The sequence below is a fragment of the Granulicella sp. dw_53 genome, assembly GCF_018449545.1.
GTDB lineage: Bacteria > Acidobacteriota > Terriglobia > Terriglobales > Acidobacteriaceae > Edaphobacter.
In genome coordinates this window covers 1-115,343 of the sequence record NZ_JAAVUR010000009.1, presented here as the reverse complement: position 1 = coordinate 115,343, position 115,343 = coordinate 1, and the positions used below count along the sequence as shown (strand labels likewise).

Genomic DNA, 115,343 nt, shown 5'->3' with positions numbered 1-115,343 from the left:
GGTGAAGATGGGCTCGGGCAGGCGGTCGGACTCGCGCAGGCCGGAGGGCAGGGGAATGCCGCAGACGGCTCCGGTCGCCTGGTAGTCCTTCCAGCCGGAGCCGGAGATGTAGCCGCGGACGACGCACTCGACGGGAAACATCTGCGCGCGGCGGACGATCATGCTGCGGCCTTCGAGCTGTTCCTGGTAAGGAGCGAGCTGCGCGGGGTAGTGGGCGGTGGCGGCGGTGATGAGGTGGTTGGGGACGAGCGGCTTGAGCAGGTCGAACCAGAAGAGGGAGAGCTGGGTGAGGATGCGGCCCTTGTCGGGGATGCCGGTGGCCAGGACGTGATCGAAGGCGGAGATGCGGTCCGTGGCGATGAAGAGCAGGTCGGCGGCGGGGTCGGCGCCCAGGGCGTAGATGTCGCGGACCTTGCCGCGTGCCAGCAAGGGCAGGGAGCCGAGGTCGGTCTGAAGGAGAGCGGCGGACGTCTTGTTCATCTGGTGACGGTATCACTCCTCTGGTTCACTCCTCTAGGGATCGGGTGAGCCAAGCTGTTTAGTAAAAGGGAACGACGGCGTGGCGGCCGGTCTCCGCAGGCTGGCCGGGGAGTGCGGGGCAGACGACCAGGACGCTGTTGTGTCCGGGCTGAAGCACGGCGTAGGTCTCGCGTGTGATGCATTGGGTGTCGTACAGACGTGCGCCCTGGACGCGGCGGCGCAGGGGCAGAAAGCCGGAGCGGTAGTAGATGATGAAGTCGATTCCCGAGCTCTGGCTGGGCTTCGCGTCCCAGTAAATCTTATCGCTGTAGAACTTGTAGCCCAGATCGGCGATGGTGATCTGCTTCGTTCTGAAGAGATACGTCAGCTCCAGGACGACGCTGGTGGACAGCAACGGCAGAGCCAGGACGATCGCGATGATGCTGGTGAATTTCCGGGGCCGGAGCGTGGTGAACAGCATCAGGAAGAACTCGTAGCTGGCCAACGCGGACCAGGTGAGGAGCGCGTTGAAGAGTTCGGAGGTGGTGCTCCAGTTCGACGCCTTGGTAAGGCCGTAGAAAAGAATGGCGGCGAAGGCGGCGACGAGGAGAACGCGATGCACTCCACGCCCCAGGCTCGTCCAGAACAGCCGGAGCACCACGATGGCCGCGGTGAGGAGTGCCAGGACAGCCAGCGTAAGGAGAAGGTGCATCGATCTTTCGGGCTCAGGCTACGGCGCGGCGATTGTCTGCGGGCAGGTCGCGGCGGTTGAGGTTGACGCTGACGATCTTCGAGACTCCAGGCTCCTGCATGGTAACGCCGTAGATGACATCGGCCTGGGCCATGGTGCGCTTGGAGTGGGTGATGACGATGAATTGGGTGGTGGAGGACATCTCGGCGATCAGCTTGGCGAAGCGGCCGACGTTGGTCTCGTCGAGCGGCGCGTCGACCTCGTCGAGGACGCAGAAGGGAGCCGGCTGGAACTGGAAGATTCCGACCAGCAGGGAGAGCGCGGTGAGGGCCTTCTCTCCACCGGAGAGCAGCAGGATGTTCTGGAGCTTCTTGCCCGGAGGCGAGGCGACGATGTCGATACCGGACTCGGCGGAGTTCTCCGCGTCGGTGAGCCTCATGAAGGCCTGGCCGCCGCCGAAGAGCTTGGAGAAGGTGACCGAGAAGTTCTCGTTGATGACCTTGTAGGCCTCGTCGAACTTGATGCGCGAGACGTCGTCGATCTCCTTGATGGAGGCCTGGGTGTTCTCGATGGCGTCGAGAAGATCCTTGCGCTGGGCCTCGAGGAAGGTGTGGCGCTGGCTGGTCTCGGTGTACTCCTCCAGGGCCATCATGTTGACCGGGCCCATCGCTTCGAGCTTCTGCTTGAGGGTGCGGGACTCTTCTTCTTCGGTGGCAAGCGCTTCGCCTTCGATGCGGACGATGGCAGAGTCTTCGCGGAGGGTGACGGCTTCGACGGCGAGGTCGTTGAGGCAGGTGGCCTCGAGGTGCTCGATGTCGGAGGCCAGTTTGGCGGCGCGGGCGGTGAGGGTGGAGCGCTGCTCGCGCAAAGCCTCGGTCTCGTGGCGGAGGGTGCGGAGGCGGCCGTCGAGCTCTGCCATGGAGGCGCGCAGGGCCTGGGCCTCTTCGCTGAGCCGTGCGCCCTGGGCTACTGCGGTGGCGCGGGTCTCGGCGAGCTCGGCGTGCTGTATGGCGAGGCTGGCGGTCTCCTCTTCGCGGCGGAGCTTTTCGGCTCCGGCGCTGGCGAGCTGCTGGGTGAGCTGCTGGATGCGCTGGTTCTGGCCGTTGTAGAGGCGGGTGGTCTGCTCGAAGTTGGCGGCTGCGTTGCGGCGGCGCTCTTCGAGTCCGGCCAGCGCCGCGGCTGCGGCGGAGGCCTCCTGCTGGAGCTGCTCGCGCTCGCCGCGCAGGCCTTCGAGCTGGGAGTTCAGGTCGGCGAGACCGGCCTCGAGGGTGGCGCGCTCGTTCTCGAAGGCTGTGGCCTCCTGCTGACGGCGGGCGATGAGCTCGGCCTTCTGGTCGCGGGCTTCGCGGTTGCGCTCGGTGGAGAGCGTCCAGTCCTGCAGGCGGCGATCGATGCGGGCGGTCTCGGACTCGATCTGGCGGAGAGCAGCGCCGGAGTTGGCGGACTCGCGCTCCGCCTCGCGGAGGGACTGGCTCTGCGTCTCGATGGTGGAGACGATCTCGGTGATCTGCCGCTGGAGGTCGGCGGTGGCGAGATCGGTCTGGCTAAGCTCGGTCTGGGTGGCCTCGACCTTCTGCTGCACCTCGGTGAGCTCGCGCTTGAGGGCCAGTGGGCCCTGGGCGCGGGGACGCCCGCCGGTGACGGTGACGTTGTGGAAGGTCTCGCCGGAGGGCGAGAGGAAGAAGGCGTGCGGATTCGAGAGCGCCAGGGTACGGGCGGTGTAGGAGTCCGGCGCGATGAAGCCTTCGCGCAGCTTAGGCAGGATCACCTCGAGCGACTTGCCGAAGCCGGCCTCTCCCGCCGCAGGCAGGACGCGAACGCAGTCGCGCAGCGAGACGACGCCCTCGATGCTGGCGATGTTGCGCACAGCGTCGCTGGTCATGCCCTCGGCGAAGGCGAAGTTGGCCTGGGCGTCGTTAGGGCGCACCAGGAAGGTGGCGCGGCCGGTGACGTCGGTCTGCAGCAGGTTCATCCCGGCATCAGCAGCGTCCCACGACTTGACGACGATGTAGTTGAGCTCGTCGCGCAGGAACTCGTCGACGACCGACTCGTACTTGGCGTCGACCTCCAGGAAGTCAGCCAGCGTGCCGATGGGGGCCATGCCGTTAAGGTCCTTGCGGTTCGACTCCAGCTTGAAGATGTTGCGCACCGTCTCGGTGGAGTAGCTGTGGTCGCGGATCAGCGCTTCGAGCGAGGCGCTGCGTCCGGCCAGGGTAGCGACCTCGCCGCGAAGCCGGTCGCCCCGCTTCTTGGACTCGGTCTCCTCGTTGCGCTGGGTAGCAAGCTGGACGCGAAGCTGAGAGATCTCCGATTCGAGCCGTTTGACGCGCTGCGTGACAGACTCGAACGAAAGCGCGACCTGCCCGCGCTGAAGTCCAAGCGTAGCGAGCTCCTGGCGGGCGATCTCAGACTCGCTGGCGAGCCGTTCTGCCTCGCGCTCCAGTCCTGCAAGCGCCGCGGCAGCCTGAGCCTCTTCGTTGCGTGTCTGGCCGGCGCGCTGAATAAGCTGCATGGAGGCGCGGCGGTGCTGCTCGGCCTGCTGCTCAGCCTGTGCGACAGAGCGGACAGCCGCCTGAGCCTCTGCCTGACGGTGCTGCGCCGATTCGCGGGACTCCGTGGCCTCGGTGGTGGCGTTCTCCACGAAGCTGCGCTGCTGCTCCAGGTCCCCGGCGAGGCTGGCAAGCTGCGCCTGTGCCTGCGCAAGCTCCTCCGCGCCCGAGGCGAGCCGTGTGGTGAGGTCGGCGATGCGGTCCGCATTGGAGTTTGATCGTGCAGCGGTGCGTTCCAACTCGACGGCAGCCTGGTTGGCCTGTGCGCCTGTCTCGCGAATCTGTTCATCGAGCGCGTAGCCGCTGCGTACGCCCTCGGAGTGCTGCGCGTCCATCGTCTCGATATCGGTGGCCTGTGCGTCGATCTGGGCGGTAAGCTCAGCGACGGTCTTTGCGGTCGCGGCGGACTCCTGATCCATCTGGGCCATCCGGCTGGCCAGCACGACCCGCAGACGCGAGCGCAACTCATCGCGGAGAGCCCCGTAGCGCTCCGCCTTGGCGGCCTGACGCTTCAGCGTCGACATCTGCCGTGTGACCTCCTCGAAGATGTCGTTCACGCGGGAGAGGTTCTGCTTGGCCGACTCAAGCCGAAGCTCTGCGAGCCGCTTCTTGGTCTTGAAGCGCGTAATGCCGGCAGCCTCCTCGATGATGCCTCTGCGGTCGAGCGGCTTGGACGAGAGCAACTGTCCGATGCGCTCCTGTCCAATGATCGCGTAGGACTCGCCGCCCAGACCGGTGCCCATGAAGATGTCCTGAATGTCGCGGAGTCGGCAGATCTTGCCGTTGAGCAGGTACTCGGAGTCGCCAGTGCGGAAGAGGCGGCGGGTGATGGTCAGCTCTCCGGCGCGAATGGGGGCGCGGCCAAACTTGCGCCGGCGGATCTTCAACACGACGCTGTTCTTGGTCTCGGAGGCCGAGGCTTCGGCGTCCGGCTCCGGAGCGGCTTCTACCTCGGGGAGAGGCAACGAGGGGTCGCCCTCGAGCACGGTGCCAGGCTGAGCCTCCGCGATGGCCTCCTCCGTCTCCTCGGCGCGTTGCTGGCGGAGCGAGGTCTCGTCCCAGTCGGTCAGGTTGGGCTCGCGGTCGTCGATGACGATCTCGGGGCCACCTTGCAGAGAGGCGGCGTCGTAGATCTCCGGATCGACCAGCGTAAGCGATACCTCGGCCATCCCGGTCGGCTTGCGGTCGCGCGTACCGGCGAAGATGACGTCTTCCATCTTGATACCGCGCAGAGACTTTGCGGACTGCTCTCCCAGAACCCATGTGATCGCATCGGAGATGTTCGACTTGCCGCATCCGTTAGGGCCGACGACAGCCGCGATACCCTCACCGGTAAGCTGGACCTCGGTGCGGTCACAGAAGGATTTGAAGCCGAGGATCTGAACTTTTTTGAGCTTGAGCAAATTGGGACCTCTGCGGTATGGCGGATACTGACGAAGCTTTTGAATATGAGACGATTTCGTCCTGCTTCAACTCTAGCTGGGGATTTGGCCAGAATCAACGGAAACAACACCACCAGTTGTGGATAAGGGGGACAGAACACTACGAATGGGCCCGAGTGCAGAAATTTGGACTCAGGATATCCGGCAAGATGGTCAAAGCAGCTCGCTCCTGCCAAGAGCTTCGACTCAACTTGAGAGTGCTTGCTCTCAGCATAAACTTCCCTGACCAGGAACTCACAACGGAGAAGCATCGAACGTTCTTAGGCCCGCTTCTTAAGGTTCGGATGCATCCATTCTCGACCGGTAGAAGAATTTCCAACGAAAGTATTTCGGTGGTATAGGATGACCGCTTGCCAGAGAGCCATGCGATTTCTATAATCCGCCTTATCCCCAAAGCTATTTGACGGGTGGAGTAAGAACCATGCAATGCTCGATAACGCTCCGAACGATGGCGCCAAGCGAGTTATTAGGGTGGATGCACTATATTCAAGAACAGCGTAGCTCAGACTGACCCCGGGATCGCCGGTGGCAGCATCTCAAGGAAGAGTGTTTTCGAGGAGTGTTGAATGAAGAAGGCAGTCGTTGCATCTCTCCTGGCGTTTTCCGCGGTAACTGGCTTTGGTGCCGGTTCGCATGTCGCCTTTGCTCAATCCCAGGTCGGTGGTACCGCGGCCTCCAGTGACGTGCAGATGTCTCCGGCTGAGTACAAGGACTATAACGACGCGATCAGCCAGACGGACCCGAAGGCCAAGGCCGCCGCGATTGAAGCGTACCTCACCAAGTATCCGCAGTCTGCCGTGAAGGCGGACACCCTGCAGACCCTGATGTTGACTTATAGCCAGATCGATCCGGCCAAGACGCTGGATGCGGCGGACCGTCTCTTGCAGGTGGATCCGAACAACCTGCGCGCTTTGACCTTTGAGGTTTACTTCCGCAAGGCTGGCGCTGACTCCGCTGCTGACCCTGCTGCAAAGCAGGCCGCATTGGACGCTGCCGCTGGATTCGCCCAGAAGGGTCTGACTGCTCCAAAGCCAGCCAAGATGAGCGATGCCGACTTCAAGACCGTGCAGGATAGCGCGACTCCTATCTTCTACAGCGCGATTGGAACCGCCGCGTTGAACAAGAAGGACACCGCAACGGCAATTGATAGCTTCAAAAAGGAGCTGGCGAGCGTTCCTGTTGCGAACACCCAGACTCCCGGACCTGTGCTGCAGGATACCTACTTCCTGGGCCTGGCTTATCTCCAGTCCACCCCGCCCGACTTGCTGAACTGCGCGTTCTACGTCTCGCGCTTTGTAGCGTTCGCTCCGGAACCTTACAAGTCGCAGCTCGCTCCTACCGCGAAGTACTGCTACCGCAAGTATCACGGTACGGACGACGGCTACGACGCCGTCATGACCGCTGCCAACACGAACCTGAATCCTCCCGCTGGCTTCACCGTGACCCCGGCTCCCAAGGCCTCGGACATCGCGCATAAGACTGTAATGGAGACCTCCGATCTCGCCACCCTGGCGCTGAGCGACAAGGAGTTCATCCTCCAGAACGGCACCCCTGAGGATGCGGAGAAGGTCTTCGCAACCATCAAGGGCAAGTCGGTACAGATCCCCGATGCGACTGTGGTCGCGGCGACGGACAGCTCGATACAGGCTGCTGTCTCCGACGACGCCGTCCAGTCGAAGTCCGCGGACTTCACCTTCACCATGAAGGAGCCGTTGAAGACGGTTCCCACGGTAGGCGCGAAGATCACCTTGACCGGAACCTACGCCTCCTACACCCAGACCCCGCTGATGATCACCATGAGCGACGGCGAGGTTGTGGAGAAGAAGGCGCCCGCGAAGAAGGCGGCTCCGGCTCACCATACTGCTCCTAAGAAGTAAGTACGGTCTTTCGTAACGCAGAGGAGGCGGCCTTTTGGCCGCCTCCTCTGCGTTTGGAGCTCTTGTTCTGCAACTCCGGCAGCCAAAATGGATGTCAAGCCCCGGAAAGCGGCTCCGAATGGCTAAGTTGAAGGGAATAAACGGGATAATAAATAAGAAAAGGTGGCATGTGAGTTATGGACCGCTTGATAAAATAGAACCAGTGACCCAAAAGAAAGCCCCAGACCAATCCGGGGCTTTGCTCTTTAACAATCGAAGCCCCGTAACCCCATCTGCTGCACATATTTGTGCGTAAGCCTTTTCTTTGGAAGAGTTTAACGCGGGGTCTGGCTCGTATCTCGCTGCAACGATTCGGGTTACGCCCAGGCAAGGGGGGCACCCCCCGGCCATTCATTAGAGGGGGGTGTGCCGACTACTCGCCAAGCATGAAGCGCTTGATATGGTGGGCGCGGCCCGTCGCCCCGTCACAGGAGATAAGGGTGGCGCACATCTTGGGGTTGCCGGTAGCGGGCTCGAACTTGCCCGGCATGCCGGTGAGGAAGCGCTTCAGCACCAGCTCCTTCTCCACGCCGATAACCGAGTCGTAGGGTCCGGACATGCCAACGTCGGTCTGGTAGGCGGTGCCGTTGGGCAGGATGCGCTCGTCGGCGGTAGGAATGTGGGTGTGGGTGCCAAGCAGGGCAGTCACGCGGCCATCGAGGTACCAGCCCAGCGCGACCTTCTCGCTGGTGGCTTCGCCGTGCAAGTCGAGCAGGATCACCTTGGTGTTCGACTCGGACTCGATCTGCGAGAGGAGCTCGTCGGCTTTGCGGAAGGGATCGTCGCAGGAGGACATGAAGACGCGGCACTGGAGGTTCATCACGGCGAAGGGCTGGCCGTTGGGCAGCTCGCCCTGGTAGAGGCCGAAGCCGGGTGTTCCCACGGCGTAGTTGGCGGGACGAAGGACGCGGCGTCCGCGGACGTGGGAGTCCGCCGGAACCGTCATGTACTCGAAGATCTCCTTCTTGTCCCAGATGTGGTTTCCGGTGGTGATGACGTGCGCTCCCAGGTCGAAGAGCTCCTCCGCGATGGAGGGCGTGATGCCGAAGCCGCCAGCGGCGTTCTCGCCATTGATGACGAGCAGATCGACGGCGTTGGAGTCGAGGACATGAGGGAGATGTTCGCGGACGATATGGCGGCCGGCGGAGCCAAAGACGTCGCCGACGAAGAGGATGTTCACTGGGAGAGGTTAGCAGATTTGCCCAGCTTTCCCCAGCTCCACAGGGTCGGGCAAGTGCAATGGGCTCTTGCTGTGGTAGCTTTTTTAGCATGGCACAAAGCGGAAGATTTCAATTGAGCGTGCGGGTGTTGACAGTACTGGCGGGAGCGCCGGATGCGATGCATACATCGGCGGTGATTGCGGAGGAGCTGGGGGAGAGCGCGGTGATGGTGCGGCGGGCCTTCCTGCTGCTCCACAAGGCTGGGCTGATCGAGCAGCGGAAGGGACCGAACGGCGGCGCGAAGCTGAAGATTCCGGCCAAGCAGATCGGCCTCGGCGACGTCTTCGTCGCGACCGAAGGCGAGTGGATGACGCTCGACGATACCGCTGTCGCCGCGATGATGAAGAAGGTCCGCGGAGACGCCGTGGCAGCGATGAATGAACACTCGCTGGCTGGCGTGGTGAAGCGGATGAAGAAGGCGAAGTAAACTACTCCGCCGACTCTCCGTGAGGTTGATCTTCTGTCTGGGTAGCGGACTGGGCTCCAGCCTGCTGCTGCTTCGCCTGCGGACGCATCAACGGAAAGAGGATGACGTCGCGGATCGACTTGGCGCCGGTAAGGATCATGGTGAGGCGATCGATGCCGATCCCCTCGCCTCCTGTCGGCGGCAGGCCGTATCCCAACGCACGGACGTAGTCCTCGTCCATCTGGTGCGCCTCGTCGTCGCCGCGCTCCTTCTCGAGCAACTGCTGCTCGAAGCGTGCGTGCTGGTCGACCGGGTCGTTGAGCTCGGAGAAGGCGTTGCCGACCTCGAAGCCGCCGATGTAGAACTCGAAGCGCTCCACCCAGTCCGGCTCGTCCGGCTTGACCTTGGAGAGCGGCGAGACCGCGAGAGGGAAGTCGTAGATGATCGTGGGCTGGATGAGGTGTGGTTCCGCCAATGCCTCAAATAGTTCGGCGATCACCTTTCCGAGGGACTTTCCCTTCGACAGACGAGTGTGAGCCGTGCCGAGGGTTACGAGGTAGTCTTCTCGCTGCAGGGATTGGACTACGCCGTCTATCTCTTCTTCTGCAACTGCGCTTGCTTCGGGATTCTTGTCAGAGATTGCGTATAAGGCCTTCGATGCAAGATCAAGAAGCTGAAGGAGTGACTCAGAGGTCTGGAAGCTGGATGTCGTTGGGACGACTCCCGCGTCTGCAGGCCACCATTTGATGATGGCTTCGCGCATGGAAAGTTTGGTCCACTTGCTCAGATCGATCTCGTTCCGGTTGAAGTTGGTGATGGTCGTGCCGTTTACTTCGGTCGCGACGAAGGTCACGAGCTCCTGAGTAAGATCCATCAGGTCGTGGTAGTTCGCATAGGCCTGGTAGAACTCGAGCATAGTGAACTCGGGATTGTGCCGGGTGCTGACGCCCTCGTTGCGGAAGTTGCGGTTGATCTCGTAGACGCGGTCGAGGCCACCGACGACGAGGCGCTTGAGATAGAGCTCAGGAGCGATGCGCAGCGACAGTGGAATGTCGAGGGCGTTGTGGTGGGTCTTGAACGGCCGCGCAGCGGCTCCTCCGGCGATGGTGTGGAGCATCGGAGTCTCGACCTCAAGGTAGCCGCGGCTATCGAAGAAGGTCCGCAGGGCGCGAAGGACGGCGGCGCGTTTGACGAAGACCTCGCGGACGTTGATGGGAGCCTCTTCGGGCGCGGCTTCGCCTTCGGCAAGCTTGGGAGCATGGCCGGTGTTCATGAAGAGGTCGACGTAGCGCTGGCGATAGCGTAGCTCGGTGTCTTCGAGGCCGTGATACTTGTCCGGCAGGGCCAGCATGGCCTTAGCGAGGAAGGTAAGCTCCGTGACGTGGATCGTCAGCTCATTGGTTCGGGTACGGAAGACGTAGCCGCGAACGCCGATGTGGTCGCCGAGATCGAGCAGCTTGTAGAGCGCGAAGGTGTTCTCGCCGACGTCGTCCTTACGGACGTAGATCTGGAGTCTCTGGCCGTTCTGTTGCAACTGCGCGAAGCCCGCCTTGCCCTGGACCCGGATGGCCATGATGCGGCCGGCGATGCTGACCTCGTGCTTCGTTCCTGCGGCGAGTTCGGCGTCGAAGGTCTCGGCGGCAACGTGGTGGTAGGCGTAGCGGACGTCGTGAATGGTATGGGTGAAGGCGTAGCTATTGGGATAGGTCTGCTGGCCGAGCGCGGCGATGTCTCTCAGCTTCTGCTGGCGCAGCTCGTAAAGATTCTTCTCAAACTCTGATTCAAACTCTAACACTGTGTTTCCTTCTCAATTGAGGGTGACAATTCAGTATAGCGGTGGCGCTGAAGGGGCGAACGCAGCGAGCAGAAACAGAAAAGCCTCCACGGATGCGGAGGCTTTCTTGTTCTTCCATCCGGACAGACGGCGGATCGCAGTCTGTGAAGGACGACTACTGAACCTTGAGGAAGATGATGACGAAGGTGAAGAGCGCGAGGGACTCGATGAAGGCGAGACCGAGAATCAGGAAGATGAAGATTCCAGGACGAGCGCCGGGGTTGCGTGCCAGAGCTTCGGTCGCCGAAGCGGTCGCCTTACCCTGACCGAGACCGCAGAGACCAGCGGCCAAGGCCATGCCGATGCCTGCGCCGATTGGAACCCACTGGCTGCTGGGAGATCCTGCTCCCTGCGCAAAAGCCGGCGTTGCGAGTAGCAGCGCGGCCAACGTCATAAACAAGTATTGAAGCTGCTTCATGGTGTTGCTCCTTCTCCCATCGATTCGCCGCCAGTGGGTGGTTGATGCTCACCGTGCTGGCACCCTCACGCTGAACGGCGTTGGTGCATACCGCGAAGAGGGAGCCCCTTCGCGGCAAAACTAAAGTCTAGTGATCGTGCGCCACAGCCAGCGAGAGATAGATCGCTGCCAGCAGGAAGAACACGTACGCCTGAACCACGGCCACACCAAGGTGCAGGCCGAGGAAGATCAGGGGAATACCGATCGGCACCAGCGAGAAGAACGCCAGGGTGACGAGGTCGCCCGCGAACATGTTCGCGAAGAGACGGACGGTGAGCGAGAGGACGCGCGCGAAGTGCGAGATGATCTCGATGGGCAGCAGCAGCCAGGAGAGCCACCAGACCGGCCCTACGAACTGCTTGTAGTAGCTGACGCCGTTCGAGCGGATGCCGTGATAGTGGTAGTAGAGGAAGGTGATCAGCGCGAAGCCCAGCGGCACGACGACGTCGGCGGTCGGCGACTCAAGCTGCGGGACCAGGCCCAGCAGGTTGCTGAGCAGGATGAAGAGGAAGAGCGCGGTCAGATAGCTGGTGAAGCGCTCGGAGCCGTGCCCGATGATCGACTCACCCTGCTCGGAGACGAACTCGTGGGTCATCTCGGCGAGGTGCTGCGCTGCGGCTGGCTTCTCAACGCTGAGCGTTGCGCGCACCACGATGAAGTAGGCGATGAGCAGCAGGAAGACCAGAAACTCCATCGTGAAGGTCACGGTGATGGGAGCTTCGGGGTGAACAGGCTGCACATGGAATGCATGCAGCAGGCTCGTCGCCAGGCCACCGAAGTGGTCGTTCATGAAGTTGGTAAGCAGTAACTTGATCGGCATAAATAAAAGGGACTCTTTGCTGTGGGCTTTGCAGCCGGCTAGACAGTCCACGCCTTCATGAGCCGAAGTCCCTCGATGGAGAGTGCAAAGACTCCCAGCGCAAGGCCCCCCGCAAGCGCGTAGACCGAACCATTCAGTAGCTTAAGGCTAACATACAGAAGCACTACCGTGAGCCCCAGACGGAGGAAGAAGTTGACCAGCACCATGCCCATGGGCTTGGCGGCGGTTCCGCCGTCCATGCGAGCCATCACGGCGGTCATGAGGCGCAGCCACTCGTAGAGTCCGGAGCCGGAGATCAGGGCTCCCACGAGCAGGAGCGCGGCGCTCTGCCAGCCTGCTTTCAGCCCGATCAGGATGGCCAGGATTGCCGCCAGGATCGCTAGCAGGCGCAGAGCGCTGAGCATGGTGCGGCGGAAGTCGGCGTCGCTGAAGTTGGTCATCGTCCCGAAGGCCATTATGAGCCTCGCTTGAGGTAGCGGGAGGCGGTGGCGAAGATCTGGATGAAACCGCCGACCGCGCCCAGTACGATGCCGAGGATCCCGATCCAGCCCTGGTGGAAGTGGCGGTCGGCCCAGCTTCCCAGGAGCCATCCGATGAGGCAGCCGGCGGGAAGTGCGATGGCAAGCTGGATCATCGACTCTGCCTTGACGAGATCGCCCAAGCCGCCGCCCAGTCCGTTGCCTTGCTTCTTGTTGTCCGCCATAGCAGCAACCATTACATCATGAATAGCTTGGCCCACGGAGATCGAGGCGTCTGTGCCTTGTATCAAACCAGTTCAAGACGCCAAAGTGGCGGACAGCCACCCTTTAGCGGCGCTCCATCTGAACCTGGAGTTGGCAGTTGTCTGGATGGGCGATGCATTGCTGACGGGCGTCTTCGACCATCGTGCTGGTTCCGGCGTACTGGGCCAGCCAGAGAGTGTTCCCGGGCAGAATGCCGAGGATCAGGCTGGCGAGCGCGGCCAGGGTGAGGCCGATGACGGCGGGAACGCTGGTTGCGCGGGGCTGGCTGGCTCCGGCGGTGAGCTCCGTGGCGGGCGTGCGGCGGGAGAACATCGCGAAGAGCAGGCGCAGGTAATAGAAGCAAGCTACGCCGGAGTTGATGAGGCCGATGACGGCGAGCCAGATGTGTCCGGAGCCGATCGCGGCGGAGAAGACGTAGAACTTGCCGAAGAAGCCGCCGGTGAAGGGGATTCCGATGAGCGAGAGGAGGAAGAAGGCCAGGACGCTGGCAAGGACGGGGCGACGGGCGGCGAGGCCGGTGTAGTCGTCGATGGTGCGGGCGGTCTCGTCGAAGCCGCCGACCTGAGTGATGACGGCGAAGGCTCCGACGTTCATAGCAGCGTAGGCCGCGGTGTAGAAGGCCGCGGCGGAGATGGCTTCGACCGGGAAGGCGGTGAAGGCGACCAGCAGGTATCCGGCGTGGGCGATGGAGGAGTAGGCCAGCATGCGTTTGACGTCGCGCTGGAGGAGCGCGCCGAGATTGCCGATAGTCATCGAGAGAGCAGCGAGGATCCAGATGAGGATGGCCCAGCGGTGCTGCATGGAGGGGAAGCCGGAGAAGGTGATGCGGAGCAGAACGGCGAAGGCGGCTGCCTTGGGCCCGGTGGACATGAGACCGGTGACGGGGGCGGGAGCTCCCTGGTAGACGTCTGGGGTCCAGACGTGGAAGGGCGCGGCGGAGACCTTGAAGGCCAGGCCAATGAGGATCATCGCGAGGGATGTGAAGGCGATGAGCGGGGTAGCAGTGGTGCCGAGACCGGCAGCAATGGCGACGATGGAGGTCGAGCCGGTGGCTCCGAAGGCGAGGGCGATGCCGTAGAGGAAGAAGGCGGTGGCAAAGGAACCCAGCAGGAAGTACTTGATGGAGGACTCGGATGCGGTGGACTGACCCTTGCGCATGCCGGCCATGATGTAGGTCGAGATGGAGGAGATCTCGAGTCCGATGAAGACCATGAGGAGCTCGACGGAGCAGGTCATGAGCATCATGCCGACGGCTCCGAAGAGGACCAGGGCGAAGTACTCCCCGGCGTGGGTGGCGTAGGTCTCGAAGTAGTCGAGCGAGGTGAGCAGCGTCACCAGGACGATGGCGGCGATGAGGAGGTGGAAGAAGATGGAGAAGGGGTCGGTCTGGATGGTGCCGGAGAAGGCGTGGACGGTGCCGAAGCCGAGCTGGAACCAGCTTGCTCCGCCAGCCAGAAGGGTGCCGGCGATGGCGATCCAGCCGAGGGGCTTGCGGGAGCTGCTGTGCTTGAGGCAAGGCTCGGCGAGCATGATGAGCACCCCGGCGAGGGTGAGGATGTATTCGGGGAGGAGCGCGAGGACGTTAGGGGACACTTACCTGGCCTCCGGTGATGCGGTTGTGGTGGGGGGCTGCTCGAGGTTGAGATCGGTTTGGGACTGAGGAACGGGGGGCAATGCGATGACCTCTGAGGCGGGCTCGTGGGCCAGCTCGACGCCGGCGGGATCGATGGATTGCATCCAGTAGGGGGAGGCGACGCCCATGGCGAGCATGACGGCGATGACGGGCCAGAGTGCGAGGTGCTCCCGGGCGTCGAGGTCGCGGGCTGCGACGGCTTCGGACTTGAGGCCGAGGCTGCCGTAGAAGACCTTCTGGATCATCATCAGCATATAGGCGGCGGTGAGAATGACTCCGGAGGTGGCGAGAGCGGTCCAGAAGGCGTGGTGCGGAAGGTTGGCCTGCATGGAGCCGGAGAAGACCAGGAACTCGCCGACGAAACCATTGAGCATGGGCAGGCCGATGACGGAGAGGGTGGTGATGACGAAGAGGGTGACCATCCAGGGGAGCTTCGCGGCGAGGCCGCCGTACTCGCGCATGTCGTAGGTGCCGTAGCGCTCGTAGAGAACGCCCATGAGCATGAAGAGGGCCGCGCCGCCGATGCCCTCGTTGAGGGTCTGGTAGATGCCACCGTCGACACCGGAGATGGTGAAGGTGAAGACGCCTAGAACGACGACGCTGACGTGGCCGAGAGTTCCAAAAGCGGCGAGGCGCTTGAGGTCCTTCTGGACGAGGGCGATGAGTGCGCCATAGACGATGCCGATGGCTCCCAGGGCGATGAGTAGGGGAGCGATTTGGCGGGACTGGTCTGGGAAGAGGCCGAAGGAGAAGCGCAGGATGGAGTAGAGGCCTAGTTTGCCGGCGAGGACCATGACTGCGGCGGTGGGAGCTTCGAAGACGGCATCGGAGAGCCAGCCGTGCAGCGGGAAGATGGGGACCTTGACGGCGAAGGCGGCGAGGAAGGCGAGAGAGGCGAGCCAGAGGCCGGCGGTGTTCCCGGACAGACCATGGGTGGCGGCGAGGACGGTGAGCTGCGGGATGTCGAAGGTGCCGGTGTTGATATACAGCCAGAGCACAGCGACGAGCAGGATAGCCGAAGGGATGAAGGCGTAGAGGAAGTACTTGATAGCGGCGCGACGGCGATTCTCGGTGCGGCCGAAGATGGCAATGAGGATCGCCATGGGAACGAGGGTGAGCTCCCAGAAGGCGTAGTAGAGGAAGAGGTCCAGCGAGACGAAGACGCCGATCATGGCAACCTGCTGGAGCAGGAAGAGGATATAGAAGAGCTTCTTGCGCTCGGAGATGGTGCGCCAGGAGATGAGGACGCCGAGGGGGGCGAGGAATCCGGTGAGGACGACGAGCCACATGGAGAGGCCGTCTACGCCGAGGTGATAGCGGATGGCTGGGGAGTCGATCCAGCCGACGTTCTGTTCGAAGGCGAAGTGCCCGGGACCGCCGGCGGTGTAGTGCGCGGGGAGGTGCAGGGTCATCAGGAAGGTGAGCAGAGTGACGGCGAGGGCGGTCCACTGCATGATCTTCCCCTTGTCCGGCAGGAAGGCGAGGAGGACCGCGCCCGCGAGCGGGGTGAAGGTGAGGAGGGTAAGGATGGAGTGGTCTAGATTCATGGGTTGCTATCGATTCCTGGTGTTGCTGGTAGTGCAAAGAACAAGAGCAAAAGCTAGTGCTGCCAGATGGCGCGGCCGAAGATCATGACGACGAGAACGGCAGCGGCTCCTAGTGCGAGCCAGCCGGCGTAGGAACGGATGTTTCCGGACTGAATGAGACGAGCGACGGAGCTGAGACCGCGGGTAGTTGCGCCAGCGAGCGATGCGGAGCCGCCGACGAGGCCGGCGTCGACGAGACCACCGAGGATGAGACGGCTGAACATCTGGAGCGGGGTGACGATGGTGGCCTGATAGATCTCGTCGATGTAGAACTTGTTTTCCAGCAGACGATAGAGGGCCGGGGCCTTCTCGGCGATGGCGTCGGCGGTGCCGGGCTTCTTGTAGTAGAAGGCGTAGGCAAGGCCGAATCCGGCGAGAGCGATGAGGACGGAGACTGCAGCGAGGCCGAGTTCGAGGCTGTGATTGGCTACGGTGGTGACGGCTTCAGCGGTGCCGCTGGTGAAGACGGGCTCGAGGAAGTGCTCGATCTCGTTGTGTCCACCGAGGGCCGCGGGAACGCCGACCCATCCGCCGATGACGGAGAGGATGGCGAGGATAGCCAAAGGAACCGTCATGATGGCGGGAGACTCGTGGACGCCGTGGGGATGGGCGGCCTGGGCATCGTCGTGCCCGGCTGCGTGGCTGGCGTGGTTGTCAGCGGGGTGCTCGTCGAAGTGCTCGGGTCCGAAGAAGGTCTTGAACCAGAGGCGGAACATGTAGAAGGAGGTCATTCCGGCGGTGAGGAGGCCGACGGCCCAGAGGAGCTTGCCGAGGGGATTTGGGGAGATGAAGGCCTGGTAGAGGATCTCGTCCTTGGAGAAGAAGCCGGCCCAGGGTGGGATGCCGGCGATGGCGATGACGCCCATGGTCATGGTCCAGAAGGTGACCGGGATGCGCTTGCGGAGGCCGCCCATGTTGCGCATGTCCTGCTCGCCGGAGAGGGCGTGGATGACGGAGCCTGCGGCGAGGAAGAGCAAGGCCTTGAAGAAGGCGTGGGTGAGGAGATGGAAGATGCCGGCGGTATAGGCTCCGACTCCGCAGGCCAGGAACATGTAGCCGAGCTGGGAGACGGTGGAGTAGGCCAGGACGCGCTTGATGTCGTGCTGCACCATGCCGATGCAGGCGGCGAAGATGGCGGTGGCGGCTCCGATGATGGCGACGACGGTGAGAGCAGTCGTGCTGCGATCGAAGAGGACGTGGCAGCGGGCGACCATGTAGATGCCGGCGGTGACCATGGTTGCGGCATGGATGAGGGCCGAGACGGGGGTGGGGCCTTCCATGGCGTCGGGGAGCCAGACGTAGAGGGGGATCTGGGCGGACTTGCCGGCGGCTCCGACGACGAGCAAGAGGGCGATGATGGTGAGGGTTCCGCCCTGCCACTGGGGGTTGGCGGCGATGTGGTTGAAGACCTGGTGGAAGTCCAACGAACCGAAGTGCGAGACGATCAGGAACATGGCGAGGAGGAAGCCGAAGTCCCCGATGCGGTTGACGATGAAGGCTTTTTTGCCGGCGTTGGCGGCGGAGTCCTTCTGGAAGTAGAAGCCGATAAGCAGGTAGGAGGCGAGACCGACGCCCTCCCAGCCGACGAAGAGCAGCAGGAAGCTGGAGGAGAGCACCAGCACCAGCATGAAGAACATGAAGAGGTTGAGGTAGGCGAAGTAGCGCCAGTAGCCCTCTTCGTGGGCCATGTATCCGGCGGAGTAGAGATGGATGAGGAAGCCTACTCCGGTGACGACGCCGAGCATGAGGAGGGTGAGGTGGTCGACGGTGAAGGCGAAGTCGACGTGGAAGCCGGTAATGGCGATCCAGGGACGAGAGATGATGGTGATGGACTCGGGTGCTCCGGCGGCCTTCATCGTGGTCCAGAGCCAGGCGACGAGCGCGGCTGGGATGGCGGTGAAGAGCAGGGCAATCGCGGTAACGGCGGCGCGGGGCAGCTTGCGGCCGAGCGTCCCGTTGATGAGGAAGCCGGCGAAGGGAAGCAGCGGAATCAACCAGAGGTAAGAAGAGGGCATAGAGGTCACGATTTCATCAGGTTGATCTGGTCAACGTTGAGCGTCTGGCGGGTGCGGAAGATGGCGATGATGATGGCGAGACCGACGGCGGCTTCGGCTGCGGCTACGACCATCACAAAGAAGACGAAGATCTGTCCCTGAACCTGATGCCACATGTGAGCGAAGGCGACGAAGGTCAGGTTGACAGCGTTGAGCATCAGCTCAATGGACATGAAGACAGTGATGATATTGCGTTTGATGAGGAAGGCTGCGACACCGGTGGAGAAGAGAATGGCGGCGAGGACGAGATAGTAGGCGATAGGGACCATTAGGCTTGGCTCCTCTTCATCTGGGCGATACCGTTTCGGAGCGCCCAGACTCCAGTTACGCACATCAGGAGTACACCGGGAAGATCCAGGAAACAAAGTGCGTAGATGTTGTTGAAGAAGGTCACACCGATCAGGTGCATCAGGCTTCCGGCGAAGCCAATCGCGTAGATCCAGCGCCTTGGCGGCAAAGAAGCCATAACCAGGAAGCTAATAGCGATGACGAAAGCTCCAAGAATGAGGGAAGCATGATTTTGCATCGGCTACTGCTCCTTCCGGGCGAGCACTACGGCTCCGAGAATGGCTACCAGGATGAGGATCGAGGTGACCTCGAAGGGCAGCAGAAGCTTGGTGAAGAGGACGGAGCTGATCTCGGAGATGTTGTTGGTGGCGTGCGAGAGCTGTCCGCCGAGGTTGGCGAGGCCGAGCGCCTTGCTCTCGGAGAGGAAGACGAAGCTGAGCAGGCAGAAGATGGCGGCTGCTCCGGGGAAGCCGGCGATGTACGCGGCTCGGCTGCCGGTGGTTCGCTCTTCTTCGCCCGCGTTGAGCAGCATGATGACGAAGACGAAGAGGACCATGATGGCGCCGGAGTAGACGATGACCTGGGCGGCGGCGAGGAACTCCGCGCCGAGGGACCAGTAGAGGACCGCGAGGGACATCATGACGACGACCAGCGACAGGGCAGAGTTGATGGGGTGCTTCTGCAGGAGCAGGTTGAGGGCTCCTGCTACCGCCAGACCGCCGAAGATGAGGAAGAGTGCCAGTTGCATGAGGGTTCCGCGTGGTCCTTCATTTTCGCCTGCGCCGTACCGGCTGGTTAGCTTTCGGAGGCAGGGCTAAGGTGTGGCTATTGTGGTGATTGTAAACGGTTGAGATTGACGGTGCGGTTTATAGACCGCACCGCAGGAAACTCAGGCGCGTAGTGCGAGGACGAGACTGGTGACGATAATGTTGACCATGGCGATGGGAAGCAGCACCTTCCAGCCGAAGCCCATGAGCTGGTCGTAGCGGAAGCGCGGCAGCGTGCCGCGGACCCAGATGTAGAGGAGCAGGAAGGCCAGAACCTTCAGGACGAACCAGAGGATAGGCAGGATGGCCTGGACGATGGCTCCGCCGAAGGCTGGGATGAGATGGCCGAAGGGGCTGGACGGGCCGCCGAAGAAGAGCAGGGTGGCGACGCAGCTTACGGTGATCATGTTGGCGTACTCGGCCATGAAGAACATGGCGAACTTCATGGAGGAGTACTCGGTGTGGTATCCGGCGACGAGCTCGGACTCGGCCTCGGGGAGGTCGAAGGGGGAACGGTTGGTCTCGGCGTAGGCGGCCACGAGGTAGACAAAGAAGGCAACGAACTGGAAGCCGCCGAAGATGTTCCAGGAGAGAGCTCCGTGGGCGGACTGGCTGGAGACGATGTCGCGCAGGCTAAGGGACTGGGCGCGGAGGACGACTCCCACCAGCGAGAGGCCGAGGGCCAGCTCGTAGCTGATCATCTGGGAGGTGGCGCGAAGGCTGCCGAGCAGGGCGAACTTGTTGTTCGAGGACCAGCCGGAGAGCGCGATGCCGTAGACACCGATGGAGGTGATGCCGAGGATGACCAGCAGGCCGATGTTGACGTTCGCGACGTTGAAGATGTCGACGCCCTTGACGTTCTGGATGGCTCCAAAGGGAACGACGGCGATGGAGACCAGCGAGCAGGCCAGCGCGATGATAGGCGCGATGATGAAGAGGGGACGCTCGGAGGCCAGGGGCATGAGGTCTTCCTTGAGGAAGAGCTTAATGCCGTCGGCGAGGGGCTGGAGCAGGCCGAAGGGGCCGACGCGGGAGGGTCCCCAGCGGTTCTGCATGCGGCCTAGGACCTTGCGCTCCAACAGAACCGTGTAGGCGACCGCCGTCAGGGTGATGACGAGGACGACGACGATCTTGAGGATGCTGAGGAGCAAGAATGTCAGGAACGGGGTTAAAGGTCTCACGGTGTAGGGTCGCGCTCCTAGTCGGCGGCGGTCTGGATCTGGGTGAGTAGCGAAGAAGGACGAAGGCTCTCGTTGTGCTGCAGGTCAGAGAGCATGGTGGAGTAGCGGCCGAGGGTCCCGGAGGTGAAGAGGGAGTCGTTGGCCGGCAGAACGAGGTCGCGGCGGGTGGTGATCTGAACCAGTTCGGCTGGGGCAGCGGGCGACAGGTGCTGGTCGTTGCCGGAGAGAAGCTGGAGGCGAAGGATGTTGTAGCCGGGGACGAGGCGCTGGATCTCGTCGAGAATGGCGAGGGGATCGAAGGGGCTGAGGCGGGGCTCGAGGTTCTGAGCAGTAAGCCAGATGGAGTGGCGGTCGGCCTCACCGGACTGCGCGCCGCGGGTCTGGCCCATGTCGGCGCGGAGGCCTTTGCCGAAGGGGACGAGGGCGCGCATATTGGTCCCCATCTTGTCGGCGATGCGGACAATCATCTCGAAGTCGGTGCGGACTCCGGCTCGGTCCCCGGCCTTCTTGACCTGCTGGAGGTCGCCGTAGCTGTTGGTGACGGAGCCGGCCTTTTCATAGAGGTTGGCGGCGGGAAGGATGACGTCGGCGAGGGCCGCGGTCTCGGTGAGGAACATCTCCTGGACGACGACGAAGGTGTTCTTGAGAGCAGCCGCGTCGACCCCGTAACGTGCGACGGGGTTGGAGTTGACGACGTAGAGCGCCGAGAGGTCGCCCTTGCCGGCGGCGTCGAAGATCTCCAGCATGTCGAGGCCAGGAGCGAGGGACCCGGAGGTGGTGTTAGCAGTGTATTCGGTCGCGAGGGGGCTGGAGCTGCCGACGGGGTTGTAGCCGGGGAGCATGTCGGGGAGCAGGCCCATATCGGCTGCGCCGCGAGAGTTGGCGTAGTCGGAGAGCAGGGCGAACTTCGCGCCGGGGAGGGTGAGGCCAAAGGCGATGAGCTTGCGGAGGTCTGCGCCGCGAAGCTCCGAGCCGATGAGGATGAGGAGGTTCTCCTCAGACTTTACGACGTCGCGGAAGGCGCTGAGGCCAGTGGCGTCAGAGGCTGCGCTGGAGGCGGAGGCGTCGTCGCCGGCGAGGTAGCTGGTGAGTGCGCTGTAGCCAAAGGGCGAGAGCTGCACGAAGGCCTTAGCCTGGCGGCGGAGCTTGATGGGCTCGGAGTTGGCGATGTAGAGCTTGGCGCGATTGAGGCGCACGTTGGTGCGAAGGTTCCAGGCGGTGCCGGGGGCCTGAATGGTGGGGTCGCCGCCGACGATCAGGACCGAGGGGGCGGTGAGAGTGTCGCGCAGGGAGGCGGTGCGGTTGGTCTGTCCGGCGAGGGCCTGGGCGAAGGAGACGTAGTCTGCGGTGCGGTGGTGGTCGATGTTGTTGGTGCCGAGGACGGTGCGGGCGAACTTCTGGAGGAGGTAGGCCTCTTCGTTGGTGAGGCGGTTGCCGCCGATGACACCGATGGACTTGCCGCCACGGGTGTCGCGCAGCTCGCGGAACTTCTTGCCGACGAGGTCGAGGGCGACCTCCCAGGAGACGGACTTAAACTCGCCGTTGGTCTGGCGGACGAGCGGCTGAGTAATGCGGCCTTCGTGATTGGCGAAGTCGAAGGCGTAGCGGCCTTTGTTGCAGAGGAAGTCGCCGTTGATGCCGGACTTGTCGCGGTTGTCGCCACGAACGATCTCGCTGCCGTCAGAGGTCGAGCGGACGCCGAGGGTGGTCTTGCAGCCGTCTCCGCAGTGGGTGCAGACGGTGGCGACGTGATTCATCTCCCAGGGGCGGGTCTTGTAGCGATAGGTGCCGGAGGTGAGGGCGCCTACGGGGCAGGCGTCGATGCACATGCCGCACTGCTCGCAATCCACATGGGGCAGATCGTCAGGGGACATCTGCGCGGGGACGTTGGGGGCGATGACAGAAGAGCTGCCACGGTTCTGGATGCCCAGGGCGAAGACGTCCATGCCTTCGCCGCACATGCGCACGCAGCGGTAGCAGAGGATGCAGCGGGGGCGGTCGAAGTAGACGACCGGGGACCACTTCTGCTCTTCGCGGTGGTTCTTGGGCTCGGCGTAGAAGCTGTCGGCGGCTCCGTACTTGAAGGTCATGTCCTGGAGCTCGCACTCGCCGCCGGCGTCGCAGACGGGGCAGTCGAGGGGGTGGTTGCCGAGGAGAAGCTGCAGGGTGGCTTTGCGGGCCTGGGCGATCTCAGGGGTCTCGGTCTGGACGACCATGCCTTCGGCGACCGGGGTGGTGCAGGCGGTCTGGAGTTTGGGCATCTTCTCGATGCGGACGACGCACATGCGGCAGGCGGCCTGGAGCGAGAGCCCGGGATAGTAGCAGAAGGCAGGGATCTCGATGCCAGCGGACTTGCAGGCCTCGATGAGAAGAGTGCCGGCGGGGGCGGTGAGCTGTTTGCCGTCTACGATGAAATTTACGTCTGCCATCTTTGAATCCCTCTACTTCGACTTCTGAATCAAAATCTTCTGATCATCGCTGTGGTGAGCGCCGCGTACTGTCGTTATCACCCTTACGAGTCCAATCAGAAGTACGATCGCTACCAGCACCCAGATCAACCTGGGCAAGGCGTTGCTCAATGTCCAGCTCCGACGAGTTGCTCCACTGTAATCAGAGGTGTGCCGGCGCGGTTTCCGTCGATGTACTCTTCGAACTCCTTACGGAACTTCTTGACGAAGCCGAGGGTGGGCATGGCGGCTGCGTCGCCGAGCGGGCAGAAGGTGCGGCCCATCATGTTTTCGGCGAGGTACTGGACGTTGTCGACGTCCTTTCTGGAGCCGCCGCCGTTGTAGACGCGGGTCAGAGTCTTCTTGATCCAGTCCGTTCCTTCGCGGCAGGGGATGCACCAGCCGCAGGATTCGTGCTGATAAAAAGCGATGGTGCGCAGAGCGAACTCGACGATGGAGACCGTCTCGTCGAGGACGACGATGCCGCCGGAGCCGAGCATGGTGCCGGCCTTGCCCATCTGGTCGAAGTCGAGGCCTACGTCGATCTCGTCGGCGGTGAGGACGGGGCAGGAGGCTCCGCCGGGAACGACGGCTTTGAGTTTTTTGCCGTCTTTAATACCGCCGGCTACTTCATAGATAGCCTTACGGAGCGAGTAGCCCATGGGGAGCTCGTAGACGCCGGGCCGCTCGACGTGGCCGGAGATACCGAAGAGGCGGGTGCCGCCGTTACGCTCGGTGCCGAGCTTGGCGTAGGCCTCGCCGCCCATGAGCAGGATGTGGGGGGCGTTGGCGATAGTCTCGGCGTTGTTGATCACGGTGGGTCCGCCGTAGAGGCCGACGACAGCGGGAAAGGGTGGCTTGATGCGCGGGACGCCGCGCTTGCCTTCGAGGGACTCCATGAGGGCGGACTCTTCGCCGACCTCGTAGGCTCCGGCTCCGGTCTGGGTGATGATGTCGAAGTCGACGCCGGTCCCGAAGATGTTCTTGCCGAGGAAGCCTTTGGCGTAGGCGTCTGCTACTGCCTTCTCGACGATCTTGAGGAGATAGCGGTACTCTCCGCGAAGGTAGATGAAGCCGAGCTTGGAGCCGATGGCGAGGCCGGCGATCATGGTGCCTTCGATGACGGCGTGGGGATCGTGCAGGAAGATGACGTGATCCTTGCAGGTGCCGGGCTCGGACTCGTCGCCGTTGACCAGGACGTACTTGGGCTTCTCGGAGACCTTGGGGACGAAGGACCACTTCATACCGGTGGGGAATCCGGCTCCACCACGACCGCGCAGACCGCTGGCCTTCATGGTGTCGATGATCCAGGCGGGGCCGTTGGCGATGGCCTGCTGGACGGCCTTGTAGCCGTCGAGCTCGATGTACTTCTCGATGTCGGCTGCGCCCATGCCGAAGCGGCGGGAGATTACTTTTACTTCATCGGGATGACTGACGAGGGCTGGCATTACTTTACGTCCTTTCCCTGACCATCACGGTACATCTGGAAGAGAACGTCTACCTTTTCAGGAGTGAGGTCGTCGTGGAAGTCGTAGTTAATCTGCATGGCGGGAGCCCAGCAGCAGGCTCCGATGCACTCGACCTCTTCGAGGGAGAAGACGCCGTCCGGGGCGGTCTCTTTGTGGCCAACGCCGAGGGTCTTCTTGCAGTGGTCGAGGATCTCGTAGCCGCCGCGCAACATGCAGGAGATATTGGTGCAGACCTGGACGTTATACTTGCCGGCGGGCTTGGTGCGCAGCATGGAGTAGTACGAAAGGACGTTGCGAACGTCCAACTCGAGGATTTCGATGCGCTCGGCGATCTCGGCGACAGCGGCGTCGGAGACGTAGCCTAGCTCATCCTGCGCGTAGAGCAGCATGGGAACGAGGGCGGAGCGGCGCAGGGGATAGATGGTGACGAGATGGTCGAAGCGGGCTGCAAGCTCCGGCGAGAAGATCGAGTTGGCGACTGTGCTCACTGCATTAGCTCCCGCGTCAGCCGTTCGGCTGTGAAATCCATATCTTCGGTTATTGCGCCGATCGTTACGGTTCCATCTTCGTTGAGCTGGAACGGCTGCGAACGGTTGTTGTCTTCGGTCATCTGGCTGGGCGTGAAGCGGAGCCAGCGGGTACCGACGCGAAGCAGAATGACATCGCTTCCTACTTCTACGATGGCCTGGTGGCGGCTGTTGAGTCCTTGCGCCGCTCCATAGCTGCGAATCATCGATGCGAACGAGGTCCAGAGTTCTACGTGGAGGCGTTCGTTAATCAAACCGTACCTCTGGGGCAAATGCCCCGCACTGCTTTGAACTATCGGCACGGCTTATGCTGTGCCCTTGCAACAAAAGCGAAACACAAATGACGGTGCTGCAAATCTTCTTCTATCGGTCGATCTCTCCGAGGACGATATCGATGGAGCCGATGACGGCGACGACGTCGGCGAGCAGGCGGCCTTTGCACATGGTCTCGAGCGCCTGCAAGGTGGCGTAGGAGGGGTTGCGCATGTGTACCCGGAAGGGCTTGGCAGTGCCGTCGGAGACGACGTAGTAGCCCATCTCGCCGCGAGGCGATTCGACGGCCTGGAAGACCTCTCCGGCAGGAACGCCGAAGCCCTCGGTGACGATCTTGAAGTGATGGATGAGCGACTCCATTTGGGTCTTCATCTGTTCGCGGTCGGGCAGGATGATCTTAGGGGCATCGGCTACGATGCGGCCCTCGGGCATGCCGTCTAGGGCCTGCTGAGCGATCTTGACGGACTCGCGCATCTCGTCCATGCGGACGACGTAGCGGGCCCAGACATCGCAGTCCTGCGAGACGGGCACCTTGAACTGGAACTTCTCGTAGCCGGAGTAGGGCATGTCGCGGCGGAGATCCCAGTCGACGCCAGAGGCGCGGAGCGGGGGGCCAGTGACGCCGAGGGCGATGGCATCGGCGGCGGAGAGATGACCGATGCCCTTGAGACGGCCGATCCAGATGGGGTTTCCGGTGAGCAGGTTCTCGTACTGCTGGATGCGGTCGGGCATCAGGTTCAGCAGGTCCTGGACCTTCTTGTAGAAGTCCAGCGGCGGCTCCAGGCTGACTCCGCCGATGCGGAAGTAGCTGGTCATCATGCGCTGCCCGGCGACACTCTCGAAGATGCGGAGGATGTCTTCGCGCTCACGGAAACAGTAGAGGAAGACGGTGAGAGCACCTACGTCCATAGCGTGAGTTCCGAGCCAGACGAGGTGCGACTGGATGCGGGTGAGCTCGTTAAGCAGAACGCGAAGGTACTGGGCGCGCTCGGGAATCTCGAGACCAAGCAACTTCTCTACGGCGAGGCAGTAGGCGAGGTTGTTGGTCATGGGACAGAGGTAGTCAATGCGGTCGGTCAGGGGCACGACCTGCTGGTAGAACTTGGCCTCGCAGGTCTTCTCGATGCCGGTGTGCAGGTAGCCGATATCGGGGGCGAGCGAGACGACGGATTCGCCGTCGATCTCCAGCACCAGGCGAAGCACACCGTGGGTGGAGGGGTGCTGCGGCCCCATATTGATGACCATGGTGTTGTCTTTGGAGGGGTCCGCGCCGTTGTGGCGGGCTGCGTCGGCGATGACGTCTTCGACGCCGGGGTTCAACATGTCTGGAGCTGCGACGGGTGCCATTAGCGGTAGCCCTCCACGGGGTAGTCCTTGCGGAGCGGATGACCCTGCCAGTCTTCCGGCATCATGATGCGGGTCAGGTTGGGATGGCCGCCGAAGTGAACGCCGAAGAGGTCGAAGACCTCGCGCTCGTAGAAGTTGGCGGAGGGCCAGACGCCGACGATCGAGTCGATGGCGGCATCGCCGCTGTCGAGCAGCGCGATAAGGCGGATGCGGGCCTTCAGGGCGTGCGAGAGGATGTGATAGGTGATCTGGAAGCGGGGCTCGGAGGGGTACCAGTCGACGGCGGTCACGTCCTCGAGGAAGATGTATCCGGCGGCCTGCACGGCCTGGGTCGCGGCGATGATGTTCTCGCGGGCGACGGTGATGGTGAGTTCGGCGCGGTCGTATTTGGCGTCGGTCGCGACGCCTGCGAGAGCTTTAAGAGCAGGGTTATCGGGAAGGGCCTCGGAGACTGCCTGGATGCCTTTGACGGCGGTGGCGGGATCGTACACTAGAGGTCTCCCTTGTCGTTAGCCCAGTCCAAGATACCTTTTTTCCAGACGTAGAAGAGGCCGATGGCGACAAAGCCAAGGTAGGTCAGCATCTCGTAGAAGCCGAACATGCGCGAGCCGGTGATGGCTGGCAGACGGCGGAAGATGACGGCCCAGGGCAACATAAAGACGGCTTCGACGTCGAACAGAATGAAGAGCATGGCGACCATGTAGAAGCGGACGGAGAAGCGTCCGCGCGCGTCACCTACGGGGTCCATGCCGCACTCGTAAGCGCCGGCCTTGGTGCGTGAGTTTTTATGTTTCCCGATGAGGAAGGATGCCCCCACCATGCCGCATGCCATTCCCAAAGCAACCAGGACCTGCAATACGAGAGGAATGTAGTTCCAAATGTAGGGGTACGTTTGCATCGCCATCTTCGACTCTAAGATTGCGGCTGGCAAGTGTCAAGCATTGAAGGGCGGTTATAGGACGCGTGTGGGTGCTATCGAAGCATTGTGGTGTAGATGGCAATGATACGGGTGCCGAATTGAGCGGCGACCAGGCCTCCCGCAGCGAGAAAGCTACCCAAAGGCAACCGGGTGAGGCGGTTGGCTCGACCTCGAGCCAGCAAAAGCAGAGCGTAGGCGGTAGCGGACAGGACGCCGATGAATAGAGCGAGGATTGCAGGCCAGAAGCCCAGGAAGGCGGCGATCATGGCGATCAGCTTGACGTCGCCCAGGCCAAGGCCCTCGCGGTGGCGGACGAGTTTGTAGAGCCAGCGAATCAAGAGAAGGAGACCGCCGGCCCCTACGATGGCTACGACGCGTCCCCAGATGAGCGCTTCGGTCCCGGTGAGGAAGACGTTTCCTTTGGCGGTGAAGCTGCCAGGACTGCTGAGACGGAGCTGGTGGGTGGTGTTGAGGACGATCTGGCCCTCTCCTGGACTGAGAAAGATGGCCTGGGTGCAGACGAGGAAAAGGGCGATGGCGATCCCCAGGAGGGTGAAGGCGTTGGGGAGCAGGTGGGTCTGCCAATCCATGACGATGAGGCCGATGAGGAGGACGCCGAGGATCGCGATGCCGATCTGCACGACTCCCAGCATGATCAAGGAGGAGTCGGAGAGGTGGGAGGTTCCATTTTGGGCAAGTTCGAATAAATAAGCTAGCTGCCCTGCCGAGAACATGAACCAGAGGCCGACCGACAGCTCGACGAGGGGGTAGCGCCAGGGAATCCGCTGCTTGCAGTTGCGGCAGCGTCCGCGGAGCAGGAGCCAGCTAAGCAGGGGGATGTTGTCGTACCAGAGGATGGGGACGCCGCACTCCGGACAGCGGGAACGCGGCTTAGCGATCGACTCGCCCTTGGGAATGCGGGAGATGCAGACGTTCAGGAAGCTGCCGAAGAGCAGTCCGAGCAGGAATCCAATCACTTCAGATATTGAAGACGGCGTCACCTTTGCAGTATAGGGTGCGGCCTGCGGCTGCTCGGGGACTTACAGGGTGGCCGCATGCAGGATCTGCTCGGCGATCTCTTCGGCGCGGCGTATGGTGATGCCGTTACTCTGTTCGATTGCCAGAGGGTGGTCCTGGTCGACGACGGTGAAGTGTGGACGCCGTCCTACGATCTGCGTCTGTACGCTGACCTCGAGGTTGATGGTGTCGCCAAAGAGGACGAGTTCGGAGTTGAGCCAGCCGCGAAACGGTGGCTCTGTCTCCCGGCCAGCGGCGTTCCAGAGATCGTTTGTCCGTATGAAGTCTTTGGGGCTTACCTCGACCCAGACGCCCCAGATGAAGGACTCTTCGAGGCCGAGGACCGGGACTGGAATGCGGCCGCGCAGGTAGAAGTCCCTGCCGTCGATGACGCATTGATCGGGGGTGATGACGACCCGCTGCTCCAGCTCATCCACTGGGACTGCCGCTGCCGCAAGCGGGGCCTTGACGCTGTAACTAAGCGGCAGAACATCGTGGTGTTCTCCGCAGACGTTGCAGGAGAATCCAGTTTTTAGCTCGATAGCCATTGCTTTATTGTTCCACACCGGACAGGTGTGGGGGAGTGGGCGGGTTTATGGCGGATTAGTGGAGGTTAATGAGGTGGATGAGTTCGAGGATGAGTTCGCCGGAGATCTGAAAGGATTTGGGGCTGAGCTTGTCGAGAGTGTCGAGCTCGGTGTGGTGGTAGCCGCCTTCGGGGTGTTCCTGGGTTGCGGGGCCGTAGTTGAAGTCGATGAGGTCCAGGACGGGGACGCCACGCTGCTTGAACGGAATGTGGTCGTCGAGGGCGGAGGTGGGGAACTGAAAGACCGAGGCGGAGTGGCCGGTGTTCTTGGCGGCGGTGGCGAGGAGGTCCTGGAGCCAGGGGGTGGAGTTGTCGTCGCGGTCGATGTGGAGGTCTTTGTCGGCGATCATGTCGGCGAGGAGGAAGGCCTTAATGCGCTTGAGGGTGCCGTCCTGGGACCACTTGGCGGCCAGGTGGCGGGTGCCGTAGAGGGAGTCGGAGGCGGACCAGTCCTTGATGGCCTCTTCGCCGTCGTCGAAGAGGAGCCAGACGCTGTAGCCCTCAGGGGGATGGGCGCGGAGGTAGGTGCCGATCTCGATGAGGAGGGCGGTGGTGGCGCCACCGTCGTTGGCTCCGACGAAGTTGATGTCGCGGAGGGGGTAGTTGGTCTCGTAGTGGCTGGCGAGGACGATGACTCCGTCTTTTTTGCCGGGGAAGCGCACGATGTAGTTGCGCATGGCGAGCTGTCCAGCAGGGGTGTTGGCGGAGAAGCTATCGGTCTCGAGGTTGCCTTTGGCGGCTTCGGGGGCGAAGTGAGATTTGATGAACTCTTCGGCCTTGAGGTGGCCGGGGGATCCGATCCAGCGTTTGGGGGCGGCGGCGAGATATTGCTGCGTGAGGCTGTAGGCAGATTGGCCGCTGAAGCCTTTTGTGGAGGCCGCTGATTTGTTCTGGGCTGGAGCGTGGATCGTGGTGACGAGAAGAAGGAGCAGGGGCAAGAGTAACCGCAGGTCCTTCGACTTCGCTGCGCTTCGCTCAGGATGACAATTTATCGGGCGATTTTTCCTGAAGTTCGGGCGACGGATCTCGTTCACGATCATGTGGATTTGATCTCTCGGGCTTTGCGGCGCGTCGGATGGACGAGGTAGGCGACGCCCACGCCGATCATGTAGAGGGCCAGCATGGGGCTGGCGAAGAGGCACATGCTGACGGGGTCGGGCAGGGGACAGATGATGGCCGAGATGAGGAAGATGACGAGGATGGCGTAGCGGATGTGCTTGAGCAGGAACTTGGCGTCGACGATGCCGAAGAGCGAGAGGAAGAAGATGAGGATGGGGAGTTCGAAGCAGATTCCGAGGCCGAGGATGACCGCGAGGAAGAACTGGGTGTAGTCCTCGATGGTGAGGATGGGGTGGAAGCGTTTGCCGAAGTCGAGGACTAGGACCTTGATGGCTCCCGGCAGCACCCAGTGGTAGCCGAACCATGCTCCGGCGAGGAAGAGGCCAACGGTCGCGGACATGAATGGCCAGACGTAGCGCTTCTCGTTCTGGTACATACCAGGCGAGATGAAGAGCCAGATCTGATAGAGGATGAAGGGCGAGGCGAGGAGGGCGCCGCCGAGGAAGGCGGTCTTGAGGTAGAGATTGAGGCCGTCGGTGGGGTGGGTGAAGTTGAGCGGGATGTGGAGGTCATCGAGGGGCTTCTGGATGATGCCGTAGAGCTGCTCGTGGAAGGCGTAGGCGATGGCGAAGCCGATGACGAGGAAGATGACGGAGCGGATGAGGCGCTTGCGAAGCTCTTCGAGATGCTCCATGAGGCTCATGCCAGGGAGCTCGGCTCGGTCTTGTACTGCGGCGCGAAGGCCGTCGGCGAGGTCAGCCATGGAGAGGAGCCTCGGATTTCTGCGCAGCTTCGTCGGTGGTGTTGTGGGTGTGGCGGTCCGGGAGGCTGGAGGCGTAGTCGTCGTTCGGGGTCGCGGTGGATTCCATAGGGTCGTTGGCAGGTGAAGCGTAAGGATCGGAGCTATGGATCGTGTTGTCGCTGACTTCAGTGTTATCGGATTGCGGGTCAGGAGATGTGTAGCTGTCTGTCCCGCGGGGAGTGGGCAAGCCAGTCGAAGGGGGCATGAGGGAGAGATCGCCTTCGGAGGCTATGGGAAGAGGCTCGGTGGCGGGATCCTGAGGATAGGGCGTCTCGGGCTCTGGAGCTACCTCGCCGATGGGAGGGGCTATGGGGGCGGCAGCCTCTATGGCGGCGATCTTTCTTTGTTGCTCGGCCTGGTCTGCGAGGCGGAGTTCCTCGTCCATCTGCATGCGGAACTCATTGGAGGCGCGGCGGAACTCGGCCATGAGCTTGCCAAGCTGACGGGCGAGCTCCGGCAACCTCTTCGGACCAAAGAGAAGAAGGGCGAGGATGAATATAAAAGCGCTATCGCCGAAGCTCGGCATATGTGAGACCCATGATACGGGTTTCCCTAGACGAGCGACAAGATGCAGGTTCTGCTGTTTGGGCTAGTAGATGCAGGTTCTGCTGTTTGGGCTAGAATCAAGGAAGCAGGATGGGCGTTTCGCCGCTGCCAGAGAATGCAATGTCATGCATCGTTTTTGGCACAGCTTTCGTCCAATAGAGATGAATACTGCTGGCGGTGATTCGGCCGCAGGCAGGCGAGTATGGGCTGCAACACCCCCGTGGGTTGGGTGACGGTCGACTTTGACCGGCATAGTGAACCCACTGCAGCCTTGGTAGTGAATATGCTTTCAACATCCCCGTTTCCTGAGGCGAAGGACGGCACCGGCTCTCGCCGTTGCCAAACGACCTCTGGAGACTGAAGGCGGAGTAATTTGAGTCTATTGATTGATGAAACTACGGCTGAGGCCGTGGAAACGGGTGTTTCAGATACTTGCTCTCTGGATAACTATCTTTCCCAGCCAGACCATACGATGGATGACCGGATTGCGGCTGCGCGTGAGCGGCTGGGAACGGACGTGGTGCTGTTGGGACATCATTACCAACGGGATGAGGTGATCCGGTTTGCAGACTATACAGGCGACAGCTACAAACTAAGCAAAGTGGCGGCGGAGACGAGCGCGAAGTACATGCTCTTCTGCGGCGTGCATTTTATGGCTGAGACGGCGGATGTCCTGGGACAACCGTGGCAGCAGGTGATTCTGCCGGATCTGAATGCCGGGTGCTCAATGGCGGATATGGCCGAGATTGGGCAGGTCGAGGATTGCTGGGACTCTTTGACGCAGGGATTAGGGATTAGGGGGCAGGGACTGGAAGGCAAGGTCGTCCCCCTGACTTATATGAACTCGGCTGCGGCTATCAAGGCCTTTTGCGGGGAGCGGGGTGGGCTGGTCTGCACTTCGTCCAATGCTCGCGGGGCGTTTGAGTGGGCGTTTGCGCGGGGAGAGAAGATTCTTTTTCTGCCGGACCAGCATCTGGGAAGGAATACTGCGTTCGGGATGGGGATTCCATTGAGCGAGATGGTGGTTTGGGATCCTTACCAGATCAACGGGGGCGTGACTCCGGATCGTTTGAAGGCGGCGAAGGTGATCCTGTGGAAGGGGCACTGCAGCGTGCATCAGCGGTTCTTGCCGGAGCATGTAGACCGGGTGCGGCGCGATGAGCCGGGGATGCAGGTGATTGTGCATCCGGAGTGCCGCTGGGAGGTCTGTCAGAAGGCGGATACGGTGGGTTCGACGGAGCGGATAATCGATGCGATCGAAAGAGCTCCGGAGGGCGCGAGCTTTGCGGTAGGAACCGAGATTCATCTGGTGAACCGGCTGGCGAAGCGCTTTGCTCCGCTGGGCAAGAGGGTGATCACGCTGGATGATTCGGGGTGCCTGTGCACGACGATGTACCGGATCTCTCCGCAGCACCTGGCCTGGGCGCTGGAGAATCTGGTGGAAGGCCGTGTGGTGAACCGCATCAAAGTGGACGAGGATGTGAAGCAGTGGGCCCGCGTGGCGCTGGACCGCATGCTGGAGGTGAAGGCGTGAGCAAGACATTTACCTTGGGCGAGGCGCAGACTCTGCTGCCGGTGCTGGAGTCGTTGTTGCAGAGGGCGCGCAGCTCTGCGTTGCATGCGGCGGAGTTGGAGTTAGAGATGCAGCGGTTGAGCCATCGGATCTTTCTCTCCGGCGGGATGCATGTCGATGTTGTTGCGGCCGCGCGTCGTCGGGCTGAGCGGGATAAGGCTACGCAGGAGACGCAGGATACGATCGCGGAGATTGAGGCGATTGGCGCACGAGTGCAGAACCTGGAGGATGGAGTGCTGGATTTTCCGTGCCAGGTAGAAGGAAGGGCCGCGCTCTTATGCTGGAAGATGGGTGAGGTGGGAATCTCGCACTGGCATGGTGTGGATGAGTCAGCAGAGCAGAGAAGGCCGCTGGATGGGCGGTTGGGGAAGAGTGAACGTCTCAATTGAACTGAGGCCTTGAACTGGAGACGAAGAGGCTTGGCGCTGATTTGTGCCGAGCATGCTGGATCTCATTTTTTGTTTAGGGGGCTGTGTGTCTCTGAGGCCTTTGCGGTCTAAGTTTGTGGATAACTATCTTTATTGAACAGTAATAATTACTGTTTATTTGAGATACACTTTTTGAGTGGAGATGACCCTTATCAAGCCTTTTCGTGAGCTGTGCGCCGAGCATGGAATCGCTGTGACGCACCAGAGGCAGGTCTTGTATGAGGTGATGCAAGGCATGGATGGGCATCCCAGCCCGGAGGAGATTTATGCGCGGGTGAAGCGCAAGATTCCTTCCATCTCACTTGCGACTGTCTATAAAAATATCCATTTATTTGTGGAGAGCGGCGTACTGCGCGAGGTGAGTCTGCATCATGGCTCGCAACGCCTGGAGATGAATGCAGAAGAGCATCACCATCTGGTGTGCTCGAAGTGCAAGTCCATTGAGGACATCGATGAGAGCTCCCTTGGAGCTCTGCCGAAGCGGCGCAAGCTGGCGGACGGGTTTCTGGTGGAGAGGTACTCCGTAGATGTGATTGGGATTTGTGCGAAGTGTCAGTAAATGGTAGTTAGGCCGCCGTTGTACGAACTGAACATTAAATAAAAAAGGGAGTTACAAAAAATACATGCTGCAGATTGGTGAGAAGTTTCCGGATTACTCAGTAACCGCCACGATTTCTACTGACAAGGACGAGAGCAAGGCGTTCACGACGATTACGCAGGAGTCCTATCCGGGTAAGTGGAAGCTTTATTTTTTCTGGCCGAAGGATTTTACGTTTGTTTGTCCTACGGAGATTGCTGCCTTTGGTAAGTTGAACAACGAGTTTCTAGACCGCGACTGCCAGATTCTGGGTGGTAGCACGGACAATGAGTACGTTCATGCTGCGTGGCGGACGCATCATGCGGACCTGAAGGATCTGCCCTTCCCGATGCTCTCGGACATCAAGCGGAATCTTTGCGGTGAGCTTGGCATTCTGGATGGCAAAGAGGGCGTGGCACAGCGGGCAACCTTCCTGGTCGATCCCGATAATGTTATTCGCTTCGTGTATGTGACGGATCTCTCTGTGGGGCGCAATCCGCAGGAGGTTCTACGGGTGCTGGATGCTCTGCAGACCGACGAGCTGTGCCCTTGCAACTGGCAGAAGGGCGAAGCTACTCTCGCTTAGTTCTTGCTAATGCTGCATGATGAACGAGAGAGCGCGGTTGCCGAGGCGACCGCGCTCTTCTTTACGAAACGAGAAGATGAGAGGATTTTGAGATGAGTCTGGAAGATTTGATTGGCGGTCTGCCTGGGTATGCGAAGGATTTGAAGTTGAACTACTCCTCCCTGGTGCGGCAGAACTCGGAGCTGACTCCGGCGCAGTTGTGGGGCACAGTGGTATCGACTGCGATCGCAACACGGAATGAGGCGTTGACGGCTGCCGTGATCGCGCAGGCTGCGGAGGTGTTGAGCCCTGCTGTTCTGGATGCGGCGAAGGCGGCTGCAGCGATTATGGGGATGAACAATATCTACTACCGGTTTCATCATCTGACGACAAACGACAAGTACGCGACGCTTCCGGCGCGGCTGCGGATGAATGCATTGCGCGGACATGGCGCGGAGGCTGTGGACTTCGAGCTGTGGTGCCTGGCGGTGAGCGCGGTGAACGCCTGCGGGAAGTGTGTCGACTCGCATGAGCAGGTGCTGCGGGATAAGGGTGCGACAGAGGAGCTGATCAATTCGGCGATCAGGGTGTCCGCGGTGGTTCATGCTATCGGAGTGGTGCTGGATGCGGAGAAGGCTTCGCCTACTGTCGCTGCGGCTTAGGTTGGTTCACGGGGTTATGGGAGGCGCGGGCTCATCGCCCGCGCCTTTCTTATTGCTGTGAGGTTGGGGGATGGGCTTCAGGTCTTCCGCCAGGATTCCATGTGGGCTTCCAGTCGGTATCGGTGAGCCAGTGGATTGGGGCGACTATGGAGGCTATAGCGTTGGTCATGTGGGTGAAGTCGATGGTGCCGAGCTCGTCAGTGGGCTGATGGTAGTCGGTGTGGAGGCCGAAGCTGGAGACGGTGTGGGCGATGACGCCCTGGCGGGCGAGGGCGATGTTGTCGGAGCGCTGGAAGAACTGCTCCTTGGGGTGAGGATCGTTGACGAGGTGGGCTCCGTGCTTGGCAAGCTCAGGGCCGAGGGTTGAGCGTTCGTATCCTGTAAGCCAAAGGGTGCCGGCAGGAACGGCAGGGTCGGGGCGGCCGATCATCTCGAACTCAAGGTTGGCAACGATGTTCGTGAGAGGCGTCGGCGGGTTGGCGAGAAAAGCCCGAGCTCCGAAGCCGCCTATCTCTTCTGAGCCGAAGAGAGCGAAAACAACGGTACGACGGGGGTGGTGTCCGGTGGCGAGCAAATGTGCAAGGGTGAGGACAGCGGTGGTGCCGGAGGCATCGTCATCGGCTCCGTTGTAGATTGCATCTCCGTTGATCGGTGTGGCGGCTACGCCGAGATGGTCGAGGTGAGCTGTGAGGAGGATGACCTCGTTCTTGAGGTTGGGGTCGGAGCCGCGGAGGATAGCGATGGCGTTCCAGGTCTCTTTACGGGAGGTGTCCTCGAATTTGGCGAGATGGTGTTGGAGGCGTTCAGGGAGTGGATCGGGAAGCGGAGACTTTTGCAGAAAGGAGCCTGCGGGGCCGCCGGGTTCGAGACCGAGGGACTGAAACTGAGAGGCAGCAAAGAGTGCGGCGAGGTGTTCGTCGCGGGTGGCGGAGCCTCGGCCATGGAGTGCGTCGTCGGCGAGGAAGAACATATCTGCATGAACTTCACGGTCGAGGGATGCCATTTGGGCCGAGCTAGAGTCGAAAGACCGGGAGGATTTTTGGGCTTGCAGAGAGAGGGCCTGACCGAAGGTGCAGGTCAACAGGACGAGTATGCGTAAATTGAAGCGGCCAGACAAGAGCATAGGTTGTGATTATAAAAGAGCGACCAAAGTGACAAAACCGTGGCCGGAAGCAGAAGCAGCAAGTTTACTGAGGAGTGTTGGAGGCGCAGACGTGGTTCTATTTGAGATGATGTTGGGGCGAGGTAAGAAGGCGATGGCAGCGAGAGCGGCGAAGCTACAGTGGAGAATTCTACTGGCGGCCAGTGTAGTGGCGTTGACGGGATGCAGTAACTTCTTTGTTCCGCAGAATAACTCTGGTGGCGGGAGTAGTGGTGGCGGCGGCGGTGGGACTGTGTCTAGCGGCAACCTGGTGTATGTCGGGAGTGCGAATGCGACCACACAGACGGTGAGCGGATTTTCAGTGGGAACGGGGACTTTGACAGCAGTTTCAAGCGCGCCGTTTTCGATCGGAGTCGTGCCGCTGGCTGAGGTGGTGACTATATCGAATACGTTTCTCTATGTGGCTGGGCCGGGAGCGATCTACGCGTATGTCATTGGATCCGACGGATCGTTGTCGACACCTTCGACTGGGGCTTCGCAGGCCATTGTGTTTGCGACTGCGCTGGACGTGTCTCCGGACGGGAACTGGCTGTTTGCGCTGGATGGAACGTTCCAACAGTTGGATATCTATCAGATCAATAAGACGACCGGCGCTCTCTCGCAGTCCTCAGCGGTTCCTTACTCGATCTCCACTACCTCCGTGCAGCCGAAGTCGGTGAAGATATCGCCGAATGGCGGTCTAATATTTGCAGCGCTCGGAACGGCAGGTGATGCGGTATTCACGTTCAATACAAGTACCGGGGTTGCGACGCCGGGCACCCCGCTCGCGCCCATTTCAACGCAGACGAGTGATAACGCACTGGCTGTGGACAACACGTCGACCCATCTATATATCGCACGAACTGGCCAGGGGGCTGGGCTAGCGGCTTATACCATCGGATCGGGCGGATCGCTGACGGCGGTGAATGGATCGCCATTTGCAGCGGGGGCGCAGCCGCTGGCGGTTGCGCTGGACAGCACCGGCGCGTTTGCTTATGTGGCGAACGGCACTGACGCGACGATATCTGGGTATTCCCTGACCAATGGGGTGGCTACGCCGCTGAGCGGATCTCCCTATGCGAGCGGGCAATCGGTGGTGTCGCTGGCATTGGCTGGGGGAGGGAAGTATCTCTTGGCAGCAGCATCTCAGGGGTCTCCGGACCTGACGATGTATAGCTTCGACGCGACAGTAGCGGGCAAACTGGACCAGGTCGCCACCGCAGCGACTGGGACCGATCCGGCTGGGGCGTTGGTGGTGGTTGCGTCTCACTAGGTCATAATCCCGGATCGCCCCAGACTCGGCCCCGTTTGCTAGTACGGTACGGGCGCCGTGTTTGGGGCGTTCGCGGTGCTATGTTGGAACTGTAGTGTGGAGATGTTCCGCTATTTTTTCCTCAAGTAGACAATTCGTGCGTTCCGTGGGGATCTTACCGGAGCGAGTTTTTCGGCTGGTTGTTGGGTGGGGATTGTCGATTTGCCTTTTGCTGATGGTGGCGGGCTGCTCGAGAATGCGGCCGAAGCCTGCGCAGCAATGGGTGTATGTGACGGCAAAGCAGACGTTTCTGCGGGATCGGGTGGCGGCGGTCTCGAACCGGACGGCGACGGTGGTCAATGGCGATAAGCTGCAAGTGTTGGATCACGGCAGGCGTTTCGTAAAAGTTCAGACCGAAAAGGGTGAGCAGGGCTGGATCGATGAGAAGGCGGTCGCGAACGACCAGGTATATGGGTTGTTTGATGCTCTAAAAGAGCAACATAAGAACGACCCCGCGGTGGCTTCGGCGGTGGTTCGGGATGAGGTGTATCTCCATGCGCGGCCGGGTCGCGACACGGAGCGGTTCTTCCTGCTTCAGGAGGGCGCAAAGCTGAAGATGCTGGCCAGGGCTACGCTGCCGAAGGCGGTTCCGGGTTCGAAGGGGACGCGGGCGGTTGCGCCTCCGGTGGTGGTTCCGGCAAAGCCCGGAGTGTCTGGCGCGTTGGCGGCTGCGGTTCCGCCGCCTCCGCCACCGATGGAGGATTGGTGGCTGGTGCGCGATGCGCAAGGACGGACGGGGTGGATCTTCAGCCGGATGATCGATGTGGACGCTCCTGAGGCACTGACGCGGTACGCCGAAGGGCAGCGGATCGTGGGTGCTTATATCCTGACGACGGTGAACGATCCCGAGGCGGAGCAGGACGACAAGAATATTCCGGTGTATGTAACCGTGTTGAGCCCTTATAAGGCTGGACTGACGTACGACTTCGATCAGGTTCGGGTGTTTACCTGGAGCGTGAAGAAGCACCGTTACGAGACTGGTTTTCGAGACAGAAATATCGAAGGATATCTGCCGGTGACGATCTCCGTGGCGAAGGACCCGTATGGGAAGAGCGCTACAGCTGTGGTCCCGGCTCCTATCTTTGCCTATAAGGTTCTAGCAGGGGAGGCCGATGAGGCGGTGCCCGATCCAGTGACAGGAGCAGTGGTCCCGGGCAAGACGGTGCTGAAGACATACCGGTTGGAAGGAAATCTGGTACGGCGCGTATTGCAGCCGGGGATGCCTGCTCCGATGGAGGCGCATCCGGTAGTGATTGAGAAAAAGGCTGATAAGGGAAAGAAGAAGAAACGGTAGGCCCTGACTTTTTCTAAGGAGAGGGGTGAATGTGCGTTCGAGAGCACTCCCCTCATGGCTCTCGAACACACATCAAACGTCGAGCTATGCGCCGTGCTCCGTGATAGGTGCGTCGGAGGTTAAGAGATTGCGAGCCGCGAAGCCGAAGCCGGCGATGAAGAGATAGCAGACGACAGGCACGATAAAGGCATGTTGGACGCCGATCCGGTCGGCCAGGCTTCCTTCCAGCAAGGGAAGCAGCGCGCCACCAACGATCGCAGCGACTAGGAGGCTGGATCCCTTGCTGGTGAATTCCCCAAGGTTGGCGAGCCCCAAGGTGAAGATGTTGGGGAACATGACCGAGTTGAAGAGTCCGACCAGGATGATCGACCACATCGCCGAAGGACCATGGTTCAGCATAGAGAAGACGACCAAAGCACACGCGACGGAGGCGGCGATCCCTAGAACCAGACCCGTCCGCAGACGCTGCAGGACGGCGGCTCCGATAAAGCGGCCGATCATTGCCCCACCCCAGTAGAAACCGACGTATTTAGCGGCTGTCTGTTCTGTCATGGACATGATCTGCGGCAGACCGAAGTATTTCACTAGAAAGCTGCCGATCGAGACCTCCGCGCCAACGTAGAGGAAGATGCCAAGGGCACCCATCAAAAGCCAAGGATGCCGCCAGATGCTGTCGGGTTCGTTGGAGGAGGCGTTGTAGGCTCCTGGACGGAAGTCCTGGGTACGGCTTGTGACCATGGGAGGAAGCTTCAACAGGCCCAGAGCGAGAGCCAGCGCGAGGAGCGCAAGCGCGATCCCAAGGTAGGGAAGACGCACCGACGATGCCTGCTGAGCACGGTAGGACTGCAGGAGCGCCGCGGACAGGGAGTGCAGCTTCTCCGGCGAGATCTGCGTGCCGCCCAGGATCAGTGCACCACCCAGGAGCGGAGCGATGGTCGTGCCGAGCGAATTGAAGGCCTGGGAGAAGTTCAGTCGGCTAGCCGCGGTCCTCTCCGGTCCGAGGCTCGTCACATAAGGGTTGGCTGAGACCTGAAGGCAGGTGATGCCGGCGGCGAGGACGACCAGCGCAGAGAGGAAGAGGCCATAGGATGCGAGAGCCGACGCAGGCAGGAAGAGCAGTGCCCCGGATGCCATCACAACCAGGCCCATGACCATGGTTTGCTTATATCCTCGCCACTCCACCAGCTTGCCAGCTGGCCAGGCGAAGATGAAGTAAGACGAAAAGAAGGCAAACTGGACGAGCATGGCTTGTGCGTAGTTGAGCTCGAAGATGTTTTGCAGATGAGGGATGAGGATGTCGTTGAGACACGTCAGAAAGCCCCACATGAAGAAGAGGGCAGTCGCAATGGACATGGCGCGCAGGTCTGTCTTGGTACGGTCAGTTGCGCTGCCGGGGACACTTACATTCATTTGGACTGCCATGGTTCTTCCTCAATCCTTTCGATCGGACGATCGTTATCTCTAATTTGAACATGTATGGAAGAGGTACGTCCGGTTACGAAGTGAGACGTATGACCCAACGATCCTTATGATGCTCGATCTACCGGTTATGGAGCAGAAGGAGTTGCGTATTGACCCCGACTCCTTTGCTGATGCCGACCCGCAGTACCGCCTCGAAGGAGCGGAGGTCCCGCTTGGTCAGTCCTGCCTGCTTCGTCAAGGCAGCGATGTTCTCTGGGCGGCATGCGTACTCGACGGCGGCCTGAGTCCCGATTGTGGTCAAGCCGCTGAAGATAAGGATATGAGTTCCGGGTTCCAGGCCTGGCAGGAAGGCCAGAATGGCGGTCTCCTGGGTCCTGTCCTGAACTGGGAAACGTGCCGGTTCGCCGGGACGTGGGTGTTGATTGACGATGTATCCACGGTCGCGTTCATCCAGTGCGATCGAGAACTCGGACAAGGTAGGGAGATCGTGCAAAGCGGTGTTCTGGCTTGAGGCACCAATGAAGATCAGGTTGCTCAACCGGGCCTCGTCCCAAGTGATCAATCTGCTTCGTTTGAGCACAAAGTCGGCGTTCCGGTCGTAGAAGAAGCGGCTCAGTTGATAGATCGCCGCCGCTTCCCCAGTGCCGGTGTAGGTATCGTCCGCCAACTCAGGATCGGGAGTCGGTGCATCGGGGCCAACTAAGTGCAGGCCGGTAACAGGGTTGCCGCTGAAGAGAGGATTGCTGTAGATCACCAGGGTTGACCTGGAGCTCTTCAAAAATGGCGACCAGAGAGGGTCGGGACTGCGTCCCATCGAGGTAGCCCAGCGCTGGTGTCCCCAGGCGCCCAAACCAAGTCCCAGAATTAGGAAGAGCAGGAGCAACAGAACGCCCCTGAGAGGCGAGACGCGGAATCGGGAGATCGTGTGGATTGGCGACGCCACCGCAAAAACTTCTTCGGGGAGGCCTGGAATGTTGGAATGAGATGCTAACTCTTCCGCCGAACCATTCTCGGTGTGTTCGTGAGATTCCGTAGGGGCATGATGATCTTCGTGCGTGCGTTCGCGAAAGACCGGAAGATAGTGTCCCTTTGGGATCTCGATAATCAGCGTCTCGTCTGCGCCCTCGGTCGCAAAGTAAGCGGTCAGCTTCAGACGAAGGAGCCGCGCCTGAGACCGCACGATACTGTCGTCGCCTGAGCTGTAGCCCGGCTGTCGGCCAAAGACGTGAATGCCGATCTGTTGTTCGGTAGCCTCCTCGGGATGCTCCCGAATCGCACAATCGATGACGTAAAGGAAGAAGGAACGCAGCTTTGGGGATCCTGTGAGCTGGGGACCAGAGGCTACACGGTCCGCGAGAGCCTTACGCTCAACGAGATCAAACGCATCCATATCAACTCTGTTTCTAAGTACTTAGGTAGGTGAAACGAAGGTGAAATTCACCGTCAACTATGTTACCTCCCAGTAAAACACGGTGACAACCTGCATCTCAGTTAGCGAATCTCAGCTGTCACGAAAAAGGGCCGTCTTGTTTCATTTCAGGAGGAAGTATGCAACATCAGCATTTCGCTAGGTTTACTGCGCGCGCAATTCTCGCCGCCGCAATTCTCGTCTCCAGTACAGCTTCGTTCCTTCTCGCCCAGGCGATCTATGGCTCTTTGTACGGAACAGTCACAGATTCCTCGGGAGCGGCAGTTTCGGGTGCGACGGTTACAGTCACGGACGTTCAAAAGGGAACAGTCCAAACCGTCGTAACGAACGCTACGGGAAACTGGACGGCAGATCACCTCGTTCCAGATAGCTATACCGTCAAGGTGGACGCCAAGGACTTTTCGAGCACCCAGACCCAGCCCCTGGTGATTCATGCGGACGTCGCCCAGAAGGTCGACGTAACCATGACAGTCACAGGGGGAAATCAGACGGTTAACGTGACCTCAGACGCACCGGCGTTGAAGGTGGACCGTGCTGACGTCTCAGAGATTCTGGACGAGCGGGCGATTTCGAATCTCCCGAACTTCCAACGTAACTTTACCAACTTTCTATTGCTTACCCCCGGGGTGCAACACGCCAGCTTTAATATCAACGGTCCTGAAAATCCACAGGGCGGTCTGGCGCTGAACACGAACGGCTCGAACTACGGCGAGCAGGGCTTTATCCTGGACGGAACCGATAACCGGGATCCGGTCTTGGGAATCATTGTGATTAACCCGACATTGGATTCAATCAGCGAGACCAAGGTCACGACTCAGAACTATGATGCGGAACTCGGCGGAGCAGCCGGCGGCATCGTCAGCGTCTCGACGAAGTCCGGAGGAAATGCCCTCCACGGGGATGCGTTCTTCTTCCGTCACTCGGATGCCTTTTACGCACGGAATCCTTTTACACAGTATCAGCCGGACCCCGTCACGGGGCGACTCGTACCCCCTGAGGTCTACGGACAGTTCGGCGGGTCGGTGAGCGGCCCAATCAAGAAGGACAAGGCGTTTTTCTTCCTGGACTACCAGGGCCTACGCAATCGTCTCGGAAGCAGCTTGACACAGAACGTTCCAACCGCAACGGTTCGCAACACTTGCCTACTGGCGGCCTCCGGCATCTGTAATCTCTCCGAGTACACGAACCAGGTGCTCTATAACCCCACCACCAAGACTCCCTACGGCGCCCCAGGACAGATTCCCGTTGCAGCGCTCAATCAGCAGGCGCTTGCGCTGTTGAGATTACTTCCTGCGCCAAACTCCAGCGGACAGGGAATCAACAACAACTTCGTAGCCGCCGGAAATGGCACAGTGAACAGCGATCAGGCTGACATCCGGCTCGACGATCAGGTGAAGGACCGTCTGCACGTCTTCGGACGCTATGACTACGCGCTCTTTCGTCTCCTCGGTGTTCCTGTCTTCGGTCAGGCGGGCGGTAACGGCTTTGGCATTGGCAGCACGACCGGCAACACCGTGACTCAGAACCAAAGCGCAACCGTCGGTTTCGATTGGGCCGTGAAGCCTTCCCTCCTCACCGATCTTCGCGTCGGCTTCCTTAGCTACCACGTCGCCGAGAGCAAGTTCTCCGGACTGACCTCCGCAGCCGCGCTTGGCATTCCCAACCTGAATACCACCCCCGATACAAGCGGGCTTCCGACCTTCAACTTCAACCAGAACAGCCTCAGCAACCTTGGCAATCAAGGATGCAACTGCCCCCTTCTGGAGAGTGAACAGGTCTTTCAACTCACCAATAACTGGACAAAGTTGATCGGCAATCACGCGGTTAAATTTGGAGGTGACATTCGTTACGCGAAGAACGTCCGCAATGCCAGCGACTCAAATCGCACCGGCCAGTTCACCTTCGATAACTCGACGACGGGCTTCTCGAATGGCAGCACAGTGGTGAGCACCGGAAGCGACCTGGCCTCCTACCTCGTCGGCGCAGCCGCTCGCTTTCAGCGTTTCGATGTCTATATCAACGACCAATACGACTACCAGAAGCGCGGTGCGTTCTATGTGCAGGATACGTGGCGCATTACTCCAAAGCTGACCATGAACTACGGTGTTCGTTGGGACATTATTTTTCCCGAATCGGTCAACGGTCTGGGCCATGGCGGATTCGCTTCGCTTGAGGCAGGTGGTATTCGCGTCGCGGGGGCGAATGGCATCGGCACCAACGGCAATCAGCGGATGGACTACACCAACTTCGCTGGCCGCTTTGGCATTGCTTACCAGGTAGCGCCGAATACGGTCATCCGTGCCGGCCTCGGTCAGACCTACGATACGGTGGGCTACTTCGGAACCATCTTCGGAAGCGTGCTCTCTCACAATCTGCCGGTGCAGGCCAACGAGGACATAAACAGGATCGGTAATTACTCTGCGGGGGCCTTTGCTACGACCCTCACTGCTCCTCCCACACGTCCGGCGCAGCCGACGATTCCCGCGAACGGCATTATCCCCTTCCAGGATACTTACGCTCAGCAATTCCGGCCGGAGCGTATGACGTTGCCACGCGTGGATCAGTACAACGTAGCGATACAACAGCAGATCGGTGCAACGACGACCTTTGAGATCGCGTACGTCGGCAACATCGGCGAGCGCGTCTACCCAGGTGAGACCTACGGCTACGACTTCAACACGCCGAGGCTGCCGAACTCGCAAGCTGAGCTGGCTGCAGGCAACACCATTCGTCGACCTTTCAACGGAAAGTTCGTCGGAACGTATCAGGGCGTCGCCACCATCTGCTGTTCGAGTGGCATGACCTCCGCTGCTCCAAACGGCCGCGCAATCTACAACGCCCTCCAATCGAAGCTCAATAAGCGCTTCTCCAATGGGCTGCAGTTCAACGCGAACTATAGCTGGTCCAAGGCGGAAAATTACTCCAACGATGCGGCCTTCGCGCAGTACAAGAGAGCAAGCTGGGGACGCAACGATACCAACCGCACCCATATCTTCGTCTTCAGCAGCGTATACGCCCTGCCGTTTGGCAAAGGTAAGATGTTCCTCGGGAATTCGAACCGGCTCATGGACTACCTCGTCGGTGGTTACTCACTGGCAGGGCAGACGACATGGGAGAGCGGCCGTCCGTTCACTCCGACCTATCAGGAGTGCGGCCAGGATCAGGATCTCGACACGAACTTCTCCGGACCCGGCACAACCAGTGACTGCCGTCCAAGCGGCAACGCAAGCGCTTTCAATCTGACGACAGGCGACCTCAACCCCGCAACCCACGCGCGAACTCTCTTCACGCCAGTGGCTGCTCTAATAACCAATGGCGCGGTGTCGGGTCCGTTTGTCCGCCCGGCGTTTGGAACCTTCGGCAACGTCGGCCGCAACTCTCTGGTTGGCCCGAGAGACTACTTTGCAGATTTGTCCGTGATCAAGGACATTCCTCTGACGGAGCGTTTCAAGGGACAGTTCCAGTTCCAGGCCTTCAACGTCTTCAACCACGCACCGCTCGATATTCCGAACGCCAGCAACTCACGTTGCGTCGATTGCACCGTCGCCCAGGGCGCTGGTGTCATTACCGGGATTGAACCGAACAGCACCATGCGCCGTCTGCAGTTCGCTGCTCGCGTGACGTTCTAACCTTAACTGGAAATTCACACCAAATAGAGATACAACGACGAGGGCTGCCGAAGCTGGCAGCCCTCGCTGTCTAACCTACACATGACGGCGCACGAGCGGCGCCGGCCGCATCCTTGCTATGGAGTCTCCAGTGCGACCATCTTTGGCCTTTCATCCCGGTATCCAAGCCTTCACCCTCTTCGCCGCTTCCTGCCTGCCCTCTACCGGTCTTGCGCAGACGACTCTCGCGACCGTGCCTGCTTTTCGGCTGGACTCAAATCCTTTGGTGATTCAGCGTGCAGCCCGGCCAAACCAGCCCTTCTCAGTGACAGGCGAGCGGGGAGCGATTCTCGGCCAGCAGGATGGCACCTTTGAAGTTTGGCTCCTGCCCGTCAAAGTGCTGCACAACGCCCGCCTCACCGCCAGGCTCAAAGGGTACGACGCCCCGATCGATCTGAATGAACAGGCCTCATCGATTGAGGTGCGCCCCGACCACACCACCATTACCTACGTCCATGCGGGTATCACGGTGCGACAGCACATGTTCATCCCCCATACCTCGGAGACCGGTGTAGCCTCTGCCGTCGTCCTCTTCGAGGTGCACGCGGTGCGTCCGGCAGAACTCTCGCTGACCTTTGAACCTAGTCTCGAAAGGCAATGGCCTGCTCCGAACTTCGGCCGCCCCACAGGTGGTTGGATCGCCGCAGGAAGTGGTGGCGCCTACTCGTTAGGGACGGATAATCCGGCCTTCTTTGGAGTAGTAGCGATGCCGAATGCGCAGCCTGGACCACTTCGGCCCTACCAGGAGCGCGCCAAGACCGAATCACTCGTCTTCCACTTCTCCTATGACCCCGCAAAGGATGACGGAGTGTTCTACCCATTGCTCGCGGCTGTCTCGGACGGTAAGAGCTCCGGCCCTGCGGCTCGCGCAGATTTGCTTGCCCGGCTTCTTGCGAAGCAAAGTCGTGTGGCGGAGATGTATCGCTCCACCTCAGACTTCTACGATCACTTCTTCGATAAACGCCTGACCATCTCCACGCCGGACGCGCACATCAACGACGCACTCCGTTGGGCGGAGGTCTCGATCGAACAGTCCCGCGTAGCGACCGCGGACGGCTCCGGACTCGCAGGTGGATGGTCGACCTCCGGTGACTCCGCCCGTCCAGGCTTCGGCTGGTTCTTTGGGCGGGATACGCTCTGGACGCTATACGCGGTCAACAGCTACGGTGACTTCGCTTTAAGCCGCAACGCGATGAACTTTCTGCTCGCCCACCAGCGAGCCGACGGCAAGATGATGCATGAGTACTCGCAGACAGCGCCCGAGGTCGACTGGGCTCATCTTCCCTACCTCTATGCCTCCGCCGACTCGACCCCGCTCTTCGTCATGCAGATGGAGGACTACGTTCGCGCCAGTGGGGATCTATCCTACCTCCGGGAACATTGGGACAATGTGAAGCGGGCCTATGCCTTTACTCGCGCCCACACCACAGACGGCGTCTACGACAATGGGCAGGGAACCGGCTGGGTCGAGGAGTGGGTGCCAAAGATGCCCCACCAGGAGATCTACCTCGCCGCGCTCGATCAGCAGTCCGCGGATAGCATGTCACGGCTAGCCAAATGGATGAACGAGGACACACTCAGCACCTCCGCGGCGCAAACTGCCGAAGAGATCAAAGGCAAGCTCGCCGCCTACCGGGCGCAAGGGCAGGATGGAACCTACAGCTTCAGCCGCAATCTCGATGGAAGTTACGAAGCTGTCCCCTCCATCTTTCCGACCGTTGCCTGGTGGACCGGTCGACTTATGCTCCCCGAGGCAAAGCCCACCTTTGACGCGTGGGCCGGACATCGATTTGCGACGGACTGGGGCACTCGATCGGTGGCGGCGGACGCCGCGATCTACGATCCCATCAGCTACCATCACGGCTCCGTGTGGCCCCTCTATACCGGTTGGACTGCCATGGCGGAGTACCGCACCGGCCGTAGCTTGCAGGCATACGCCAACCTCAATGCCAGCGCGCAGCTCACCTGGCTGCAGGACCCTGGCGCTATCACTGAGGTGATCTCGGGCGAGTTTCTGGAGCCTCTGGGTCGCAGCTCCTCCCATCAGCTATGGTCGTCGGCGATGTTGCTGGCTCCGGCGATACGCGGCCTCTTCGGCGTGGAGGCCAATGCTCTGACGCACACCCTCGCCATTGCGCCTCAGCTTCCCGCAACCTGGAACGAAGCTACGTTGGATCACGTCGCCGTCGGTGATCAACGGTACAAAGTCACGTTCCATCGAAACGGCAGCCACCTCGATATCGACGCCTCCTCTACAGAGGCGACGACACTTTGTCTTACCCAGGACATCACCGCAAAGCCCTGTAGTGCAAAGCCTGAGCAACATCACCGCGCATCGCTTCCGCTTCCACCCGTCGAGGTAAGTACAGAAAGCAGCCCCGCAACCGAGGGAGCATCCACCTCAAACCTCAAGGTCATTGACGTGCAGCGAAGCGACCGAACGCTAATCTTGACTCTGGAAGCGCCAGGAGGCACTACGCAACACCTTCAAGTGCGAAAAAATGACACCAAGATCCAATTGTTGCCCCCAGAAGGAGGAACGCTGGAAGGGAATCGGGTCTCAGTCGCGTTTAGTGCCACGCCAGGCGCTCAGTATCAAAAAACTACAGTAAAGCTGCGCTGGTGAAAGGCTCTTCATGCTGGCAGAGTGTGCTCGGCTGGCTGAAATAGTATGCTGAATCGGGGGATGGGCGAACTCTCTTTCTGGAGAAGGCGAACTATTGCCGATTAAGAGAGCTGCGATCGAATCCGCTATCGTTTTAGATGAAGGACAACTATGAGCACCTTGATGACTGCACTTTCGCCTCAGATCCTCGCCAAATATCAGCCCGTGATCGGCTTGGAGGTCCACGTCCAACTCCTGACGGAGTCGAAGGCCTTCTGCGGCTGCGTCAACAAGTATGGCGGGGAGCCGAATACGCACGTCTGCCCGACCTGCCTGGGACTTCCGGGGGCGCTTCCAGTCCTGAACCGCAAGGCAGTCGAGTTTGCTGTCCTGGCGGCGAAGGCGATTCACTGCGAGATTCGCGAGACGAGTATCTTTTCGCGAAAGAACTACTTCTACCCCGACTCGCCCAAGGGCTACCAGATCTCTCAGTTCGACAAGCCCATCGCCGAGAACGGTTGGATTGAGGTTCCCGCATTCGATGAAAACGGGGTGGCGATCACGAAGCGCATCGGCGTGACCCGGCTTCATATGGAAGAAGACGCAGGAAAAAGCATTCACGACGGATTCGCGGACTCGGTATCGAAGACCTATATCGACTTGAACCGCTGCGGGACGCCGCTGGTGGAGATCGTGAGTGAACCGGACCTGCGAACAGCGGATGAGGTCTTCGAATACCTCACCCGACTCAAGGAGATTCTGCTCTACACCGGCGTCAGCGACTGCAACATGGAAGAGGGTTCTCTCCGCTGCGACGCCAATGTAAGCGTGATGCTGAAGGGCGCGAAAGAGTTCGGCACCAAGGCAGAGGTAAAGAACGTCAACAGCTTCCGCTATATCCGCTCCGCAGTGGAGTACGAGATCGAGCGGCAGATTGGCGTGATCGAAGACGGCGGCCGGGTGGTGCAGGAGTCGCGGCTCTGGAACAGCGGAGAGGGACGAACCTACTCTATGCGCAGCAAGGAGCAGGCGCACGACTACCGCTACTTCCCAGAGCCGGATCTGCCTCCGCTGGTTGTAGGTGCGGAGTGGCAGGCCGAGATATTGAAGATGCTGCCGGAGCTGCCCGAAGCGCGGCGCGCACGAATGATCGCAGAGTATGAGATCTCAGCGCAGGACGCGGCGACACTAACCGCGACACAGGAGTTCGCAGACCGGTTCGAAGCTGCCGCCAAGCAGGCGAAGAGCCCCAAGCGGGTCGCCGCGCTGCTGACCAGCGAGTTGACGATGCGCTTGCGGCTCGCAGGACTGGAGCAGGAGCAATCTCCCGTAAGCATGGCAGGGATCGTGATGGCTGCAGATCTGGCGGAGTCGGGCGAGATATCGAGTAAGATCCTCAAGCAATTGCTTGATATCTGCTTCGAGAAGAACGAAGACTTCCCAGTAGTATACGAGCGGGAGAAGCCGCAGCAGATCTCAGATACCGGCGCAATCGAGGCGATGATCGACGAGGTGATCGCATCCAACCCGAAGCAGGTCGAACAGTATCGCGGCGGCAAGAAGACCGTGTCGGCATTCTTCGTCGGGCAGGTGATGCGGGTCTCCAAGGGACAGGCGAATCCCGCAGTGCTCAATGAACTGGTGACGAAGAAGCTCGATGTGCTTGGGCCGCTGGGATAAAGTCGGATCGATTTCAAAAGACATAACCAATAGGAGCTGCGACTTGGAGTCTAATAGGCGGATGCACAGGCCAGGTTTGCTTCAAGCAGGGATGGGACGTACAGCTTTCCTTTTGGTTGTGCTTGGAGCCGCGGGTTGTACGCGCTCTGGCGAGCCCTTTGTCGTGCCGGAAGGTCCGCTGCCTCCCAATACGGTGATTCTCGCGCAGATGATGCGGGAGCTATCGGACCGCCCCGGATTTACGGAGGCGATGTTGGCGCAGTTGAACCAGGGCGAGAAGCGGGGTCCTGCGCTGCTGACTCCGGCCTTGGTGGACCAACTGCGGAAGCTCATCGTTGGCAAGGATTGGCAGGGACTGGATCGCTTTCCCGGTTGGACGATGCGCCAGATCAATCCCACGGTGCGCGTCGTTGGGCATGTGGTGGCGAAGGATGAGAAGGTCAAGGAGCTCGCGGCTCGACATCCCGGCGCTCCGGCGAGTGCGGCGGATGTGGAGCAGATGAAGGACTTCGTCGATCTGGGAACATATGCGCTGAGCAAGGCTGAGACCGTGAGTTTGGATGACCCTTCGGCGTTACCTGGATTTACCACCGAAGGGCTGGTGAGTGAGCTCGGTGCTGGTGTCGTGCGTGGGGACGGACCAAACCCGGAATTAGCTCCATTGCATGCGGAGAGCCAGCGTTTGGCGGATCTGCTGAACCGCTTGAGCCTGAATGGAGTCGAAGGATCTGCTCCTGCGGTGGTTACGATCGTTGGCAAGGAGGCTCGCACACCGGAGCAGCTGGAAGCAGCGCTCGCGTCGAGTGGGCATTCGGTGGTGGTCTCGGATGCGCGGTACTTCGCCAACTTCGGTCACTTTCACTACAAGGGACAGGACGTGATGATGCCGTTCTGGGTGAACTCGCAGATCCTTGTTCCCGGAACGCGTCGTCCACTGCTGGTACCTGTGAGTCACGCGGAGTATGAGTGGAAGGTGCGCGGACCGAAGATCAATGCGGATGTGAGCTGGTACTTCGGCATCGACGGAAAGGCCGAGTTCCGCACCATGGATACGCTCGATCAATCCTGGGTGATGGGACGACATGCGCATGAGTATCGCGGCGCGGAGGCCGTTGAGGTTACGCGGCTCGCGGGCAAGATGATGGTTGCTTATGTGCATCAGCATCTCGCTCGACCGACTCTTCCCTTTGGAGGCTATTACGCTCTGGGAGTCTGTCAGGACAGCGTTGCAGCCATCGAGCAGAAGATGACGGGCAAGTCGACGTTGTTTCCGAACACTGCGGATGTTGCGTTGTTCGACGACGCTCGGGATGCTGAGGTGAATGGTTTAATCACTGCGATTCCGAAGGACCGCAGCGGGCGGTTGCCGCAGCCGGAGCGGATCTTCGGCTCGTTGCCGGTCTCGGAGGCGCAGTTGGCTTCCATCTCGGTTCCGGGTTTGGCCAACGATCTTCAGGCCGTTCAGACTGCGTGGCACAGTGGGCATCTGAGGCGTGTGCGCGGGAGGAACTTCGTGCTTGTCCTGTGGCTCGAAGTCCTCGGGGTTGTTCTGGCGATCGTTGTGGTGATCCTCTTGCGGATGCGTGCGCGAAGAAGTTGATCTTCGGGACTATTCTTCGCAGATATCTTCGTTCCAGATCTCCGGGTGTTCTGCGATATATCCCTCCAACAACACTCTGCATTCGACAGAATCTAAGTTAATCACCTTCACTCCCAAATCGCGCAGCCACTCGATTCCGCCGGCGAAGGTGCGGCTCTCTCCCACGACTACCGTTCGGATTCCAAACTGGCGCACCAAGCCGCTGCAGTACCAGCAGGGCGCGAGCGTAGTCACCATGGTGATGCCTTTGTAGTGGCGTTGGCGGCCTGCGCGGCGGAATGCGTCTGTCTCTCCGTGCACGGATGGGTCGCTCTGCTGCACTCTGCGATTGCGGCCTGAGGCTAGGAGCTTTCCCTCGGCGTCGAACATCGCCGCACCGATGGGAATTCCTCCCTCGGCGCGTCCGGTTCGAGCCTCTTCGAGCGCGACCTGCAGCATGGCAGCATAGCGCTGCAATTCAGATTCACTTGTCACAGGCTCTCCAATTCGTTGGCGTGAAGACGCTCAACCAGCATATCGAACCTGCGACGAGTGAGTGGGAACTGCGTTTACTTCTTCGGTCGTGGAACCTTTTTGCCTGCCTTGCGCGCTTCGGAGAGTCCGATGGCGATGGCCTGCTTCGGGTTGGTAACCTTCCTGCCGCTTCGACCGCTCTTCAACTGGCCTTTCTTCATGGCCTTCATCTCGCGCTCGACGCTCTTGCCTGCCGCGGGGCTGTACCTTCGTCCGCTGCTCTTCTTGGCTGCTTTCTTCGTGGCCTTCTTTGTTGCTTTCTTTACTGCTTTTTTTACTGCCTTTTTTGCGGTCTTCTTTACCGCTTTCTTCGCTGGAGCTTTCTTGCTTGCCGACTTCTTTGCTGCACTCTTCTTGGTTGCCATGGTTTTGCCTCCATCTATAGGAGTTCAACCGGGGATTGAAGCGTTGCATAGGTTGCTCCAAATCGCACAATAATCTTTTGCGACTCAGAGTGCTTACGTGTCTCAAACTTCGGCTATGCTCAAACCAACTTCACCTGTATCGCAACCTAAACTTCTGCACTCTCTGACCCGCGTTGCTTCAGAGCTGCAGCACCAGCCTCTCCACCCTGTTACTTCAGGAGACTCACTCGATGGAGCCTGCTCTCGCCGCAGTCGCCGAAGCTTTGGTCCTCACCCCTTCCGGCCTGCGCTCCGATGCGCTCAGTCCCATGGAGACGCTGGCGCAATCGATCTCCACCATCGCTCCTACATGCTCTCCGACGATGACCATCCCGCTGGTCTTCGCTCTCGCGGGGAATGGAACGTGGCTCGCGTATCTGCTGGCCTCTGCGGCCATGCTGCTGATGGCTCTTACCCTCAGCCGCTTCGCACGTTACTCCGCTTGCTCCGGATCTCTCTACACCTACGTTGCTACGGGGCTGCCGCCGGTCTTTGGCGTCGTCACAGGATGGGCCTTGCTGCTGGCGTACATCGCGACGGGAGCTTCGGTCGCCGGAGGGTTCATCAATTACGGAAACGTCTTCGCTCTTTCTCTCCTGGGCAGATCCGTTTCTTCTGTGCTGCTCGCTCTCCTGTGCGTTGGAGGCGCGACGGCCATCGCCTACCGCGACGTCCAAGTGTCTGCACGCGTGATGCTCTGGATCGAAGCTACGTCGATCCTCTTCATCTCCGTCGTGCTCGCGCTGTTGCTTTGGAAGAACGGGCTTCACATCGATCACGCGCAGTTGCATCTGCAAGGTGTCAGCTCGTCGGGCGTTCGCCTTGCCGTGGTGCTTGCGATCTTCAGCTTCGCCGGCTTCGAGAGTGCGACCACCCTTGGCGCCGAGGCGGTCAATCCGCTGCGCACCATTCCCCGGGCGGTGATTCAGAGCGCGCTCTTCGCCGGTCTCTTCTTCATCCTCTGTGCTTACCTTGAGACCCTCGGCATGGATGCGGCGCATCAGAACCTCGGCGAGAGCAACGCGCCGCTGCGTGTCCTCTCGACTCTTGCGGGAGTTCCGTTCCTCGGTCCGCTGATCGACTTCGGGGCGATGGTCAGCATGTTCGCCTGCACGCTGGCCTGTACGACTGCTGCTGCCCGCGTTCTGCTACGCATGGCGCAGAACGGCCTTACGCACAAACTTCTAGGCACGACGCACGCGACGAACGCTACTCCTGGCCTCGCCGTCGTCGCCGTTGGCCTGCTTACGCTGCTGCCGGTTGCAGGGCTTGCCGCGCGTGGCGTTCCTGGAACCGAGATCTATGGATGGCTCGGCTCGCTCGCCGTCTATGGCTTCCTCACGGCTTATGGTCTCGCCGCGGTCGCGCTGCCTGTCTTCCTTCGGCGTGATCACCACCTTCCTGGCGGGACCCTGCTGCTCTCCATCGTCGCTACCCTGGCCATGCTGCTGGCTCTGGCGGGCACGCTGTACCCGGTGCCTCCCAGTCCCTACAACTGGCTGCCTTACTTCTACCTCGCCTACCTTTCCTGCGGCACGGCCTGGTTTGTCTTCTCCACCCGGCGTGCAGCTCTTGCCTGAGTATGTCGTCCTACCCCCCCGGGGGGTATTTGGGTGTAAGTGTTGGCACTGCTTCAGTAGCGGGGACTCAGTCGCTCCAAATTGTTGATTCCAAATCGCTTGTGTCCAAATACGTGAGCCGGCTTGAGTTACGGTAGTTTTGTTCTCCTTTTTGTTGGTTTCTGGTTAAAAAGCGAAGGCCCGGCGGGTGGCCGGGCCTATGTTTTTTACTTCTAGTTCTATTTTATGGGATGGACCAAAACTAGAGTGCCACTTTTATTTGCTTCGTTTTCAATGAGTTAAGTGGTTTTGGGGCTTGACATGCGTTTTTGCTGGTGTTTTGGGAAGATTTGGTTCGGTTGCAAGCTAAGAGCAGACAAAACAAAGGCAAAAACCAATACAGGGGTTCTTCGCTTCGCTCAGAATGACGGCGCAAGACAAGAACACTATGTGTACGGCGTGAGGAACGAACAAATCCTGGTTCTTGAGTTCTAGCGCCGGTACTCGCCGCTCTTGCCGCCGCTCTTTCGCAGCAGGACCACCTCGCGGATGCGGATTCCTTTGTCGAGGGCCTTGGTCATGTCGTAGACGGTGAGGGCGGCTACGGAGGCGGCTACCATGGCTTCCATCTCGACCCCGGTTCCTGCCACGGTGGCTGCCGTTGCTTCAATGGCGATGCCGCCTTCCACCACCGTCGCCTGCACGTCGACGAAGCTGAGCGCCAGCGGGTGGCACATCGGAATCAGGTCTGAGGTCTTCTTGGCTGCCTGGATTCCGGCGAAGCGGGCGACCTCCAGCGGATTGCCTTTCGGGTTCTGCGGAAGGGCGAGGAGCACTGCGTGGGATAGCTCTACGAAGGCTGCCGCGACGGCTTCCCGGTGGGTTGCGGGCTTGTCGCTTACGTCGACCATGTGGGCTTCGCCAGCCTCGTCGTAGTGCGAGAGGCGCTCCACTGGCAGGACTGGGAGCAGCTCGGGCGCGAAGTGAGACCGCCGCTCGAACTCGCCGAGTGTCTCGGGCGCATCGTCCCGTATCAGCTCGGAGGAGTACACGCTCTCTGGATCATCTCTTTCCATGCCCCAAGCCTATCGCACCTGTTGCCGCAGTGCATCCCGCGTGATGATGGCACCTATCGTCACGAGCGTCAACGCAAAGGGCAGAGGCAAGACAACCGCCAACCAGTGAATATTAACCAAAACAAACACGGGGTGAATCTTCAAGAGGAGTAACAGAGTCCAGAGCAGGGTCAATCCTGCTCCTATCGTGAAGATGCTGCCACCTAATATCCCAAGCCATACCTTCTTTTGGGGGTTGTCCATCGATAGCCCTCGCACGTTCCGCCGATGATTACCGCAACAGCACCGTAATAATATCTCCTCCTGCAAACCGCTCGCGGTCCGGAGGAAGGACGGCATAGCAGTTTGCGCGGGCGTTTGCTCCGAGGTCGCCTGAACCCTGCCATCCGACGATCTTTACCTCGGGCCGTAGGCGGTCGTAGCGGAGCAGGGCAGGGAGCACACGCGTCAGCTCCGGCCTTCCCGCGACGTCCTCCGCGAGGGTCGCCTGCACGAAGCGCGGCCCGGATACGCCTGCTCCGCACATTGCGCGAAGCAGCGGCTCGACGAAGCAGTGGAAGGTCACCTGCGTGGAGACGGGGTTGCCGGGGAGTCCGAAGAAGTAGCACTCCGGGCCTGCGCCGTTGCCGGTCAGGCGCTCGGGAAGTCTGCCGAAGACAACGGGTCTGCCGGGCTGCATCTTCACTCCGGTGAAGAAGAACTCCGCGCCGAAGTCTTCCAGGACCTCTTCGACCAGGTCGTACTCGCCCATCGAGACTCCGCCGGAGAAGACCATCAGATTCCACATGCGGCCTTGCGCCACACGCTCCCAGACCTCCTCGCGGAGATCCCGCGCCACTTTTAGACGGCCACCGAATCCTCCGGCCTCTTCGACCAGCGCCCTGAGGGCGTAGCCGTTGGAGTTGCGAATCTGCCAGGGCTCGGGGAGCTCGCTGACCTCGACCAGCTCGTCTCCGGTCGCCACCACCGAGACCATGGGACGGGCGAAGACCGCCAGCTCCGCGTAGCCGCAGGAAGCTGCGAGAGCGATCTCCGCCGCGTGCATCGGGGTTCCGGGGGAGAGGACCAAGTCTCCTGCATGAGCCTCCGCGCCGTGAGGCACTATGTTCTCACCTGCGCGCAGGGTGCGTCCGGAGATTCGCTGGATAGCGTCATTTGCCCGCTCTACGTGCTCCACCATGACTACGGCGTCCGCGCCTGCGGGGACGGGGGCTCCGGTCATGATCTCGATCGCGCAGCCGGATTCCATGGGGCCGCCGCGCCACTGCTCGCCGGCTCGAACCTGCCCGACGATCCGCAGGGGTGCTTGGCCTGTCATATCCGCGGCGCGGACTGCAAAGCCGTCGCGGGTGGAGCGGTCGAAGGGCGGCTGTTCGCGGTCGGCGCGAACCTCCTCGGCGAGGACGCGTCCCCGGCTGGACTCGAGCGTGACCCGTTCCACGGCAGGCAGTTTCACATGGCTGGCGTGCTCCAGCACCGTTGCGAGCGCTGTGTCGAAGTCCATCACTGTCGTCGGAGCCTGCCCCATCTTTGAACCTCCGTCTCCCAAAGGAAAAGGCCCCGAGCATGCCAGCCCGGGGCCTTTTTCCTCATTTGTTGTTACTTCTTCTTTGCAGGTGCGGCCTTGTAGGTGGACTTGATCTGCTCGCCGATGCCCGTCAGGATGCCCTTGACGTCCTCTGCGTGCGAACCCTCCGGAGCCAGCTCAAGGTAGGTCTGATACGCTTCGACGCAACCCGGAGGAGCCACGATCTTCTGTGTCTTCGGGTCGACGGTCGCCTTGGGGATCAGCGCCTGTCCCTTGATGTAGTACGCATCGGCGCGCTTCGGATCGGCTGCGATCGCCTTGTCCGCCGCGGTTGCGGCGTCGTCCATCTTGCCTGCGTTGTAGAAGGTCGCTGCCTCGTTGAAGAGATACATGCCAGCCTGTGCGGGCTGGGCCTTGGCGGCGTTGTCGTAGGCATCGGACGAGTTTTTGATATCGCCGATCTTGCCGTAGGCGGTTCCCATCTGGTTGTAGGCGGTGGCCGCGGTATCGGGGCTGGGCTTCTTGGAGGCTGCGTTCAGATCGACGCCCTTTTTATAGGAGGTCGCCGCATCGGTGTACTTCGCCACGATTGTAGGGTCGCTGGGAGACTTGCCAGCGGCCTTGGCTGCCTTGGCGTCCTGATCGGCTGAGCCAAGCTGCGCGTCGCCCAAGGTGATCCAGAGGATGGCTTCGTCGGGCTTGGCGGTGGTGGCTTGCTGCATGGCGGCGATCGACGCGGCGTAGTTACCCGCCTTGTTGTCGGTTCGCGCCTGGAGCAGAAGAGTGTTCAGGTTGGCGATCTTGGAGTTGGCCGCGACGGCTTCGGCGTTCTGCTTCTTGAACTCTTCGAGGGCCTTCTTCTCCTCGGGAGTCATCTTGTCGAGGTACTCCTTGCGGGTCATGTCGAAGTTGGCGGTCTTGTCGTCGCCTGCCGCCAGTACGAGGTTCTCGATGAAGTCGAGGCTCTTGTCGTCCTGGAAGACAATTGCGACGTAGTCGCCGGGGGTGATGCCCTTGCCGGCGAAGTTACCGCTTGCGTCCAGGGGGAAGGTGTAGGCGTACTTCCGGGTCTTGGCATCGGAGCTGCGATCGGTGGTGAGCCTAACCTCGCCCTTGGCGACCGGTTGTCCTGCCGCGTTCACTACGTGACCGTGGACGCTGGCCGGCGCGGGCTGCGCCATTACACGGTTCGGAGAAAGCATCGCAATCCCAGCCAGGAGCACCGCTGCCAGCATGCCACCCTTTTTGCCTTGCTTCATCGTCTGCTCAAAATGTCTCATCGCTAGTCTCTCTCTTTCTTCCTTCGCGCCCTGTGGTTCGGCGACGATAGCATTCGCTGCAAGCTCCGTCCGAAATCTGTGCCGGACGGCTACGTCTCAAAATCTGGCTCCAACTAAAATCCTAGGATGCCGAACCCACCTTACCGAACCGCATACGGTATCGGATCGACTGCTCCAGCCTCACGGAATGCGCGCAATCGAAGGACGCAGCTCTCGCACACTCCGCAGGCCTCCGTTTCACCGGAATAGCATGACCAACTTACATGGAACGGTGCACCCAATTCAACTCCCAGCCGGACGATTTCGCTCTTCCGCATCGCGATCAGCGGGGTCTCGATTCGAATATCGCCATCTTTGGTGCCTTGCTTGACCAGTTCGTTGAATGCTTCATAGTACGCTGGCCGGCAGTCGGGGTAGCCGGAGCTGTCCTGTTCCACCGCTCCAATGACCACTGTCTTCGCCCCGAGGACCTCCGCCCAGCTTACCGCCGCGGAGAGGAAGTGCGCGTTTCGGAAGGGAACATAGGTGACCGGGACCTCGTTCCCGATGGCGGCCTCCTCGGCTGGGGCGTCGGGAACGGCGATAGAGGCGTCGGTCAGGGCGGAGCCGCCGATGCGCCGGAAGAGGTCCATCTTCAATGCCATCAGCTCGCGTACGCCGACCTCGCGCGCGATCCCCTGGGCGGACTTGAGCTCGCGGGCCTCGGTTCGCTGGCCGTAGCTGAAGTGAATGGCGTAGACCTCGTAGTCCCGCGCCGCCAGCGCCGTGCAGACGCAGGAGTCCATGCCACCGGAGAGGCAGACTACGGCCTTCGGCTTCGATTTCATCGTGGTCCTCCGTTCGAGGAAAATAGGAGCTCCAGTGCGCCGTCCTCGTCCTCCAACCGCACCTGTAGACGAACGCGGAAGGTCGAGGGCATAAGCTGATTTACATTCTCCCCCACCATGAACGTCTCCACTCCGGCTGCTTCGAGCATTCCCCGCGCCATCTGGGCTTCTACGGGATCCTGAAAGCGCCCCACCGTCACCAGGCCCTCGGGCGGCGTCGGCTCTGCGTCTCCTTCAAAGGAGAACAGCATCTTTACTTGGCCTCGTACGATTGCAGGTGGAAGGTGATGGTTCCGAAGAAGAGCCGTGCACGGATCTGCACCGGCATGTGGCGGGCGTCGTCGGTGTACCAGATCCAGATGTTGCCGCGATTTTTTACGATACCTTCATCCGCGGTGGGCTGGACGCGGATGGTCTGGAAGGTGCCGGCGGGGGTCTTGATCTCTTCTTTGGCTTCGACCTTCATGGTGACGGTCACCGTGCGCATGGCATCGGCGAGGGGGAAACGGATCGGCTGTCCGAGGACCATCGGCTGCGAGGCTGCGTAGAAGATCGCCGAGAGGGAGTCCGTCACGCAGGCAGGGATGGAGGCCTGGAGGGTCTTCTGTGTGCCTTTGACGAGGTTCTTTTCAGTCTGATTCTGTTTGCCGGCGGGGTAGTCGAAGCTGAGGTCGCCGGTCACTTTGCGCCGCCCCTCTTGTAGTTGCTTGCTGAATCCGATGGAGCAGCCGGTCCTGGTGTCGAAGGAGGACTGGAAGGTGTCGACCACCGGGAAGAGCATCGTGATGGTCCCCACGGAGTCGGCCGTCGCGGTGATCTTCTGGACGGGGCCTACCTGCTCCAGGTGGAAGACCGCCGTACCTGCGGTGAAGACGCGCCAATCGACCGTGAAGTTTAGGGTCTGTTTCTGGGGGAAGACGTATCCCGGCATGGGGGGCTGGAGCGTTGGGATCTCTACCGGCGGGGCCGGATTCTTCGCGCCCAGTCCGAGGATTTGGGCGGATATCGATCTTGTACCGTGGGCGGCCAGCGAAACTGCCAGGGCAGCGGCCAAAATTACAGTCTTACGCTTCAGCAAAGGGCATCACTCGCGTCGATCTGGTTTTTAGAAGTCGTGACAACTCCAGCCCTCTCATCCTAATCCCTTGACCCGACTTCGGCTAAACGGTGGGAATGATGCCACGCTGCTGGAGGACCAGCTTGATCGCCAAGGCGGCGTAGATTGCGGCTGCCCCAACCCCGGCGTTGTACTCCCGGTGGTGCAGATAGAGTTTGGACGAGAAGGCTCCGGCGACGTCATCCGTGGCCGCCGGGGACCAGCGTGGGAAGAGCCGGGGGACGGCCCTCGCGTAGGCGTCAAATCCCGCAAATTGCTCACGGAGATAGGTTTCCTCGCCCCGGATGGTCGGCCAATAGATCGCCGCGAAGAGGGCGGCCAGGGTGATCAGGATCACCCAGCTTCCTGCCGCGCCGGCAAATCCAAAGGCGATCAGCATGCTTCCCATGTAGAGAGGATTTCGGGTGTGCGCGTAGGGTCCGGTCCGGGTTAGCTCTGTATTCTTCCGTACATAGCCAGCCGCGTAGCCTCGCAGCCAGACTCCCGGAGCTACCAACAGCAGACTGGCCAGCATCGTCTGCCAGGTGGGCCGGGCGAGCCATAAAAACACCGCCGCGAAGACAAATCCCAGCGGCACACGGATCCTACGGGCGATCTTCTGCCACCGCGTTCGTTCACTCAACGCTGCACCTCATCCTTGCCAACCCATCCAGTCTCTCCCAGATCCTGCTTGAGCACCGCGAGACAGGCATCGAGCACCTCATCCACCTCGATCTTCAGCAGTCCCTGGTCGGGAGGCGTGCGCCGGGTGTGGTCGGTGACGCTAGAGGGATCGCGCAGGACCCGTCCCGGAATCATCGTCCCAACCCCATAGGGTCCGGTTCGCGCCGGATCGGTGGGGCCGAAGATCGCCACAACGGGCCGCTCGACCACCGCAGCCAGGTGCAGCGGTCCCGTATCTCCTGCAATCACAAGACTTGCGCGGCGCATCAAAGCGATCATCTGACCAATGGAGGAGGGAATCGCTACGGCGGAGCCCTTACTCGATCTTACGAGAGCATCTACGGTGGCGTTCTCCGGGGCGGAGGCGTTGACCAGGACGGCATATCCGGCACGTCCCAAGGCGGCAGCCAGAGCGCCGTAGCGCTCCACCGGCCACTCCTTTGCGCCCCATCCAGCCGTCGGGGCGATCACTACGAAGCGCCCATCGGGGGCTGCCCGAGACAGCAACTCATCGCACCAAGTCTCTGCGGCGTCGTCGACCGGCAGCGCTACCGATGTGGGCCGCAGCGCCTCGCCGACGGCGCTGCCCAGCAACTCGCACCCCTGCTCGACCACATGGGCTGCCGTAACTGGGACCCGCTGCTCGTAGAACATCCGCGCCAGACGCTCCCGCGGCTCCTCACGTCCCACAAACTGTCCCGCTCCCGCCATACGCCCTACCACCGCCGAACGGATCAGCCCCTGCATGTCCACGCACAGGTCGAACCGTCCCGCCCGCAGATTCCGCCGCAGCGACATCACATCCGCGAACGTCGCTCCCGAGACAGGACGCCGCTTCCACTCCCGCGTGCGAACTCCGTGCCATCGATCCACCAACGGCATCTTCGGGCTGCGAAAGCTCCCGGTCGACTCTCCGGCTACCTCCAGCAGCTCGCTCCACTGCGGTTCGATCGCCCAGGCGATCTCCCACTCAGGATGCAACTTGCGCAACGCCGCCACCGCCGGCATCGCATGCAACACATCGCCCATCGCCCCCGTACGCACAATCAACACACGGAAGGTTTGTTCATTTACCGCCACCAAAATACGCTCCATCGACCAAGTAACAATCTTCTCACGCCAGAGGACCCACCTTTGCGGCTGGGTTATCCCCCTTTATTGCCAAGCTATTTTTCTTTATCGCCAGGTTAATTAAGTTTCAGCGCCAGACCTTCCGTCCTCGCCGCCGCTCCATCGCCCTCACCCTGGCGATCATCCTGTCCATGGCCGCTCGCTCGTCGAGCAGCTCCAACTCCAGCCTCGCGGTGATCACAAGTCCTATCGTCTCGAGACGAGCGCGCATCGCATCGGTCAACTTCACGGCATCCTTCTCCGTCGTAACGAAGCCGTCCGCTCCACTCTCTGTCGCGGCCTCGATCAGCCGGGACATATCCGCATCGGCGTAGGGATGATGGTCCGCGAAGACCACACTCGTTGCCGCGACCACCCCGCATGCGGCCAACATCGCTGCGAAACCTTCGGGGCGGGCAATTCCGCAGAACGCTACGGGACGCTCGACCTTTCTTGCGGCTGTGTCTCTCGTACCCCCGTCCTGCAGAAGCGTGAGCCCCCGCCGCACCACCCATACCAGCGGAGCCCGTTCTCCTCGTCTCAGGCTCTCAACCAAGCCTTCGGTCGAAGCCAGCTCCTCCTCACGCAGCACGATCACATCCGCATCCCGCAGCGCGGCCAGCGACTCACGGAGGTTCCCCGCCGGTAACAGCGTGTCCTCCATGTCCTCCCGGGTCAGCAGCACCACATCGATGTCGCGTCCCAACCGCCAGTGCTGGAAGCCGTCGTCCAACAGATGCACCGCGATCCGGTTCTCGTCGACGTCGTTCTCCGCCAGCAGCCCCGCCTCGTACCGGTTCGCGCCCACGAAGACGGGAGCCCCGGACCGCCGCGCCAGCAGCATCGGCTCGTCGCCGTACCAGGCGGCATCGCCCTCGGGGTTCACTCTCTCCACTCCGTTCGACAGCCGCCCATACCCGCGCGTCAGAACTCGCACCTCGTAGCCCCGCCGCGCAAGGCTCTGCGCCAGCAGCAACACCACTGGAGTCTTGCCAGCGCCTCCGGCGGAACAGCTTCCAATGCTGATCACCGGAGCCTCCAGCCAGTGCCGGCGCGTCAGTCCCCAGCCAGAAAGCTCGCGGCGTAGCCTCGTCACCGCCCCATAGACCGGGACCAGCGGCCACAGCCACGGCCTCCTCGCCCTCTTCCTGGCGGCGTTCACCGCTTCGCTCCGACCAGATCCAGCAGCACATCGACCGTCCGTTCCGTAGCCCCCGCCTGTGCCTCGAATACCACTCGTCCACGTCCTCCCATCGCCGCAGCGCCCTCGCGGTCGCACAGCAGCTCCATCAAGACATCAGCCAAGCCGCTTCGCTCCACAATCCGTATCGCCTCAGCCTCCTGCATCGCCCCGACGATCTCGCGGAAGTTCGCATACGACTCCCCCATCACCACCGGAACTCCAAACTGCGCGGGCTCCAGAGGATTATGGCCTCCCTTGGCTACCAGACTGCCGCCCACGAACGCCACGTCGGCCACTCCATAGACCGCCGCCAGATCTCCGATGGTATCCAGCAAGACGATCTCGACCAAGGAAGCAGGTGGGATGCTCTCTGTATCGGCAATACGGTTCGACGGGATATTACCCGTCAGATTACTCGCCTTCCTATAGCAAAACTTTCCCAACACACTCTCAACCTCCGCAAACCGGTCCGTATGGCGCGGGGCGAGCACCAGCATCACGTCGAGTTCCTGCCGCGGCGCTCCCTGCCATGCCTGAAGGACGATCTCATCCTCACTGAGCGCATCGTCCTTCGTGCGGCCAAGCGTACTGCCCGCCACCAGCACCGGACGTCCTGCGGCCATCTTCCGGATCGCGTCTGCCATACGGTTCTCCTGCGGAGCCCGCACGTCGTACTTCAGGTTTCCCGTCACACGCACCCGCTCCGCCGCGACGCCCATCCGGAGCAGCCTCGCCGCAGTCTCCTCGCTCTGCGCCAGGAACACCGTCACCTCCCGCAGACGCGGTCCCCAAACCCGCCGCAGACGCATATAGCGAGGAAAGGACCGATCGCTCACCCGCGCATTCACGACCGCCAGCGGAATCCCGGCGCGCTTGCACTCCCGAATCATGTTCGGCCAGAGCTCGCTCTCCATCGTTACCACGAGCTTCGGCCTCAGCGCCCGCAGATACCGCCTCACCAGCACCGCAAAGTCCAGCGGCATGTAGAAAACCGCGCACTCCGGAAAGCGCTTCCGCGCCAGAGCCTGCCCCGCCTGTGTGGTCGTCGATACCGCCACCGCCAGTCCGGCTTGCTGCAGCGCCTTCACCAACGCAGTCGCCGCCAGAACCTCGCCCACACTCACCGCATGCACCCAAACCAGCCCGCGCCCCTGCTCCGCAGCTTGGCTCCCCGCTACCGTCACCCGCTCCGGAGTGCGCCCCAGCCGCTCCGCGAGCCCGGCGCGGTATCTTCCGCTGGTCATCATCCGCACCAGCCAGTACGGAGCGCCTACTACCAGTGTCAGAAATAGCAGCAGGCTGTACACCGCCATCAACCTGCTACCTTCCTGCGGTTTACCATCGTCATATCGAGGATGATAATCAACCCTGCATGAACGCGTATCGTAGGACCCCCACGCTTCCCGACTCTGCGCGCCTGCTCGTACTCGCCGCGCTCGCTCTAGCCTCCGTTCCCACCGCTCAGGCCGCCGACAAAAAAGCCCCTCCCGCCAAGCCAGCGCCGGAGTACGCGGCCTTCGATGCCCACCCCAACGAGCACGTCACCATCGCGGCCGAGCCCTGCGACGACCAGAAGCAGTGCGACTTCTTCCGCCTGCCCTACGTCGCTCACTCCCTCATCCCCATCCGCATCATCATCACCAACGACAGCGACCAGTCGCTCACGCTCGACGACGCGCGCTTCCAGTTCATCTCCGCCAACAACGACAAGATCCCCGCCGCCGACCTCGAAGAGATCAACCGCCGCATGTTCACCTTCAAGAGCGCGCAGGGCACCAAGATTCCGCTTACGCCTATCAAGATCCACCACCCACCCATCGACAAGAAGGTCACCCAGGACGACGCCGACTTCGGCTTCAAGACCACCGTCGTCCAACCCCACAGCACACTGGCTGGATACCTCTTCTACGACATCAAGGCGCTCGAAGATCCCGCCCTCAAGGACGCGCAGATCTACATCAAGATGATCTACACCGCTCCGACTGCCAACGCCGCCGACAAGCACCAGCTCTTCGCCTTTACCATTCCGCTCGACAAGTGGCTCTCTGGCCGGCCGAAGACGATCGACACCAACCGCTAACCCATGCTGACTATCCGCCCTGCCACGCCGCACGACGTCCCCCAGATCCTCACCTTCATCCGCGAACTCGCCCTCTACGAGCGCGAGCCTGACGCCGTCGTCGCCACGGAAGCCGATCTCCTGCGCGATGGCTTTGGACCCACGCCGCGCTTCCAGTGCGTTATCGCCGACCACGAAGACGCCCCCGCAGGCTTCGCGCTTTACTTCACCAGCTACTCCACATGGCTGGGACACCACGGCATCCGGCTGGAGGACCTCTACGTCACCCCCGCCAAACGAGGGCAGGGAATCGGCAAAGCCCTTCTGGCCCATCTCGCCCGCATCGCGGTAGAGGAGGGCTGCCCCCGGCTGGAGTGGGACGTCCTAGCCTGGAACGCCTCTGCGATCGCCGTCTACGAGTCCATCGGCGCCGCCACCCAGACCGAGTGGCGCATCATGCGTCTCTCCGGCGAAGCCCTCCAAACCCTGGCTCAGCAGGCGGGATAACGGTCTCCTAAGCTTTTTCACAAAAAAATAACGGCAGGTGTAATGTTCCCTCTGCTCCTGCGTCAGCGCTATGGAACGCACCTCATGGCGTTCAAGGAGAAGAACATGCAAACGACGAAAAAGAGCATCTGCCCCTGTGGACCATCCTGCGAGTGTGGCCCGATCTGTGTCTGCCCGGAGTGCAACCTCCCGGTCAGCGACTAAACCGCACTCCAGCTCATCCAACAAGCGAAGGAGTGAGGGCAGAGGCGATGCTCCTGCCCGCCTCCCCTGAACCCATGTCTGAAATCGTCCTCAACTCGCTGCTCGACCTCCGCCAGCAGTTCCTCGGCTTCGTCCAGCGGCGCGTCAACGACCGTGCCACCGCGGAGGACATCCTTCAGAGCGCCTTCCTGCGTATCCTCGACTCCGCCGGGCAGTTGCGTGAGAACGACTCCGCAGTCGCGTGGTTCTACCGCATCCTCCGCAACGCCATCATCGACCACTACCGCCGCCGCGCCTCCGAGGGAGCCGCCCTCGAGCGCTGGGTTCAGGAGCTGGAGACCGAAGTTCACCCCGACCCGCTCCTGCACGACACGGCCTGTCAATGCATCGCGCATGCTCTCGATATGCTCACCCCTGCTTACGCGTCTCTTCTACGCGAGGTCGATCTCGGCGAAGTCACGCTCTCCAACTATGCCCACTCGCAGGCAATTACGCCCGGCAACGCCGCCGTCCGCGCTCACCGGGCACGCGCCGCCCTGCGCAAACAGCTCCTGCGTTGCTGCGGTGTGTGTGCCACGCATGGTTGCATCGATTGCACCTGCGCGTTTCCTTTGGCTGCGACGGAACAGCGGTCTACTTAGGCTGTAACGCCGCTGCCGGCAGGGCCAACAACTTGCTCACCAGCACAGACAGCCGCTGAAGATCGCCGGAGAGCTCCTTGGCCAGTGCCTGCGCGTCACCGCCGCTCCCGCCTTCGGCTGCGAGATACACCACGTTGGTCAAGCTCTGCAGGGGATTGTTGATGCTATGTGCCAGCTCGTTGGCCATCGCGGCTGCGGCTGCAGCCGTGGCCTGCCGCATCAGCAGCTTCTGTTGGCCTAGCTGTCGTACGCCCATCGCTGCAAAGTCGGCGAGCACCTCTATCATGCGAAGGTCGTTCCCATCGAACGCCTCCGTCCTCCCATGCGCCATAATCCAGATCGTGCCGCGCATCTCCTCCACCTGCCAGGGGATCAGGATGCCGTCCGTTACGGTCGGAGCCTCCGTACCCATCAACTCGAAGAAGCGTTGCGACACCCGAAAGAGCTGCGGCTGTCCGCGCTCCAGGCATACGCCGCACGCGCTCGGATAGCGCGGAAGCGTCGCATTCAAAAAGCCCGAGTACTGGCCCGCCGTCGCGACCCACTGGTAGAAGTGCTCGTCAGTCTTCTGCTCCTGCTCCATGCTGATGCCTGCGCTGTCCGCACCACACAGGGCGACGGCAGCGTTCACCAGCTCTTGCAAGACGGTCTCGGGACGTTCGACAAAGGCACGCGCCAGCCGCTGCATCCCTTCGAGCTGCGTTGCAACATCGCGGACGTGCAACTGCCTCTCCGCAAACGCAGGGTCACTGCGGAGATTGATCACTTCCAGACCGGTATCTGTCAAAGTCGAAACGACCGTGCTCATCTCAACCTTTCTATCGCGCGTGCCGATCAGGTCTCTTCGCCTCGGGAAGATCGACCGTGTGAATGCATGCGCAGCGATTCCTTCTCCAAACATTTTAGAGCAACGGGAATACCGGGTAGATCTTTATATGGGACGGCGCGCAGTGGAAGGGGTCTCCTCAAAGAGAAATCTACAAACCCAATGACCTAAATGGTCGCCTTGTTGGGTTTGGAGCGAGTGCGCAAGACTATGCGGTCGGTCTTCAGACGACACGCTCGTACCGCTCATCGCCCAGAAGTCTCCAGCGAATCCCGTCCGCCTCCTGCCATGGATGGCGACGGGCCTGCTCGTCTATTGCTTGCTCACTTCGAGCACTGTAATCGCCATCTCCTGGTTGCCCGGAACAAGCTCCAGCCCCAGGGTCTCTTTGAGGACGGCATTCAGGCTGTCGACGTCTCCTCCGGCAACTTTGAACCTCGCATCATAGGCGCCGTCGATGCCTGTCTCGTTCAGTACGGGGTTCTCCAGCCCAGTCGCCAACACATAGGCAAGATCGTCCATCGTTCCGTTCATAAGAATAAAGTTGCCGTGCCAGTAGCCTCGCTTCACCCCATGGGTCGAAGCCGACGGACTAAGTAGCCTCTTACTCGCATCGGTGGCCCGGAGAATATACGCTGGCCTCGTCAGGGTCTTCGGCTGGATCTGCAGATGCAAGGCGGCAAGGACGGCCTGCCGGACCACCGCATCGTTCAGGGTCTGCGGCACGCCAGTAGAGTTCACGCGGACATCGTAGCGCCCTGCTGGCAGCGGGTCTTTGAGCACATAGTGACTCTCAAATACGTCGAGTACGTCTGTGATAAGGCTATCGGCGTCCATTCCAAGCAAGTCTGTTCCGGTTGGCGGATGTTTGGCGATGGACGTCTTCGCATCGGGCAAAGCCTTGCTGACAGACACGGCAAACAAAGGGTTCTCGGCGTCCGTGCGGGAGGGAGCGCTCGTCTCGGTGATCTCCAGCATCGGTTTGAAGGCTACGTCTTTTCCTGCTGCCACTGCCCGCAGATCGTCGGCGTTCACCGACTCAATATCCGTGATCGCGGCAATCTTCCCGTTTCGATCCACGATGATGGTCGTCGGCCTTGCTTCGACTCCATACAGAGTGAAGACGCCGCCTGAAGCATCGACGCCAGCCCAACCCGACATCTTCTTCTTGGTTAAAAAGGTTTGTACAGCCTTCAGGTCCTCATCATCGATGGAGAGGAACTGGAACTTCGCCGGATCGAGCGACTCCACAAGCTGATTGAGATGCGGAAGGCTCGCCACGCAAGGAGAACACCAGGTGGCCCAGAACTCCAGCACCACAACCTTACCCTTCAGGCTCGCCCAGTCCGCTTTCGCTCCCAAGGGGGCTTGCAGCAGCTTCAGAGTATCCAAAGGAGGAGCAGGGGCGCCCTTTTTCGGATACGCCCAAAGCGACGCCGTTCCTAGCAAGGCCGCAACAAGAGTGGTCAGGATGCCTCGCAAGGCCACGCGAACGTGTATGCGCTCAAATATTCGCTGCATCTCTCCTCCTCCAAATGAATTCCATAACCGCATAGCATCAGAATCAGGAACAGAGAAGCCACAACGCACAGGATCTCCGCTGCAGGAAGGTCTCCTGCAGCTACCTATGTAGCATTCATTATAGATCGTCGTCAAATATCTTCGACATGGGGATTTTTCCCCTATCTATGGGCTTTCGCCAGGAACGACCTTCAGTGGATGAGAGATTCGCCGATGCGTGTCTCAGGCCTTGACTATCCCAAATAAAGCGTCAACTTGCACCATCTCCGTCGGTGGCTGACAAGAATACTGGCAATCACGCATTCCCTGACAACTTGAATAATCACGAAGTAACAGATAAAGGCTTACACTTCGGACGATGGCTATCGATCGTAGCGTTCCGTTGGTTCTCTCGAAAGAAGACCCTATCCCTGCCTGCGATCAGAGCATTGCGCTCGCGCATGAATTCCTCGAGAGCTGTCTCAATGACACGGGAAGCCGTTCTGATCTCATCAGCCTCTGCATTGCAATGGACTTCAAGTTTGCCCGGTATGCGGAACACCGCGCCCACTGCCCCCACTGCCGCTCCTCCGCACAGCCAGGCAAATAGCTGATCCTATCCAGGAACTCCCTGGTCTGTGAAAGGGATGGCTCCCCTCGAGGTACTTGACGCACCCGTTACAATAGAAACAGGGGGCAAGACCAAATTCAGGTTCGGTCTGCTGCGCGATGTGTCGCGTAAGTATCGTGCATGGAATGACTTGCGAAAGGTCGTTCAAGTAACGGCGATGGCCTGGAGAAGTCCAACGCAAAGTCTTTTCATTCGAAGATTTTGCCCTAAAAAGGGGGGAGGGGGTCGCATGGCGGTAAAGAAGATCAAGGTAATTGGAGGCGGCCTCGCCGGCCCCGAAGCGGCCTTACAAGCCGCAGCGGCTGGCTGCGAAGTCGACCTCTACGAGATGCGTCCGCATCGCTCCACCGAGGCCCACCAGACCGCCGACTTCGCCGAACTGGTCTGCTCTAACTCCCTCAAGTCGGAGTCCGAGAACTCCGCTCCCTGGCTACTCAAGCAGGAGATGCGCCGCGCCAACTCCTTCCTGCTCGCCGACGCCGACGCCACCGCCGTTCCCGCCGGACATGCCCTGGCCGTCGACCGCGAGCTCTTCTCCGCCCGCGTAGCCGCCCGCATCGCCGCGGAACCCCGCATCCAGGTCCACCGCGAAGAGGTCATCACGCTCGACGAGGAAGACCCCGATACCCTGACCATCCTCGCCTCCGGCCCGCTCACCAGCAGCGCGCTGACCAAAGAGCTTCAGCGCCTCACCGGAGCCGATCACCTGGCCTTCTACGACTCCATCTCGCCCATCGTCGACGCCAGCACCATCGACATGGAGAAGGTCTACTTCGCCGCCCGCTACGACAAAGGCTCAGCCGACTACATCAACTGCCCCTTCACCAAGGAGGAGTACGAGACCTTCCTCGACGCCCTGACCACCGCCGAGAACGTCGAGTCCAAGGACTGGGAGAAGTTTCCCGTCGACGGCACCGCCAACAAGCTCCAATACTTCGAGGGCTGCCTGCCCATCGAGGAGACCGCCCGCCGTGGCCGCGACACTCTCCGCTTCGGCCCCATGAAGCCCGTCGGCCTGACCGATCCCAAGACCGGACGCTGGCCCTACGCCGTCGTCCAGCTTCGCCAGGAGAACCTCCGCGCCGACTCCTACAACCTCGTCGGCTTCCAGAACCACCTCAAGTACGGCGAACAGGCCCGCGTGCTGCGCCTCATCCCCGGGCTGGAGAAGGCGACCTTCCTCCGCTATGGCCAGATCCACCGCAACACCTACATCCACGCGCCCTCGCTGCTCACCGAGACGCTGCAGCTCAAGGCTCACCCCAACGTTCTGATCGCAGGCCAGCTCTCCGGCGTCGAAGGCTACACCGAGTCCATCGCCTCGGGCCTGTTAGCAGGCCGCTACGCCGCGCAACTGGCCCAGGGGATCACTCCAACTCCCGCCCCCCGCCTCACCGCCAACGGCTCGCTGACCCACTACATCACCCACGCCGAGACCAAGAAGTTCACTCCGGCAAACATCACCTTCGACCTGCTGCCACCGCTTGAAGAGGAGCTTCGCAAAAAGATCCGCGACAAGAAGGAGCGTCACAAGCTCCAGTGCGAGCGCGCCCTCGCGGCGTGGGACGCATGGCTGGAGCAGAGTGCAGTCGAAGCTACTCCTGTTTCTTCTTATTCCGCGCCTTGATCTTGAACCAGATGGGACTTCCAATAAACCCGAAGTGCTCCCGAATCTGGTTCCCCAAAAATCTCTCGAACGAGAAATGCATCTTCACATCCTTATCGGTAAAGAGCACAAACGTCGGAGGAGCAACAGCAGCTTGTGTCATATAGTAGATCCGCACGCGCTTGTTCATTGGAACACTGGCCTTCTGGAAGTCGACCTTCTCCAGGAACTTGTTCATCTGTCCTGTGGTCACGCGCTTCCTGCGCTCGCGTGAGACCAGCTCGACCTTCTTGAAGACCGACTCGATATTCTTGCCATCGGCAGCCGAGATGAACAGCAGCGGAGCATATTCCAGATACTTGAGCTTGTCCCGAACCTCCTGCTCATAGCTCTTCTGGTCCGCTGGCGGTTTGCCGTCGAAGAGCCGCATTCCATCCGCTCCAACCTTCGTCATCAGGTCCCACTTGTTGACGATGATGATCACCGAGCGTCCGCTCTCATGCGCATATCCACCGATGTTCGCATCCAGAGCAGCGATCCCTTCGCCCGCGTCGATGATCAGCAACGAGACATCGGCAGCCTCAAGATGCTTCCGAGCCATGATCACGGAGAGCTTCTCCGCCATGAGCTTGGTCTTGCCCTTGCGTCGGATTCCCGCTGTATCGACGAACCGGAAGCTGTGACCTCCGCGCTCTACAACCTCATCGACCGCGTCGCGGGTCGTTCCGGCGATAGGCGAGACGATGGCTCGTTCCTTGCCCGTTAGTGCATTCAGCAAGGTGCTCTTACCGACGTTCGGACGTCCGATGATCGCGACCTTGGTCTCCTTCTGGTCGTACTCACCATGCGAGCGCAGCCGCCGAATCGGCCCAGTTGGCGGAGTCGCCGAAACCAGCGTGGGCGAGAAGTCCGGTCCATCCTCGTCCTCTTCCATCTCATCGCCAGTCGATAGCATCACCGCTTCGGGCTCTTCCTCGGGCTCCTTCGGCTCCGGCAGCGACTCGAAGACCTCATCCAGCAGATCCCCGATGCCGACTCCGTGCTCGGCCGAGATCGGCAGTACGTTACGGAAACCCAGGCGGCGGAAGTTCTCCGCCGCGGAGTTCATCGACTCCGCGTCCATCTTGTTCACGGCCAGGAAGACAGGCTTTCCGCCGCGCAGCAGCAGCCGTGCCAGCTCCAGGTCCGGCGAGGCCAGTTCCGTTCGTCCATCGACCACCATGACGATGGAGTCGGCCTCTTCCAGCGCAACCTGCGCCTGCCGGAAGATCTCACTCGGAATCAGCGCCTCGTCGTCCGGCACCACGCCGCCGGTATCGACGATGCGGGCATCGCGTCCCATCCACTCGATCTCACCGTAGATGCGGTCCCGCGTGATTCCAGGCTCATCGCCTACGATGGAGCGCCGCGATCCCGTCAGCCGGTTGAAGAGCGTGCTCTTGCCCACGTTGGGCCGCCCGCAGACGGCGATCAGCGGCAGATTGCTCAGGTCGATGCTCGGCGTGTCCACGACCATCTGCGATGCCAGCAGCTCGATATCGCGCCAATCCTCCTCGCGCCCATCCATGTTGGACGAACGAGGCGTCTGCCGTCCGACGATTCCATCCGCCGGTCTCTCGGAACGCGATGGTGCAGGCTTCGTCCCCGGCGGAGTCTTGGGAGCGCCTGCGCGCTTCGCCAGCTTACGCGGAGTGCCACTTACGGCTCCCTCGCCGCGAATCGCCTTTCGCTTCTCGCGGTCGGGGGACTGCTTCGTCACCCGAGCTGCCTTATCGACCTCTGCCCGCTTGGTGGAGAGGATCTTCCGCTTGCGCGGGTCTACCGCGCCGGTCGTCGGCGTGCTCTTCGGGGCTCGTCCCTTTTTGGGCCGCGTGGCCGCTTGCCGGTGCTTTTTACCTAATCTCTTCTTGTCGTCTCGTTGCGCCATATTCGTGCCTAACTCTCTCCCGCTGCTTGAGCCTGCGGAAAGGCTGTCTCTGTAAGACTACCCTCCGCGGCTGTTATTCTGCAGGCAACAACGAATCGAGTCGAAACAATGCAGCTTTGCGGGAAGAAATCTACGGGCTTCGCCTTCAAAAATGGGTTCGTCGCGGCTGCGATGACTCTTGTTATGGGCTTCGCCAGCACGCTACAGGGACAGGCTACCCCGCCGCGTCCGGAGGTCGAAGTCGCCGCGATTCACCGAAGCGCTCCCGGCGGAGGAGACCTGGGCAACGTCCACATCACCCCGAGCAGGTTTGAAGCCCATAACATGACAGTCCGGAAGCTGATGTACATCGCCTATAAGGTGAAGGCCGATCGCATCGTCGGTGGGCCCGGCTGGCTCAACTCGGAGACCTACGACATCACGGCGGTGGTGGACGATATGGCTGGCGATAACTTCCCGCTGACGCTCCAGACCCTGCTCGAAGATCGATTCAAGCTGAAGATCCATCGCGAGACCAAAGACGCTCCGGTCTACGATCTCACCCTGGCTAAGGGCGGCCTAAAGATGCAGCCGACCAAACCAGGAAGCTGCGTCCCGTTCGACCTCTCCAAGAACCGTCCCACGCAAAATCCCGACCAGTTGCGTTGCAACACTTGGACCGGGACCCGCTCCGGCTTCCGCAATGCGATCGGAGTCACCATGACGGATGCGGCCGGAGTGGGCTTTCAAAGCCTGACCGGCCAGCTCTCATTGATATTGGACAGACCTGTCATCGACCAGACTGGCCTCCAGGGCCTCTTCGATGTGCATCTGGAATGGACTCCCGATGAGATCGCCGCCACCGCTCCTGTAGATGCAGGGCAGCCCGCTCCGTCGGCCGAGACTGCTCCCTCGATCTTCGTCGCCGTCCGGGAACAGCTTGGCCTCGAGCTGAAGCCGGGCAGGGGACCAGTGACCGTGCTCGTCATCGACAGCGTCGACAGACCCTCAGAGAACTAGCAACAGTATCGCCGGCTCGACCCGCGAACTGCAGGATTGGCCCCGTCCATTGGAAATTTCTCGACTTCCTCCCTATCGAAGGAAACGCGAATATCATGGACACAGCCGCTGTGTCTTCGCCCATCCAAATCGCGCCCGTTCCCGCGGCTCAGCTTCCTGATCGCTTGCCCACGCTCCACCAGTTTTTTTCTCCGGGCGGTATCCTCTCCAAATCCAGTCTGTCCTTCGAGCATCGTCCCGGCCAGTACGAGATGGCCAAGGCGGTCGAGAAGGCCTTCGAGGACAAGCGCCATCTCATCGTCGAGGCCGGAACGGGGACGGGAAAGACCCTCGCCTACCTGCTGCCCGCTCTGCGTATGGCACGCGAGCGCCAGCAGCGGGTCATCATCTCTACGGGCACCAAGAATCTCCAAGAGCAGCTCTACTTCAAGGACATCCCTTTTCTAGAGTCACTTCTGGGCCCGTTGAAGGTCTGCTATATGAAGGGCCGCGGCAACTATCTCTGCAAGCACAAGCTGTACGCGCTGCGAGGCAATCCGCTGCTGAACGGCCTGGAAGAGATCGATCAGTTCCACCACATCGCGCAGTGGGAGAAGACCACCATCACCGGCGATCGCGCCGAGATCGACCGGCTGCCGGAGACCTCGCCGCTCTGGGCCAAGCTCGACGCCCGGACCGAGGCGTGTCTGGGTACGACATGTCCTGACTGGGAGAACTGCTTCATCACCTCCATGCGGCGCAAGGCGCTGGAGTCGGATATCGTCATCGTCAACCACCATCTCTTCTTCGCCGACCTCTCCATCAAGCAGCAGGCGGCCAATGCTCCCGACGCAGGCATCCTCCCCGAAGCCGCGGCCGTCATCTTTGACGAAGCACATGAGCTTGAAGAGGTCGCCTCCAACTACTTTGGTATTGGCCTCTCAACCCAACGGATCGACGAGCTCACCCGCGATATCGAGACCATGCTCAAGGCGAAGGATGCTCTCTCCAGCTCTCTCGTCAGCGCCTGCGCCACTCTCAAGGATAGAAGCCGCCTCTTCTTCAGCGCGCTGCCGGGAGATGATCCCTTCGCTCCGCCCATGCCGGGCCGTATGCCTTTTGACCAACGCGAGTCCTTCCTCGAAGAGTCCGGCGACACCTACACCGGAGCCCTCAACGCGCTCCAGCGGCTTGAGGGCGAGCTGGATCATCTGCGCAACGTCGACGAGTCGACCGGGCTCCGTAAACGCACCGCCGACATCAAGCACCATCTCAAGTTTCTCCTCGAGTCCGACGATCCCAACACAGTCTTCTGGGTCGAACGGCGCGCCGCTGGTGGAGTCCGCAACCTTGCCCGGTCCACTGCCGCCTTCCACACCCATCTGCAGGCGACTCCTATCGATGTCTCGGAGCTCCTCTCCACTACGCTCTTCGATCAGTACGCCACCGTGGTCCTCACCTCTGCGACCCTCACCGTCGCCAAGGGCTTCGACCACATCCGCAAACGCCTGGGTCTGAGCCTTGGCACACGCGAGCTGATCGTCCCTTCTCACTTCGACTATCAGAAGCAGGCGCTGCTCTATCTGCCGCCGAACATGCCCGATCCCCGCGAGCCCGACTTCCAGACCAAGGCCACCGAACGCATTCGCCGTCTGCTCGAGATCACCAAGGGTCGCGCCTTCTGCCTCTTTACCAGCTACAAGCAGATGCGTGAGGTGCATGACCGCCTCCTCGCCGAGCTGCCGTATCCGCTGCTGCTACATGGCACTGCGCCGCGTCACGTTCTGCTCCAGCAGTTTCGCGACACCCCCAACGCCGTCCTCTTCGGAACGTCTTCCTTCTGGCAGGGAGTCGACGTGCAGGGCGAGCAGCTTTCGTGCGTCATCATCGACCGCTTGCCCTTCGCTGTCCCTTCGGATCCAGTCGTCAAGGCGCGCATGGAGGCCATTGAAGCGCTGGGTGGCAAGCCCTTCTTCGACTACCAGGTTCCCAACGCCGTCATCACATTGAAGCAAGGCTTCGGACGCCTGATCCGCTCGCTCAACGACCGAGGGGTCCTTATGCTGCTCGATCCCCGCATTCAGCGGCAACGGTATGGCCGCATCTTCCTCGACTCGCTCCCGCCCTACCGCCTCACCCAGGAGATCGCCGACGTAGAACAATTTTTCGCGAAGCCGGAGTAGCGTTCCCGATAGATCTATGGATGAACGACTCTAAGTCCAAGACGCTGCTCAAATGCATCAAAATCAGATGCCGAGGTGTACGAATCTCACAATCGTGTGTATCGCACAAAAGAGGAATCTCTATTTCATCCACTCTCCAACCACCCGCTCCCCCACCGCATAAGCTGACTCCAACGCCGGAATATAAGCGGTATAGCTCCCATGTTTCTCGCTCGCCAGGCTCTCTGCTGCTGTGACGCCAGCCGGAGGCATATCGAAGTTACTGGCCGTCCGCAATAGCAGAGCCTTATTCCAGTCCGCCTTCCCCTGCTTCGTCAAAGCCTGCAGCGCCAGCATTGTGCCTGAGTCATTCATCGCCGTAGTTCCCAGCTTCGCCACTCCGTCCGTCTCAAGCGCCATCCAGCGATGGGCCCACGCATCCATCTTCGCTCCATGCCAGAAGATCTCCGTCGCCATATTGGCTCCCATCTGGACCTTCGGACCGTCCTTCGTTCCAGCCGCATCCTTGTATTGGATGCGAAGCCTCTTCATCGCGGCATCCTCAGGCAACTCCATCTCCTTCGTCATCTCATAGGCCCAACGCATCAGCGCGAGGTTCATGCGAATCACATTCCCTCTTCGATTCGCGCGCGCTTCGTCTCCACTCCATCTGCGAACGTCATCCTCCCAGCCCGCGCCACCCTTCGTATCGCCCTGCATCGTTGCATCCAGCGATAGAAAACCATCCGACCATGTCACCGGCGTCTCGCGCGGATCGATCTCCTTCGCGAGATCCCCATTCACCACGAAGTCCGTCCAGACCGCCGCGCCGACCGTTCCATCCGCCGGTGAGATCCCTGCAATCCCATTGATCAGCCAATGACTCTCCCGCAGATCGAAGCGCGGATCGGCTCCCAGCGCCATCAGGTTCACGCCTGGCTTGATATTGCCCGGCCCCACCGTCACGGCAATCTCCGTGCCTGCCGCATTTGTCCGCACAGCTCGCGTCATCCCCGGCACCTCAATCTTCCGGTCCAGATGATCTCGCTCCACCCAGAACTGCAACTCCCCCGGACGGTCGCCGGTATCTTCCCCTACTTCGAAGTAAGTAACGACTACGACCTTCGGCTGCATCACGGCGATAACTGGCTTCACTCCGGCGACCTGAGCGTAAGCACCAAAGGAACAAAAGCCAGCCGCAATCAAGGCGAGGGAAGGGAAGAACGACCAGGTATTTCGCATAGGACTAGCTTTACACAGCTCTTCCGGCAGCTTCGCCAACCGTCAAAACTCCAGCATTCTCGCTATGCAAGCCCTTCATAGCACCTACTTAACAGAAAACTCGCCAGAGTGCCACCATAGTGGTACTAATCTTTCACGAGCATCTCTTGAGGCATCCTAGTTCTCATGTCCAGAAGTGCAGTACTGAATCGATGGAAAGGTCCTTCGATTCGCTTGTGGTCTGGATCGTGATCCTCCATGGTTAATTTTGTCGGCGCGGAAGTAGAACGTCTCTCGGGCCTCAGCCCTCGCTGGTTGGTCTTCCCCGCGCCTCTGGAAGATCGCTTTGAAGCGAATATCTCTCCACGCCGTTGCAAACGATTCTGGTGGGAGGGGCTGCTCGCAATCTGCATCTTCGACGCTTTTCTGCTCGCAGATTACCTTGGCCGGCCTGAACATTTCTGGCGCTCAGTCATCGTCCGTCTCGGAGTGATGACGCCCATCGCCCTGGCGGTCGACTTCAGCATGTTGCGAAAGCCCGGCAAAGTATTTCGCGAGGCAAGCTTCGCCGGCATGCTTGCCTTCGCAGCGCTGTCTCAGCTATATCTGGACTCCAATCAGAACATCGTTGCCTCGGCTTACGCCCAGACCGCATTGGTTGCCGTGATCGTCTTCGCGAACACTTCCATCCGGTTGCAATTTCCATATGCGTTGGTCGCGTCCATGGCCATCATGCTGGGCGATATTGTGTTCCTGTTTCAAGATGCTTTTTTGACTCACGACCAGAAGTTGTTCGGCTTTGGTCTGACCTTCGCCACCACCTGCGTCACCATGCTCGCCAACTACAGCGCAAACCGCGAGGAGCGTCTCAACTTTCTGCTTTACCTGCGTGGGGATGTCTTGATCCAGGACCTTAAGGTTGCCAACCTGGAGCTGTCGCAGATGGCCGAGAGCGACGGACTGACCGGCCTCGCTAACCGGCACTTCTTCGACTCCCGGTTTGAGGAGCTATGGGAGACAGCCGTCGCGGACGGAACCGCATTCTCCATCGTCATGGTCGACGTCGACCACTTCAAGCACATGAACGACACCTATGGGCATCTCAGCGGCGACAGAGTTCTGAAGCGTATCGCCCGCCTGATCACCGAAGCGCTTCGCATGACAGGAGACTTTGCTGCTCGCTTCGGCGGAGAAGAGTTTGTTCTACTTCTGCCGTCAACCCATCAAGTTGCCGCATTGCAGGTGGCGGAACGCATTAGAAAACTCGTCGAGGTCGCCGGCTTTCCTCCGCTCGACGCCTCGCGGATTCCGCTGCAGCGTGAGATTACGGCGACCGTCTCCTGTGGAGTTGCCACTGCCCATCCTGTTGCAGGCGAAGACCGGCGGCATCTGCTCGATGCAGCCGACAAGGCACTCTACCAGGCAAAGACAGACGGTCGTAATCGTGTCTGCTTCGCCTCCTGATCGCCGTCTCATCAAATTGCTTAGTGTTTTGCTGCTCTACAGCGAAGTAAGAGGAAGATCGATCACCACGGTGGCGCCTGGGTCTTCGGCGTCTGTGCCGCCGATCACCTCAATCTGACCTCCCCGCTTCCCCACGAGTTGTTTCGCGACCCACAGTCCAATCCCTGTCCCAAGATTGCCCTTGGTCGTAAAGAAGGGCTCAAAGATCCGCGCAACATTCTCCGGTTTAATCCCTGTCCCGTGATCTCGAATCACAACCCGAACCCCCAGGGGCCCCTCCAAGATCTGAATGCAGAGCGGACCGCCCTTCGGCATGGCATCGATGGAGTTCGCGATGACGTTCGACAGTACCTGCAGTAACTCGCCTTTGCTGGCGACGATGGGCATTCGGTAACCGAAACGACGTTCGACCGTTATCCCTCGATTCGTCATCTTCGACTGGTTGACCGCAAGAACGTCGTCGACTAACTCATGGAGACAGATCTCCGCCGGAGTTCCGGTATCGCGGTAGAAGCCAAGCGTTCTGCGCGCGATATGCGAGACTCTCTCGATCTCTTTCTCGGCGGTTCGCAGATAGTCCATCGCTTCGCTATCCTCTCCGCACCCCATCCGTGCAAGGAAGATTAGGTTGACGATCGATTCCAGGGGATTATTGATCTCATGCGCGATGGTGGCGGCCATCCGGCCGGTGGCGGCAAGTTTTTCAGATTGGATGAGTGCTAACTCCATCTGCTTCCGAACCGAGATGTCGTGGGCGACCTTCGAGCTTCCAATCACGGTACCCTCGCGGTCTCGGATTGGGGATATCGTCAGGGACACCTCGATCATCCCTCCATCCTTGCCCATCCTCCGCGTCTCATAGTGATCGATGCGTTCGCCTGCTCTTAGCCGCTGCAGAATCTCCATCTCCTCCGCGTGAAGATCTTCAGGGATGAGTCGCAGGATCGACTGACCGATCATCTCCTCCGCCAGATAGCCGAACATCCGGCAAGCGGAGCGATTCCAACTGGTGATGATCCCATCCAGGGTCATGCTGGTAATGGCATCTTCGGAGGATTCGACGATCGCTGCGAGGCGGGAACGCGCCTCCTCGTTGCGTCTGCGCTCGGAGATGTCACGAGCGATCTTGGACGCTCCAATGATGCGCCCTGAATCGTCCCGGATCGGTGAGACCGTCAACGAGACATTCAGCCTGTCGCCATTCTTTGTGAGGCGGACCGTCTCGTAGTGATCGATCTTCTCGCCCATCTTGATCCGGCTTAAAATCCCGGTCTCCTCGTCTCGGAGCTCTGCCGGGATCAGGCGCAGGATCGACTGCCCGATCATCTCGTGCGCCTCGTAGCCGAATATGCGAGTGGCAGCCTTGTTCCAACTCGTTAAAATGCCGTTGAGAGTCTTGCTCATAATTGCGTCGTCGCAGGAGTCCACGATTGCGGCAAGCAGCAAGTGAGGATGTTCCGAAATCTCTTTAGACATGTCTTCCGTCGTCGGCATTACTTGATGTGATGCGAGATAGATCGCCTATAAGCGGTCCGGGGACTCAAAATCGTTCCAATTCTGAGATTCACGGAATCTATCTTGACTCTGTGGGGTTACGAGCGACTTCACTGTCCGATACGCTACCATGGACGGCGGAGAAATAGATGCCCTTTCGCTGGACTCGCCGCACCTTTATTGCCACCTCTGCCTCCACCCTTGCCGCAGCCCAGCTTCGCGCCGCAACCCCCGCCTCAGAGACCCTCGTGTACGTCGGTTCCACCGCAAAGGGTGAGGGTGCAGGCATCTACACCGGCTCCTGGAAGCCCGCCACCGGCACCCTCTCCAACTTCCGCCTCGCCGCACCCGCTAACTCTGCTGGTTTCCTGGCCGCAGGCGCGATCGACGGCAAACGCTTCCTCTTCGCCGGCCACCAATCCGCTCCCAAGGTGGGAGCACTCAGCGCCTTTCAGGTAGACCCTTCGGGCGACCTCCATCTCGTCAATACCGTCACTGTGCCCGAGTTCGACATGGTCCACACTGCCTTGGACCATACTCGCCGCTGTCTGATCACCGCCAGCTACGGCACCGGCAAGGTCCTCTCCGTCAAGATCGCCTCCGATGGCCGTCTCTCCGAGCCTGTCTCCCAGTTTCAGCTCTCCGGCCACGGCCCTAACGCCTCGCGTCAGAGCTCTCCCCACGCACACGGCGTCGCCATCTCCCCCGATAACCGCTTTGTCCTCATCAACGACCTCGGCGCCGACCGCATCATGGTCTACAAGCTCAACCCTGCCACCGCCGAACTCACCCCCAACGATCCTCCCTACTTCACCGCCGCCCCCGGCTCCGGACCGCGTCATCTGGCCTTCCATCCCAACGGCAAGTGGGCCTACAGCATCAACGAGCTCGACTCCACCCTCACCCAGCTCAGTTGGAACGCCACCACCGGCACCCTCACCCTGATCGAAAGCACCCCCACGCTCCCCCCGGGTGGAGACGTCGCCAACAACCGTGCGGGCGAGGTCGTCATCGATAAGTCAGGTCGTTTTCTCTACGGCTGCAACCGCCAGGCTCCCGAGGAGCTGCTCGTCTACGCCATCGATCCCAAGGGCCACCTCACCCTCGTGCAGCGGCAGCCCCTCGGTGGGAAAGAGGCCCGTGCGTTCAACATCTCTCCGGAAGGGAACTACTTCCTCGTCGCCGAGCAGTTTAGCAATCAGCTCACCGTCTTCGCCCGCAGCCCCCAAAAAGGCGATCTCAAGCCCACTTCGGCCCAATATCCCGTCAATAACGCCTCCTGCGTCGTCTTCATCTGATGCCCGCCATCGGATGGGGCCAGTAGAATAGCTTTAACCCCATGGGACGGAACCTCTACATTCTCGCCGCCTCTCTGCTGCTCTTCGCCTTGGTCTCCTGCGGAGTGGCCTACACCAACATCGCCCAGCAGCCTGGCTCGCCCGGCGATGCCTCCCTCTGGCGCACCATGGGCCTCGCCCTCTTCGTCCTCTCTCTCGTTGTCGCGCTCGCCGGAATCCTCTCCTCCCTCTTCGAGCAGGCCGAGCGCCGCGCCGAGGAGGCTCGCCGCGCCAAACGCAAACAATAGCCCGCTTCAACCTTTCCCCTCCCAAAACGTTACAATCGATAGGGCGAACCCGCCCGTCGCCCGCTCCCATCAAATCCCATGAGCGAGGCAATCAGATAAGGAACGAAGCATCATGTTTGAAGTCACCGTAGAAGCCGGTTTCTCGTCCGGCCACTACCTCCGCAACTACCGCGGCAAGTGCGAGAACCCCCACGGCCATAACTACAAGGTCTTCATCACCCTTGTCGGCGAACAACTAGACGAAGCTGGCATGCTGCTCGACTTCAAGCTCCTCAAACAGGTCATGCGCCCCACCGTCGAATACCTCGACCACAAGATGATCAACGACCTGGAGCCCTTCGTCTCCGAGATCAACCCGTCAGCCGAAAACCTCGCGAAGTACTTCTACGAGCAGACCAGCGTCCAGCTCCACGAGATGACCGCCGGCCGCGTCCGCGTCAAAGATTGCACCCTCTACGAGACCGACACCAGCTTCGCCCGCTACTACGAATAGCCGCCGTATACTATATCGGTGGAGGTGCGGGATGCAGGTAGAAATTAGCGATCAATATAGAGAAGCGCTGATCAAGCAGGCCGAAGAATCTGACCTGACTGTCTCGGCTTTTCTCGAACGTCTTGTGCAGGATCACATCCATCAGATGGAACAAGCCCCGCATCGCAAGCAGGCCATTGGCGATCTCATCCAATTCATGGAGACAAATACCGCCACGTCAGGACGCGGCGACATGGACTGGCGTGAGTACATTCATCAAGGGCATAAGTATTGAGCTTTTCGAAGGGTTTCGTGCTCGACAGCTCCGTCGCTCTCAGTTGGTGTTTCGCCGATGAAGAGAATCCAGAGAGCCTCCGCATCTTGAAGCTCTCAGTGGACGCCGTTCTCCTGGTTCCTGTCTTTTGGCACGTTGAAATGGCGAACATACTCGGTCTCGCTTTGAAGACAAACCGAATGACCCGCACCCAACTGACGACAGCACTCTCCAGAATCGACGCATTAGGCATTGCGACTGCTTCGGAACTTATTCCTCTTCAATCCCAACGCATTCTCAACGTGATGGCTGACTACGATCTGACCGCGTACGACGCTTGTTACCTCGACCTCTCCCTCGCGACGGAGCTTCCCCTGGCCACCTTCGACAAGAAACTCACCGTGGCCGCCAGACGGGCCAACGTTGAATTAATCGCAACGCAAAAGTTCTAGGTCCCATGCACTTAATCGAACTCTACAAATCGGTCCAGGGCGAATCCTCCTTCGCCGGTCTTCCTTGCATCTTCGTCCGCCTCGCCGGCTGTAACCTGCGCTGCGCCTGGTGCGACTCCGAGTACACCTTCTCCGGGGGTAAACCCTTCACCGAGGACGAGATCGTCTCCCAGATCGAAGCTCTCGCTCCCTGCCGTCTCGTCGAGTTCACTGGCGGCGAACCCATGCTCCAGGCGAAAAAACTCCTCCCCCTCATGCGCCGCCTGCTCGACTCCGGCTACACCCTAATGATCGAGACCTCCGGCGAGCGCCCTCTCGCTGACGTCCCTCCGGCCGTCCACAAGATCGTCGACGTCAAATGCCCCGGAGCAGGCTCCGCCGCCAACTCCTTCCGTATGGAGAACCTCGCCGCCCTCACCAAGAACGACGAGGTAAAGTTCGTCCTCTCCCACCGCGCCGACTACGACTTCGCCCGCGCCTTCATCCTCGAGCACGACCTCAACGCCAAAGCCGGCGGCGTCCTCCTCTCCCCGGCCTTCAACAAATCCCCCAGCCCCCTCCGCACCACCGACAACGCCACCCTCGACCCCCGCACCCTCGTCGAGTGGATGATGGCCGACGGCATCGACGCCCGTCTCTCCCTCCAGATCCACAAGTTCATCTGGGAGCCCATGAAAAAGGGCGTCTGAAGCTGGCGGCTAACACAGGCATCGGAGTACAGTTAGACCCGAAGTCCAGGGAGTCCGTCATGCTTCGACATCTCTCCACCGCTCTCGCTGCAACCTTGCTCCTCGTCTCGTTCGCCCTGGCTGGCGGTAAGAGCAAAGACAAACCCACCCTCCGCTCCTACTTCCTCACCGCCCACACCGTCGCCGTCATCGTCGACCCCTCCGCCGGCGTCTCCCTGGAAGACCCACGCGCCAACCAGATAGCCCAGAAGGACGTCGAGGCCGCCTTAACCAACTGGGGCCGCTTCTTGCCCGTCCTCGATACCACGCAAGCCGACCTCATCATCGTCATCCGCAAGGGAAGTGGCAGACTCACGAACGTCACCGTACCCGACGCCCGCCAAAACAGCCGCCCCGGAAGCATCACCCCCACCGACGACGGAATCTCCCTCGGAGCCCAACGTGGAACTCCACCCCAAACCTCCACCGGCCCCGCCTATCCGCCGATATCCTCACGCCCTCAAGCAGAGATCGGTGGCTCCGAAGACTCCTTCCTCGTCTACGAAGGCACCGTCTCGAATCCCCTCGACGGTACCCCCGGCTGGCGATACGACGCGCCCGACGCCCTCCACTCCCACAACGTTCCCGCCGTAGACAGATTTAGAAAGGCCATTGCGGACGCCGAGAAAGCCGCAGCGGCCAAGCAGTCACAGCAGAATCCCCCATCCGCTCAGACGAATCCGTCCACCCCACAACAGTCCAATCCATAACCAGGCTGAAGATCCCACAGATCAGCTAGAGCGTTCCCACCGCGCCACCAAACAACGTCCCCCGACCCAGCAACCCCAGCGGATCCAGCCGCTCCTTCACCCGCCGCATCGCCCCTATCTCCTCCGGCGAGTACTGCAACTCCAACAGCGGAGCCTTCCGCTTCCCCAGCCCATGCTCCGCCGACACCGTCCCACCCAACTTCACTGCATGCGTCGCAAACTCCTTTAGCATCCCCGTCGCGACATCGGCATCCCCTTGCGAGGCAGGAAGCATGTTGACATGCAGATGCGCATCTCCGATATGCCCGTAGATCACATACCGCCCCGGTAGCTCCGCTTCTAGCCGCTCCCGGTAATAGGCCAGCATCTCCCCATTTCGAGCGATCGGCACAGCATAGTCCGTCCCCATGTTCATAAAGCCACGCCGCCGCAGCGTCTCGATCACCAACTCCGGCAGGGAATGGCGAAACCCGCGAAACCTCTCCCGGTCCTTGGCTCCCACCGCGAACCACGAAGCCTCGATTAGCGCCCGCGCCTCCTCCAGCCGAGCCTCCCACGCATCCACATCATCTCCCTCCGCCTCGATCAGCAACGCCGCCGCTGCCTCCAGCGGAATCTCGGGATACCGCACTCGCAGCATCTCCAGCGCCCTCTGGTCGGCATACTCGATCATCCGCAGCTCAGCCACCGACCGCCATCGCTCGACTGCCTTCAACGCATCCTCATCCGAAGCAAAGAAGATCACCCCGGAGAACAGATCCTTCGGCGTCGGCAACAGCCCCACCTCGGCCTCCAGGATCACTCCCAGCGTCCCCTCCGATCCGCAAAACAGATCCACCCACTCCATCCCCGGCTCCAGCCGATACCCCGCCGTATACTTCGTCGTAGCAGGCACCGGCATCTGCGGCACCTCGAAGTCGATCAGCTCTCCCCGGCGAAACTCCCGCACACTCCCATCCATCAACGCCACCCGCAACGCCCGCAGATGCCGCCGCGTACTTCCAAACCGGAAGCTCCGCGACCCGCTCGCATTCGTCGCAATCGTTCCTCCGATAGAAGCCGTCATCTCCGTCGGGTCCGGCGCGTAGAACTGCTCCGTCCGCGCTGCGGTATCGCGTAACTCCATGAGCGTTACCGCCGGTCCCACCCTTGCAAAGCCAGGCTCAATCTCCATCTTGCGGAACCGCTCCAGCGACAGCACCCACCCACCCTGCGGCACTCGCGCCCCCGTCAAGCCAGTCCCCGCGCCCGCAAGCGTCAGCGGCGTCAAGGTCCGCACCGCCTCCGCCAGCACCTCCAACACCTCGGCCTCGGTCTGCGGCACAAACACCCGCTCCGCCCACCCTGTGTATCCCGAGGCGTCCGTCAGATACCGCGCGTCAACCGTCTCCATCGCGACGCCTCATCTGCCCCACACCGAGTCCAAAAACACATACCGTCCTCGCCATGCATCGGCTTTGGCCTCCGGAGCAGCGTCCAGATGCATCACCTGCCAGTCACCCGTAGCGCTATACGTCGGCCACTTCGGCAGTCCCGGCCCATTCGGATCGCCCATCCTCGCGAAGTTCGTCCAGTACTGGCCGATCTGGTCCGACAGCTTCCGGTCCTCTGGCCTCCATACCGCCTCAGCCCGCGAGTCCAGCGTCCCGAAGACATACTCGATATCGTCCGAGTGAAAAGCCCCCAGCGCCGCCGCATGATTCTTATCCCCCGGTGACCCCAGCGTAAAGAAGTACCGGTACACCGGAGCCTTGCCCGTTTGCACCTGCGCCTCCATCCAGCGCCACGTCGAGTAGGCAATAAACTTGTCCCCGCCATAGTCGCCCGTAGAGGTCGCGGCATCCGCGTCCGTGCTCCCCGGATACACCGCCAGAAAATCCTTCGCCCGCGCCCCAAACTCCTTGTCCGCCTGCGCTGCAAAGGTCGCCACCGTGGGCTTCTCTTTCGCCGTCACCACCGCGCCTCGCCCTTCATCTGCGTTCCACCCCGCCAGCACCGGAATATGCGCCTGCTCCCCCGCCGCATAGATCGCCGGCAGACCCTTCGGCAGGAAGTACCCATCCACATCCGGCCCGAACCGTGCGGCTCCCTTCGCCGTCACCGCCCGCACCATATCCTCCGTCGAGACCCGCCGCAGCTCCGCCAGCTTCGTCGTTCCAAACGCTCTCTCGGCAAACTCGCTATCCCGCTTCTCCCGCACCTCCCGCGGTTCAAACCCCAGCCCCGAGCTATACAGCGCACCGCCACTCTCTCCAATCGCCTTCGCCATCAGTCCCTTCGACAGCGGAGAGGCCATCACCGCGCTCACCGCAAACGAACCCGCCGACTCTCCGAACACCGTCACATTGCCCGCATCGCCTCCAAACGCCGCGACGTTCCGCTTCACCCACTCCAGCGCCGCTGCAATATCCATCAACCCATAGTTGCCGGAAGCACTCTTGCCCGACTCCGCCGTCAGCTCCGGATGCGTCATATACCCCCAGATCCCCAGCCGATAGTTCATCGACACCACGACGACGTCCCTGTGCGCCAGGAACTGTCCATCCTGCCGCTTCTCCGACGTGCCACCCGTAACAAACCCTCCGCCATAGATCCACACCATCACCGGCAGACTTCCCCGCTTCGCACCTACCGGAGCCCACACATTCAACGTCAGACAGTCCTCGCTCGGCCCCGGATCGTGAAACTGCATATCCGGATACCCACCCGTCTGCACGCAGTGATACCCAAACTCCTTCGCCGACCGCACGCCGCTCCACTTCGCCGCAGCCTGTGGAGCCCGCCACCGCAGATCCCCCACCGGCGGAGCCGCATACGGAATCCCCTTGAACGCCACCACCTTCTGGTCTACGGTCAGCTCCCCTTCAATCACTCCGCCATCCGTCTTCACCTGCGCCGGACCCACGGCCAACGCCACCACGGGCAGCATCGCAACCAAACCACCCACCATCGTCTTCAACAAACCCTTATACAAACGCTGCCCCATGAGTTTTCTCTCCGCAGAAAAACCTAACACACCACCCCCATGAATCCCCACTCCCCCAAAAACATCAAAGACAAGTCAGCCACAGGCACCCAACGGTACAAAACTCTATCCCATCTCTTATCGCCTTAAAATCATCTAGATCACCGTTACGCTTTTTGCCCCTATGTAGCGACGAACCACCGGAGAACTCATGCAAATCGGCATCGATAGCTTCGCCGCAGCCGTCTCGGACCCATCCACAGGAATCGCCATCTCCCCCACCGATCGCCTCCGCAATCTCATCGAAGAGATCGTCCTGGCCGATCAGGTCGGCCTCGACAGCTTCGGCATCGGCGAGCATCACCGCCCCGAGTACCTCGACTCCGCTCCCGTCATCATCCTCTCCGCCGCTGCCTCCCGCACCCAGAACATCCGCCTCACCAGCGCCGTCACCGTCCTCTCCGCCGCCGACCCCGTCCGCGTCTTCCAGGAGTTCGCCACCCTCGACCTCCTCTCGAACGGCCGCGCCGAGATCGTCGCCGGCCGTGGCTCCTTCATCGAGGCCTACCCTCTCTTCGGCTTCGAGCTCAAGGACTACGACTCCCTCTTCGCCGAAAAACTCGATCTCCTACTACAGATTCGCGCCCACCCAAATCTCCACTGGTCCGGCAAACATCGCGCCCCGCTCACCGGACAAGGCATCTTCCCCCGTCCCTTGCAAAACCCGCTCCCCATCTGGCTCGGCGTAGGAGGCACCCCGGAGTCCTTCGCCCGCGCCGGGATGCTCGGCCTGCCCCTCATGGTTGCGATCATCGGCGGCGAGCACCACCGCTTCCGCCCCCTCATCGACCTCTACCGCGAAGCGGGTGCCCGCTCCGGCTTCGCCCCCGAAGCCCTGAAGGTCGGCATTCACTCCATCGGCTTCCCCGGCGATACCAACCAACAGGCCGCCGACGACTTCTTCCCCGGCTACGCCCGCGCCTTCACCGAGATCGGCAAGGAACGTGGTTGGGCTCCCACTACCCGCGGCCAATACGACGCCCTACGCGGCCCCACCGGAGCCCTCCTCATCGGGGACGCGGAAAACGTAGCCGAAAAGATCATCCGTATAAACGAGTCCCTCGGAGGCATCGCCCGCATCACCTTTCAGATGACCGTGGCCACCATGCCCCACGCCAAGATGATGCATGCTATCGAAGTCCTCGGCACCCGCGTCGCGCCCATCGTCCGCAAGCACTTCGGAATCGCCAGGATTTAATCCGCAGATCTTAGAAATGGAATAAGCGCCACGTCCAGGGTTCTTACCTAAGCCATGCCTACGACACAATGGGGATCTCAGATTACCTTCGGCTGGGAGTTCGAGGAACAAACACCGAGAATTCTCAACTGGTATAAGCCCACCTCGTTCAAGGGGACCGATCAAGCCTGGATCGCTCTTTCAAAGGAAGAAAAAGAAAAGTCGGTCCGGGTAGGCCAACCGGACTTCAGTTGGAACAACTTCGTCAAACTCGGGACTGCACCTGGTTATCTCTCCTACAGGGTTCGCCAGGAGGTGTTTGCACCCACCTGGGAGATTTGTTGTACAGAGTATCCGACCACGGTGGACGCACTCTTTGAGCAAATGCTGACAGTCAAGAGGGCCATGCTAGCGGAGTGGGGTGGGTTTCAAGTTCACATTGTCTTCGATCGCCCTCCTGCTCAAAAGCTGGAATACCATTCGCAACTGGCGAGCCTGTATCAACTTCTAAACGACTACGCATTCGCAAAGCTCGCGAAAAGAGACGACGAGGCTGGCTTCAGCCGATTGCTGGGAGCTTATGGGCACCCACTCACGGGGCTGAGAGACCATCTCATATCAGAGGAAGTACTCGACGGTCCTGATTCGGAAGGGGTCTCTTCGGGGACCTACAAATATCACTACGTAGGTCTCCGCGACCTATACGGCAATAGAAAAATTGGCTTTGAAATTCGGGCTGGGTGGCAAAGTCAAGAGACGAAGCTTAGGAGCCTGATTGAAAGATTGACGAATACGCTCGGATCGCTCAACACTCCGTTCAGCGTCAAGAACAATCGTGGTGATGGAGCCGCAAAATTCACATTGCTCAATCACTTTGACTTCCACGAATCGAGATACAGGCGAGCGGATGCGCTTGGCGAGGATTTCCTGCTCAATTTACAAAAAGAATCTGAAACAGTTTTTAAACTATTGGAAAAGTCTTCACAGACCCAATTCAGCTATCCCAGCTCGTCGGAGATTCTCTTTTCGCGGTGGATGTTGGCATTCGCGCCTTGGGAAGATCATCCGTCCATTAGCGAAAGCGACTCGATGAAAATCTCGATCAAGTCGCGCAGAGATCAAAATATAAGTTTGCTGAATCGATACTTCCAGAAACTCCTGCCTGAGAAACCCGGAGCGAATACTACCTATGTAAGCGACTGTGTCCGGAACTTCTTTAAAGAGACATCACTTCATTCTTATCTCTAAGATCCAAGACAAACTCGCCGAAAGCGAACTCTCTCGCGACGACATGAGAAGCCTCCTTCCACTTGGCTGGATTCGACTCCGTGAGTCAATTTCATCCATATTTTTAAGGTATCAATCCGTCACTCCTCGATATTGGACATACAAGATCCCGCGGACCTAACCTTAACCATAAGGAGATCCTATCTTGGCAATTACCGGAACAAAAGACACAACCTGCTTCGTCTGCGGTCCTGACAATCCCCTCGGCCTGCAGGTGCCCTTCGAGCAGGACAGCGAGTCAGGCAGCAAGGCCCTCTACATCGCCCGAAAAGAGCACGGTGGTTGGAACGGCATCCTCCACGGTGGCGTCACCTTTTCGCTCATGGACGAGGCCTTCGGCTGGTGCCTCTTCTTCCAGAACATCCCCTCCGTCACCGCCCGCATCGACACCCGCTTCCACAAGCCCATCCCCATCGGAACGCAACTCTGCATCCGGGCCTGGGTCGTACGCCAGCGCGGAAGGCTCTTCGACGCCAAGGCCGAGGTCAGATTAGGCGACGCAGAAGGCGTCCTCTTCGCCGAATCCGAAGCCGTGCTCTACCGGCTCGATCCCGTCTCTAAACCGGAAGCCGTCCTCGCCGCCCAGAGCTTGTAAGTAAGGTCGAACAGCGGCGCAGTCATCACCGTGGTGATCACCGCCATCAGTATGAACAGCGTAAACAGCATCGGGCTGAGGATCCCTTCTTTGTACCCGATGTTCAACACGATCAACTCCACCAGCCCGCGCGTATTCAGCAACACCCCCACTTGGGCCGCCGCCTTCCACGGCATTCCGGCGGCCCTCGCCCCCAGCGAAGCGCCGCCAATCTTCCCCGCGACAGCCGCCAGCAAAATGATCCCCAGCCAGCCCAGCCCCTCGCCGGAGAAGATCTCCCGCTGCATCTTAAGCCCGGTCATCGTAAAGAAGACCGGCAACGCCAACCACAGCACCGGCTGAAACAACCGCCGCAGGATCGCCTCCAGCGGCTCATCCCTGCCACCTACCTCATGCTCCACCCGAGGAACACAAAGCCCCGCCGCAAACGCCCCAAAGAACGCATGCACCCCCAGCGCATCCGTAGCCCTGGCGCTGACAAATGCAATCGCCACCATCACAGGCACCCAAAGCCACGTAGGAGGCCGCCGTCCCGCAAAGACCTTCGCAGCCAGCGGCCGCACGACAAGAAACATTACCCCGAGATAAACCAGCAACAACCCGATCCGTCCCGCAAACGTCCCCGCGACGGCCCCTCTTCGCAGCGAAAGAGTAAAGACCAGCAGACACCATCCCAGCAGATCGTTTGCCGCCGCACACACCATCGCCAGCGTCCCCACCGTCGCATCGATCGCCTGCCCCATCTGCCTGCGGTCCTCAAGAATCCGCGCCAGCACCGGCATCGCCGTGATGCTCATCGCGATCCCCACGAACAACACAAAGCCCAACCGCTCCGCATGCCCCACCCCAAACCGCCCAAACAAAACCACCGCCAGCCCCGCGCCCAAAGCAAACGGCACCCCGACACTCCCCGCAGTGACAGCCAGCACCGCTCCCCGACTCTGTCGAAGCGCGCTGAAGTCCAACTCCGCGCCCATCAAAAACAGAAACAGCCCCAGCCCCACCGTACTCACGCCCTCCAGCAACGCAAAGCTGGAGGGCGCAAACAGAAACCCAAACGCCACAGGAAACATATGCCCCAGCACCAGCGGCCCCAGCAGCAACCCACCCGCAATCTCCCCCACCACCCGCGGCTGTCCCACCCGCGTTACCAACGCGCCACACACCCCCGTAGCCACAAGGATCACCACCAACTGCAGACCCAACAGCAACGCCTGCGACACAAACTCGACGATGTTCACCCGTCAGCCCGCCGCTGCTTTCGCCGAGCCTCGATCACGATCACCAACTCCGTCAGCAGCAGAATCAGTCCCACCGGCATCATCCTCATCCCCAGCATCGCCGGCCACAAAAGATTGAAGTCGGCCACCCAGTCCACCACGATCAACACCGCCCCACCCACAAACAGCCCCGTCCCTGCCCATCGCCTCAACCGCGCCGAGATCTCGCTCTCGTTCTTATGCTCCTTGCCGCGAATCTCCCGTACCGGCTGCGACCCGAACCCATGATGGTCATAGATCCTGCAGCGAAGCCCCGGATAGATCCCAACCTGCTCCTTCGCATACGTCTCCGCCTCCGCCAGCGAGCCGAAGACCGTACAGCTAATCGAATCAAGAGAGCTCCCCTCAGGCAAACCCGAGTACAGCACCGCATACTCACCCGGAGCCATGCGCTCATTCCAACTCTGCGGCTGCGCCTTCAAATCAAGGAGCGGCAAAGTTCGAGACTGACTCATAGCCAAAAGTATACCAACCGCAAACCCACCAAACTCCTTCAAGCCTTCACCTCACTCATGTATAAAGACCACTCACCCGAAAAGGAAAAGAACATGAACGTCTGCTCGAACAAGTTGTTCTCCGCCCCCCTCCTCGCACTCACGTTGGCCGCAGGAGCAGCCCCCCTCCTCGCCGCCCCACCCGCACTTCCCGCCGCTTTCAAATCCCAAACCGTCCACAGTCCCGCCGGCGCGGACATCTACGTCCGCTCCGCCGGCCACGGCCCCGTCGTCGTCCTCATCCACGGCTACGCCGAGACCAGCGACTCCTGGGCTCCCCTCGCCGCCGAGCTCATGAAGTCCTACACCGTAGTCGTCCCCGACCTCCGCGGCATCGGCCGCTCCTCCAAGCCCGCCACCGGCTACGACAAGAAGACCCAGGCCGCTGACATCCGCGCCGTCGTCACCACCCTCGGCTTCGACCGCGCCTTCGTCGTCTCGCACGACATCGGCATTATGGTCGCCTACGCCTACACTGCCCTCTACCCCGATAAGGTCGAGCGCCTCGTCGTCATGGACGCCCCCATCCCCGGCATCGCCCCCTGGGACCAGATCGTCCTCGACCACCGCCTCTGGCACTTCTCCTTCTGGGGCCCCGACGAAGAGCGCATCGTCCAGGGACGCGAGCGTCCCTACCTCGACCGCATCTGGAACGCCTTCAGTGCGGACCCCCACCAGCCCGACGAAGCCACCCGCGCCTTCTATACCGCCCAGTACGCCCAGCCCGGAGCGATGCGCACCGGCTTCGCCCACTTCCAGGCCTTCTCCCAGGACGCCGACGACAACAAGCTCTTCCAGCGCACTAAACTCACCATGCCCGTCCTCGCCGTAGGCGGAGAAAAATCCTTCGGAGCAACCGAAGCCATCGTCATGCGCAACGTCGCCACCAACGTCCGCGAAGCAGTCATTCCCGGCGCCGGGCACTGGCTCATGGAAGAGAAGCCCGAATACACCGTCAACCTGATCCGAGACTTCCTCAAAGACCCCACTGCAGCAAAATAAAACCATTCAGGTAGCCCATTCGCCATCCCGTCCCAGACAAGTCGGTGTCATCCGTGAAAATCGGTGTTAAGCCTTCATCAAGGCAGCCACAAGACCGCCATTAGCTCAACTCGCCAAGCTACGAGAGAATAGGAGATACGTCGAAAAGCAAAAAAAGGGAAGCAGGAACGTCAATGCAGTGGAATGAAGCAAGAAGAGAGGTGCTCGCCGGACTAACCGCAGCCCTGTCGTTAGTCCCCGAAGTCGTCGGATTTGCACTCGTCGCACACGTCAATCCGCTGGCGGGACTCTACGCCGCGTTCATCCTCTGTCTGGCGGCGGCAATCTGGGGCGGACGCCCCGGTATGATCTCCGGCGCCGCAGGGTCGATGGCAGTCGTCTCTGCGGGCCTCGTCGTACAGCACGGCGTCGAGTACCTCTTCGCTACGATCCTCCTCACCGGTCTGCTGCAGATGCTCTTCGCATGGTTCAGATTAGGCAAGCTCATCCGCATGGTCCCGCACTCGGTTATGCTTGGCTTCGTCAACGGCCTCGCCATCATCATCGCTTCAGCTCAACTGCAACACTTCCACACGCACTCCGCTACAGGGTCGGAGACCTGGATAGCTCCCGCCAATCTCTTGAAGATGCTCGGCCTCGTAGCAGTCACGGTTCTGGTCACCGTACTGCTGCCTCGCGTGACAAAGGCCTTCCCCTCCGCCCTGGCAGGCATCCTCGCCGCAACCGCATGTGCCCTCGTCCTCGGAGTGCATACCCGCACCGTCGGAGATCTCGCCTCCATCCACGGCACCCTTCCGCACTTTCACCTTCCCCATGTGCCCTACACCCTCACAACCCTCCGCATCATCCTTCCCTATGCGCTCGTCCTCGCGACCATCGGTCTGGTCGAGACTCTGCTCACGCTCAATCTCGTCGACGAAATAACCGACACCGCCAGCCGCCCCAACCGCGAGTCCATGGCCCAGGGAGCAGGCAATCTCCTCTGCGCCTTCTTCGGTGGCATCGGAGGCTGCGCCATGATCGGTCAGAGCATGATCAACCTCAACGCAGGAGGCCGAAAGCGTCTCTCCGGCATCGCCGCTGGCTGTTTCCTGGTCGCGTTCATTCTCTTCGGCTCCAATCTCATCGAGCGAATTCCACTCGCCGCTCTCGTCGGTGTCATGTTCGTCGTCGCTGCTGAAACCTTCAACTGGAAGAGCCTGCGCAACCTCCTCCGCATCCCGCGCCACGATGCGATGGTCATGATCGTTGTAACCGCCGTCACCGTCTTCACCAATCTCGCCATCGCCGTCGTCGCGGGTATCGTCATCGCGGCGCTGGTCTTCGCCTGGGATCACGCACAGCAGCTTCAGGTAGAGATACTGGACCTCCCGGGCCGCAGAACCTACCGTCTACGCGGCACTCTCTTCTTCGCCTCCGCCACTCAATTCACCCGCTTCTTCCGCCCCAAAGAAGACCCCGCAGAGGTCTATCTGGACTTCGATCACGCCCGCATCATGGACTCCTCCGCGCTCGAAGCCATCGAAACCCTCGTCGGTCGCTATCGCGATCAGGGAAAGCTTCTTCATCTGCGCGGGCTCAGCGAAAACTGCGACGAACTTCTTCGCCGCAAGGACGGAACCTGGCCGATCCTCTCCGCCGCAGACTAAGGAAGCTCATTCATCAAGAAGAGAAGCATCAGCCTTGCCGACTCTGCAACGGCTTCGAGATCGACTCTAAACTCTTACCCGCAGCCTCCACCCCAATCAACTTCTCGCAAACCGCCCCACCGATCATCAAAGCTGCCCCAATCCCATACCCAATCGCAACATCGCCCTTCGATCCCGTAGCGATCAACGCCCCAAACAGTAGTGGAGCCCCCACCCCACCGATCAGCGTTCCAATCGCATAGAACATCGCAATCGCGAACGCCCGTATCTCCAGCGGAAAGATCTCGCTCACCGTCAAATAAGCCGCGCTCGCCGCCGCCGAAGCCACAAAGAAGATCGCCGTAAAACAGATCCCCATCCCCTTGGCCCCAATCGTTCCATGCACAAACGGCAGCAGCGTCCCCGCCAGCAGCAACCCCGAGATCCCATACGTTGCGGTAATCATCGGCTTGCGCCCAATTTTGTCGAACAGCGGCCCCAGAATCATCGGCCCAAAGAAGCTTCCTACCGCGAACGGCAGCAGGTGCAGCGGAATCTCCTTATCCGTCACATGAAAGAACTTCTTCACTACCAGCCCATACGTAAAGAACACCGCATTGAAGAAGAACGACTGCGCCGCCATCAGCACCAGCCCCAGAATCGACCGGCTCCGATTCTCGCCCCACATGCTCTTGAAGATCTCGCGCCACGGAGTATGATCGCGCACCGCGATCTTCAGCTTCTCTCCCTCCGGAGCCGGCAAACTCTCCGGCCTCCCTCGCGAAGCCTGCCTCTCAATCTCCCCTACGATCTTGTCGGCCTCCTTCTCGCGGCCTCGCAGCATCAACCACCGCGGACTCTCCGGCACATACAGCCGCATCACCAGCACCGCAATCCCCAGCGCTCCACCAATGCCGAAGGCATACCTCCAACCAATGTTCTGCGGAATCCCATGTCCTCCCAGCAGAAACAGCGCCGCCACAGCACCAATGGAAGCGCCCACCCAGAACGTCCCATTCACTACCAGGTCCACCGTCCCACGTACCTTACCCGGAATCAGCTCATCCACCGCCGAATTGATCGCCGCATACTCCCCACCGATTCCAACTCCCGTAAAAAAACGGCACACCGCGAAGCTCCACAGATTCCAAGAGAAGGCACTCGCCGCGGTAGCGAGGGAGTACGTAGCCAGCGTAACCAGAAACAGCTTCCGCCGCCCCAGCCGGTCTGTCAGATATCCAAACAAAATCGCCCCCAACACCGCTCCCGCCAGGTACGTCGTAGCCGCGCCCGACACCTGCTGATCCGTCAAATGCAACCCATCCCCACTCTGCAGAACGCCCGACAGCGAACCAACCAGCGTCACCTCCAGCCCATCCAGCAGCCACGAGGTCCCCAGCGCCGCAATGATCCGCGCATGCCAACGCGACCACGGCACACGATCCAGCCGCGCAGGAACATCCGTCTCGACGACGCGATCCTCTCCCTTCTCTCCCTCTTCTTTAGTCCGCATTCGTCGGCTCTCACTCCCTCAGGATTTTAGGTCGTGCCTACTTCTCTTCTGTTCGAATCGTGCTGATCTCACCGCTTCGCTCCAGAATCGCGTAGTCGATCTGGTCGATGCTGCGTATCCCCTTGGCTCGCCCCGCCGCCGCAACATCCTCCGGAGCCATTCGCATCTTCCGCATCACATCCTCCTTCCACTCCCCGCGCTCCCGCAGCACCAGCGGCACGCCATCCACCACTGCGCCGAGCTTCGGATAGCGCGCCTTCAACATCGCCACCATCCGATGCACCAGCCCCACCGCGATCACCGCGCAGGTACAGTTCGTCAACGAGCGGTCGTTCGCCGCCGTCGCTGCAATAATCACTCCCCCCATCAGGAAGATCAGCACAAACTCGAACATCGTCAACTGCGCTCCCGGCCGGCGCGCCAGCACCCGCACCGTCAGCAAGAGAAAGAAGTATCCAGCCACCGCATAAAGAATCGTAATCATCGAATCGCTCTCCACTGCCTAAGGCAGCACCGTAACCTTCGCCTGCACCATCTCGCTCCCAGGCACGCCTAACGTAAAGTGGTGAATCCCTGGCAAAGAAGGGGACAACGCAATATCCACCGTCGCGGGCAATCTATTCGCCTCAAACGTATACGTCACGCCGCCATCTCCTATCTCCGAAGTCTTCGGCTGCGGTACCACCCGTTGCGCTCCTAGCTCCTTCACCACGCTCCCACTCACGAACAGCCGTACCTCACCGCCATGAATCGCTCCCGGCCCGAAGTTCACCGTAATGATCGAAGGCGTATTCGTGCGCTCGATCCGCTCATAGTCCATCGTCACGCTCTGGTCGGAAGTCTTGGACTGCGCCTTCGCAAGATACCCACGCCCCAGCAGACCCAGCAGATCGCACACCAGGATCAACACAAACACCGTCCAAACCACACGTTCAAAACGCCACCATCTTCGTTGGAACTCCAGATCCTCGCCAACCGCAACGTAGCCATCCACCTTTGCGACCGTATCCTCCACCGGATTCGTCATAGGCTCTGTCGCCATAAAATTACCGTCTCCTTTACTGAACCTTCTGGTTACGAAACGTCTGCGCCTACTTCTGCGCCTTCAAGATGCTGATCTCACCATTCCGTTCCAGCACCGCCGTATCGATCTCCTCCAGGCTCTTTACCCCTTGCACCCGCGCCGATGCCATCACATCGTCGTCCTGCACCTTCATGCCGCTCAGCGTGTCCGTCCTCCACCGCCCCCGCTCCAGCAGGATCAACGGCGTCCCATCTAAAAGGCGTGCAATGCGCGGCGATCTCGTCCGCAGCCACGTCAGCGTGTAGTGACACAACGCAATCGTTACAATCTGCGTGATCGCATTGGTCAGCGAGATCTCATCCGCCACCACCCCGGTCAATGTAAGTCCACCCAGATAAAACACCAGCACAAACTCAAACGGAGTAAGCTGCGCACCCGGACGCCGCCCCACCACCCGCACCATCAAAATCAAAAAACAGTATCCGAAGACGGCACGAAGGACCGTCGCGACAACCATACGAGACACACCTTTCCTATCCGAATCGCAGGAGGTAAAAACACCAGTTCCCACCCGCTTTCCGTCGTTAGATGTCTCTTGCAGTATTTGGTTTTCTTAGCTTTCTCTCACGCCCACCACAAGGAAGCACTTTGAAGTCTTACGAACAAAATCAGAGAGCCAGAAACGGAAGAGACCGCCGAAGATGTCGGCGGCCTCTCTGTTACATCAAGCTCAAAAGCGTTAGCGTGAACCGGCTACAACCAGATCCAGCACATCCGCGATGATCCGCGACGTCGGGTCATACGCTACGACATAGCCGTCGTAGTACCCATACTGGTAGCCCGGAGGCGGTGGCGCATTGTTGTAGTACGAACGGGGCACAGGCTGGAAGTGGTAGTTATTAGGAATCCGTTGTCCCGCAGTAAAGTGTGGACGCCCCTGTGGCTTGTTGCGCCAGCGGCTCACATCTTTGCTGTAGTGCGACTGGAAGTTCCCGCGATCCTGGTCCCGGAAACGGAAGTTGTTGTTCCCTTGATTTCCATGGTTGTCGTTCCCACGGTTATCGTTTCCGCGGTTTCCGTTGTTGCCATTATTGCCATGGTCGTCATGTCCGGGAGGTCCTTGTGCAACCGCTACTCCAACTGCGGCAGCCAGAAAAGGAACCATCGCCAACCGGATAAATCTTCCTGTCAATGAACGTGCTTTCATGCGTACTTCCTCCAGACAAAATGTGTCTTTGTAGTCTGATGCATACATTGCAGTGGTACGAACAATTTCCCTCGAAAATGAATGCCTCCAACCCCGCATCCTCAAAAAAATGCCCAAATTCATCATGTCAAGCCCCTAAATGGCATAAATCGATGAAAACAAACGAAATAAAAGTGGCACTCTAGTTATGGTCCATCCCATAAAATAGATCTATAAGCATCGAATCAAGCTCAAAAGTGGGGAAACTTGATTCGCTCCTGTAGCTAACCTCAACTGGTTCACGGATTTGGACACAATCGTCCTGCAATCAATATTTTGCAGCTCCACACGCCTCATAAGCGACTGATTGTATTCGGTTTAGTCCCAAAAAATGGGGGGGGCACCCCCGGGCAGCACTAGGCGAGACAAAGAAGGGAAGTACATGAGTTTGAGCCGCACCACAACCCGAAGACCGCACACGCTACCATCGCTCGCGCGCCCCATTTCAACGGTACTTCTGCTCGCCGTGAGCACCTGTGTCTCCATCCACGCGCAAGCCCAGGCCCTCCCGAAGCCCATCGAGATCAAAGTCGTCGTCATCAATATGTTCGAGCAGGGAGCCGACACCGGAGACATCCCCGGCGAGTATCAGTTCTGGGTCGAGCGCCAGCACCTCGACACTGTCCTCACCAATCCCGCCGGATACCACGACCTGCGCCTCAACCCCTCTACCGGAGTCCTCGGCCTCCTCACCGGCGTCGGGACCTCCCGCGCCACCGCCTCCGTCATGGCCCTCGGCCTCGACCCCCGCTTCGACCTCACCCACGCTTACTTCCTCGTCGCCGGAATCGCCGGCATCGATCCCGCCATGGGCTCCCTCGGCTCCGCCGTCTGGTCCGACTGGATCATCGACGGTGATCAGGCCCACGAGATCGACGCCCGCGAGATCCCCAACGCCACCGAAGCCGACCGCAAGCTCTGGACCACCGGATACATTCCCCTCGGCAAATCCACCCCCTACGAGCAGCCCCGCCACCCCCGCTTCGGCGACGACGGAAACATCTTCCACCTCAACACCGATCTCGTCTCCTGGGCCTTCAACCTCACCAAAGACGTCCAGCTCCCCGACTCCAAGCAGATCGCCGACCGCCGCCAGTCCTACAACTATCCCGCCGCCAAGCGCCCGCCCTTCGTCCTGCGCGGCGACAACCTCTCCGCCTCTACCTACTGGCACGGAAAGCTTCTCAACCAGTGGGCCCGCGACTGGGTCAAATACGAGACCGACGGCAAAGGAACCTACGCCGTCTGCGGTATGGAAGACACCGGAACCCTGCAATCGCTCACCTGGCTCGCCAAGGCTGGCAAAGTCGACCTAAACCGCGTCCTGGTCCTCCGCACCGCCAGCAACTACGACCAGCAGCGCGAGGGCATCTCAGCCGCAGAAAGCCTCGCCGAGACCAAGGTCACCAAGTACTCCGCCTACATCTCATCTCTCGATAGCGCCTACCGCGTAGGCCACGTCGTAGTCGATAGTCTGGTCACCAACTGGCCCCAGACCCGCGACCACATCCCCACCACCACTACCCCAGTTGCTTCCTCACAAACCGCCGCACCGTCTCAGTGATCAAGCCATACACAACGTGGCTCGCCATCTCACTGGTCCGCTCCCGCGCCGTCTGATCTTCAGGCTCCGCGGAGAGTCCCATCGCCGGCAGCGCCGTCTCATGAGTCAAAGCAGCCAGCGCCATCCCAAAGCTCGCGCCCTCCTTGGCCGTGGCAGCAGGGAAGTACTCCGCCAGCGCCCCATAAGCCGCCCCGGTCAAGGCACCAAAGCCCCAGTGAATGGTCTCCGCCGCCACCGCCTTCTCCGCGCTGGAAAGAGACACTCCCACCTCATCCGAGATCCTCTCCGCCAACACCTCCGGCGGTTCCGGCTCTCCATGCGTACGCGGCGGATAGATCTTTTCAGCAATCGACTTCGCCGCAGTCGCAGCCAAACCTGCAATCAACCCAGCCAATAAACCCTTCGCCAGCGACTTCGCCAAAACTGGTTCTTGCTCCACAATCTCGCTCATCGAATCGCCTCTCTCCGCATCAGATGCAACCCACAGACTCAAGGCTGTAAGCGCAAGCCATCCCTACTCCACATAAGCAGCAGCATCGGTAACATCGGTACCTTCACCCACCTTCGCCGCCCGAAATACCAAGGTCAAAGCCGCCGAAACCACCAGATTCAGCACCAGCGCCGGAACCGCGGCATACATGGCATAAACGCCACCTCCCAGAAACCCAGGAGCATGCAGCGGATACACCGAGCTCTTCAGTCCCATCGCCACAGCCATCCCAGTTCCGCTGGCCATTCCAGCAGCCCAACCCACCAGCAAAGCCCAGGGATGAAACCACCGCGTAAACACGCCGCAAACCACCGCAGGAAAGATCTGCCCAATCCATATTCCACCCAGCAACTGCATCTCGATCGCGTAAGGAGCAGGCAACTGCAGCACGAACACCAGAGCCCCAAACTTCACCACCAGGCTAACGATCTTCGCCATCGCCGACTCCTCACTCGGCAGCATCTTCCTCTTCAGAAACTCGCCCCACAGATTCCGCGTGAAGAGGTTCGAAGCCGCAATCGACATGATCGCGGCCGGAACCAACGCTCCCACCGCCACAGCCGCCAGGCAGAATCCCGCGAACCACTCCGGAAACATCTTCAGGAACAGCAGCGGCACCACAGAGCTCGTATCCTTCGTCACCACGCCCGCAGCCAGCGCCACGTAGCCCAGCAGCGCAATCATCCCCAACAAGAAACTATAAGCCGGCAGCATCGCTGCATTCCGCCGCACCGTATTCGCGCTCTTTGCACTCAACACCGCCGTCGCCGTATGCGGATAAAGCATCAGCGCCACCGCGCTCCCAATCGCCAGCGTCGAGTACCCAAGAAACTGCCCCTGCTTCAGATACACCGTCGCTCCATGCGCCGCCAGAGCATTGTTCGCCAGCTCGAACACCCGAGCATATCCACCCAACTTCCACGGCAGAATGATCAGCGCCGCCAGCACCATCCCGTAGAGCATCACGTCCTTCACAATGGCAATGACTGCCGGAGCCCTTAACCCGCTCGAATACGTATAGGCCGCCAGAATCACGAACGCCGCCGCCAGCGGCCACTCACCCGTTACTCCCAACGCTCCGATCACCACGCGCATCCCCACCAACTGCAACGCAATGTAAGGCATCAGCGCCAGAATTCCTGTCACGGCAATCGCAACCGTCAGCCAGCGATTCCCATACCGCCCGCTCACGAAGTCCGCGAACGTAATGTAACCATGCCGGTGACATACCTGCCACAGGCGCGGCAACACCACCATCATGTATGGATACGCCACTACCGCATACGGCACCGCGAAGAACCCCATCGCCCCCGCGCCATATAGAGCTGCTGGCACCGCGATCACCGTATAGGCCGTATAAAGGTCGCCGCCGATCAGGAACCACGTCACCCAGGTTCCAAAGCCCCGCCCCGCCAGCCCCCACTCCTCCAGGGAGTCCATCCCCTTCAAAGGCCGCCGCCATCGAGCGGCCCAGAATCCAGCCACCGTCACCAGGGCAAAGAAGAAACAGAACACCACTAACGCTGTTGTATGAAGCGAAGCTATTTGCAAAGGTCGTCCGCCAGGAGTTCAAGAATCGTAATGCCGTAATACGAAAAGAACTACTTGCCTGCCGTAGCCTCGTTCCACTCATAGACCACGACGCCGAGATCACTCAGCGTCTTCATCACCGACTCCATATTGCGCCGCACCTCGGGACGAGCACTGGTCGGCACCTCATGCGCCTCTTCCACCGCGACCACCCGTCCATAAGGCCAGCTATTCTCCGGAACAGCGTTCAGTGCGGCAGCCAACTCCCCCAGACGCACATTCAGATCCTGCCGCCGGGCGCCAAGCGGGCGTAACATCCCGCCCACCCCTAGATTGCTCGTGTTCGCATCCGCAGTCACCACATGCAGCGTAACCATCCCACCCTGCACGGTCACATAGGGGTTCTCCCACAGCGACAAGCTCCTCACAGCCATGTACCGCGTCTTGGATGGAGGCGGAATCAGCTCCAGCTCCTGCCGAGCCTGCTCCATCGCCTTCTGTTGCGCCACATCCAGCGTCCGCGTCTCCGACGCCGACGTCGACCGCGTGCATCCGCTGACTCCAACCACAGCCGAGCACACACAGAAGAGTAGAAGTACAGACACCGCGCTATGTTTTAAGATCATTCGTTTTGACATCACTCCAAATATTCTCGCCTCAAGCAGCATATCAAGCCCCACACCTTATCTTCCCAACCACTTTGTGGCGCGCTTCTCCAAAAACGCCTTGACCCCCTCCCGTTTGTCCTCCGTCCCACAGAGCCGCCCGAAGATCTCCGCCTCAATCCGCAGCCCCTCTTCCAACGCCACCTCACCCCCGCGCAGCACCGCCTCCAGACACCCCTCCACCGCCAGCGGAGCAACCGCCACAATCGCCTTCGCCACCTCTTCCCCCCGAGACAGCAGCTTATCCGCAGGAACAACCTCGTCTACCAGCCCAATCCGCAGAGCCTCCACCGCCCCAACCGCCTCTCCGGTCAGCATGATCTTCAGCGCCGCCGACCGCCCCACCAGCCGCGGAAGCCGCTGCGTCCCTCCATACCCCGGAACGAGGCCCAGCTTCACCTCCGGCTGCCCCAACCGCGCCGTCTCGCTCGCAATCCGCATCGTGCAGGCCAGCGCCAGCTCGCAGCCTCCCCCAAGAGCAAAGCCATTCACCAGCGCAATCACCGGCTTCCCGCACGTCTCGATCTCCCGAAACACCCTCTGCCCTCGCAGCGCCAGGGCTACGCCACTCACCTCATCAGTCTGCCCAACCTCGTTCAAATCGGCTCCCGCCGCGAACGCCTTCTCCCCGGCTCCCGTCAAAAGCACCACCCGGACACGAACATCCGCCCCCAACGCCTCAAACACCGCCTCCAGCTCATCGAACACCTTCGCATTCAACGCATGTAGCACCTTGGGACGGTTCAGCGTCACGGTGGCAATCTGCTCCCGCACCTCGCACAACAAAGTCTCGTATCCAGCCATTCTCACTCCTCTTTATTTCCCCAACCATTAAAACCCATACGCCCGCTCCATCCAATCGATAGCTCTGCTTAAAATCCGCATCATCAAATCCGTGTCAACGAGATAGATCGGAGTTAACCTTTCCTCCCTCCATCCTCCATGCATCTTTCAGAGACTACAGACGATACAATCAAAGCTGTACCGCAGGAAGATCATGATCAAGGCAATCACATTTATCCAGCCCGTCGCCTCCACCGAGGCGTTCGCAAAACTCTCCGCCCTCCTTCTCTCCCTCGGCTTCGAGTCCGGCAAGAGCTGGAAGAACGAGACCGCTCAGGGCACATTCTTCGCCGCCCCAGTGGGTAACCTCGAGCTCCTCGCCGGCGTGCCCCCTGGCGTTCCGTCGCTGCTCATTGAGACGACCCAGCTCGATCACATCCACGCGGCGATCCACCAGTGGATGCTCACCTCCTCCAGAACTGAGGAGATCGCCACCCTGCTCTCCGAAGTGACGGCGACCACCTGGCACTCCCGTCTCTTCACCGTCCAGCTCGATCCCAACCTCACCGTCGGCTTCTGGCAGTCCGAGAACCCCCTCCACAACCAGCCCGTCGCCATCGAAGGCGACCTCTCCGCCGCTGGCATGTCCTTCGCCATCGTCACTACCCGCTGGAACACCGTCATCACCGACCGCCTCCTCCAGGGCTCGCTCGACGCCCTCCACCGCAGCGGAGCAGGGAAGCAGGACATAGAGATCGTCCGCGTCCCCGGCGCCTGGGAGGTTCCCTCCGCCGCCCGCACCCTCGCCGAGTCCAGAAAGTACGACGCCATCATCACCCTCGGCTGCCTCCTCCGCGGCGAGACCGCCCATTACGAGGCCATCTACAACGAAGTCGCTCGCGGCATCGGCCAGTCCCAGCAGGAGACCGGCATCCCCCACGCCTTCGGCGTCCTCACCTGCGAGACCCTCGAGCAGGCCCTCGACCGTGCCGGTCTCAAAGCCGGCAACAAGGGCTTCGAAGCAGCCATCGCGGCCATCGAAATGGTCTCCATCCAAAGAAAGATCAACCAGCAACCGAACGAGAAAGCCGGCAACTAAAGAATGGGAACCCGCCGCAAGTCCCGCGAACTCACCATGCAGATGCTCTTCCAGGGCGACCTCGGTAAACAGACCCCCGACGAGGTCCGCAAGCTCTTCTGGACCTCTCGCGACGACGTCGACGCCGAGACCCGCGGCTTCGCCGAAGACCTCTACCGCGTCGCCACCACCCGCCAGGAAGAGATCGACGCCATCATCGAGCAGCACTCCCAGAACTGGCGCATCGAGCGCATGCCCGTCGTCGACCGCAACCTCCTGCGCGCCGCCATCGCCGAACTCCTCGCCTACCCCAGCACCCCCGGCCCCATCATCATCAACGAGAGCCTCGAGGTCGCCCGCCGCTACGCCGCACCGGAGTCTATCCACTTCCTCAACGGTGTCCTCGACGCCATCGCCCGCGACCTCCTCAAAAAACGCCTCGCCTGATCCGCCCACATCTTCAGAACCCGATGCCTCCTCATGGTATCGACTCTTGAGGAACGGTACTCGTGCGAGACATCCGCGCTGCGCAAGAATAAAGCGAGTCATAGAGCGGCTTCGCAACGGGAGCACTATCGTCGGAAAAAGCTCTTCCGTTTAACTAACAGTATGGAACTCACACCACCGCACCACCCTTCGGCTCATTGCGTCTAATCCTCAGATCGTTGCTGCCAATTTGGCTGGGGGCAAGATCGATTGGATAGTTCTTCCGACATACGTAGCGTTGCTATTCTTTAGCGCTCTGAGAAAAACTGAGTACAAATAACGAAGGGCATAGAACATGACCGTCATCTCCGTAATCATTGGCAGCACTCGTCAGAAAAGATTCTCTGAAAAGCCTGCAAATTGGATCTTGCAACACCTTCAGAAGCGAGAGGGAATCGAAGCGCGGCTCCTCGATCTCCGCGACTTTCCCATGCCCTTCTTTGATCATCCAGTACCGCCGGGCGTTCCGGGCCGTGCCCCTTACGACCATGAGGCCGTCCAACGCTGGACAGCAGAGATAGGCGCATCCGATGGATTTATCTTCGTCACCCCGGAATATAACCACGGCATGCCGGCGGTGCTGAAGAATGCGATCGACTGGGTCTATTCAGAGTGGCGTCGTAAGCCCGTTGCTTTTGTAGCTTATGGCAGTGTCATGGGCGCGCGCAGCGTCCAACAACTCCGTCATGCGGCAGTCAATCTCGAAATGGTGTCAATTCGCTCCGCGGTCCATATCCCTATGGCTCCCGTTCTGACGCACTCTCAAGGCGGTGATGTGGGATCAGCACTCGCAGAGCTTGACGTCCCCGCCAAGGCCTTGATCGACGACCTTCTATGGTGGACCGCCGTTCTCAAAACAGCCCGCGCAGGCTCCTAAACGTACCCCGCATATCCTCGATTGCTGTTGATGCAGAATACCGCTATCAAGACGGGGCCGCAGCAATGCGGCTCCTCTTTTCCTTTTGGAATAAAGGTGAGAGAAGGCGTGTTCTCTTCCTCAAGTTCTGACATCACTCGGTGCAGAGTACACAGCCTTTTAACGAAAGGTTGCGCTCAAGCGGCGTACGCATGACCTTCACACGTAGAGAAATACAACAATAGGAGCGCAGAAAATAATGACGACTAGCACCGAGGCCAGGCTTTTAAAGGTCTTCAACCTCGAGACGGGGTTTACCCGAAAGATCCTCGCTGTTATTCCACAGGATAAGCTCGATTGGAGACCTCACGAAAAGTCCATGACTCTGGGTGTGCTCGTCGAGCACACAAGTAAACTCTTGATCTTGGCGCGCTACATCCTCCAGACCACAGAATTGGACGTCTTCAAGACGCCGCCACCTCATATGAATCTGGAGGGCAAAGGCGTGGAAGACATAATGGAAGAGTTCGATGCGCTTACCACGGAATGCCAAACACTGATCCAGAGCATGAGCGAAGAGGAACTGGAAGCCCAGTGGACACTCAGCGTGGGAGAAAGAATCTGCCTCCAGACGCCTCGGTCCGATGCGATCCAAATCGCGGTTCTGCTCCACCTGTCGCATCATCGCGGTCAAATCACCGTCTACCTGCGACTCCTGAACATTCCTGTACCGCCCATCTACGGCCCAACAGCCGAAGCGTCCTGGGAAGACTTCCTCTCGGGGCTCCCTCCTGCGTAATAGGAGCTGAGAGGGCTGGAACGGGAATTCAACATGCCCATCCGCAGGAACGAATAAACCTATCTGCTATGCGAGACCGGCACTGTCGTTGCTTATTTATTCCATCACCTGCCTCTTAGAGCGAAGCGAAGAGGAAGCCCAAACCGCAGATCCATCGCCGTTATCCTTGCTCCGTTTTTATCTTTCCCGAATTCCCCAGCAAAATCGCATGTCAACCCCCAAAACCACCTAACCCCATAAAAACAAAAGATAAAAGTGGCACGTTAGTTTTGGTCCATCCCATAAAATAGAACTAGATCAAGAAAGGCCCCGAGCGAATCGGGGCCTTCGTATTTAACTATTGAAAGGAATGACGTAACTCAAGCTGGCGCACGTATTTGGAAGCAAACCGCGTAGGATCAATATTTTAGGCTCGGCCCCACCATGTAAGCGTATGATTCTTCACGGGTTGAACCCGGACAAGGGGGGAGGAGGGCGAAGAAGGGCAAGCAAAAGGCCCTCCCGTCGGGGAGGGCCTTTGCTACCGGTAAGCCGGTGTTTAGGTCTGCAGACGAGGACGCTGTACCAACAGATTCGGTACAACGATGGTTGTGCCATCCGGTCCAGGCAGCTTCGGAGCGATCGGTGTAGTCGTATCGACGAACCCACTGGTTCCCTTGCTTAGGATATGAACCAGGTTGTCTCCGCTCGTGCCGGCATAGAACTTGGTGTTATCCGCGCTGAAGACGCCTGCGACCGGAGCAATGGGAGCAGCCGTACCGAAGGTAGAGAGCGTCACGCTGCTCAGAGTCCCCGGCCCGCTCGCCGCAGGGTTGTAAAGCGGCAGTATGCCACCCGTCCCTGTGTACGTGATGAATACGTTGCTGGAGTCCGACGACGGCACGACGCCTGTAATGCTGGCGGTCGTGATTCCTGGGATCACCGTGGTGAGCACCGGATTCGTCAGAAACTTCAACGCCGAATTATCGTTAGGGCACTGACCCGGGATCTTGGACGGGTTGTTATTGTTCAGGTTGGAGACGAAAAGGTCGGTGAGAGTCGCTGTTGTAGCGGTTGCGCCGATCACATGTTGTCCATCGTTCGTAGCCGCAATCCGGTCCGTAGTCGGTCCAAGAACACCGGCATCCGGATAGAGAATATTGCTCGTCGACGGAACGCCATTCGTCGTCGTAACCGTTGTGGCCGCGCAGGCGCCACGCGCCGTGGTAGTCGTTCCGGCAAAGAACGCACCCTGGCTCGGAACCGCGATTGCAACATCGCTGACCGGTGTAACCAGCGCGGGATTCGTAGATCCGCTGATCGAAGTCCAGCCCGTCAAGGTCGAGTGCACCAGCAACTGGTTGCCAGCTGTGATGTACACCGTTGAGCTGTCCGGTGAAAACTGAGCGCGTGTCGCTACGCCGCCAATCGTCGAGATGATTGGATTCATGCTCGCCGGGCTGTAGAGGTATACCAACTGCCGTGTCGTATCGCTGATCACCAGCGTGGTGTTGTCCGGAGAGATCGCCAGTACCGATCCCTGTACTGTGGGATCCGGTTTGGTGAACGCATTCGTCAGCGCGTTGAAGATCATCAGCTCAGTTGAGCTGCCCATGTAAATCGAGGAGCCATCATTGCTGATGACCATCGAGTTCGGAGAGTAGGGCAATCGTACGGGCGCCCCGATCGTCGTCGAGGTGAAGTCCACCGGTACCAGGTACAAGGACTGTGTGCTGGCGATGTAAAGAACCGTGCTGTTGGTTCCCGGCGTCGTCGCAACCAGCCTGTTCGAGAACACCGGTTTGCCGTTTCCGAACAGACCGATCTGGTTGAACGGGGAAGGATTGCAAGTGGGCGGTTCGCACACCGCCACCATCGCGCCGGAGCCTGGAAAGATCGGAGTGATCGAAGCAGTTGTACTCGTCGGCAACGTCGTAGGAGTCGTCGAGACGTACGACAAGGCAACGCCGGTCAGGACCTTGCCTAGAGTGTCTGTCACAGTCGCGGTGAGAGGCTGAGTGAAGTTCTGATTCACCGTAATAGGGTTGGTGCTAGTGCTGTTCGCAGGCGTCAATACGATCGACGCGGGCGGGCAGGTAGAGAAGAAGCCGGCCGAGCTGCTGGCGTTAGCGACTGTCGTGCTGATGATCGTCGAACCTGGCAGCGCTGCCGTGGCAACGCCATTCTGGTCAATCGTCACGATGGTCGTGTCCTGCGGCGTATACGCCAGGTGGCCAGCCAGACAGCTAATGTTCTGCTGGGAGGCTCCCGTTCCTGCGTAGACGCGTGCTGCGAGCTGCCCCGTTCCGCCCTGCGAGAGGCAGGAGGACCCTGTATATGGGTTGACCACCACGGTGGGGGTGCACGCCTTCGTCGTCGGATTGACCGTGCAGTTCGTCGCTGGATCGTTGATACAGTCCGTCGACGGACTCCCCAGGACCACGCTGGTCACGATCGGATGGACGGACACTGCAATAGGATTACTCGTCGCTCCGTTTGAGCTGACGGTGATAAAGGCTGTTCCGCTCTTGTTCGTTGGATTGCAGGTCGTAAAGTCCGCGATCCCGCCACCCGTATTGCGGTTCCATGTTCCACCGCACAGCGTCCCGGTCGTCGGGTTGATGTCTGCAATCGTCATGTCCGTCGTGCCGTAGATCGGACTGGCCAACGTGACAGTCGTGCCCTTGCAATCCGTGCCAACGCCTGCGGCTACAGTAGCCTGCTGGGCAAAGTTGATGGAGATCCCGAGCAGCTGCGGCTGCAGGGTGATCGCGAAAAGTTGCCCTACCACTGGACCGGAGTCTCCACCATTGCAGAAGGTGACCGGAGTCTTCTTCCCGCAACCGGAAATCGAGATACCAAAAGGGACCGTGACAAATAACAGAACCGCTAACGTGACAAACCGACGCATTGAACCTCCCCGTCCAACCCGAAACCAAGCTGAACGGTCACTCTCACACAGCCACTGGATAGCCGAACCCCTAGTGTAAAAGCTGCGCACACGGGAAGCAAATGACTGGCATACTTCTTCGACGAAAGAACCCGAAGAAAGACGCAATCCACCTCTCGTGAGCCAGCCACATCCCGGCAACGCGCTCAATCCGTCGCATCGCCGGCTAAATTCAGAGACCTCGATTTACCTCTTGCTCTCTGGCATCTCTGTCTCAAACCACGCCAGCGCACGCTCCAACACGTCTCGCCGATGCTCTGGATCACGGAATCCGTGTCCTTCATTCGGATAGACCACCAACTGCGTCTTCACGCCTTGAGCCCGAAGCGCATGCCAGAACTCGAAGCTCTGCGGCGCTGGACACTCCCCATCGCGATCGCCGACCACGACCAGCGTCGGCGTCTTTACCTTATGAATCTCCTCAATCGCCGAGCTCTTCGCATACACTGCGGGATCGTCATACACAGTTGCTCCGAAGAAAGGCACCATCCATTGGTCGATTGAGTTCTCTCCATAGTAGCTCTTCCAGTTGGAGATTCCCGCTCCAGCGACCGCTGCCCGGAAACGCGTCGTCTGCGTAACCCCGAACATCGTCATGAATCCGCCGTAACTCCAGCCTGTCAGTCCTTCGCGGCTCTTATCGATCGGGAAGCGCTTCTCCAGCACATCCATTCCCGCCAGAATGTCCCGGAGATCTCCATATCCGAAGTCCTTCCGGTTCGCCTGCGTAAACCTCTCACCTTGCCCATAACTCCCTCGCGGATTGGGCATGAACACGAAGTATCCCAACGCCGAGAACGGCACTCCGCCATAGGACACTCCAGGCCAATGCGGACTCACCACGCTCGAAGGTCCACCATGCACGCTCACCAGCAGCGGATAAGTCTTCGCCGGATCGTAGTTCGCGGGATACAAAAGCCATCCTTGTATCCTGAATCCCTCATTCTGCCACTCAATACTCTCTGCTTTACCCCAAACTGGCTTCAGCCGATCGTTCAGGTGCGTAATCTGCCTCAGATGCCCCAACGGTCCAGCCCAGACCTCTGGTGCCTGTCCGAACGAGCTACGGATAAATGCCACCTCGCCCTTACCCTTAGTCGCCATCGAGATCGACATCGTCTTCCCACCAGACCCAATCGACTCCGGAAACGTCATCTCCATCTCGTTCCGTGCCACATCCTTGCCCGACTCTAGATCCAACAGAGCCAAATGGCTGCTTCCGCCCACATGTTCGGCCAGCTCCAACCGCCGATCTCCATCCCAGTTGAAGTTGGCCACTGAAGACATCCGTCCCGAAGTCACATCCTTAGGCTCTCCACCATTTGCCGGAATCACGTAGACATCTCCGCCCGTGACTCCTTGATCGCTCATCAACCCGCCGATAAGCCCAATGCTTGTACCATCAGGCGACCATTTAGGCACGCCAATCTGCAACCCATGGAGCGAACCGGAGACCTTCTGTGGATCAAGGATCTCTCGGGTTTGGACTGCCCCAGCGGCCTCGCTTCCTTCCGTCTTCACCACATAGAGCTTCGCGACCCACCAGTTGTTCTCGCCAGGAAGAGGAGCAGCGACGACCGCAATTTGTTTGGAGTCCGGAGCCCAATCGAATTCATAGGCGTGAAGGTTCGGGAGAGATCGGCCTAAGTTAGAGGTCTTGCCGTCCTTCACATCGACGACATCAACGGTCTGTACCTCTACCCCATCCTCCCCAATCACCCCACTCCACGGCTTCATCGCTGCCAAAGCCCCGGCGCTCCTGGTGGCATTCTCTACAAACAGGAATCCGATCGTGCTCCCGTCGGGAGACCACGCCGGTTGGTCGATCGTCCCGGTCACATGGGTTATCTGCCTCATTCCGTTGTCCGCGAGCGTCCACACGAAGAGCTGGCTTTGTCCAGAAGCCTGCCACTTTTCACCGATCTTCTCGCAATTGGACAAGAATGCCAGCTGCCTTCCGTCTGGGGCCCAGACCGGCCAGCTTCCACCGCAGATGCCCGCTTTGCCGTTCGTAACATTCCCAACGGTATCTGGAGAGAGGACCCGATCCCATGCACCATCTTGCGCCGCTCCATCTGAAGCCAGTCCGGTCAGATGCAGCTCTCCTCCCCCTTTTGCCCCACTGTCCAGGCTACATACCCTCCGTTGGGGGAGATCGCGGCCATTGTGGGCGTCCTGGCCTCTCCCAGAGTCTTCAGCAGAGTATCGACTCGGGAATCGTGCAGCTTTATCGGAGCCATAGGAGCAGGCGGTCCACTCTGCCCTATAGCCGCCACGACTATTCCCGATTGCACACTTGCAATCACCCAACGCCATGCATCTAAACGCACAGAACGCACAAATCTACCGGCCAAAGTCATCCCAAGAGCCTAGCACGCAGCCTTGCGAAATCTCCGGCACTTTAAAAGTGTATTTCGTCCCGCTTTTTCACAGACCGACCCCAAAAATCCGCAAAATGGTTGACGGCCAGACTCAGCATTGTTATTGTTAGAAGGTTCCGCGAGTATCCGGAGCGCGCCGTCTTGTTCTGCTTAGATATTTAGGTCGAGAAAGAGCCGGTAGCGGGTTTCTCAGCAATGAGTCCCATCGCAGGCAGAAGCATCCAACCTGCGCTACAATGGATACAAGAGATTCACCGCAGGGTCTTGCAAGATTTGAAGACCATTGTAGTCTGCGGCCCATCGCAATCGTGCCTGCGACACCCTCCACCTTGGATGGGCTATGCGGGCCGGGACAGCGAAACGGAGTCGGCTCTTCCAGCGATAGGCGTCTTTCAGTAGTGAAAGATGTTCTGCTCGGAAAAGGCGCTCGACCACCGTCGACTGTTTTCGTCTGGTTTGTTGTACCGATCTACAGACGCGAAGCAGGAAAGATCTTCGCCAGAGACGCTTCAGCGTTCTCAATGTTTTTGCGTGTACGCTTGCAAAAACTAAAGCGATGCTATCTGCCCTTCTGCGCGCCTGAAAGTTGTGAGTTCAGTGTTTCGCACGCATCAGCAAGGAGTCCCAGTGCCTACGTTCCATCAGCTCGTTAAGCAAGGCCGCACGCCCACTCGTTATAAGACCGCCAGCCCCGCACTGCAGGGTTCGCCTCAGCGTCGTGGTGTCTGCACTCGCGTCTACACTCAGACCCCCAAGAAGCCGAACTCGGCCCTCCGCAAGGTCGCCCGCGTCCGACTCACGAATGGGATTGAAGTTACAACCTACATTCCGGGCATCGGTCACAATCTGCAGGAGCACTCGATTGTGCTCATTCGCGGCGGACGTGTGAAGGATCTGCCGGGTGTTCGCTACCACGTCGTTCGTGGCACCTTGGACTCGGTTGGCGTTGCTAACCGCAAGCAGAGCCGCTCCAAGTATGGCGCGAAACGTCCAAAGGCTGCCGCCTCCAAGTAGGCGCTTGCTAGTGCCCAACCCTTAGTACTTAGGTCCAGCTCTTGAGAAGTCACGGCGCTGGAGGAAGACGAGAAAGAAGAGAGAATGCCTAGAAAAGGTTACATCGCGAAGCGTGAAGTTGCTCCGGATCCAGTGTATGGTTCGACCCTGGTCACAAAGTTTGTCAACTCCATGATGTGGGGCGGTAAGAAGTCGACCGCGCAGGGGATCTTCTACACTGCCATGACCAATCTGGAGCAAAAGGGTGGCGACGAGGCCCTCAAGCTCTTTAAGAAGGCTATCGAGAACTGCAAGCCGCTTCTCGAAGTTAAGTCACGACGTGTCGGTGGAGCCAACTATCAGGTTCCCATTGAAGTTCTTCCTGAGCGTCGCACCTCGCTCGCTATCCGCTGGCTCGTGACCTATGGCCGTGCTCGGGGCGAAAAAGGAATGGTTGAAAAGCTTACTGCTGAGTTGCTTGATGCGGCCAACGGCCGTGGCGCGGCGATGAAGAAGAAGGAAGATGTTCATCGCATGGCTGAGGCAAATAAGGCGTTCGCTCACTACCGCTGGTAGGCGGGCGTTCTTCGGCGAGATAGCTTTTCGTATTTGTTCTAGGTTCAACGCATTTTTTACCGCGGGCTTTGCTCGCAGATGAGAGACAGATCGTGGCACGCACTATACCTCTAAATCGTTGCCGAAATATCGGGATCATGGCGCACATCGACGCCGGCAAGACAACGACGACCGAGCGCATCCTCTTCTATACGGGTATCACTCACCGTATTGGAGAGGTGCATGAGGGCACTGCGACCATGGACTGGATGGAGCAGGAGCAGGAGCGTGGCATTACTATCACCTCCGCCGCTACCACCTGCACCTGGAAGAACATCCGCATTAACATCATCGATACGCCAGGCCACGTAGACTTTACCGCCGAAGTGGAGCGTTCGCTCCGCGTTCTTGACGGTGCGGTCGCCTGCTTCGATGCGGTTGCCGGTGTTCAGCCTCAGTCTGAGACTGTCTGGCGTCAGGCCACGAAGTACAAGGTTCCGCGTATCTGCTTCATCAACAAGATGGACAAGGCTGGCGCGGACGCGGTCTATGCCACCTCCACCATCGTGGATCGCCTTGGAGCTCGTGCGATTCCAATCAACATTCAGATTGGCGCCGAGGCGAAGTTCGCTGGTGTCGTCGACCTCGTCACGATGAAGGCCATCTACTGGCACGACGAGACGATGGGCGCCGAGTATACCGTTGAAGAGATCCCCGCTGATTTGCTTGAGACCGCCAAGGCTGCCCGCGCTGTCCTTATTGAAGCTGTTGCGGACTCCGATGACGAGATTATGAATCTGTATCTCGAAGGCGGCGAGCCGACGGTAGATCAACTCAAGTCTGGCATCCGCAAGGCTACTATCGCGATGAACATCTTTCCGGTGCTCTGCGGTTCGTCCTTCAAGAACAAGGGCGTTCAGACCCTGCTTGATGCGGTCGTTGATTACCTGCCCAGCCCGCTTGATATTCCTCCCATGATCGGGCACAACCCCGACAACATGGAAGAGGAGATCGTCCGCAAGCCGGAGGACAACGAGCCTCTCTCGGCTCTCGGCTTCAAGATCATGACTGACCCCTTTGTCGGTCAGCTCATCTTCATCCGTGTCTACTCGGGTACGCTCAAGACCGGCGACTCTGTTCTGAATCCGCGCACCGGCAAGACCGAGCGTATCGGCCGTCTGCTGAAGATGCATGCGAACAAGCGGGAAGAGATCACTGAGATCCTCGCCGGCGATATCTGCGCCGCTGTCGGTCTCAAGAATCTCATTACCGGCGACACGATCTGCTCGGATAAGAACCCTGTAGTCCTGGAGTCCATCGACTTCCCCAAGCCGGTCATCGAGGTTGCTGTCGAGCCGAAGACCAAGGCTGACCAGGAGAAGATGGGTATGGCGCTTGCCAAGCTCGCTCAGGAAGATCCTACGTTCAACGTGCGTACCGACATTGACTCAGGCCAGACCATCATCGCCGGTATGGGTGAATTGCACCTCGAGATCATCGTCGACCGCATGATGCGCGAGTATAAGGTTGAGGCCAACGTCGGCAAGCCACAGGTCAACTATCGTGAGACCATCCGTGCGAACGCTGACGCTGAAGGGAAGTACATTCGTCAGACGGGCGGTTCGGGTAACTACGGGCATTGCAAGATTCGCATCTCGCCCAACGAGCCGGGCAAGGGATACGAGTTCACCAACGACACCAAAGGTGGAGCGATTCCCAAGGAGTACATCAAGCCGATTGACCAGGGCATTCAGGATGCTATGCAGCGCGGTATCCTCGCCGGCTACGAGATGGTCGATATCAAGGTCTCGGTGTATGACGGCAGCTACCACGACGTCGACTCGAACGAAATGGCATTCAAGATCGCCGGATCGATGGCCTTCAAGGAAGCCGCTCGCAAGGCGAAGCCGGTTCTTCTTGAGCCCATCATGGCAGTCGAAGTTACGGTTCCAGAAGATTACATGGGTACCATCATCGGCGATCTGAACTCCCGCCGCGGCCGTATCGAAGGCATGGAGATGGTTGGCAACACTCAGGCGATTCGGGCCAGCGTTCCGCTCTCGACCATGTTCGGTTATGCCACTCACATGCGCGGCGCAACTCAGGGTCGAGCGAATTACTCGATGCAGTTCAAGCAGTACGAAGAGGCGCCACGGTCGGTCTCAGAAGAGATCATCGCTAAGGTGCAGGGCAAGGAAGAGAAGTAAGCTTCTGCGACAACAGGTTTGATTTAGCAGTTTGAATTTTAGAGACACGAAATACGGAGAG

The 115,343-nt window shown here is 60.2% G+C and carries 105 protein-coding genes (1 of these 105 running past the window's edge); 41 read left to right on the top strand and 64 right to left on the bottom strand.

Going from position 1 to position 115,343, the window contains the following annotated elements:
• The 3 genes in view from HB393_RS15425 to smc are tightly spaced (at most 58 nt apart) and all read right to left on the bottom strand, a layout consistent with a single transcriptional unit that may run on beyond the window.
• Positions 1-480, bottom strand: the 5' portion of a protein-coding gene (locus tag HB393_RS15425) for a phosphoribosylaminoimidazolesuccinocarboxamide synthase (RefSeq protein WP_213806076.1). Its footprint begins 441 nt before the window's first position; 480 of the gene's 921 nt are visible here — the first part of the coding sequence; the start codon lies at positions 478-480; its stop codon lies beyond the left edge, outside the window.
• Between the two features lie 58 nt (positions 481-538).
• On the bottom strand, positions 539-1,171 hold the full coding sequence (locus tag HB393_RS15420) for a hypothetical protein (RefSeq protein ID WP_213806075.1): 633 nt from the start codon (positions 1,169-1,171) through the stop codon (positions 539-541).
• Positions 1,172-1,184: 13 nt separating this feature from the next.
• Entirely contained in the window at positions 1,185-5,102 is a 3,918-nt protein-coding gene (smc, locus tag HB393_RS15415) for a chromosome segregation protein SMC (RefSeq protein WP_213806074.1), read from the bottom strand.
• Positions 5,103-5,707: 605 nt separating this feature from the next.
• On the opposite strand from smc, the gene HB393_RS15410 reads away from it, so the two are divergent.
• Positions 5,708-7,018: a hypothetical protein gene (locus HB393_RS15410; RefSeq protein WP_213806073.1), complete on the top strand. Its 1,311-nt coding sequence runs from the start codon at positions 5,708-5,710 to the stop codon at positions 7,016-7,018.
• 412 nt (positions 7,019-7,430) lie between these two features.
• Here the strand turns inward: HB393_RS15410 and HB393_RS15405 are convergent, their stop codons facing one another.
• Entirely contained in the window at positions 7,431-8,237 is an 807-nt protein-coding gene (locus HB393_RS15405) for a TIGR00282 family metallophosphoesterase (RefSeq protein WP_213806072.1), read from the bottom strand.
• A 59-nt stretch (positions 8,238-8,296) separates the two neighbouring features.
• Between HB393_RS15405 and HB393_RS15400 the strand changes: the two genes are divergently transcribed.
• On the top strand, positions 8,297-8,704 hold the full coding sequence (locus tag HB393_RS15400; protein ID WP_255551186.1) for an Rrf2 family transcriptional regulator: 408 nt from the start codon (positions 8,297-8,299) through the stop codon (positions 8,702-8,704).
• Position 8,705: 1 nt separating this feature from the next.
• On the opposite strand, the gene HB393_RS15395 is transcribed toward HB393_RS15400, so the two are convergent.
• From HB393_RS15395 to HB393_RS15280, 24 genes are all read right to left on the bottom strand, one after another.
• A complete protein-coding gene (locus HB393_RS15395) occupies positions 8,706-10,478 on the bottom strand; it encodes an amino acid--tRNA ligase-related protein (RefSeq protein ID WP_213806070.1) in 1,773 nt (590 codons plus the stop codon).
• Between the two features lie 154 nt (positions 10,479-10,632).
• The gene (locus HB393_RS15390; RefSeq protein ID WP_213806069.1) at positions 10,633-10,935 is read right to left on the bottom strand and encodes an ATP synthase F0 subunit C; all 303 of its coding nucleotides are present in this window, start codon (positions 10,933-10,935) and stop codon (positions 10,633-10,635) included.
• Positions 10,936-11,062: 127 nt separating this feature from the next.
• Entirely contained in the window at positions 11,063-11,794 is a 732-nt protein-coding gene (atpB, locus tag HB393_RS15385) for a F0F1 ATP synthase subunit A (RefSeq protein ID WP_213806068.1), read from the bottom strand.
• A gap of 38 nt (positions 11,795-11,832) precedes the next feature.
• A complete protein-coding gene (locus tag HB393_RS15380) occupies positions 11,833-12,249 on the bottom strand; it encodes a hypothetical protein (protein ID WP_255551185.1) in 417 nt (138 codons plus the stop codon).
• A complete protein-coding gene (locus HB393_RS15375) occupies positions 12,249-12,497 on the bottom strand; it encodes an AtpZ/AtpI family protein (RefSeq protein ID WP_255551184.1) in 249 nt (82 codons plus the stop codon). Before HB393_RS15375 ends, HB393_RS15380 begins: the two co-directional genes overlap by 1 nt.
• 103 nt (positions 12,498-12,600) lie before the next feature.
• On the bottom strand, positions 12,601-14,130 hold the full coding sequence (locus HB393_RS15370) for an NADH-quinone oxidoreductase subunit NuoN (protein WP_213806067.1): 1,530 nt from the start codon (positions 14,128-14,130) through the stop codon (positions 12,601-12,603).
• A complete protein-coding gene (locus HB393_RS15365) occupies positions 14,131-15,717 on the bottom strand; it encodes an NADH-quinone oxidoreductase subunit M (protein WP_213806066.1) in 1,587 nt (528 codons plus the stop codon). It lies immediately after the preceding gene.
• Positions 15,718-15,770: 53 nt separating this feature from the next.
• Positions 15,771-17,771: an NADH-quinone oxidoreductase subunit L gene (nuoL, locus tag HB393_RS15360; RefSeq protein ID WP_213806065.1), complete on the bottom strand. Its 2,001-nt coding sequence runs from the start codon at positions 17,769-17,771 to the stop codon at positions 15,771-15,773.
• A 5-nt stretch (positions 17,772-17,776) separates the two neighbouring features.
• Entirely contained in the window at positions 17,777-18,079 is a 303-nt protein-coding gene (nuoK, locus tag HB393_RS15355) for an NADH-quinone oxidoreductase subunit NuoK (protein WP_213806064.1), read from the bottom strand.
• Positions 18,079-18,336: a hypothetical protein gene (locus HB393_RS15350; protein ID WP_213806063.1), complete on the bottom strand. Its 258-nt coding sequence runs from the start codon at positions 18,334-18,336 to the stop codon at positions 18,079-18,081. Before HB393_RS15350 ends, nuoK begins: the two co-directional genes overlap by 1 nt.
• A 3-nt stretch (positions 18,337-18,339) precedes the next feature.
• The gene (locus HB393_RS15345; RefSeq protein WP_213806062.1) at positions 18,340-18,846 is read right to left on the bottom strand and encodes an NADH-quinone oxidoreductase subunit J; all 507 of its coding nucleotides are present in this window, start codon (positions 18,844-18,846) and stop codon (positions 18,340-18,342) included.
• A gap of 141 nt (positions 18,847-18,987) precedes the next feature.
• On the bottom strand, positions 18,988-20,046 hold the full coding sequence (gene nuoH / locus HB393_RS15340) for an NADH-quinone oxidoreductase subunit NuoH (RefSeq protein ID WP_213806061.1): 1,059 nt from the start codon (positions 20,044-20,046) through the stop codon (positions 18,988-18,990).
• Between the two features lie 17 nt (positions 20,047-20,063).
• Positions 20,064-22,475 carry a molybdopterin-dependent oxidoreductase gene (locus tag HB393_RS15335; protein ID WP_213806060.1) on the bottom strand — a complete coding sequence of 804 codons (2,412 nt, stop codon included), beginning with the start codon at positions 22,473-22,475 and terminating at the stop codon, positions 20,064-20,066.
• A 146-nt stretch (positions 22,476-22,621) separates the two neighbouring features.
• Entirely contained in the window at positions 22,622-23,941 is a 1,320-nt protein-coding gene (gene nuoF / locus HB393_RS15330) for an NADH-quinone oxidoreductase subunit NuoF (RefSeq protein ID WP_213806059.1), read from the bottom strand.
• Positions 23,941-24,450 carry an NADH-quinone oxidoreductase subunit NuoE gene (locus HB393_RS15325; RefSeq protein ID WP_213806058.1) on the bottom strand — a complete coding sequence of 170 codons (510 nt, stop codon included), beginning with the start codon at positions 24,448-24,450 and terminating at the stop codon, positions 23,941-23,943. Before HB393_RS15325 ends, nuoF begins: the two co-directional genes overlap by 1 nt.
• Positions 24,447-24,743, bottom strand: a complete 297-nt coding sequence (locus tag HB393_RS25290; RefSeq protein WP_255551183.1) for a transcriptional regulator — start codon at positions 24,741-24,743, stop codon at positions 24,447-24,449. Before HB393_RS25290 ends, HB393_RS15325 begins: the two co-directional genes overlap by 4 nt.
• A 109-nt stretch (positions 24,744-24,852) precedes the next feature.
• A complete protein-coding gene (gene nuoD / locus HB393_RS15315; RefSeq protein WP_213806057.1) occupies positions 24,853-26,109 on the bottom strand; it encodes an NADH dehydrogenase (quinone) subunit D in 1,257 nt (418 codons plus the stop codon).
• A complete protein-coding gene (locus HB393_RS15310) occupies positions 26,109-26,600 on the bottom strand; it encodes an NADH-quinone oxidoreductase subunit C (RefSeq protein WP_213806056.1) in 492 nt (163 codons plus the stop codon). Before HB393_RS15310 ends, nuoD begins: the two co-directional genes overlap by 1 nt.
• The gene (locus tag HB393_RS15305; protein WP_213806173.1) at positions 26,600-27,007 is read right to left on the bottom strand and encodes an NADH-quinone oxidoreductase subunit A; all 408 of its coding nucleotides are present in this window, start codon (positions 27,005-27,007) and stop codon (positions 26,600-26,602) included. The genes HB393_RS15310 and HB393_RS15305 overlap by 1 nt, the downstream gene beginning before the upstream one ends.
• 74 nt (positions 27,008-27,081) lie before the next feature.
• On the bottom strand, positions 27,082-28,005 hold the full coding sequence (locus HB393_RS15300; protein ID WP_345945227.1) for a prepilin peptidase: 924 nt from the start codon (positions 28,003-28,005) through the stop codon (positions 27,082-27,084).
• 63 nt (positions 28,006-28,068) lie between these two features.
• Entirely contained in the window at positions 28,069-28,593 is a 525-nt protein-coding gene (locus tag HB393_RS15295) for a DUF2199 domain-containing protein (protein ID WP_213806054.1), read from the bottom strand.
• 55 nt (positions 28,594-28,648) lie between these two features.
• Positions 28,649-29,569, bottom strand: coding sequence for a M28 family peptidase (locus HB393_RS15290; RefSeq protein ID WP_255551182.1), 921 nt, complete (start codon positions 29,567-29,569; stop codon positions 28,649-28,651).
• A 98-nt stretch (positions 29,570-29,667) separates the two neighbouring features.
• Positions 29,668-30,453, bottom strand: coding sequence for a twin-arginine translocase subunit TatC (tatC, locus tag HB393_RS15285; protein ID WP_213806052.1), 786 nt, complete (start codon positions 30,451-30,453; stop codon positions 29,668-29,670).
• The gene (locus HB393_RS15280; RefSeq protein ID WP_213806051.1) at positions 30,446-31,018 is read right to left on the bottom strand and encodes a twin-arginine translocase TatA/TatE family subunit; all 573 of its coding nucleotides are present in this window, start codon (positions 31,016-31,018) and stop codon (positions 30,446-30,448) included. The genes tatC and HB393_RS15280 overlap by 8 nt, the downstream gene beginning before the upstream one ends.
• A 393-nt stretch (positions 31,019-31,411) precedes the next feature.
• Here HB393_RS15280 and nadA point away from each other — a divergent pair, with 393 nt between their 5' ends.
• The 5 genes from nadA (at position 31,412) to HB393_RS15255 (ending at position 34,843) form a co-directional block, all read left to right on the top strand.
• Positions 31,412-32,572 carry a quinolinate synthase NadA gene (gene nadA / locus HB393_RS15275; protein ID WP_218623987.1) on the top strand — a complete coding sequence of 387 codons (1,161 nt, stop codon included), beginning with the start codon at positions 31,412-31,414 and terminating at the stop codon, positions 32,570-32,572.
• The gene (locus HB393_RS15270; RefSeq protein ID WP_213806050.1) at positions 32,569-33,000 is read left to right on the top strand and encodes a DUF2203 family protein; all 432 of its coding nucleotides are present in this window, start codon (positions 32,569-32,571) and stop codon (positions 32,998-33,000) included. Before nadA ends, HB393_RS15270 begins: the two co-directional genes overlap by 4 nt.
• A gap of 181 nt (positions 33,001-33,181) precedes the next feature.
• Entirely contained in the window at positions 33,182-33,598 is a 417-nt protein-coding gene (locus tag HB393_RS15265; protein ID WP_213806049.1) for a transcriptional repressor, read from the top strand.
• Between the two features lie 64 nt (positions 33,599-33,662).
• Entirely contained in the window at positions 33,663-34,202 is a 540-nt protein-coding gene (locus tag HB393_RS15260; RefSeq protein ID WP_213806048.1) for a peroxiredoxin, read from the top strand.
• Positions 34,203-34,294: 92 nt separating this feature from the next.
• Entirely contained in the window at positions 34,295-34,843 is a 549-nt protein-coding gene (locus HB393_RS15255) for a carboxymuconolactone decarboxylase family protein (RefSeq protein ID WP_213806047.1), read from the top strand.
• A 49-nt stretch (positions 34,844-34,892) separates the two neighbouring features.
• Here HB393_RS15255 and HB393_RS15250 read toward each other — a convergent pair whose 3' ends face one another.
• Positions 34,893-35,846: a M20/M25/M40 family metallo-hydrolase gene (locus HB393_RS15250; RefSeq protein WP_255551181.1), complete on the bottom strand. Its 954-nt coding sequence runs from the start codon at positions 35,844-35,846 to the stop codon at positions 34,893-34,895.
• Between the two features lie 211 nt (positions 35,847-36,057).
• Between HB393_RS15250 and HB393_RS15245 the strand changes: the two genes are divergently transcribed.
• Positions 36,058-37,257, top strand: a complete 1,200-nt coding sequence (locus HB393_RS15245; RefSeq protein WP_213806046.1) for a beta-propeller fold lactonase family protein — start codon at positions 36,058-36,060, stop codon at positions 37,255-37,257.
• Positions 37,258-37,492: 235 nt separating this feature from the next.
• Complete coding sequence (locus HB393_RS15240; protein WP_255551180.1) at positions 37,493-38,590, top strand: SH3 domain-containing protein; 1,098 nt, start codon at positions 37,493-37,495, stop codon at positions 38,588-38,590.
• Between the two features lie 84 nt (positions 38,591-38,674).
• Here the strand turns inward: HB393_RS15240 and HB393_RS15235 are convergent, their stop codons facing one another.
• Positions 38,675-40,012 carry a sugar MFS transporter gene (locus HB393_RS15235; RefSeq protein ID WP_213806045.1) on the bottom strand — a complete coding sequence of 446 codons (1,338 nt, stop codon included), beginning with the start codon at positions 40,010-40,012 and terminating at the stop codon, positions 38,675-38,677.
• 118 nt (positions 40,013-40,130) lie between these two features.
• A complete protein-coding gene (locus tag HB393_RS15230; protein WP_213806044.1) occupies positions 40,131-41,402 on the bottom strand; it encodes a hypothetical protein in 1,272 nt (423 codons plus the stop codon).
• Positions 41,403-41,560: 158 nt separating this feature from the next.
• Here HB393_RS15230 and HB393_RS15225 point away from each other — a divergent pair, with 158 nt between their 5' ends.
• From HB393_RS15225 to HB393_RS15210, 4 genes are all read left to right on the top strand, one after another.
• Positions 41,561-45,070 (top strand): TonB-dependent receptor, encoded by a 3,510-nt coding sequence (locus tag HB393_RS15225; RefSeq protein ID WP_213806043.1) that lies wholly within the window; start codon positions 41,561-41,563, stop codon positions 45,068-45,070.
• Between the two features lie 130 nt (positions 45,071-45,200).
• Complete coding sequence (locus tag HB393_RS15220; RefSeq protein ID WP_213806042.1) at positions 45,201-47,735, top strand: glycogen debranching protein; 2,535 nt, start codon at positions 45,201-45,203, stop codon at positions 47,733-47,735.
• Between the two features lie 150 nt (positions 47,736-47,885).
• Entirely contained in the window at positions 47,886-49,394 is a 1,509-nt protein-coding gene (gatB, locus tag HB393_RS15215; protein ID WP_213806041.1) for an Asp-tRNA(Asn)/Glu-tRNA(Gln) amidotransferase subunit GatB, read from the top strand.
• Between the two features lie 91 nt (positions 49,395-49,485).
• Positions 49,486-50,994 (top strand): hypothetical protein, encoded by a 1,509-nt coding sequence (locus tag HB393_RS15210; RefSeq protein ID WP_255551179.1) that lies wholly within the window; start codon positions 49,486-49,488, stop codon positions 50,992-50,994.
• Positions 50,995-51,003: 9 nt separating this feature from the next.
• Here the strand turns inward: HB393_RS15210 and HB393_RS15205 are convergent, their stop codons facing one another.
• Both HB393_RS15205 and HB393_RS25285 read right to left on the bottom strand, forming a co-directional pair.
• The gene (locus HB393_RS15205; protein ID WP_345945225.1) at positions 51,004-51,468 is read right to left on the bottom strand and encodes a nucleoside deaminase; all 465 of its coding nucleotides are present in this window, start codon (positions 51,466-51,468) and stop codon (positions 51,004-51,006) included.
• 74 nt (positions 51,469-51,542) lie between these two features.
• Positions 51,543-51,668 carry a DUF6496 domain-containing protein gene (locus tag HB393_RS25285; protein ID WP_255551206.1) on the bottom strand — a complete coding sequence of 42 codons (126 nt, stop codon included), beginning with the start codon at positions 51,666-51,668 and terminating at the stop codon, positions 51,543-51,545.
• A 434-nt stretch (positions 51,669-52,102) separates the two neighbouring features.
• Here HB393_RS25285 and HB393_RS15195 point away from each other — a divergent pair, with 434 nt between their 5' ends.
• Complete coding sequence (locus tag HB393_RS15195) at positions 52,103-53,491, top strand: APC family permease (RefSeq protein WP_213806039.1); 1,389 nt, start codon at positions 52,103-52,105, stop codon at positions 53,489-53,491.
• 470 nt (positions 53,492-53,961) lie between these two features.
• Here HB393_RS15195 and moaC read toward each other — a convergent pair whose 3' ends face one another.
• The 11 genes from moaC to HB393_RS15140 all read right to left on the bottom strand — a co-directional run bounded on the left by moaC (position 53,962) and on the right by HB393_RS15140 (position 63,567).
• Positions 53,962-54,429 (bottom strand): cyclic pyranopterin monophosphate synthase MoaC, encoded by a 468-nt coding sequence (moaC, locus tag HB393_RS15190; RefSeq protein ID WP_255551205.1) that lies wholly within the window; start codon positions 54,427-54,429, stop codon positions 53,962-53,964.
• A gap of 126 nt (positions 54,430-54,555) precedes the next feature.
• Positions 54,556-54,789 (bottom strand): hypothetical protein, encoded by a 234-nt coding sequence (locus HB393_RS15185; protein WP_213806038.1) that lies wholly within the window; start codon positions 54,787-54,789, stop codon positions 54,556-54,558.
• Positions 54,790-54,817: 28 nt separating this feature from the next.
• Positions 54,818-56,074, bottom strand: a complete 1,257-nt coding sequence (gene glp / locus HB393_RS15180) for a gephyrin-like molybdotransferase Glp (RefSeq protein WP_213806037.1) — start codon at positions 56,072-56,074, stop codon at positions 54,818-54,820.
• Between the two features lie 71 nt (positions 56,075-56,145).
• A complete protein-coding gene (locus tag HB393_RS15175; RefSeq protein WP_255551178.1) occupies positions 56,146-57,354 on the bottom strand; it encodes a carboxypeptidase-like regulatory domain-containing protein in 1,209 nt (402 codons plus the stop codon).
• Between the two features lie 140 nt (positions 57,355-57,494).
• Complete coding sequence (gene queC, locus HB393_RS15170; protein WP_213806036.1) at positions 57,495-58,181, bottom strand: 7-cyano-7-deazaguanine synthase QueC; 687 nt, start codon at positions 58,179-58,181, stop codon at positions 57,495-57,497.
• On the bottom strand, positions 58,178-58,432 hold the full coding sequence (locus HB393_RS15165) for a DUF2007 domain-containing protein (RefSeq protein ID WP_213806035.1): 255 nt from the start codon (positions 58,430-58,432) through the stop codon (positions 58,178-58,180). Before HB393_RS15165 ends, queC begins: the two co-directional genes overlap by 4 nt.
• A 2-nt stretch (positions 58,433-58,434) precedes the next feature.
• A complete protein-coding gene (locus HB393_RS15160) occupies positions 58,435-59,259 on the bottom strand; it encodes a DUF3108 domain-containing protein (protein WP_213806034.1) in 825 nt (274 codons plus the stop codon).
• A gap of 82 nt (positions 59,260-59,341) precedes the next feature.
• Positions 59,342-59,920: an isoprenylcysteine carboxylmethyltransferase family protein gene (locus tag HB393_RS15155; protein WP_213806033.1), complete on the bottom strand. Its 579-nt coding sequence runs from the start codon at positions 59,918-59,920 to the stop codon at positions 59,342-59,344.
• Positions 59,917-61,041 carry a lipopolysaccharide heptosyltransferase I gene (gene waaC / locus HB393_RS15150; protein WP_345945221.1) on the bottom strand — a complete coding sequence of 375 codons (1,125 nt, stop codon included), beginning with the start codon at positions 61,039-61,041 and terminating at the stop codon, positions 59,917-59,919. Before waaC ends, HB393_RS15155 begins: the two co-directional genes overlap by 4 nt.
• Positions 61,042-61,159: 118 nt before the next feature.
• Complete coding sequence (gene lpxK, locus HB393_RS15145; RefSeq protein ID WP_213806031.1) at positions 61,160-62,233, bottom strand: tetraacyldisaccharide 4'-kinase; 1,074 nt, start codon at positions 62,231-62,233, stop codon at positions 61,160-61,162.
• Entirely contained in the window at positions 62,230-63,567 is a 1,338-nt protein-coding gene (locus tag HB393_RS15140) for a 3-deoxy-D-manno-octulosonic acid transferase (protein WP_213806030.1), read from the bottom strand. The genes lpxK and HB393_RS15140 overlap by 4 nt, the downstream gene beginning before the upstream one ends.
• 59 nt (positions 63,568-63,626) lie before the next feature.
• On the opposite strand from HB393_RS15140, the gene HB393_RS15135 reads away from it, so the two are divergent.
• From HB393_RS15135 to HB393_RS15125, 3 genes are all read left to right on the top strand, one after another.
• The gene (locus tag HB393_RS15135; RefSeq protein WP_213806029.1) at positions 63,627-64,334 is read left to right on the top strand and encodes a hypothetical protein; all 708 of its coding nucleotides are present in this window, start codon (positions 63,627-63,629) and stop codon (positions 64,332-64,334) included.
• 3 nt (positions 64,335-64,337) lie between these two features.
• Positions 64,338-64,820 carry a GNAT family N-acetyltransferase gene (locus tag HB393_RS15130; RefSeq protein WP_213806028.1) on the top strand — a complete coding sequence of 161 codons (483 nt, stop codon included), beginning with the start codon at positions 64,338-64,340 and terminating at the stop codon, positions 64,818-64,820.
• A gap of 251 nt (positions 64,821-65,071) precedes the next feature.
• Complete coding sequence (locus HB393_RS15125) at positions 65,072-65,665, top strand: RNA polymerase sigma factor (RefSeq protein ID WP_213806027.1); 594 nt, start codon at positions 65,072-65,074, stop codon at positions 65,663-65,665.
• Here the strand turns inward: HB393_RS15125 and HB393_RS15120 are convergent.
• Positions 65,658-66,473: a GAF domain-containing protein gene (locus tag HB393_RS15120; RefSeq protein ID WP_213806026.1), complete on the bottom strand. Its 816-nt coding sequence runs from the start codon at positions 66,471-66,473 to the stop codon at positions 65,658-65,660. The genes HB393_RS15125 and HB393_RS15120 overlap by 8 nt on opposite strands.
• A 330-nt stretch (positions 66,474-66,803) precedes the next feature.
• On the bottom strand, positions 66,804-68,012 hold the full coding sequence (locus HB393_RS15115; protein WP_213806025.1) for a redoxin domain-containing protein: 1,209 nt from the start codon (positions 68,010-68,012) through the stop codon (positions 66,804-66,806).
• Between the two features lie 839 nt (positions 68,013-68,851).
• Here HB393_RS15115 and trmFO point away from each other — a divergent pair.
• The gene (gene trmFO, locus HB393_RS15110) at positions 68,852-70,249 is read left to right on the top strand and encodes a methylenetetrahydrofolate--tRNA-(uracil(54)-C(5))-methyltransferase (FADH(2)-oxidizing) TrmFO (protein WP_213806024.1); all 1,398 of its coding nucleotides are present in this window, start codon (positions 68,852-68,854) and stop codon (positions 70,247-70,249) included.
• Here the strand turns inward: trmFO and der are convergent.
• Entirely contained in the window at positions 70,218-72,155 is a 1,938-nt protein-coding gene (gene der, locus HB393_RS15105) for a ribosome biogenesis GTPase Der (protein WP_213806023.1), read from the bottom strand. The two genes, trmFO and der, sit on opposite strands and share 32 nt — an antisense overlap.
• 108 nt (positions 72,156-72,263) lie before the next feature.
• Here der and HB393_RS15100 point away from each other — a divergent pair, with 108 nt between their 5' ends.
• Together HB393_RS15100 and HB393_RS15095 are read left to right on the top strand one after the other, a co-directional pair.
• Positions 72,264-73,154 (top strand): TIGR03435 family protein, encoded by an 891-nt coding sequence (locus HB393_RS15100; RefSeq protein ID WP_213806022.1) that lies wholly within the window; start codon positions 72,264-72,266, stop codon positions 73,152-73,154.
• A 95-nt stretch (positions 73,155-73,249) separates the two neighbouring features.
• Positions 73,250-75,316, top strand: coding sequence for an ATP-dependent DNA helicase (locus tag HB393_RS15095; protein WP_213806021.1), 2,067 nt, complete (start codon positions 73,250-73,252; stop codon positions 75,314-75,316).
• A 120-nt stretch (positions 75,317-75,436) separates the two neighbouring features.
• On the opposite strand, the gene HB393_RS15090 is transcribed toward HB393_RS15095, so the two are convergent.
• Positions 75,437-76,537 (bottom strand): purine nucleoside permease, encoded by a 1,101-nt coding sequence (locus HB393_RS15090; protein WP_213806020.1) that lies wholly within the window; start codon positions 76,535-76,537, stop codon positions 75,437-75,439.
• Positions 76,538-76,774: 237 nt separating this feature from the next.
• Here HB393_RS15090 and HB393_RS15085 point away from each other — a divergent pair, with 237 nt between their 5' ends.
• The gene (locus HB393_RS15085) at positions 76,775-77,980 is read left to right on the top strand and encodes a GGDEF domain-containing protein (protein ID WP_213806019.1); all 1,206 of its coding nucleotides are present in this window, start codon (positions 76,775-76,777) and stop codon (positions 77,978-77,980) included.
• A 36-nt stretch (positions 77,981-78,016) separates the two neighbouring features.
• Here the strand turns inward: HB393_RS15085 and HB393_RS15080 are convergent, their stop codons facing one another.
• Complete coding sequence (locus tag HB393_RS15080; protein WP_213806018.1) at positions 78,017-79,456, bottom strand: PAS domain-containing sensor histidine kinase; 1,440 nt, start codon at positions 79,454-79,456, stop codon at positions 78,017-78,019.
• Between the two features lie 167 nt (positions 79,457-79,623).
• Between HB393_RS15080 and HB393_RS15075 the strand changes: the two genes are divergently transcribed.
• From HB393_RS15075 to HB393_RS15045, 7 genes are all read left to right on the top strand, one after another.
• On the top strand, positions 79,624-80,772 hold the full coding sequence (locus HB393_RS15075) for a lactonase family protein (protein WP_213806017.1): 1,149 nt from the start codon (positions 79,624-79,626) through the stop codon (positions 80,770-80,772).
• A 41-nt stretch (positions 80,773-80,813) separates the two neighbouring features.
• Positions 80,814-81,059: a hypothetical protein gene (locus tag HB393_RS15070; protein WP_213806016.1), complete on the top strand. Its 246-nt coding sequence runs from the start codon at positions 80,814-80,816 to the stop codon at positions 81,057-81,059.
• A gap of 112 nt (positions 81,060-81,171) precedes the next feature.
• Positions 81,172-81,552 carry a 6-carboxytetrahydropterin synthase QueD gene (gene queD / locus HB393_RS15065; protein WP_213806015.1) on the top strand — a complete coding sequence of 127 codons (381 nt, stop codon included), beginning with the start codon at positions 81,172-81,174 and terminating at the stop codon, positions 81,550-81,552.
• Between the two features lie 31 nt (positions 81,553-81,583).
• Positions 81,584-81,826 carry a hypothetical protein gene (locus HB393_RS15060; RefSeq protein ID WP_213806014.1) on the top strand — a complete coding sequence of 81 codons (243 nt, stop codon included), beginning with the start codon at positions 81,584-81,586 and terminating at the stop codon, positions 81,824-81,826.
• Positions 81,823-82,257, top strand: a complete 435-nt coding sequence (locus HB393_RS15055; RefSeq protein WP_213806013.1) for a type II toxin-antitoxin system VapC family toxin — start codon at positions 81,823-81,825, stop codon at positions 82,255-82,257. Before HB393_RS15060 ends, HB393_RS15055 begins: the two co-directional genes overlap by 4 nt.
• A gap of 5 nt (positions 82,258-82,262) precedes the next feature.
• Positions 82,263-82,946 carry a radical SAM protein gene (locus HB393_RS15050; protein WP_213806012.1) on the top strand — a complete coding sequence of 228 codons (684 nt, stop codon included), beginning with the start codon at positions 82,263-82,265 and terminating at the stop codon, positions 82,944-82,946.
• 59 nt (positions 82,947-83,005) lie between these two features.
• Entirely contained in the window at positions 83,006-83,695 is a 690-nt protein-coding gene (locus tag HB393_RS15045) for a hypothetical protein (protein ID WP_213806011.1), read from the top strand.
• Between the two features lie 25 nt (positions 83,696-83,720).
• On the opposite strand, the gene HB393_RS15040 is transcribed toward HB393_RS15045, so the two are convergent.
• A complete protein-coding gene (locus HB393_RS15040) occupies positions 83,721-85,088 on the bottom strand; it encodes an FAD-binding oxidoreductase (protein ID WP_213806010.1) in 1,368 nt (455 codons plus the stop codon).
• A gap of 9 nt (positions 85,089-85,097) precedes the next feature.
• On the bottom strand, positions 85,098-86,681 hold the full coding sequence (locus HB393_RS15035; RefSeq protein ID WP_255551176.1) for a carboxylesterase family protein: 1,584 nt from the start codon (positions 86,679-86,681) through the stop codon (positions 85,098-85,100).
• A gap of 190 nt (positions 86,682-86,871) precedes the next feature.
• On the opposite strand from HB393_RS15035, the gene HB393_RS15030 reads away from it, so the two are divergent.
• The 3 genes from HB393_RS15030 to HB393_RS15020 all read left to right on the top strand — a co-directional run bounded on the left by HB393_RS15030 (position 86,872) and on the right by HB393_RS15020 (position 89,779).
• Positions 86,872-87,918, top strand: coding sequence for an LLM class flavin-dependent oxidoreductase (locus HB393_RS15030; RefSeq protein WP_213806009.1), 1,047 nt, complete (start codon positions 86,872-86,874; stop codon positions 87,916-87,918).
• A 54-nt stretch (positions 87,919-87,972) separates the two neighbouring features.
• A complete protein-coding gene (locus HB393_RS15025; protein ID WP_213806008.1) occupies positions 87,973-89,145 on the top strand; it encodes a hypothetical protein in 1,173 nt (390 codons plus the stop codon).
• A gap of 184 nt (positions 89,146-89,329) precedes the next feature.
• Complete coding sequence (locus HB393_RS15020; RefSeq protein WP_213806007.1) at positions 89,330-89,779, top strand: PaaI family thioesterase; 450 nt, start codon at positions 89,330-89,332, stop codon at positions 89,777-89,779.
• Here HB393_RS15020 and HB393_RS15015 read toward each other — a convergent pair.
• The gene (locus HB393_RS15015; RefSeq protein WP_345945217.1) at positions 89,722-91,020 is read right to left on the bottom strand and encodes a cation:proton antiporter; all 1,299 of its coding nucleotides are present in this window, start codon (positions 91,018-91,020) and stop codon (positions 89,722-89,724) included. The two genes, HB393_RS15020 and HB393_RS15015, sit on opposite strands and share 58 nt — an antisense overlap.
• Positions 91,017-91,514 (bottom strand): hypothetical protein, encoded by a 498-nt coding sequence (locus HB393_RS15010; RefSeq protein WP_255551174.1) that lies wholly within the window; start codon positions 91,512-91,514, stop codon positions 91,017-91,019. The genes HB393_RS15015 and HB393_RS15010 overlap by 4 nt, the downstream gene beginning before the upstream one ends.
• A gap of 93 nt (positions 91,515-91,607) precedes the next feature.
• On the opposite strand from HB393_RS15010, the gene HB393_RS15005 reads away from it, so the two are divergent.
• Complete coding sequence (locus tag HB393_RS15005; protein WP_213806006.1) at positions 91,608-92,555, top strand: alpha/beta hydrolase; 948 nt, start codon at positions 91,608-91,610, stop codon at positions 92,553-92,555.
• A 173-nt stretch (positions 92,556-92,728) separates the two neighbouring features.
• Positions 92,729-94,204, top strand: coding sequence for a SulP family inorganic anion transporter (locus HB393_RS15000; protein ID WP_213806005.1), 1,476 nt, complete (start codon positions 92,729-92,731; stop codon positions 94,202-94,204).
• A gap of 28 nt (positions 94,205-94,232) precedes the next feature.
• Here the strand turns inward: HB393_RS15000 and HB393_RS14995 are convergent, their stop codons facing one another.
• The 5 genes from HB393_RS14995 to HB393_RS14975 all read right to left on the bottom strand — a co-directional run bounded on the left by HB393_RS14995 (position 94,233) and on the right by HB393_RS14975 (position 97,927).
• Positions 94,233-95,696 (bottom strand): MFS transporter, encoded by a 1,464-nt coding sequence (locus HB393_RS14995; RefSeq protein ID WP_213806004.1) that lies wholly within the window; start codon positions 95,694-95,696, stop codon positions 94,233-94,235.
• A gap of 37 nt (positions 95,697-95,733) precedes the next feature.
• Positions 95,734-96,180, bottom strand: coding sequence for a YetF domain-containing protein (locus HB393_RS14990; protein WP_213806003.1), 447 nt, complete (start codon positions 96,178-96,180; stop codon positions 95,734-95,736).
• An 18-nt stretch (positions 96,181-96,198) separates the two neighbouring features.
• A complete protein-coding gene (locus tag HB393_RS14985) occupies positions 96,199-96,738 on the bottom strand; it encodes a hypothetical protein (RefSeq protein ID WP_213806002.1) in 540 nt (179 codons plus the stop codon).
• Between the two features lie 49 nt (positions 96,739-96,787).
• Positions 96,788-97,237: a YetF domain-containing protein gene (locus HB393_RS14980; RefSeq protein WP_213806162.1), complete on the bottom strand. Its 450-nt coding sequence runs from the start codon at positions 97,235-97,237 to the stop codon at positions 96,788-96,790.
• 222 nt (positions 97,238-97,459) lie between these two features.
• Positions 97,460-97,927, bottom strand: coding sequence for a hypothetical protein (locus HB393_RS14975; protein WP_213806001.1), 468 nt, complete (start codon positions 97,925-97,927; stop codon positions 97,460-97,462).
• Positions 97,928-98,348: 421 nt separating this feature from the next.
• Between HB393_RS14975 and HB393_RS14970 the strand changes: the two genes are divergently transcribed.
• Positions 98,349-99,530 (top strand): purine nucleoside permease, encoded by a 1,182-nt coding sequence (locus HB393_RS14970; RefSeq protein ID WP_213806000.1) that lies wholly within the window; start codon positions 98,349-98,351, stop codon positions 99,528-99,530.
• Here HB393_RS14970 and HB393_RS14965 read toward each other — a convergent pair.
• The 4 genes from HB393_RS14965 to HB393_RS14950 all read right to left on the bottom strand — a co-directional run bounded on the left by HB393_RS14965 (position 99,487) and on the right by HB393_RS14950 (position 103,019).
• Positions 99,487-99,981 (bottom strand): DUF1440 domain-containing protein, encoded by a 495-nt coding sequence (locus tag HB393_RS14965; protein WP_213805999.1) that lies wholly within the window; start codon positions 99,979-99,981, stop codon positions 99,487-99,489. The two genes, HB393_RS14970 and HB393_RS14965, sit on opposite strands and share 44 nt — an antisense overlap.
• Before the next feature lie 63 nt (positions 99,982-100,044).
• Positions 100,045-101,571 (bottom strand): sodium:solute symporter, encoded by a 1,527-nt coding sequence (locus HB393_RS14960; RefSeq protein ID WP_218623985.1) that lies wholly within the window; start codon positions 101,569-101,571, stop codon positions 100,045-100,047.
• A 50-nt stretch (positions 101,572-101,621) separates the two neighbouring features.
• Positions 101,622-102,176 carry a hypothetical protein gene (locus tag HB393_RS14955; protein ID WP_213805998.1) on the bottom strand — a complete coding sequence of 185 codons (555 nt, stop codon included), beginning with the start codon at positions 102,174-102,176 and terminating at the stop codon, positions 101,622-101,624.
• 57 nt (positions 102,177-102,233) lie between these two features.
• Positions 102,234-103,019, bottom strand: coding sequence for an enoyl-CoA hydratase-related protein (locus HB393_RS14950; RefSeq protein WP_213805997.1), 786 nt, complete (start codon positions 103,017-103,019; stop codon positions 102,234-102,236).
• A gap of 193 nt (positions 103,020-103,212) precedes the next feature.
• Between HB393_RS14950 and ribH the strand changes: the two genes are divergently transcribed.
• The 4 genes from ribH (at position 103,213) to HB393_RS14930 (ending at position 106,217) form a co-directional block, all read left to right on the top strand.
• Entirely contained in the window at positions 103,213-104,097 is an 885-nt protein-coding gene (ribH, locus tag HB393_RS25530) for a 6,7-dimethyl-8-ribityllumazine synthase (protein ID WP_213805996.1), read from the top strand.
• A 3-nt stretch (positions 104,098-104,100) separates the two neighbouring features.
• Positions 104,101-104,523, top strand: coding sequence for a transcription antitermination factor NusB (gene nusB / locus HB393_RS14940; protein ID WP_213805995.1), 423 nt, complete (start codon positions 104,101-104,103; stop codon positions 104,521-104,523).
• 334 nt (positions 104,524-104,857) lie between these two features.
• Positions 104,858-105,439, top strand: coding sequence for an NAD(P)H-dependent oxidoreductase (locus tag HB393_RS14935; RefSeq protein ID WP_213805994.1), 582 nt, complete (start codon positions 104,858-104,860; stop codon positions 105,437-105,439).
• Positions 105,440-105,677: 238 nt separating this feature from the next.
• On the top strand, positions 105,678-106,217 hold the full coding sequence (locus tag HB393_RS14930) for a DinB family protein (protein WP_213805993.1): 540 nt from the start codon (positions 105,678-105,680) through the stop codon (positions 106,215-106,217).
• 538 nt (positions 106,218-106,755) lie between these two features.
• Here HB393_RS14930 and HB393_RS14925 read toward each other — a convergent pair.
• Positions 106,756-108,987, bottom strand: coding sequence for a hypothetical protein (locus HB393_RS14925; protein ID WP_213805992.1), 2,232 nt, complete (start codon positions 108,985-108,987; stop codon positions 106,756-106,758).
• 345 nt (positions 108,988-109,332) lie between these two features.
• The gene (locus HB393_RS14920) at positions 109,333-111,003 is read right to left on the bottom strand and encodes a S9 family peptidase (protein ID WP_255551171.1); all 1,671 of its coding nucleotides are present in this window, start codon (positions 111,001-111,003) and stop codon (positions 109,333-109,335) included.
• 1,151 nt (positions 111,004-112,154) lie between these two features.
• On the opposite strand from HB393_RS14920, the gene rpsL reads away from it, so the two are divergent.
• The 3 genes from rpsL (at position 112,155) to fusA (ending at position 115,282) form a co-directional block, all read left to right on the top strand.
• Positions 112,155-112,541 carry a 30S ribosomal protein S12 gene (gene rpsL / locus HB393_RS14915; RefSeq protein WP_174307960.1) on the top strand — a complete coding sequence of 129 codons (387 nt, stop codon included), beginning with the start codon at positions 112,155-112,157 and terminating at the stop codon, positions 112,539-112,541.
• 84 nt (positions 112,542-112,625) lie between these two features.
• A complete protein-coding gene (gene rpsG / locus HB393_RS14910) occupies positions 112,626-113,096 on the top strand; it encodes a 30S ribosomal protein S7 (RefSeq protein WP_213805991.1) in 471 nt (156 codons plus the stop codon).
• A gap of 92 nt (positions 113,097-113,188) precedes the next feature.
• Complete coding sequence (gene fusA / locus HB393_RS14905; RefSeq protein WP_213805990.1) at positions 113,189-115,282, top strand: elongation factor G; 2,094 nt, start codon at positions 113,189-113,191, stop codon at positions 115,280-115,282.
• The last annotated feature ends 61 nt before the right edge of the window (positions 115,283-115,343 follow it).

Excerpts from the sequence above, each read along its gene's own strand:
- HB393_RS25285 (WP_255551206.1), bottom strand. The coding sequence starts at position 51,668 with ATGAAGAAAGGCCAGTTGAAGAGCGGTCGAAGCGGCAGGAAGGTTACC.
- nuoK (WP_213806064.1), bottom strand. The coding sequence starts at position 18,079 with ATGGTCCCTATCGCCTACTATCTCGTCCTCGCCGCCATTCTCTTCTCC.
- HB393_RS14975 (WP_213806001.1), bottom strand. The coding sequence starts at position 97,927 with ATGAAAGCACGTTCATTGACAGGAAGATTTATCCGGTTGGCGATGGTT.
- HB393_RS15390 (WP_213806069.1), bottom strand. The coding sequence starts at position 10,935 with ATGAAGCAGCTTCAATACTTGTTTATGACGTTGGCCGCGCTGCTACTC.
- HB393_RS15250 (WP_255551181.1), bottom strand. The coding sequence starts at position 35,846 with ATGGCATCCCTCGACCGTGAAGTTCATGCAGATATGTTCTTCCTCGCC.
- HB393_RS14985 (WP_213806002.1), bottom strand. The coding sequence starts at position 96,738 with ATGGCGACAGAGCCTATGACGAATCCGGTGGAGGATACGGTCGCAAAG.
- HB393_RS15085 (WP_213806019.1), top strand. The coding sequence starts at position 76,775 with ATGGTTAATTTTGTCGGCGCGGAAGTAGAACGTCTCTCGGGCCTCAGC.
- nuoL (WP_213806065.1), bottom strand. The coding sequence starts at position 17,771 with ATGCCCTCTTCTTACCTCTGGTTGATTCCGCTGCTTCCCTTCGCCGGC.
- HB393_RS15225 (WP_213806043.1), top strand. The coding sequence starts at position 41,561 with ATGCAACATCAGCATTTCGCTAGGTTTACTGCGCGCGCAATTCTCGCC.
- HB393_RS15165 (WP_213806035.1), bottom strand. The coding sequence starts at position 58,432 with ATGCTGTTCTCCTTTGAAGGAGACGCAGAGCCGACGCCGCCCGAGGGC.
- HB393_RS15000 (WP_213806005.1), top strand. The coding sequence starts at position 92,729 with ATGCAGTGGAATGAAGCAAGAAGAGAGGTGCTCGCCGGACTAACCGCA.
- HB393_RS14980 (WP_213806162.1), bottom strand. The coding sequence starts at position 97,237 with ATGGTTGTCGCGACGGTCCTTCGTGCCGTCTTCGGATACTGTTTTTTG.
- HB393_RS15070 (WP_213806016.1), top strand. The coding sequence starts at position 80,814 with ATGGGACGGAACCTCTACATTCTCGCCGCCTCTCTGCTGCTCTTCGCC.
- HB393_RS15305 (WP_213806173.1), bottom strand. The coding sequence starts at position 27,007 with ATGCAAACGTACCCCTACATTTGGAACTACATTCCTCTCGTATTGCAG.
- queC (WP_213806036.1), bottom strand. The coding sequence starts at position 58,181 with ATGAAATCGAAGCCGAAGGCCGTAGTCTGCCTCTCCGGTGGCATGGAC.
- HB393_RS15135 (WP_213806029.1), top strand. The coding sequence starts at position 63,627 with ATGAACGCGTATCGTAGGACCCCCACGCTTCCCGACTCTGCGCGCCTG.
- HB393_RS15095 (WP_213806021.1), top strand. The coding sequence starts at position 73,250 with ATGGACACAGCCGCTGTGTCTTCGCCCATCCAAATCGCGCCCGTTCCC.
- HB393_RS15005 (WP_213806006.1), top strand. The coding sequence starts at position 91,608 with ATGAACGTCTGCTCGAACAAGTTGTTCTCCGCCCCCCTCCTCGCACTC.
- HB393_RS15060 (WP_213806014.1), top strand. The coding sequence starts at position 81,584 with ATGCAGGTAGAAATTAGCGATCAATATAGAGAAGCGCTGATCAAGCAG.
- HB393_RS15120 (WP_213806026.1), bottom strand. The coding sequence starts at position 66,473 with ATGAGCACGGTCGTTTCGACTTTGACAGATACCGGTCTGGAAGTGATC.
- HB393_RS15035 (WP_255551176.1), bottom strand. The coding sequence starts at position 86,681 with ATGGGGCAGCGTTTGTATAAGGGTTTGTTGAAGACGATGGTGGGTGGT.
- HB393_RS15240 (WP_255551180.1), top strand. The coding sequence starts at position 37,493 with ATGCGGCCGAAGCCTGCGCAGCAATGGGTGTATGTGACGGCAAAGCAG.
- HB393_RS15210 (WP_255551179.1), top strand. The coding sequence starts at position 49,486 with ATGGGACGTACAGCTTTCCTTTTGGTTGTGCTTGGAGCCGCGGGTTGT.
- HB393_RS15075 (WP_213806017.1), top strand. The coding sequence starts at position 79,624 with ATGCCCTTTCGCTGGACTCGCCGCACCTTTATTGCCACCTCTGCCTCC.
- der (WP_213806023.1), bottom strand. The coding sequence starts at position 72,155 with ATGGCGCAACGAGACGACAAGAAGAGATTAGGTAAAAAGCACCGGCAA.
- tatC (WP_213806052.1), bottom strand. The coding sequence starts at position 30,453 with ATGGCTGACCTCGCCGACGGCCTTCGCGCCGCAGTACAAGACCGAGCC.
- HB393_RS15045 (WP_213806011.1), top strand. The coding sequence starts at position 83,006 with ATGCTTCGACATCTCTCCACCGCTCTCGCTGCAACCTTGCTCCTCGTC.
- HB393_RS15255 (WP_213806047.1), top strand. The coding sequence starts at position 34,295 with ATGAGTCTGGAAGATTTGATTGGCGGTCTGCCTGGGTATGCGAAGGAT.
- HB393_RS15380 (WP_255551185.1), bottom strand. The coding sequence starts at position 12,249 with ATGGCCTTCGGGACGATGACCAACTTCAGCGACGCCGACTTCCGCCGC.
- HB393_RS15115 (WP_213806025.1), bottom strand. The coding sequence starts at position 68,012 with ATGCAGCGAATATTTGAGCGCATACACGTTCGCGTGGCCTTGCGAGGC.
- HB393_RS15400 (WP_255551186.1), top strand. The coding sequence starts at position 8,297 with ATGGGCTCTTGCTGTGGTAGCTTTTTTAGCATGGCACAAAGCGGAAGA.
- HB393_RS15280 (WP_213806051.1), bottom strand. The coding sequence starts at position 31,018 with ATGCCGAGCTTCGGCGATAGCGCTTTTATATTCATCCTCGCCCTTCTT.
- ribH (WP_213805996.1), top strand. The coding sequence starts at position 103,213 with ATGATCAAGGCAATCACATTTATCCAGCCCGTCGCCTCCACCGAGGCG.
- HB393_RS15185 (WP_213806038.1), bottom strand. The coding sequence starts at position 54,789 with ATGGACAACCCCCAAAAGAAGGTATGGCTTGGGATATTAGGTGGCAGC.
- HB393_RS15125 (WP_213806027.1), top strand. The coding sequence starts at position 65,072 with ATGCTCCTGCCCGCCTCCCCTGAACCCATGTCTGAAATCGTCCTCAAC.
- HB393_RS15410 (WP_213806073.1), top strand. The coding sequence starts at position 5,708 with ATGAAGAAGGCAGTCGTTGCATCTCTCCTGGCGTTTTCCGCGGTAACT.
- HB393_RS15100 (WP_213806022.1), top strand. The coding sequence starts at position 72,264 with ATGCAGCTTTGCGGGAAGAAATCTACGGGCTTCGCCTTCAAAAATGGG.
- nuoF (WP_213806059.1), bottom strand. The coding sequence starts at position 23,941 with ATGCCAGCCCTCGTCAGTCATCCCGATGAAGTAAAAGTAATCTCCCGC.
- HB393_RS14920 (WP_255551171.1), bottom strand. The coding sequence starts at position 111,003 with ATGAGGCAGATAACCCATGTGACCGGGACGATCGACCAACCGGCGTGG.
- HB393_RS15420 (WP_213806075.1), bottom strand. The coding sequence starts at position 1,171 with ATGCACCTTCTCCTTACGCTGGCTGTCCTGGCACTCCTCACCGCGGCC.
- HB393_RS14990 (WP_213806003.1), bottom strand. The coding sequence starts at position 96,180 with ATGATTACGATTCTTTATGCGGTGGCTGGATACTTCTTTCTCTTGCTG.
- HB393_RS15295 (WP_213806054.1), bottom strand. The coding sequence starts at position 28,593 with ATGGCTATCGAGCTAAAAACTGGATTCTCCTGCAACGTCTGCGGAGAA.
- glp (WP_213806037.1), bottom strand. The coding sequence starts at position 56,074 with ATGGGGCAGGCTCCGACGACAGTGATGGACTTCGACACAGCGCTCGCA.
- HB393_RS15335 (WP_213806060.1), bottom strand. The coding sequence starts at position 22,475 with ATGGCAGACGTAAATTTCATCGTAGACGGCAAACAGCTCACCGCCCCC.
- atpB (WP_213806068.1), bottom strand. The coding sequence starts at position 11,794 with ATGCCGATCAAGTTACTGCTTACCAACTTCATGAACGACCACTTCGGT.
- HB393_RS15050 (WP_213806012.1), top strand. The coding sequence starts at position 82,263 with ATGCACTTAATCGAACTCTACAAATCGGTCCAGGGCGAATCCTCCTTC.
- HB393_RS14935 (WP_213805994.1), top strand. The coding sequence starts at position 104,858 with ATGACCGTCATCTCCGTAATCATTGGCAGCACTCGTCAGAAAAGATTC.
- HB393_RS15375 (WP_255551184.1), bottom strand. The coding sequence starts at position 12,497 with ATGGCGGACAACAAGAAGCAAGGCAACGGACTGGGCGGCGGCTTGGGC.
- HB393_RS14955 (WP_213805998.1), bottom strand. The coding sequence starts at position 102,176 with ATGATCTTAAAACATAGCGCGGTGTCTGTACTTCTACTCTTCTGTGTG.
- nuoD (WP_213806057.1), bottom strand. The coding sequence starts at position 26,109 with ATGGCACCCGTCGCAGCTCCAGACATGTTGAACCCCGGCGTCGAAGAC.
- HB393_RS14965 (WP_213805999.1), bottom strand. The coding sequence starts at position 99,981 with ATGAGCGAGATTGTGGAGCAAGAACCAGTTTTGGCGAAGTCGCTGGCG.
- HB393_RS15040 (WP_213806010.1), bottom strand. The coding sequence starts at position 85,088 with ATGGAGACGGTTGACGCGCGGTATCTGACGGACGCCTCGGGATACACA.
- nusB (WP_213805995.1), top strand. The coding sequence starts at position 104,101 with ATGGGAACCCGCCGCAAGTCCCGCGAACTCACCATGCAGATGCTCTTC.
- HB393_RS15365 (WP_213806066.1), bottom strand. The coding sequence starts at position 15,717 with ATGAATCTAGACCACTCCATCCTTACCCTCCTCACCTTCACCCCGCTC.
- HB393_RS15175 (WP_255551178.1), bottom strand. The coding sequence starts at position 57,354 with ATGAGACATTTTGAGCAGACGATGAAGCAAGGCAAAAAGGGTGGCATG.
- HB393_RS15235 (WP_213806045.1), bottom strand. The coding sequence starts at position 40,012 with ATGGCAGTCCAAATGAATGTAAGTGTCCCCGGCAGCGCAACTGACCGT.
- HB393_RS15195 (WP_213806039.1), top strand. The coding sequence starts at position 52,103 with ATGGAGCCTGCTCTCGCCGCAGTCGCCGAAGCTTTGGTCCTCACCCCT.
- HB393_RS14950 (WP_213805997.1), bottom strand. The coding sequence starts at position 103,019 with ATGGCTGGATACGAGACTTTGTTGTGCGAGGTGCGGGAGCAGATTGCC.
- rpsG (WP_213805991.1), top strand. The coding sequence starts at position 112,626 with ATGCCTAGAAAAGGTTACATCGCGAAGCGTGAAGTTGCTCCGGATCCA.
- HB393_RS15350 (WP_213806063.1), bottom strand. The coding sequence starts at position 18,336 with ATGCAAAATCATGCTTCCCTCATTCTTGGAGCTTTCGTCATCGCTATT.
- HB393_RS14970 (WP_213806000.1), top strand. The coding sequence starts at position 98,349 with ATGAGTTTGAGCCGCACCACAACCCGAAGACCGCACACGCTACCATCG.
- HB393_RS15080 (WP_213806018.1), bottom strand. The coding sequence starts at position 79,456 with ATGTCTAAAGAGATTTCGGAACATCCTCACTTGCTGCTTGCCGCAATC.
- HB393_RS15265 (WP_213806049.1), top strand. The coding sequence starts at position 33,182 with ATGACCCTTATCAAGCCTTTTCGTGAGCTGTGCGCCGAGCATGGAATC.
- HB393_RS15030 (WP_213806009.1), top strand. The coding sequence starts at position 86,872 with ATGCAAATCGGCATCGATAGCTTCGCCGCAGCCGTCTCGGACCCATCC.
- HB393_RS15025 (WP_213806008.1), top strand. The coding sequence starts at position 87,973 with ATGCCTACGACACAATGGGGATCTCAGATTACCTTCGGCTGGGAGTTC.
- HB393_RS14930 (WP_213805993.1), top strand. The coding sequence starts at position 105,678 with ATGACGACTAGCACCGAGGCCAGGCTTTTAAAGGTCTTCAACCTCGAG.
- gatB (WP_213806041.1), top strand. The coding sequence starts at position 47,886 with ATGAGCACCTTGATGACTGCACTTTCGCCTCAGATCCTCGCCAAATAT.
- trmFO (WP_213806024.1), top strand. The coding sequence starts at position 68,852 with ATGGCGGTAAAGAAGATCAAGGTAATTGGAGGCGGCCTCGCCGGCCCC.
- queD (WP_213806015.1), top strand. The coding sequence starts at position 81,172 with ATGTTTGAAGTCACCGTAGAAGCCGGTTTCTCGTCCGGCCACTACCTC.
- HB393_RS14995 (WP_213806004.1), bottom strand. The coding sequence starts at position 95,696 with ATGCGGACTAAAGAAGAGGGAGAGAAGGGAGAGGATCGCGTCGTCGAG.
- HB393_RS15010 (WP_255551174.1), bottom strand. The coding sequence starts at position 91,514 with ATGAGTCAGTCTCGAACTTTGCCGCTCCTTGATTTGAAGGCGCAGCCG.
- HB393_RS15090 (WP_213806020.1), bottom strand. The coding sequence starts at position 76,537 with ATGCGAAATACCTGGTCGTTCTTCCCTTCCCTCGCCTTGATTGCGGCT.
- HB393_RS15260 (WP_213806048.1), top strand. The coding sequence starts at position 33,663 with ATGCTGCAGATTGGTGAGAAGTTTCCGGATTACTCAGTAACCGCCACG.
- HB393_RS15345 (WP_213806062.1), bottom strand. The coding sequence starts at position 18,846 with ATGCAACTGGCACTCTTCCTCATCTTCGGCGGTCTGGCGGTAGCAGGA.
- HB393_RS15130 (WP_213806028.1), top strand. The coding sequence starts at position 64,338 with ATGCTGACTATCCGCCCTGCCACGCCGCACGACGTCCCCCAGATCCTC.
- HB393_RS15140 (WP_213806030.1), bottom strand. The coding sequence starts at position 63,567 with ATGGCGGTGTACAGCCTGCTGCTATTTCTGACACTGGTAGTAGGCGCT.
- HB393_RS15230 (WP_213806044.1), bottom strand. The coding sequence starts at position 41,402 with ATGGATGCGTTTGATCTCGTTGAGCGTAAGGCTCTCGCGGACCGTGTA.